This is a genomic window from Xanthomonas sp. GW (assembly GCF_014236815.1).
In the GTDB taxonomy this organism is placed as follows: Bacteria; Pseudomonadota; Gammaproteobacteria; order Xanthomonadales; family Xanthomonadaceae; genus Xanthomonas_A.
In genome coordinates, this window is record NZ_CP051189.1 from 4,034,427 (window position 1) to 4,147,770 (window position 113,344).

At 69.3% G+C, this 113,344-nt stretch carries 102 protein-coding genes and 1 riboswitch (2 of these 103 only partly in view); of the genes, 60 read left to right on the forward strand and 42 right to left on the reverse strand.

Annotated features, from left to right (window positions below; genetic code table 11):
* Positions 1–2,029, reverse strand: partial view of a DUF1631 domain-containing protein gene (locus HEP73_RS17410; RefSeq protein ID WP_185820888.1) — the 5' portion only. Its footprint begins 212 nt before the window's first position; the window shows 2,029 of its 2,241 coding nt (coding positions 1–2,029); its start codon is at positions 2,027–2,029; its stop codon lies off the left edge, out of view.
* Positions 2,030–2,184: 155 nt separating this feature from the next.
* Here HEP73_RS17410 and HEP73_RS17415 point away from each other — a divergent pair, with 155 nt between their 5' ends.
* Both HEP73_RS17415 and HEP73_RS17420 read left to right on the forward strand, forming a co-directional pair.
* Positions 2,185–2,760, forward strand: a complete 576-nt coding sequence (locus tag HEP73_RS17415) for a nitroreductase family protein (RefSeq protein ID WP_185820889.1) — start codon at positions 2,185–2,187, stop codon at positions 2,758–2,760.
* Positions 2,757–3,680, forward strand: a complete 924-nt coding sequence (locus HEP73_RS17420; RefSeq protein ID WP_185820890.1) for a 5'-3' exonuclease — start codon at positions 2,757–2,759, stop codon at positions 3,678–3,680. The genes HEP73_RS17415 and HEP73_RS17420 overlap by 4 nt, the downstream gene beginning before the upstream one ends.
* Before the next feature lie 57 nt (positions 3,681–3,737).
* On the opposite strand, the gene HEP73_RS17425 is transcribed toward HEP73_RS17420, so the two are convergent.
* Positions 3,738–4,571: an SDR family oxidoreductase gene (locus HEP73_RS17425; protein WP_185820891.1), complete on the reverse strand. Its 834-nt coding sequence runs from the start codon at positions 4,569–4,571 to the stop codon at positions 3,738–3,740.
* Between the two features lie 97 nt (positions 4,572–4,668).
* Here HEP73_RS17425 and HEP73_RS17430 point away from each other — a divergent pair, with 97 nt between their 5' ends.
* From HEP73_RS17430 to HEP73_RS17450, 5 genes are all read left to right on the forward strand, one after another.
* Positions 4,669–5,586 carry a LysR family transcriptional regulator gene (locus tag HEP73_RS17430; protein WP_185820892.1) on the forward strand — a complete coding sequence of 306 codons (918 nt, stop codon included), beginning with the start codon at positions 4,669–4,671 and terminating at the stop codon, positions 5,584–5,586.
* Positions 5,587–5,748: 162 nt separating this feature from the next.
* On the forward strand, positions 5,749–6,300 hold the full coding sequence (locus tag HEP73_RS17435; protein ID WP_184411768.1) for an NUDIX hydrolase: 552 nt from the start codon (positions 5,749–5,751) through the stop codon (positions 6,298–6,300).
* On the forward strand, positions 6,293–7,093 hold the full coding sequence (locus HEP73_RS17440) for an N-formylglutamate amidohydrolase (protein WP_185820893.1): 801 nt from the start codon (positions 6,293–6,295) through the stop codon (positions 7,091–7,093). The genes HEP73_RS17435 and HEP73_RS17440 overlap by 8 nt, the downstream gene beginning before the upstream one ends.
* Positions 7,094–7,170: 77 nt before the next feature.
* Positions 7,171–8,064, forward strand: a complete 894-nt coding sequence (locus HEP73_RS17445; RefSeq protein ID WP_185813778.1) for a transglutaminase-like domain-containing protein — start codon at positions 7,171–7,173, stop codon at positions 8,062–8,064.
* A 389-nt stretch (positions 8,065–8,453) separates the two neighbouring features.
* On the forward strand, positions 8,454–9,122 hold the full coding sequence (locus tag HEP73_RS17450; RefSeq protein WP_185820894.1) for a hypothetical protein: 669 nt from the start codon (positions 8,454–8,456) through the stop codon (positions 9,120–9,122).
* 127 nt (positions 9,123–9,249) lie between these two features.
* Here the strand turns inward: HEP73_RS17450 and pip are convergent, their stop codons facing one another.
* Complete coding sequence (gene pip / locus HEP73_RS17455; protein WP_185820895.1) at positions 9,250–10,191, reverse strand: prolyl aminopeptidase; 942 nt, start codon at positions 10,189–10,191, stop codon at positions 9,250–9,252.
* Positions 10,192–10,303: 112 nt separating this feature from the next.
* Positions 10,304–11,140: a peptide chain release factor N(5)-glutamine methyltransferase gene (prmC, locus tag HEP73_RS17460; RefSeq protein WP_185820896.1), complete on the reverse strand. Its 837-nt coding sequence runs from the start codon at positions 11,138–11,140 to the stop codon at positions 10,304–10,306.
* Between the two features lie 215 nt (positions 11,141–11,355).
* Here prmC and ahpC point away from each other — a divergent pair, with 215 nt between their 5' ends.
* The 7 genes from ahpC to HEP73_RS17495 all read left to right on the forward strand — a co-directional run bounded on the left by ahpC (position 11,356) and on the right by HEP73_RS17495 (position 18,080).
* Positions 11,356–11,919 (forward strand): alkyl hydroperoxide reductase subunit C, encoded by a 564-nt coding sequence (gene ahpC, locus HEP73_RS17465; RefSeq protein ID WP_039007575.1) that lies wholly within the window; start codon positions 11,356–11,358, stop codon positions 11,917–11,919.
* 199 nt (positions 11,920–12,118) lie between these two features.
* The gene (gene ahpF, locus HEP73_RS17470; protein ID WP_185820897.1) at positions 12,119–13,708 is read left to right on the forward strand and encodes an alkyl hydroperoxide reductase subunit F; all 1,590 of its coding nucleotides are present in this window, start codon (positions 12,119–12,121) and stop codon (positions 13,706–13,708) included.
* A 90-nt stretch (positions 13,709–13,798) separates the two neighbouring features.
* A complete protein-coding gene (locus HEP73_RS17475) occupies positions 13,799–14,767 on the forward strand; it encodes a LysR substrate-binding domain-containing protein (RefSeq protein ID WP_185820898.1) in 969 nt (322 codons plus the stop codon).
* Between the two features lie 103 nt (positions 14,768–14,870).
* Positions 14,871–15,665, forward strand: a complete 795-nt coding sequence (locus HEP73_RS17480) for a tetraspanin family protein (RefSeq protein ID WP_185820899.1) — start codon at positions 14,871–14,873, stop codon at positions 15,663–15,665.
* A gap of 98 nt (positions 15,666–15,763) precedes the next feature.
* Positions 15,764–16,192 (forward strand): nucleoside diphosphate kinase regulator, encoded by a 429-nt coding sequence (gene rnk, locus HEP73_RS17485; protein ID WP_185820900.1) that lies wholly within the window; start codon positions 15,764–15,766, stop codon positions 16,190–16,192.
* 45 nt (positions 16,193–16,237) lie between these two features.
* Positions 16,238–17,206 (forward strand): transaldolase, encoded by a 969-nt coding sequence (tal, locus tag HEP73_RS17490; protein ID WP_185820901.1) that lies wholly within the window; start codon positions 16,238–16,240, stop codon positions 17,204–17,206.
* Positions 17,207–17,510: 304 nt separating this feature from the next.
* Complete coding sequence (locus HEP73_RS17495) at positions 17,511–18,080, forward strand: type 1 glutamine amidotransferase family protein (protein ID WP_185820902.1); 570 nt, start codon at positions 17,511–17,513, stop codon at positions 18,078–18,080.
* A 69-nt stretch (positions 18,081–18,149) separates the two neighbouring features.
* On the opposite strand, the gene msrA is transcribed toward HEP73_RS17495, so the two are convergent.
* Positions 18,150–18,800, reverse strand: coding sequence for a peptide-methionine (S)-S-oxide reductase MsrA (gene msrA / locus HEP73_RS17500; RefSeq protein WP_185820903.1), 651 nt, complete (start codon positions 18,798–18,800; stop codon positions 18,150–18,152).
* 113 nt (positions 18,801–18,913) lie between these two features.
* Positions 18,914–19,429, reverse strand: coding sequence for an SgcJ/EcaC family oxidoreductase (locus HEP73_RS17505; protein ID WP_185820904.1), 516 nt, complete (start codon positions 19,427–19,429; stop codon positions 18,914–18,916).
* 127 nt (positions 19,430–19,556) lie between these two features.
* Between HEP73_RS17505 and HEP73_RS17510 the strand changes: the two genes are divergently transcribed.
* The 3 genes from HEP73_RS17510 to HEP73_RS17520 are packed head-to-tail and all read left to right on the forward strand — an operon-like array spanning position 19,557 to position 22,620.
* Entirely contained in the window at positions 19,557–20,255 is a 699-nt protein-coding gene (locus tag HEP73_RS17510) for a helix-turn-helix transcriptional regulator (protein ID WP_185820905.1), read from the forward strand.
* Positions 20,252–22,162, forward strand: coding sequence for an ATP-binding protein (locus HEP73_RS17515; RefSeq protein ID WP_185820906.1), 1,911 nt, complete (start codon positions 20,252–20,254; stop codon positions 22,160–22,162). The genes HEP73_RS17510 and HEP73_RS17515 overlap by 4 nt, the downstream gene beginning before the upstream one ends.
* Complete coding sequence (locus tag HEP73_RS17520) at positions 22,159–22,620, forward strand: response regulator (protein WP_185820907.1); 462 nt, start codon at positions 22,159–22,161, stop codon at positions 22,618–22,620. The genes HEP73_RS17515 and HEP73_RS17520 overlap by 4 nt, the downstream gene beginning before the upstream one ends.
* A gap of 96 nt (positions 22,621–22,716) precedes the next feature.
* Here HEP73_RS17520 and HEP73_RS17525 read toward each other — a convergent pair whose 3' ends face one another.
* A complete protein-coding gene (locus HEP73_RS17525; RefSeq protein ID WP_017915895.1) occupies positions 22,717–22,944 on the reverse strand; it encodes a putative signal transducing protein in 228 nt (75 codons plus the stop codon).
* A 9-nt stretch (positions 22,945–22,953) separates the two neighbouring features.
* Positions 22,954–23,610, reverse strand: a complete 657-nt coding sequence (locus HEP73_RS17530; protein WP_185820908.1) for a glutathione S-transferase family protein — start codon at positions 23,608–23,610, stop codon at positions 22,954–22,956.
* A gap of 98 nt (positions 23,611–23,708) precedes the next feature.
* Between HEP73_RS17530 and HEP73_RS17535 the strand changes: the two genes are divergently transcribed.
* The 7 genes from HEP73_RS17535 (at position 23,709) to rlmM (ending at position 29,937) form a co-directional block, all read left to right on the forward strand.
* Entirely contained in the window at positions 23,709–25,463 is a 1,755-nt protein-coding gene (locus HEP73_RS17535) for a glutamine--tRNA ligase/YqeY domain fusion protein (RefSeq protein ID WP_185820909.1), read from the forward strand.
* 187 nt (positions 25,464–25,650) lie between these two features.
* Positions 25,651–26,388, forward strand: coding sequence for an AraC family transcriptional regulator (locus tag HEP73_RS17540; protein ID WP_185820910.1), 738 nt, complete (start codon positions 25,651–25,653; stop codon positions 26,386–26,388).
* A gap of 70 nt (positions 26,389–26,458) precedes the next feature.
* On the forward strand, positions 26,459–27,412 hold the full coding sequence (locus HEP73_RS17545; RefSeq protein ID WP_185820911.1) for a DMT family transporter: 954 nt from the start codon (positions 26,459–26,461) through the stop codon (positions 27,410–27,412).
* Between the two features lie 214 nt (positions 27,413–27,626).
* Complete coding sequence (locus HEP73_RS22660) at positions 27,627–27,860, forward strand: STN domain-containing protein (protein ID WP_255423544.1); 234 nt, start codon at positions 27,627–27,629, stop codon at positions 27,858–27,860.
* A 61-nt stretch (positions 27,861–27,921) separates the two neighbouring features.
* A complete protein-coding gene (locus HEP73_RS17555) occupies positions 27,922–28,302 on the forward strand; it encodes a hypothetical protein (RefSeq protein WP_185820913.1) in 381 nt (126 codons plus the stop codon).
* A complete protein-coding gene (locus tag HEP73_RS17560; RefSeq protein WP_185820914.1) occupies positions 28,302–28,862 on the forward strand; it encodes a nucleoside deaminase in 561 nt (186 codons plus the stop codon). The genes HEP73_RS17555 and HEP73_RS17560 overlap by 1 nt, the downstream gene beginning before the upstream one ends.
* 34 nt (positions 28,863–28,896) lie before the next feature.
* A complete protein-coding gene (gene rlmM, locus HEP73_RS17565; protein ID WP_185823470.1) occupies positions 28,897–29,937 on the forward strand; it encodes a 23S rRNA (cytidine(2498)-2'-O)-methyltransferase RlmM in 1,041 nt (346 codons plus the stop codon).
* Between the two features lie 167 nt (positions 29,938–30,104).
* Here the strand turns inward: rlmM and HEP73_RS17570 are convergent, their stop codons facing one another.
* A complete protein-coding gene (locus HEP73_RS17570) occupies positions 30,105–31,220 on the reverse strand; it encodes a Gfo/Idh/MocA family protein (protein WP_185820915.1) in 1,116 nt (371 codons plus the stop codon).
* A 133-nt stretch (positions 31,221–31,353) separates the two neighbouring features.
* Between HEP73_RS17570 and HEP73_RS17575 the strand changes: the two genes are divergently transcribed.
* From HEP73_RS17575 to HEP73_RS17585, 3 genes are all read left to right on the forward strand, one after another.
* Entirely contained in the window at positions 31,354–31,584 is a 231-nt protein-coding gene (locus HEP73_RS17575; RefSeq protein WP_185823556.1) for a hypothetical protein, read from the forward strand.
* Between the two features lie 96 nt (positions 31,585–31,680).
* Positions 31,681–32,403: a hypothetical protein gene (locus HEP73_RS17580; protein WP_185820916.1), complete on the forward strand. Its 723-nt coding sequence runs from the start codon at positions 31,681–31,683 to the stop codon at positions 32,401–32,403.
* A gap of 48 nt (positions 32,404–32,451) precedes the next feature.
* Positions 32,452–32,853, forward strand: a complete 402-nt coding sequence (locus tag HEP73_RS17585; protein ID WP_185823471.1) for an EF-hand domain-containing protein — start codon at positions 32,452–32,454, stop codon at positions 32,851–32,853.
* 201 nt (positions 32,854–33,054) lie between these two features.
* Here the strand turns inward: HEP73_RS17585 and comJ are convergent, their stop codons facing one another.
* The 3 genes from comJ to ubiH form a co-directional block, all read right to left on the reverse strand.
* Positions 33,055–33,534 (reverse strand): competence protein ComJ, encoded by a 480-nt coding sequence (gene comJ, locus HEP73_RS17590; protein ID WP_185820917.1) that lies wholly within the window; start codon positions 33,532–33,534, stop codon positions 33,055–33,057.
* A gap of 78 nt (positions 33,535–33,612) precedes the next feature.
* On the reverse strand, positions 33,613–34,791 hold the full coding sequence (locus HEP73_RS17595; RefSeq protein WP_185820918.1) for a UbiH/UbiF family hydroxylase: 1,179 nt from the start codon (positions 34,789–34,791) through the stop codon (positions 33,613–33,615).
* A complete protein-coding gene (gene ubiH, locus HEP73_RS17600; protein WP_185820919.1) occupies positions 34,788–36,002 on the reverse strand; it encodes a 2-octaprenyl-6-methoxyphenyl hydroxylase in 1,215 nt (404 codons plus the stop codon). The genes HEP73_RS17595 and ubiH overlap by 4 nt, the downstream gene beginning before the upstream one ends.
* A gap of 185 nt (positions 36,003–36,187) precedes the next feature.
* On the opposite strand from ubiH, the gene HEP73_RS17605 reads away from it, so the two are divergent.
* From HEP73_RS17605 to HEP73_RS17645, 9 genes are all read left to right on the forward strand, one after another.
* Positions 36,188–36,772, forward strand: a complete 585-nt coding sequence (locus tag HEP73_RS17605) for a hypothetical protein (RefSeq protein WP_185820920.1) — start codon at positions 36,188–36,190, stop codon at positions 36,770–36,772.
* Positions 36,773–36,792: 20 nt separating this feature from the next.
* On the forward strand, positions 36,793–37,347 hold the full coding sequence (locus HEP73_RS17610) for a cob(I)yrinic acid a,c-diamide adenosyltransferase (protein ID WP_179568257.1): 555 nt from the start codon (positions 36,793–36,795) through the stop codon (positions 37,345–37,347).
* 34 nt (positions 37,348–37,381) lie between these two features.
* Positions 37,382–38,287, forward strand: coding sequence for a histone deacetylase family protein (locus HEP73_RS17615; RefSeq protein WP_185820921.1), 906 nt, complete (start codon positions 37,382–37,384; stop codon positions 38,285–38,287).
* 109 nt (positions 38,288–38,396) lie between these two features.
* Entirely contained in the window at positions 38,397–40,742 is a 2,346-nt protein-coding gene (gene lptD / locus HEP73_RS17620; protein ID WP_458309627.1) for an LPS-assembly protein LptD, read from the forward strand.
* Positions 40,739–42,118 carry a peptidylprolyl isomerase gene (locus HEP73_RS17625; protein ID WP_185820923.1) on the forward strand — a complete coding sequence of 460 codons (1,380 nt, stop codon included), beginning with the start codon at positions 40,739–40,741 and terminating at the stop codon, positions 42,116–42,118. The genes lptD and HEP73_RS17625 overlap by 4 nt, the downstream gene beginning before the upstream one ends.
* 3 nt (positions 42,119–42,121) lie before the next feature.
* Positions 42,122–43,099 carry a 4-hydroxythreonine-4-phosphate dehydrogenase PdxA gene (pdxA, locus tag HEP73_RS17630; RefSeq protein ID WP_185820924.1) on the forward strand — a complete coding sequence of 326 codons (978 nt, stop codon included), beginning with the start codon at positions 42,122–42,124 and terminating at the stop codon, positions 43,097–43,099.
* Positions 43,100–43,211: 112 nt separating this feature from the next.
* Entirely contained in the window at positions 43,212–44,006 is a 795-nt protein-coding gene (rsmA, locus tag HEP73_RS17635) for a 16S rRNA (adenine(1518)-N(6)/adenine(1519)-N(6))-dimethyltransferase RsmA (protein WP_185820925.1), read from the forward strand.
* A 215-nt stretch (positions 44,007–44,221) separates the two neighbouring features.
* Entirely contained in the window at positions 44,222–44,605 is a 384-nt protein-coding gene (gene apaG, locus HEP73_RS17640) for a Co2+/Mg2+ efflux protein ApaG (protein ID WP_145705570.1), read from the forward strand.
* Between the two features lie 10 nt (positions 44,606–44,615).
* Positions 44,616–45,542, forward strand: coding sequence for a symmetrical bis(5'-nucleosyl)-tetraphosphatase (locus HEP73_RS17645; RefSeq protein ID WP_185820926.1), 927 nt, complete (start codon positions 44,616–44,618; stop codon positions 45,540–45,542).
* Between the two features lie 128 nt (positions 45,543–45,670).
* Here HEP73_RS17645 and HEP73_RS17650 read toward each other — a convergent pair whose 3' ends face one another.
* The 8 genes from HEP73_RS17650 to HEP73_RS17685 form a co-directional block, all read right to left on the reverse strand.
* Positions 45,671–46,171, reverse strand: a complete 501-nt coding sequence (locus HEP73_RS17650) for a dihydrofolate reductase (protein WP_185820927.1) — start codon at positions 46,169–46,171, stop codon at positions 45,671–45,673.
* Between the two features lie 107 nt (positions 46,172–46,278).
* A complete protein-coding gene (locus tag HEP73_RS17655) occupies positions 46,279–47,073 on the reverse strand; it encodes a thymidylate synthase (RefSeq protein WP_185820928.1) in 795 nt (264 codons plus the stop codon).
* Complete coding sequence (gene lgt / locus HEP73_RS17660) at positions 47,070–47,951, reverse strand: prolipoprotein diacylglyceryl transferase (RefSeq protein ID WP_185820929.1); 882 nt, start codon at positions 47,949–47,951, stop codon at positions 47,070–47,072. Before lgt ends, HEP73_RS17655 begins: the two co-directional genes overlap by 4 nt.
* Positions 47,952–48,245: 294 nt before the next feature.
* Complete coding sequence (locus HEP73_RS17665) at positions 48,246–48,737, reverse strand: TPM domain-containing protein (protein WP_185820930.1); 492 nt, start codon at positions 48,735–48,737, stop codon at positions 48,246–48,248.
* On the reverse strand, positions 48,737–49,702 hold the full coding sequence (locus HEP73_RS17670; RefSeq protein ID WP_185820931.1) for a TPM domain-containing protein: 966 nt from the start codon (positions 49,700–49,702) through the stop codon (positions 48,737–48,739). Before HEP73_RS17670 ends, HEP73_RS17665 begins: the two co-directional genes overlap by 1 nt.
* A 184-nt stretch (positions 49,703–49,886) precedes the next feature.
* On the reverse strand, positions 49,887–50,534 hold the full coding sequence (locus HEP73_RS17675; protein WP_185820932.1) for a LemA family protein: 648 nt from the start codon (positions 50,532–50,534) through the stop codon (positions 49,887–49,889).
* Between the two features lie 76 nt (positions 50,535–50,610).
* Positions 50,611–51,360: a TerC family protein gene (locus HEP73_RS17680; RefSeq protein WP_185820933.1), complete on the reverse strand. Its 750-nt coding sequence runs from the start codon at positions 51,358–51,360 to the stop codon at positions 50,611–50,613.
* 39 nt (positions 51,361–51,399) lie between these two features.
* Positions 51,400–51,780: a diacylglycerol kinase gene (locus HEP73_RS17685; protein ID WP_185820934.1), complete on the reverse strand. Its 381-nt coding sequence runs from the start codon at positions 51,778–51,780 to the stop codon at positions 51,400–51,402.
* 201 nt (positions 51,781–51,981) lie between these two features.
* Between HEP73_RS17685 and HEP73_RS17690 the strand changes: the two genes are divergently transcribed.
* On the forward strand, positions 51,982–52,689 hold the full coding sequence (locus tag HEP73_RS17690) for an SGNH/GDSL hydrolase family protein (protein ID WP_185820935.1): 708 nt from the start codon (positions 51,982–51,984) through the stop codon (positions 52,687–52,689).
* A gap of 42 nt (positions 52,690–52,731) precedes the next feature.
* Here the strand turns inward: HEP73_RS17690 and HEP73_RS17695 are convergent, their stop codons facing one another.
* From HEP73_RS17695 to HEP73_RS17705, 3 genes are all read right to left on the reverse strand, one after another.
* Complete coding sequence (locus HEP73_RS17695; RefSeq protein ID WP_185820936.1) at positions 52,732–54,012, reverse strand: sensor histidine kinase; 1,281 nt, start codon at positions 54,010–54,012, stop codon at positions 52,732–52,734.
* A gap of 129 nt (positions 54,013–54,141) precedes the next feature.
* Positions 54,142–54,855, reverse strand: a complete 714-nt coding sequence (locus tag HEP73_RS17700; protein WP_003481607.1) for a response regulator transcription factor — start codon at positions 54,853–54,855, stop codon at positions 54,142–54,144.
* Between the two features lie 92 nt (positions 54,856–54,947).
* Positions 54,948–55,613, reverse strand: coding sequence for an arylesterase (locus HEP73_RS17705; protein ID WP_185813826.1), 666 nt, complete (start codon positions 55,611–55,613; stop codon positions 54,948–54,950).
* A gap of 125 nt (positions 55,614–55,738) precedes the next feature.
* On the opposite strand from HEP73_RS17705, the gene HEP73_RS17710 reads away from it, so the two are divergent.
* The 3 genes from HEP73_RS17710 (at position 55,739) to HEP73_RS17720 (ending at position 59,384) form a co-directional block, all read left to right on the forward strand.
* Positions 55,739–56,341: an ABC transporter ATP-binding protein gene (locus HEP73_RS17710; protein ID WP_004426017.1), complete on the forward strand. Its 603-nt coding sequence runs from the start codon at positions 55,739–55,741 to the stop codon at positions 56,339–56,341.
* Positions 56,338–58,821 carry an ABC transporter permease gene (locus tag HEP73_RS17715; protein WP_185820937.1) on the forward strand — a complete coding sequence of 828 codons (2,484 nt, stop codon included), beginning with the start codon at positions 56,338–56,340 and terminating at the stop codon, positions 58,819–58,821. The genes HEP73_RS17710 and HEP73_RS17715 overlap by 4 nt, the downstream gene beginning before the upstream one ends.
* A 173-nt stretch (positions 58,822–58,994) precedes the next feature.
* Positions 58,995–59,384 (forward strand): GIY-YIG nuclease family protein, encoded by a 390-nt coding sequence (locus HEP73_RS17720; RefSeq protein ID WP_185820938.1) that lies wholly within the window; start codon positions 58,995–58,997, stop codon positions 59,382–59,384.
* 93 nt (positions 59,385–59,477) lie between these two features.
* Here HEP73_RS17720 and HEP73_RS17725 read toward each other — a convergent pair whose 3' ends face one another.
* The 5 genes from HEP73_RS17725 to HEP73_RS17745 form a co-directional block, all read right to left on the reverse strand.
* Positions 59,478–60,407 (reverse strand): DUF6607 family protein, encoded by a 930-nt coding sequence (locus HEP73_RS17725; RefSeq protein WP_185820939.1) that lies wholly within the window; start codon positions 60,405–60,407, stop codon positions 59,478–59,480.
* A gap of 45 nt (positions 60,408–60,452) precedes the next feature.
* Positions 60,453–61,049 carry a ChuX/HutX family heme-like substrate-binding protein gene (locus HEP73_RS17730; RefSeq protein ID WP_185820940.1) on the reverse strand — a complete coding sequence of 199 codons (597 nt, stop codon included), beginning with the start codon at positions 61,047–61,049 and terminating at the stop codon, positions 60,453–60,455.
* Between the two features lie 6 nt (positions 61,050–61,055).
* The gene (locus HEP73_RS17735) at positions 61,056–63,272 is read right to left on the reverse strand and encodes a TonB-dependent hemoglobin/transferrin/lactoferrin family receptor (protein WP_185820941.1); all 2,217 of its coding nucleotides are present in this window, start codon (positions 63,270–63,272) and stop codon (positions 61,056–61,058) included.
* Between the two features lie 173 nt (positions 63,273–63,445).
* Positions 63,446–63,646, reverse strand: coding sequence for a hemin uptake protein HemP (gene hemP / locus HEP73_RS17740; RefSeq protein WP_185820942.1), 201 nt, complete (start codon positions 63,644–63,646; stop codon positions 63,446–63,448).
* A gap of 188 nt (positions 63,647–63,834) precedes the next feature.
* Entirely contained in the window at positions 63,835–64,806 is a 972-nt protein-coding gene (locus HEP73_RS17745) for an aldo/keto reductase (protein ID WP_185820943.1), read from the reverse strand.
* Between the two features lie 201 nt (positions 64,807–65,007).
* Here HEP73_RS17745 and HEP73_RS17750 point away from each other — a divergent pair, with 201 nt between their 5' ends.
* The 5 genes from HEP73_RS17750 to dusB all read left to right on the forward strand — a co-directional run bounded on the left by HEP73_RS17750 (position 65,008) and on the right by dusB (position 71,920).
* Positions 65,008–66,306, forward strand: a complete 1,299-nt coding sequence (locus tag HEP73_RS17750) for a NupC/NupG family nucleoside CNT transporter (RefSeq protein WP_185813833.1) — start codon at positions 65,008–65,010, stop codon at positions 66,304–66,306.
* 43 nt (positions 66,307–66,349) lie between these two features.
* Positions 66,350–67,303, forward strand: a complete 954-nt coding sequence (locus HEP73_RS17755; protein WP_179569391.1) for a ribokinase — start codon at positions 66,350–66,352, stop codon at positions 67,301–67,303.
* A 97-nt stretch (positions 67,304–67,400) separates the two neighbouring features.
* On the forward strand, positions 67,401–68,006 hold the full coding sequence (locus tag HEP73_RS17760) for a DUF4893 domain-containing protein (protein WP_185820944.1): 606 nt from the start codon (positions 67,401–67,403) through the stop codon (positions 68,004–68,006).
* A 465-nt stretch (positions 68,007–68,471) separates the two neighbouring features.
* Entirely contained in the window at positions 68,472–70,820 is a 2,349-nt protein-coding gene (locus HEP73_RS17765; protein ID WP_185820945.1) for a glycoside hydrolase family 98 domain-containing protein, read from the forward strand.
* A 101-nt stretch (positions 70,821–70,921) separates the two neighbouring features.
* A complete protein-coding gene (gene dusB / locus HEP73_RS17770; protein ID WP_185820946.1) occupies positions 70,922–71,920 on the forward strand; it encodes a tRNA dihydrouridine synthase DusB in 999 nt (332 codons plus the stop codon).
* Positions 71,921–72,230: 310 nt separating this feature from the next.
* Here dusB and HEP73_RS17775 read toward each other — a convergent pair whose 3' ends face one another.
* From HEP73_RS17775 to HEP73_RS17785, 3 genes are all read right to left on the reverse strand, one after another.
* Positions 72,231–73,304: a metal-dependent hydrolase gene (locus tag HEP73_RS17775; protein ID WP_185820947.1), complete on the reverse strand. Its 1,074-nt coding sequence runs from the start codon at positions 73,302–73,304 to the stop codon at positions 72,231–72,233.
* Positions 73,305–73,885: 581 nt separating this feature from the next.
* The gene (locus tag HEP73_RS17780; RefSeq protein ID WP_185820948.1) at positions 73,886–74,695 is read right to left on the reverse strand and encodes a UDP-2,3-diacylglucosamine diphosphatase; all 810 of its coding nucleotides are present in this window, start codon (positions 74,693–74,695) and stop codon (positions 73,886–73,888) included.
* Positions 74,692–76,410 (reverse strand): lysophospholipid acyltransferase family protein, encoded by a 1,719-nt coding sequence (locus tag HEP73_RS17785; protein WP_185820949.1) that lies wholly within the window; start codon positions 76,408–76,410, stop codon positions 74,692–74,694. Before HEP73_RS17785 ends, HEP73_RS17780 begins: the two co-directional genes overlap by 4 nt.
* 205 nt (positions 76,411–76,615) lie before the next feature.
* Here HEP73_RS17785 and metK point away from each other — a divergent pair, with 205 nt between their 5' ends.
* On the forward strand, positions 76,616–77,827 hold the full coding sequence (gene metK / locus HEP73_RS17790; protein WP_185813843.1) for a methionine adenosyltransferase: 1,212 nt from the start codon (positions 76,616–76,618) through the stop codon (positions 77,825–77,827).
* A gap of 254 nt (positions 77,828–78,081) precedes the next feature.
* Here metK and HEP73_RS17795 read toward each other — a convergent pair whose 3' ends face one another.
* Positions 78,082–79,323 carry a histidine-type phosphatase gene (locus HEP73_RS17795; protein ID WP_185820950.1) on the reverse strand — a complete coding sequence of 414 codons (1,242 nt, stop codon included), beginning with the start codon at positions 79,321–79,323 and terminating at the stop codon, positions 78,082–78,084.
* 54 nt (positions 79,324–79,377) lie between these two features.
* Here HEP73_RS17795 and HEP73_RS17800 point away from each other — a divergent pair, with 54 nt between their 5' ends.
* Positions 79,378–79,611, forward strand: coding sequence for a hypothetical protein (locus HEP73_RS17800; RefSeq protein WP_185820951.1), 234 nt, complete (start codon positions 79,378–79,380; stop codon positions 79,609–79,611).
* Between the two features lie 12 nt (positions 79,612–79,623).
* On the opposite strand, the gene HEP73_RS17805 is transcribed toward HEP73_RS17800, so the two are convergent.
* The 5 genes from HEP73_RS17805 to ppc all read right to left on the reverse strand — a co-directional run bounded on the left by HEP73_RS17805 (position 79,624) and on the right by ppc (position 89,354).
* Complete coding sequence (locus tag HEP73_RS17805; protein ID WP_185820952.1) at positions 79,624–82,437, reverse strand: TonB-dependent receptor; 2,814 nt, start codon at positions 82,435–82,437, stop codon at positions 79,624–79,626.
* A gap of 492 nt (positions 82,438–82,929) precedes the next feature.
* On the reverse strand, positions 82,930–84,870 hold the full coding sequence (locus tag HEP73_RS17810; RefSeq protein WP_185820953.1) for an esterase/lipase family protein: 1,941 nt from the start codon (positions 84,868–84,870) through the stop codon (positions 82,930–82,932).
* Complete coding sequence (locus tag HEP73_RS17815; RefSeq protein ID WP_255423545.1) at positions 84,870–85,958, reverse strand: Lnb N-terminal periplasmic domain-containing protein; 1,089 nt, start codon at positions 85,956–85,958, stop codon at positions 84,870–84,872. The genes HEP73_RS17810 and HEP73_RS17815 overlap by 1 nt, the downstream gene beginning before the upstream one ends.
* On the reverse strand, positions 85,955–86,521 hold the full coding sequence (locus tag HEP73_RS17820; RefSeq protein WP_185820954.1) for a TetR/AcrR family transcriptional regulator: 567 nt from the start codon (positions 86,519–86,521) through the stop codon (positions 85,955–85,957). Before HEP73_RS17820 ends, HEP73_RS17815 begins: the two co-directional genes overlap by 4 nt.
* A 115-nt stretch (positions 86,522–86,636) precedes the next feature.
* A complete protein-coding gene (gene ppc, locus HEP73_RS17825) occupies positions 86,637–89,354 on the reverse strand; it encodes a phosphoenolpyruvate carboxylase (protein WP_185820955.1) in 2,718 nt (905 codons plus the stop codon).
* Positions 89,355–89,700: 346 nt separating this feature from the next.
* Positions 89,701–89,800, forward strand: a riboswitch (S-adenosyl-L-homocysteine riboswitch).
* Positions 89,801–89,835: 35 nt separating this feature from the next.
* Between ppc and ahcY the strand changes: the two genes are divergently transcribed.
* From ahcY to HEP73_RS17840, 3 genes are all read left to right on the forward strand, one after another.
* A complete protein-coding gene (ahcY, locus tag HEP73_RS17830) occupies positions 89,836–91,281 on the forward strand; it encodes an adenosylhomocysteinase (protein ID WP_185820956.1) in 1,446 nt (481 codons plus the stop codon).
* Positions 91,282–91,676: 395 nt separating this feature from the next.
* Positions 91,677–91,961 carry a hypothetical protein gene (locus HEP73_RS17835; protein WP_185820957.1) on the forward strand — a complete coding sequence of 95 codons (285 nt, stop codon included), beginning with the start codon at positions 91,677–91,679 and terminating at the stop codon, positions 91,959–91,961.
* Between the two features lie 91 nt (positions 91,962–92,052).
* Positions 92,053–92,607 (forward strand): transglycosylase domain-containing protein, encoded by a 555-nt coding sequence (locus HEP73_RS17840; protein WP_185820958.1) that lies wholly within the window; start codon positions 92,053–92,055, stop codon positions 92,605–92,607.
* Positions 92,608–92,937: 330 nt separating this feature from the next.
* Here HEP73_RS17840 and HEP73_RS17845 read toward each other — a convergent pair whose 3' ends face one another.
* Complete coding sequence (locus tag HEP73_RS17845) at positions 92,938–95,793, reverse strand: TonB-dependent receptor (RefSeq protein ID WP_255423546.1); 2,856 nt, start codon at positions 95,791–95,793, stop codon at positions 92,938–92,940.
* A 149-nt stretch (positions 95,794–95,942) separates the two neighbouring features.
* On the opposite strand from HEP73_RS17845, the gene HEP73_RS17850 reads away from it, so the two are divergent.
* Positions 95,943–96,722, forward strand: coding sequence for a DeoR/GlpR family DNA-binding transcription regulator (locus tag HEP73_RS17850; protein ID WP_185820959.1), 780 nt, complete (start codon positions 95,943–95,945; stop codon positions 96,720–96,722).
* Between the two features lie 7 nt (positions 96,723–96,729).
* Here the strand turns inward: HEP73_RS17850 and HEP73_RS17855 are convergent, their stop codons facing one another.
* Entirely contained in the window at positions 96,730–97,860 is a 1,131-nt protein-coding gene (locus tag HEP73_RS17855; RefSeq protein ID WP_185820960.1) for an amidohydrolase family protein, read from the reverse strand.
* A 109-nt stretch (positions 97,861–97,969) separates the two neighbouring features.
* On the opposite strand from HEP73_RS17855, the gene HEP73_RS17860 reads away from it, so the two are divergent.
* The 6 genes from HEP73_RS17860 to HEP73_RS17885 are packed head-to-tail and all read left to right on the forward strand — an operon-like array spanning position 97,970 to position 106,278.
* A complete protein-coding gene (locus HEP73_RS17860) occupies positions 97,970–100,081 on the forward strand; it encodes a glycoside hydrolase family 36 protein (RefSeq protein WP_185820961.1) in 2,112 nt (703 codons plus the stop codon).
* Complete coding sequence (locus tag HEP73_RS17865) at positions 100,078–100,998, forward strand: EamA family transporter (RefSeq protein WP_185820962.1); 921 nt, start codon at positions 100,078–100,080, stop codon at positions 100,996–100,998. Before HEP73_RS17860 ends, HEP73_RS17865 begins: the two co-directional genes overlap by 4 nt.
* An 11-nt stretch (positions 100,999–101,009) precedes the next feature.
* On the forward strand, positions 101,010–102,299 hold the full coding sequence (locus tag HEP73_RS17870) for a D-tagatose-bisphosphate aldolase, class II, non-catalytic subunit (protein ID WP_185820963.1): 1,290 nt from the start codon (positions 101,010–101,012) through the stop codon (positions 102,297–102,299).
* Positions 102,286–103,446 carry an SIS domain-containing protein gene (locus HEP73_RS17875; protein ID WP_185820964.1) on the forward strand — a complete coding sequence of 387 codons (1,161 nt, stop codon included), beginning with the start codon at positions 102,286–102,288 and terminating at the stop codon, positions 103,444–103,446. Before HEP73_RS17870 ends, HEP73_RS17875 begins: the two co-directional genes overlap by 14 nt.
* A complete protein-coding gene (locus tag HEP73_RS17880) occupies positions 103,443–104,390 on the forward strand; it encodes an N-acetylglucosamine kinase (protein ID WP_185820965.1) in 948 nt (315 codons plus the stop codon). Before HEP73_RS17875 ends, HEP73_RS17880 begins: the two co-directional genes overlap by 4 nt.
* Before the next feature lie 43 nt (positions 104,391–104,433).
* Positions 104,434–106,278: an NPCBM/NEW2 domain-containing protein gene (locus tag HEP73_RS17885; RefSeq protein ID WP_185820966.1), complete on the forward strand. Its 1,845-nt coding sequence runs from the start codon at positions 104,434–104,436 to the stop codon at positions 106,276–106,278.
* An 85-nt stretch (positions 106,279–106,363) separates the two neighbouring features.
* Here HEP73_RS17885 and HEP73_RS17890 read toward each other — a convergent pair whose 3' ends face one another.
* Both HEP73_RS17890 and HEP73_RS17895 read right to left on the reverse strand, forming a co-directional pair.
* Entirely contained in the window at positions 106,364–106,921 is a 558-nt protein-coding gene (locus HEP73_RS17890) for a DUF3228 family protein (protein ID WP_185815229.1), read from the reverse strand.
* Between the two features lie 320 nt (positions 106,922–107,241).
* Entirely contained in the window at positions 107,242–108,162 is a 921-nt protein-coding gene (locus tag HEP73_RS17895) for a M14 family metallopeptidase (RefSeq protein ID WP_185820967.1), read from the reverse strand.
* 524 nt (positions 108,163–108,686) lie between these two features.
* Here HEP73_RS17895 and HEP73_RS17900 point away from each other — a divergent pair.
* The 3 genes from HEP73_RS17900 to HEP73_RS17910 all read left to right on the forward strand — a co-directional run bounded on the left by HEP73_RS17900 (position 108,687) and on the right by HEP73_RS17910 (position 112,368).
* A complete protein-coding gene (locus tag HEP73_RS17900) occupies positions 108,687–110,114 on the forward strand; it encodes an alpha-amylase family protein (protein WP_185820968.1) in 1,428 nt (475 codons plus the stop codon).
* A gap of 341 nt (positions 110,115–110,455) precedes the next feature.
* Positions 110,456–111,280, forward strand: coding sequence for a methylenetetrahydrofolate reductase [NAD(P)H] (gene metF / locus HEP73_RS17905; protein ID WP_185820969.1), 825 nt, complete (start codon positions 110,456–110,458; stop codon positions 111,278–111,280).
* A gap of 437 nt (positions 111,281–111,717) precedes the next feature.
* Positions 111,718–112,368, forward strand: coding sequence for a DUF4124 domain-containing protein (locus HEP73_RS17910; protein ID WP_185820970.1), 651 nt, complete (start codon positions 111,718–111,720; stop codon positions 112,366–112,368).
* 186 nt (positions 112,369–112,554) lie between these two features.
* Here the strand turns inward: HEP73_RS17910 and HEP73_RS17915 are convergent, their stop codons facing one another.
* Positions 112,555–113,344, reverse strand: partial view of a Nudix family hydrolase gene (locus tag HEP73_RS17915; protein WP_185820971.1) — the 3' portion only. The gene runs 173 nt beyond the window's last position; only the last 790 of its 963 coding nucleotides appear in the window; the start codon falls outside the window, past its right edge; it ends in the stop codon at positions 112,555–112,557.

Consider the following 113,344-nt stretch of genomic DNA (forward strand, 5'->3'; position numbering starts at 1 on the left):
CACGTCCTTCGCGATCGACGAAGTCCAGCCAGGTGCCCATCGCCAGGGTGCGGAAATACTCGGCGGTGGTGTGGTCGAAATCGGTCGCCTGCGCCGGCTCGGGCAAGGCCGGCACGGTCTCGGCCGCCGGCGTCTCGGCAACGACGACCTCAGCCGCGGGTGCCGGCGCCTGCAGCGGACGCGCATGCGCCACATCGTCCAGGGCCGCCTGCAAGCCCAGCCAGGCGGCCTCGGCGGCGGCCGCATCCAGGCCGACGCTGGTCCACAGCCGCAGCAGTTCGGCGCGCTGCGGCTGCAGCCAGCCGCCCGCCGGCACGCCGCCGCCGGTCTGCGCCTGGCGGCATTGCGCCAGCACCGCGTCGCCCAGCGCCAGCGCCGCGCTCACCGCCGCGCCATGGCCGTCGTCGCGCAGTGCCGACTGCTGCAGGTACTGGCACCACGGCTGGCGCAGGAAGGTCTCGATCTGCGCCGGCAAGGCCGTCCCGTCCGCGTCGCCCTGCACGCGTTCGTCCACCGCCTGGGCGGCCAGGCGCCGCGCCTTGTCGCGGCGTTCCTCGGCGCGCTGCAGTTCGGCCGCACGGCGCTCGGCGATCTCCACCCGGCGCCGGTACTGCTCGTAGGCGCTGCCGAATTCCGCCTCCAGGGTCAGAAACACCGCCAGGTGCTCGTCGAAATCGCTCACCACCCGTTCCACCACCGCCTGCGCCTGCGCCAGCAGCACCTGCTCGATCGCGCTGTCGCCGGCATTGCCGTCGCAGGCGTCGGCCAGCAGGTTGAGCAGGCGCCGCGCCGGATGTCCGTCGCGCACGAACAGGCGGCCGTCGATCAGCGCCACCTTGGCCAGCGGCACCAGCATCTGCCCGAGCAGGTCGCGTTGCGCCTGCTGCAGCACGCATTCGTCGAGCATGACCTCGAACAGCAGGCCGACCAGGTCCAGCGTGTCCGCATCGGCCGGCTCCAGGCGCGTGCTGGCCGGATCAAGCCCCAGCGACGCGCCGACCGCCACCACCTGCCGGCGCAGCCCCTGCGCCAGCGGTTCGCGGTGTTCGACGATCGCGGCGAAGCCGGCCAGCGGCGTGGTCTGCAGCAGCGACAGCACCGACAGCAGTTCGCGCGGCGACAGGCTGCGGCGCGCATCGTCGGCGGGTTCCCGCGCGACCGGCTGCGCCTCGTGCAGCAAGGCGCGCAGCGCCGGCGGCAGCACCTCATGGTCGTCGCGGGCGTGCGCGTCCAGCACGCGCGCCGCGCGGCGCTGCGCGGCCGACAGCGGCACGGCGGCATGCCAGCTCTCGAAGAACCGGCTGATCCAGTCCGGCGCCGCGTCGTCGCCGCTAACGCCGTTGCGCGGGATCGCGCGGCGGCGGGTGCGCCCCAGCGGCAGCGAACGCGCCCGCGCGACCTGGTCCAGGCGCTGCTCCAGCCGCGCGTACAGCTCGCCGACCCGCTCCTGCAGTTCCTGCTCGCAGATCTTGACGATCGCCAGTTGCACCTGCGGCGCCAGCACCAGCCCGTGCAGCGCCGCATACACCGCCGCGCCGATATGCTCGGGACCGAACGGGTTGTTGTCGGCATCGATGCGCTGGCCACCGGCGATGAAGCCGAGAAAGCGGTTGAGCCGCATCAGTTCCGGGCGCCAGCGGTGCTGGATCGCGCCGGCCAGGTTGCGCACCGCCAGGCGCACGTCCAGTTCCTGTTCGGAGACCAGGCTCAGGTCGCCGCGCTCGCGCGCCAGGGTGCGTTCCACCGACAGCGGGCGGCCGGCTTCCAGCGCCTGCCAGGCCTGCGCCAGGTGGCCGCGGAAGCGCGCCGCGATCGGCTCGCGCTGCTGGCGCAGCAACTGGATCGCCTCGAAATAGTCGTTCTGGGTCGGCCCCGCACGCTCGGCCATGCGGAACAGCGCATCGGCCAGCACGTCCAGCACCTCGCCGAATGCCTCGGCAAGCGGCACCGACACCACGTCCCGGACCTGGTCGAGCAGGTCCGAGTTGCGGCTGGGCAGCAGCTCCTCGGCATATTCGGCGATTGTCATGGCAGTGTGATACGCAAGCGCAAGTGAGACCGACGTCAATTCGGAAGTTAGCGGCAGATCGAGGATGAAGCTTGACTCTCCGTGTAACCGCGGCATCCGCTGCCGCTTTTGGGCACGCGACTATAATTCGGCGCCCGCCCCACGGAATCGAGACTATGCGCACACTTCACTCGCTGCAAGCGCTGGATGAGCGCCGCTCGGTGCCGTCCAAGCAATTGGGCGAGCCGGGACCCGACGAGGCAACCCTGCTGGCGATGCTGCGCTCGGCGGTGCGCGTGCCCGATCACGGCAAGCTGGTGCCGTTCCGGTTCCTGCGCATCGCCGGCCCGGCGCGCCTGGCGCTGGGCGACTTCCTGGCCGAGCGCACGCTGCAGCGCGACCCGGGTGCCCCGCCCGCCGCGGTGGAGAAGGATCGCGACCGCTTCGCGCATGCGCCGCTGGCGATCGCGGTGATCGCGCGGCTGCAGCGCGAGGCGAAAGTGCCGGAGATCGAGCAATGGCTGACCGCCGGCTCGGTCTGCTTCGCGCTGCTGCAGGCGGCGCAGGCCTACGGCTTCGGCGCGCAGTGGCTGACCGCCTGGATGGCCTACGACGAAGCGGTGGCGGCGCGGCTGGGCCTGGCCGAGAACGAACGCATCGCCGGTTTCATCCATATCGGCACGCCGCGCATGCAGGTGCCGGAGCGCGAGCGCCCGGATCCGCAGCAGCTGCTGAGCGATTGGACGCCGTGAACGCAGCGGCGCCGACGCGGCCGCTGTACCTGGTCGATGCCAGCCTGTATGTGTTCCGCGCTTGGCACTCGATCCCGGACGAGTTCCAGGACGCGCAGGGCTGGCCGACCAACGCCGTGCACGGCTTCGCCCGCTTCCTGCTCGACCTGCTCGAACGCGAGCGCCCGCAGCACATCGCGATCGCCTTCGACGAAGCGCTGGACAGCTGCTTCCGCAATCGCCTGTACCCGGCCTACAAGGCCAACCGCGCGCCGGCGCCGGACGCGCTGCGGCGCCAGTTCGCGCACTGCAAGGCGCTGTGCGCGGCGCTCGGCCTGGGCGTGCTCGCCCATCACGACTACGAGGCCGACGACCTGATCGGCAGCGCCCTGCACAGCATGCGCGGCGCCGGCTTCCACGGCGTGATCGTGTCCGCCGACAAGGACCTATCGCAACTGCTGCTGCTCGACTTCGACGAACAGTGGGACTACGCGCGCGGCGAGCGCTGGGGCACGGCCGGGGTCAAGGCGCGGCACGGCGTGCACGCGCACCAGATCGCCGACTACCTGGCGCTGACCGGCGATGCGATCGACAACATTCCCGGCGTCACCGGCATCGGCGCCAAGTCGGCGGCGATCCTGCTGGCGCATTTCGGCGACCTGGACACGCTGCTGGCGCGGATCGACGAAGTGGCGTTCCTGCGCCTGCGCGGCGCGGCGCAGATGGCGGTGCGCCTGCGCGAGCAGCGCGAACACGCGCTGCTGTGGCGGCAACTGGCCACCATCGCGCTGGACGCGCCGCTGCATTCGGCCGCGCCCGGCTTCGCCCGCGGCCAGGCCGACGCCGACATGCTGCACGGCCTGTGCGAAGCGCTGCGCTTCGGCCCGCTGACCCGGCGCCGCTTGCTGCAGGCGGCGGGGTTGGCGACGGTCGGCGAATAGCCGAGTCCTGGCGCCGCCAGGGACGCGGCAAGGTCGGCCGGGCGTCGCCGCTAGCGCTCAGTCCGCCGCATCGAACTGCGCCCGCATCAGCGCCATGTAGCGCTCCTCGGAGGTCTCGCGCCGCGCCGCCAGCAGCGGCACGATATCCTGGGTCGCCACGTAGCGCAGGCGCGGGCCGGTATCGGTGGTCGCCTGGAAGATCGTCTCCGCCACCTCCTGCGAGGTCGCCAAGCGTGTGGCGCGCAGGCCTTCGAACACCTTGACGCTGTGCGCCACGAAACCGGCGTAGGCCTCCGGCGGCGCGGCGCCGGACGTGGCCTCCTGCGCCGAGCGCTGGCCGAAACCGGTCTCCAACACGCCGCCCGGCTCGACGATGCGTACCGCGATGCCCAGCGCCCGCAATTCGTAGGACAAGGATTCGGAGAAGCCTTCCAGCGCGAACTTGCTGGCGTTGTACAACGAGATCATCGGCAGGCCGAACACGCCCGCGCCGGAACTGACGTTGACGATCGTGCCGGCGCCACGGGCGCGGAAATGCGGCAGGAGCGCGCGCGTCACGTCCATCACGCCGAACACGTTGACGTCGAACTGTTCCTGGATCTTCGCCCGCGGCGTGGACTCGAACACGCCGAACAGGCCGAAGCCGGCGTTGTTGACCAGCGCATCGATGGCACCGAAGCGCGCGATGCCGGCGTCGATCGCCGCGACGATGCTGTCGCGGTCCTGCACGTCCAGGCGCGCGACCAGCACCTCGGGGCCGGCCAGCGCCGCGCCGGCCGCCGGATCGCGCATCGTGGCGACCACGTTCCAGCCGCGCGCGGCGAACAACTGCGCGCTGGCGAGTCCGAAACCGGACGAGGCGCCGGTGATCAGGACAGTGGGGTTGGACATGGCGGTTCCTTGGGTGGGGTGTAGCGCCATGATCGACCCGCCCAACCCATGAGACAATCCGGCCAATCCCGCATGCAGTACTGAACAGGATCGCACAATGCCCCGTCCCGCCCTGAGCGAATTGCAGGCGGTGGTCGCCGTCGCCAAGCAGCGCAGCTTCCGCGGTGCGGCCACCGTGCTGGGCGTGTCGGCATCGGCGCTCAGCCACGCGATCGCCGCGCTGGAACAGCGCATGGGCGTGCGCCTGTTCCATCGCACCACTCGCAGCGTCGCGCTGTCCGAGGCCGGCGAACGTTTCCTTGCCCGCATCGCGCCCGCGCTGCGCGAGATCGATGCGGCGATCGAGGACGCCAATGCGTTTCGCGACAGCCCCACCGGCAGCTTGCGCCTGAACACCTCCGAAGGCGCCGCGCGCCTGCTGATGCCGGCGATCCTGACGTTCCTGGCGCGATACCCCGAGGTGCGGCTGGACATCGTCACCGACGGCCGCCTGGTAGACATCGTGGAGGAGGGCTTCGACGCCGGCATCCGCCTGGCGGAACTGGTGCCGCAGGACATGGTCGCCATCCCCTGTTCGGCGCCGCTGCGCTTCATCGTGGCCGGCACGCCGGCCTACTTCGCCCGCCACGGCGCGCCGCGCACGCCGGCCGATCTGCGCGCGCACGCCTGCATCCGCAGCCGCTATCCGCAAGGCGGTGCGGTGTATCGCTGGGAATTCGCCAAGCGCGGACAGCAGCAACTGATCGACGTGGAAGGCATGTTGACGCTAGACAATTCCGCGCTGCTGATCGACGCCGCGCTGGCGGGTGTCGGCCTGATCTGGACCCATGAGGCCTCGATCGCCCAGCACCTCGCGCACGGCGCGCTGGTCGCCGCGCTGGAAGACTGGTGCCCCCGGTTCCCGGGACTATGCCTCTACTACCCCGGCCACCGCCACGTCCCCGCCGCGTTGCGCGCCTTCATCGAGGTGCTGCGCGAGCACGACGCCGCGCATGCCTTCCCGGCGACGCAGTAGCGTGCCGCTCGCGGCGCCTGGGCCTTTCGCCGTATCGAACACCGCACGCGGCAGGTTGCGCCATGGCATCGTCGCGACGTCGATGGCACTACACTTCGGTCATCCGGCGATCGCGATCCGCGGCGCCCATCTCCTTCCTCCTCAGCAGAGCGAACGCTACCCATGACCCGCCACGATTCCCCGCCCCGCGTCGTCTACGAAGGCAAATACCAGCGCATGGTGGTGCGCGGCACCTGGGAATATTCCGAACGTGTGCACGCCGGCGGCCTGGCCGCGATCATCGTCGCGGTGACCCCGGACGACGAGGTGCTGTTCGTCGAACAGTTCCGCGTGCCGCTGCAGGCGCGGACCATCGAGATGCCGGCCGGGTTGGTCGGCGACATCGACGCGGGCGAATCGATCGAAGTGTCGGCGGTGCGCGAACTGGAGGAAGAGACCGGCTGGACCGCCGACCACGCCGAGGTGCTGATGATCGGCCCGACCTCCTCCGGCGCCAGCAACGAGAAGGTCGCCTTCGTCCGTGCCAGCGGCCTGCGCAAGGTCGGCGACGGCGGCGGCGACGCCAGCGAGGACATCACCGTGCACACGGTACCGCGCGCCCGCGCCGCGGCCTGGCTGGTGCAGAAGATGGGCGAAGGCTACGAGCTGGACGCCAAGCTGTGGGCCGGGCTGTGGATGATCGAGCACCAGTTGGACGGCACCCCGCGTGGCTGAGCCGACCGCGCGCGCGGCCGCCAGCCAGCCCCTGCTCGGCGCAGGCGATCCACCGCCCTACCGCGTGCTCCAGGCGCAGGGCCGTTCGCCCTACCTGCTGATCGCCGACCACGCCGGGCAGCAGGTGCCGCAGGCGCTGGCCGGCCTGGGCCTGCCGCAGCACGAACTGGACCGGCACATCGGCTGGGACATCGGCATCGCCGGGGTCACCGCCGAACTGGCGCAGGCGCTGGATGCGTTCGCGATCGTGCAGACCTATTCGCGACTGGTGATCGACTGCAACCGGCCGCTGTCGGCGCCGGGTTCGATCGCCGAGGTCAGCGACGGCACCATGGTGCCGGGCAACCAGGGCCTGGACGCCGCCGCGCGCGCGTCACGCGCCAGCGCGATCTTCACTCCCTACCACGCGCGTATCGCCGCGGAACTGGACCGGCGCCGCGACGTTGGCCTGGCCACCATCCTGATCGCGATGCACAGCTTCACTCCGTCGATGGCGGGCGCGTCCCGGCCCTGGCACGCCGGCGTGCTGTACCAGCGCGATGCGCGCTTCGCGCAGGCGCTGCTGGCCGAATTGCGCGCCGAGCCGGGCCTGGTGGTCGGCGACAATGAGCCGTATTCGGTCAGCGATGCCACCGACTACGCGATCCCGGTACACGCCGAGGCGCGCGGCCTGGCGCACGTGGAACTGGAGATCCGCCAGGACCTGATCGCCGACCCCGCAGGACAGCGGCAATGGGCGCAGCGCTTGCTCAGCATGCTGAATCGGTTGCAAGCTGCCTTCACACCGGGCTGAGCGCAGGCTGCGCACTCTCGGTGCATCGCCGTCCGTTCGGACGCCCCCTCGCTGCATGCACCGGACCCCCTGCCCCCATGCTCATCCGCCTCGGCTACGAGATCCGCTACCGTTTCCTGCAGCCCACCCCGGTGCTGGCGATGCTCGACATCCACGACAGCCGCCGCACCGACATCGTCGTGGCCACCGCGCTGCAGACCGAACCGGCGATCCCGCTGCGCGGCTATCGCGACCAGTTCGGCAACAGCTGCACGCGCATGCTGGCCCCGGCCGGCGTGCTGACCCTGCGTGCCGACGCGGTGGTACGCGACAGCGGCCTGCCCGACCAGTACCGCTACGACGCGCCGCAGACCCCGGTGCAGGACCTGCCGGACGACACCCTGATGTACCTGCTCGGTAGCCGCTACTGCGAGACCGACCTGCTCAGCGGCATGGCCTGGGACCTGTTCGGCAGCGCGCCGACCGGCTGGGCGCGGGTGCAGGCGATCTGCGACTACGTGCATGCGCAGATCGAATTCGGCTACGAACACGCGCGCCCGACCAAGAGCGCGGCGCAGGCGCTGCAGGAAGGCCGCGGCGTGTGCCGCGACTTCGCCCACTCGGCGATCGCGCTGTGCCGCTGCATGAACATCCCGGCGCGCTACTGCACCGGCTACCTGGGCGACATCGGCGTGCCCGCCTCGGCGGCGCCGATGGATTTCTCCGGCTGGTTCGAGGCGTTCCTGGACGGGCAGTGGTACACCTTCGATGCGCGCCACAACCTGCCGCGCATCGGCCGGGTGCTGATCGCGCGCGGCCGCGATGCCGCCGACGTGGCGATCAGCAACACCTTCGGCTACAACACGCTGGAGTCGTTCGTGGTGTGGACCGACGAAACCGACCAGGCGCGGCTGGATCCGCGCCCTGCCAGCGCCGCGGGGGTCGCCGGCAACGGCGCCGCGGCGCTGCGGACCGAGGGGCTCTACCTGTAGGGCGGTTGTAGGGCGGCTTCGCCCCAGATACAGCCCTATCCCGCAGTGACTTGCGGGAGCGGAGCATCGATCGCGACGGGCGATACCGAGAACGCCCGTCGCGACCGGCGCTCCGAAGCCATCCCGACCGCCCTTCCAGGGACATTGGGCCAGCCAATGAACCGGCCGGCGTGTTGTGGGAGGGACTTCAGTCCCGACTGCAGCGAACTGCCAGGACTTCGCCCGCGCCTTCATCCCCCCGCCGGGCACCTTCCCCCGAAAAGGCAGCATGGTCCCGCAGGGAAAAAGAAGCGGCGCGCGCTGCGTGGCCGGCGACGACACACCACGGCAAGAGCGCGCGAACGCCGCGCCGTAGCATCGTCGGCCTCGTCGCCTGTCGGAGTCTTGCCGTGCCCGTTCGCCGTCGCTGTCCCCCTCTTCTGCTGCTGGTGCTGATGCTGCAGGTCCCGGCGTTCGCGCAACAGGTGGCCACCGACCCGCCGACGCAATGGCAGGCCGACGCCAAGGCCAACAAGAAAGCCGCCAAGCAGGCCGAAAAGGCCGCCGAGCGCGCGCTGCCGCGGCAAAAGGCCGCTGGCGGACCCGCGCCTGACGGCGCAGGTCCGGGCGGCCAAGGCGGCGAAGGCGGCCCGCCGGGCGGTGCTCCCGGCGGTGGATCCGGCGCACGCCGCGCCAGCGGTCCGCTGCAGATGCTGCGTCCGGAGATGGAGTTTGCCGCGCCGTTGACCGACACGCTCCTGCTGTACCGCACCCGCGAATCGGTGGTGTTCGGCCGCCCCGACAGCAGCGACGTGGTGATCCTGCCGCTGTCCGGAGCGCGCGTGCAGATCGCGCCCGGCGTGCAGGCGCTGCTGCACGACAATCCCGACGGCATGCTGGTGGAAATCAGCGCCAGCAACGGCATCCGCGTGTCCTACCGCTACACCACCGATGCGCAGGATGCGGACCGCCTGCGGGTGCACATCCGTGCCGAAGGCCATGCCGAATCGCAGCGCGGCGGCGTGTTCGAAGTCGATCGGGTGTATCGCCGCGGAAACGCGGCAAAACGAAAGGGTTGAAGCGGACACGGGAGACAGCAAGGCGCAGGCCGATGGCGAACGCGTCGCAACCTGGCCCGATCCAGGCCGACAGTGCGGACATTGCCGCATGCCGTGCGCCGCGAATACGGCACACGGCATGCCAGCCTCAGGCGAAGGCGTCGGTGGCGCGCACCAGAGCGTCGACGTTCTCCACCTCGAACGCGGAATGGCCCGCGCTTGGGGTGATCTGCAGCGTCGCCTTCGGCCAGGCCTTGTGCAGCTCCCACGCGCTCTGCAGCGGGCACACCACGTCGTAGCGGCCCTGCACGATCACCCCGGGGATGTCGGCGATCCTGCCCACGTCGCGCAGCAACTGGTCTTCCACCTCGAAGAAGCCGCCGTTGACGAAATAGTGGTTCTCGATGCGCGCGAACGCCAGCGCGAACTGCGCGTCCTCGTGGCCGCTGACGAAATCCGCATCCACGTGCAGGAAGCTGGTGGCGCCTTCCCACACGCTCCACGCGCGCGCCGCGGCCAGGCGCGTGGCCTGGTCGTCGCTGGTGAGGCGGCGATGGAACGCGGAGATCAGGTCGGCGCGCTCCACCGGCGGAATCGCGGCGACGTAGTGCTCCCAGGCATCGGGAAACAGCCGGCTGGCGCCTTCCTGGTAGAACCACTCCAGTTCCCAACGGCGCAGCATGAAGATGCCGCGCAGCACCAGTTCGGTGACGCGCGACGGATGGCTCTGCGCGTAGGCCAGCGCCAGGGTCGAGCCCCAGCTGCCGCCGAACACCTGCCAGCGTTCGATGCCGAGCGTTTCGCGCAGCCTCTCGATGTCGGCCACCAGATCCCAGGTGGTGTTGTCGACCAAGTCCGCATGCGGCGTGGAGCGGCCGGAGCCGCGCTGGTCGAACAGCACGATGCGGTACTTGGCCGGATCGTGGAAGCGGCGCATCTTGGCGTTGCAGCCGCCGCCCGGCCCGCCGTGCAGCATCACCACCGGCTTACCCTGCGGGTTGCCGCACTGTTCGTAGTACAGCGTGTGGCGCGCGTCCACCGGCAGCATGCCGCTGTCGAACGGTTCGATCTCGGGATATAGGGTGCGCATGGCGGTTCCTGCGGAAAAACCCGATTTTAGCGGGGAAGGCACGGCCCTGCCCGCGTTCACGGGCGCTGTTTGCGCGGCCGGCACGCGCGCCATCCAACCGTCGCGAACCGCGTCAGCCGGCCGGCCAGCGCCCCAGCGTGACCCGGTCGCGCGCCTCCAGGTCCTGGTAGGTCGCCACGTTGTCGAAGCCGGCATCGGTCAGCAGCGCGCGCACCGCCGCGCCCTGCTCCCAGCCGTGCTCCAGCAGCAGCCAGCCGCCCGGCTGCAGGTGCGCCGCTGCGCCGGCGACGATGACGCGGATGTCGTCCAGCCCGTCGGCGCCGGACGCCAGTGCGCTGGCGGGTTCGTAGCGCAGGTCGCCCTGCGCCAGGTGCGGGTCGCCGGCGGCGATGTAGGGCGGGTTGCTGGCGATCAGGTCGAAGCGCTGTCCGGCCAGCGGCGCCAGCCACGCGCCGTGGGCGAAGCGGACGTTGTGCAGGCCGTGCGTGCGCGCATTGGCTTGCGCCACCGTCAACGCGGCTTCGCTCAGGTCGGTGGCCAGCACCTGCGCCTGCGGCCGCTCGCTGGCCAGCGCCAGCGCGATCGCGCCGCTGCCGGTGCCCAGGTCGGCGGCGCGGCGGCCCGGCGCCGTGTCCAGCCGCTCCAGCGCCAGTTCCACCAGGCGCTCGGTGTCCGCGCGCGGGATCAGCGTGGCCGGGCCGACCGCCAGGTCCAGGGTCCAGAAGCCGCGGCGGCCGGTCAGGTAGGCCACCGGCTCGCCCTGCGCGCGCCGCGCCAGCAGCGCGCCGAAGCGCTCGGCGGCATCCGCGGGCAACGGGTCGCGGGCATGCGCGAACAGCCAGGCGCGGTCGCGCTGCAGAGCGTGGATCAACAAGGCTTCGGCATCGGCGCGGTCGATCTGTGCGCAGGCCGCGCGCAGCAGGGACTCGGGGGTGGTGGGGGCGTTCATCGACGTCACGATGCCGCAGCGGTCCGGAAAAGCCAACGTGGTAGAACTTTGGCACTGCGTGCTTCCCCCGCAGCGCAGCAAAGAGCCAGGCTTGAATAGCGATAGACAAAACCTATCTATTCAATTCCATCAATCGATTTGAGATATCTATCGACCCCTCTTATGATGAGCCTCGTTCTATCCCCCGTCCCCCTTCGCAACCACGAGGAAACTCCATGTCTCTGATCAACACCCAGGTCCAGCCGTTCAAGGCCAACGCTTACAAGAACGGCGAATTCATCGAAGTCACCGACGCGGACCTGAAGGGCAAGTGGTCGGTGCTGATCTTCATGCCGGCCGCCTTCACCTTCAACTGCCCCACCGAAGTGGAAGACGCCGCGGACAACTATGCCGAGTTCCAGAAAATCGGCGCCGAGGTTTACATCGTCACCACCGACACCCATTTCTCGCACAAGGTGTGGCACGAGACCTCGCCGGCCGTCGGCAAGGCGCAGTTCCCGCTGGTCGGCGACCCGACCCACCAGCTGACCCGCGCGTTCGGCGTGCACATCGACGAGGAAGGCCTGGCCCTGCGCGGCACCTTCGTGATCAATCCGGAAGGCGTGATCAAGACGCTGGAAATCCACGACAACGCGATCGCCCGCGACGTCACCGAGACCCTGCGCAAGCTCAAGGCCGCGCAGTTCGTCGCCTCGCATCCGGGCGAAGTGTGCCCGGCCAAGTGGAAGGAAGGCGAAAAGACCCTGAAGCCGTCGCTGGACCTGGTCGGCAAGATCTAAGCCGCCCCACTCCCATCTCCGCCGCTTCGGCGGGGGTGGGGGTGAACCGCAGCCCGCGTCGCGGCCGCTACGCCCGCCTCACGCCAGCCACCGGCAGCGCGCGCCGGCTGCGGTTCACCCCTCCTCCCAATTCTTTCGGCGGTCTGCCCCTGCGGCAGCAACGCCTTCCCCTCGCTTTGCCCATCGTCAGGAGTCCGCCATGTTGGATGCCGATCTGAAAACCCAGTTGAAGGCTTACCTGGAGCGGGTCGTTCGGCCCATCCACATCACCGCGTCGGTGGACGACGGCGCCAAGTCGCGCGAGATGCTCGACCTGCTCGAAGACCTGGTGCTGCTGTCGGACCAGATCAGCCTGGACGTGCACCGCGACAGCGCCGAGCGCACTCCGTCGTTCGCGCTGACCAGCCCCGGCCACGACATCCACCTGCGCTTCGCCGGGCTGCCACTGGGCCACGAGTTCACCTCGCTGGTGCTGGCGCTGCTGCAGGTCGGCGGGCATCCGTCCAAGGCCACCGCCGAGGTCATCGAGCAGGTGCGCAACCTGCCCGGCGAGTACGTGTTCGAAACCTATTTCTCGCTGTCCTGCCAGAACTGCCCGGACGTGGTGCAGGCGCTGAACCTGGCCGCGGTGCTGAACCCGAACATCAAGCACGTGGCGATCGACGGCGCGCTGTTCCAGGACGAGGTGGAGGCGCGGCAGATCATGTCGGTGCCCACCGTGTACCTCAATGGCGAAGTGTTCGACCAGGGCCGCATGAGCCTGGAGCAGATCGTGGCCAAGCTCGACACCGGCGCGGCCAAGCGCGATGCGGCCACCATCGCGGCCAAGGCGCCGTTCGACGTGCTGGTGATCGGCGGCGGCCCGGCCGGCGCGGCGGCGGCGATCTATGCCGCGCGCAAGGGCATCCGCACCGGCGTGGCGGCCGAGCGTTTCGGCGGCCAGGTGCTGGACACCATGGCGATCGAGAACTTCGTTTCGGTGCAGGAGACCGAAGGCCCGAAGATGGCCGCGGCGCTGGAGCAGCACGTGCGCCAGTACGACGTGGACATCATGAACCTGCAGCGCGCCGAGCAGCTGATTCCGGCCGGCGCCGATGGCCTGGTCGAAATCAGGCTGGCCAATGGCGCGTCGCTGAAGAGCCGCAGCGTGATCCTGTCCACCGGCGCGCGCTGGCGGCAGATGAACGTGCCCGGCGAGGACCAGTACCGCAACAAGGGCGTGGCTTATTGCCCGCATTGCGACGGCCCGCTGTTCAAGGGCAAGCGCGTGGCGGTGATCGGCGGCGGCAATTCCGGCGTGGAAGCGGCGATCGACCTGGCCGGCATCGTCAGCCACGTCACCCTGGTCGAGTTCGACGCCAAGCTGCGCGCCGACGAAGTCCTGCAGCGCAAGCTGCGCAGCCTGGGCAACGTGGACATCATCGTCAACGCGCAGAGCACCGAGGTGATCGGCGACGGCAGCAAGGTCACCGGGCTGGTCTACAAGGACCGCGTCGGCGGCGATATCCACCGCCTGGCGCTGGAAGGCATCTTCGTGCAGATCGGCCTGCTGCCCAACACCGAATGGCTGCAGGGCACGGTGGCGCTGTCGCCGCGCGGCGAGATTGTCGTCGACGACCGCGGCCAGACCTCGCTGCCCGGCGTGTTCGCCGCCGGCGACGCCACCACGGTGCCGTACAAGCAGATCATCATCGCCATGGGCGAAGGCTCCAAGGCGGCGCTGAGCGCCTTCGACCACCTGATCCGCAGCAGTGCGCCGGTCAGCAGCGCGGTCGCCGAAGCGGCCTGATCCCGTCACGCCCGCATAGACCCCGCACCGCGACCCGGCGCGGGGTCTATGCTGTTCTCAGCACAGCCCGCACCGCCAAGGAACCTGCCGATGAACCTGCGTGATCTGAAATACCTGGTGGCGCTGGCCGATCACAAGCATTTCGGGCGTGCCGCGGCGGCCTGTTTCGTCAGCCAGCCGACGCTGTCCACGCAGATCAAGAAGCTGGAGGACGAACTGGGCGTGCCGCTGGTCGAGCGCGCGCCGCGCAAGGTCATGCTGACCCCGGCCGGGCGCGAGGCGGCCAGCCGCGCGCGCGGCATCGTCGCCGAGATCGAGCAGATGAAGGAAGCGGCGCGGCGCAGCCAGGACCCGGAAGCGGGCACGGTGCGCCTGGGCATATTCCCGACGCTGGGCCCATACCTGCTGCCGCACGTGATCCCGGGCATCCGCGAGCGCTTCCCGCAACTGGAACTGCTGCTGATCGAGGAAAAGAGCGACGTGCTGCTGACCCGGTTGCGCGAAGGCCGGCTGGATGCGGCGCTGCTCGCGCTGCCGCTGCACGACGACCAGTTGCATACCGAATTCCTGTTCGAGGAACCGTTCGTGCTGGCGGTGCCGGATGGCCATCCGCTGGCCAAGCGCGATTCGTTGAGCCTGAGCGAGCTGCACCAGCAACGGTTGCTGTTGCTGGAGGACGGCCATTGCCTGCGCGAGCAGGCCCTGGACGTGTGCCACCTGTCCGGCGCGCTGGAAAAAGCCGAATTCCAGGCCACCAGCCTGGAAACGCTGCGGCAGATGGTGGCCGCCAATGTCGGCGTGACCTTGCTGCCCTTGCTGGCGGTGCAGCCGCCGGTGACCAACTCGTCCAACATCCACCTGCTGCGCTTCGACGACGCCTCCGGCCCGAGCCGGCGCATCGCGATGCTGTGGCGCCGCAGTTCGGCGATGAGCGATTTCCTGGAGCAGTTGGCGAAACTGTTCAAGGCGCTGCCCGAGGCGCTGCTGTCGGCCAAGGCCGCGCCGTCGAGTCTCGCCCCGGTGGCCGCCGCGCTGCCGCCTCGCGTGGCGACACTCTGAGCGTGGCACCGCGCCATTGGCGCAAGGCGCGCGGGCGACGCTAACGCCCGGTTTACGGCCGTCGGTGCGACAATCCCGCGATTACCTGTGTAGAGGAATGCGGATGACGTCTATCGGAACCGTGCTCGGCCGCCATCGCAACAATGCGACGCTGTCGATCCTGGTCATGCTGTTCGGCCTGGCGCTGCTGGCCTGCGGCGTGCTTCTGTTCGCGGTGCGCGACAAGGTCGCGCCGGAAGCGGCGCAGACGCTGCAATGGATCATGCTCGGCCTGGCGCTGGTCGGCGTGCTGACCATTCTGCTGGGCTGGGCGATCCGCCGCGGCGGCTGGGAACAGGGCGAGCTGGGCGTGCGCCAGTTTCCCGAGCGCAGCGATGGCACCTACCTCTATCGCGACATCGTCGAAACCTGCCAGTTCTACCGCGCCGGGCTGTCGGTCAACCTGGGCTGGCGGCGCGAAGGCCAGGAACAGTGGCAGGCCGCCAACGGCAACATCGGCGGCTACTACAAGTTCCTCGACCGCTTCATGCACGGATACCTGCAGGCGCGCGTGCCGGTGCTGATGGCCAAGCTCGATGCCGGGCAGACACTGAGTTTCCGCATGGTCACCACCGCCGGCGCGATCCGCCGCGAATTCGCGGTCAACATGAAGGGTTTCACCCGCGGCCCGCTCGAGACGGTGCAGCTGAGCCGCGAGCGCCTCGCCTTTGCCGGCAACGAGATCCGCATCGACGACATCGTCGCCATGGACGTGTCGGCGTGGACCTCGCGCCTGCAGTTCCAGTTGCGCGGCGGCAGCAAGGTCAGCGTCAGCTACACCGCCTTGTTCGACGGCCCGTTGCTGTTGGCGTTGCTGGAACAACTGCTGCCCACGCAGCCGCACGTCACTGCTGTCTGAGCGCGGCCATCGGCCCTGCGGCCGATGCCACGCGACAGCCAGCGCCATCCGGGCGGCGCCTCGCAGCGCCGCCTTTTTCATGACCCAAGGAGTTTGCCATGTCCTCTCAACCGCAAAGCGGCCTGCCCCCTTCACTGATCGTATCCAGCCACGACCTGGCCCGTCTGGAGGCCTTGCTCGAGTCCCCCGCCTTGAAGCAGCACCCGGCCGCGCTCGCGCTGGGCGAAGAACTCGGCCGTGCCACGGTGGTGCCGCCCGAGCAACTTCCCGCCGGCATCGTCGCCATGCACTCGCGCGTGGAATGCGAAGACGAACTGCACGGCGAACGCCACCAACTGACCCTGGTCTATCCGCACGAAGCCGATGCCGCGCAAGGCCGCATCTCGGTGCTGGCGCCGGTCGGCAGCGCCCTGCTCGGCCTGGCCGTGGGCCAGTCGATCGACTGGCAGGCCCCCGGCGGCCGCGCGCTGCGGCTGCGCGTGCTCGCGGTGCAGACGGCAAGCGACTTCGTGCACGCGGCGGGTTAACGTGCGCGGGCTTATCCTCCATTCCATCCGTTCCGAGAACTATCGATGACGTCTTCCGCTCCTTCCAAACTGGCTCAGCTGCGCGAGTTGTCCGTGGTCGTGGCCGATACCGGCGACTACGATGCGATCAAGCGGCTCAAGCCGGTCGATTGCACGACCAATCCGACTCTGGTGAAGAAAGCCCTGGACCTGCCGGTCTACGCCGAGCTGATCGACGAGGCGCTGGCCTGGGCGCGCAGCCAGGACGGCGACCACGCCGCCCTGGTCGACGAGATCGCCGACCGCCTGACCATCGGCGTGGGCAGCAAGCTCAGCGCGCTGGTGCCCGGGCGCGTGTCCACCGAGGTGGACGCCGACCTGGCCCACGACACCGCCGCGACCATCGCCAAGGCGCACAAGTTCATCGCCATGTACGCCGAACGCGGCGTATCCAAGGACAAGATCCTGATCAAGGTCGCCGCGACCTGGGAAGGCATCGAGGCCGCGCGCCAGCTGCAGAAGGACGGCATCGACTGCAACCTGACGCTGATCTTCAACCGCACCCAGGCGCTGGCTTGCGCCGAGGCCGGCGTGTTCCTGATCTCGCCGTTCGTCGGCCGCATCCTGGACTGGTACGTGGCCAACGGGCAGACCCCGGCCAGCATCGACGAAGACCCGGGCGTGCAGTTCGTGCGCGGCGTGTATGCCGAGTTCAAGCGCCGCGGTTCACAGACGGTGGTGATGGGCGCTTCGTTCCGCTCCACCGCGCAGATCGAGGCGTTGGCCGGCTGCGACCGCCTGACCATCTCGCCGGACCTGCTGGAAAAGCTCGACGCCGACCATGGCGAGCTGCCGCGCAAGCTGTCGCCCGGCCAGGCCGACGGCGCGCAGATTGCGCCGATCGATGCCAAGCAGTTCGCCGCCGACCTGGCCGCCGATCCGATGGCGACCGAGAAGCTGGCCAGCGGCATCGACACCTTCGCCAAGGACCTGCAGGCGCTGCGCGACACGATCCGGCAGAAGCTGGCCATCTGACCGCAGCTGGTAATGGCACGACCTCCGAGCGGCGGCAACGCCGCTCTTTTTTTGGTGCCGGGAATGGGGAAACGGGAATGGGGAATGGGCAATGCAGGGGCCGTCTCGCTGCCGATTCACGGCTCGATCCGATGCTATCGGTGCAGGCGGTGAGGCTGCGCGACGCCTGCTGTGCCAACAACGCCGAACGCTGAAGACAAGCACAGACTCAGCCCATATTGCCAACGCCGCTTTCGACACCGCGTTGGCGCCGCCGCAACTTTTCGCCGGCTAAGCTGCGCGCTCCACAGCACAGGTGCGGCAAATGGCAACGATCGCGGTAGTGATGGTCGATGGCGTGGCGGACTGGGAGATCGGCACCATCCTGCCGGCGGCGCGGGCCTGGTTCGGCGATGAGATCCAGGTCGCCAGCATCGACGGCAAGCCGGTCAGCTCGATCGGCGGGCTGAACCTGCATCCGGAGTACGCGTTGTCGGATCTGGCGCCGCTGGATGCGGACCTATGGCTGCTGCCGGGCAGCGAGCGCTGGCAGGCCGGCGAGATTCCCGGGCTCAGTTCGCTGCTGCAGCAGCGCATCGACGCCGGCCGCGCGGTCGCGGCGATCTGCGGCGCCACCATCGCGCCGGCCTACGCCGGATTGCTCGATACGCGGCCGCACACCAGCAATTCCCAGGCGTTCCTGCGCGAGCACGTGGGCGTGTATGCCGGCAGTGCGCATTACCGCGAGCAGAAAGCGGTCAATGCGGGCGGGCTGATCACCGCACCCGGCACCAGCCCGGTCAGTTTTGCGCTGGAATGCCTGCGCCAGCTGCATCCCGAGCGCGAAGAACAGATCGCGCAGATGCGGCAGATGTTCGCTGCCGAGTTCGTGTGACCCAGCGCGCGCCGGCCTGAAACCGGCGCGCGCGACGACCGCGCAACGCGTGGGCGCTGTGCGGCCGGCTCAGGCCTCCAGGCCGAGCGAACAGCTGACCCCGGTACCGCCCAATCCGCAGTAGCCACCCGGGTTCTTTGCCAGGTACTGCTGGTGCTCGTCCTCGGCGTAGTAGAACGGCGGCGCCGGGAACAGGATCTCGGTGGTGATCTCGCCGTAGCCGGCCGCGCGCAGGCGCTGCTGGTAGGCCTCGCGGCTGGCGATGGCCGCGTCGTACTGCGGCTGGGTGCTGCAGTAGATCGCCGAGCGGTACTGGGTGCCGGTGTCGTTGCCCTGGCGCATGCCCTGGGTCGGGTCGTGGCTTTCCCAGAAGGTCTGCAGCAACTGCTCGAAGCTCAGCGCCTGAGGATCGAACACCACCAGCACCGCCTCGGTGTGGCCGGTCTGACCGGAGCACACTTCCCTGTAGGTGGCGTTGGGCGTCTGCCCGCCGGCGTAGCCAACCGCGGTGCTGAACACGCCCGGCAGCGACCAGAACTTGCGCTCGGCGCCCCAGAAGCAGCCCAGGCCGAACTGCACCTGTTGCAGGCCGGCGAACGCGTCGCGCAGCGGGTGGCCGTTGACGAAATGGCGGTTGTGCAGCGGCAGCGGCTCCGCGCGGCCGGGCAGGCTTTCGCCCGGGCGCGGCAGGCGCTGCTTGAAGGCACCGATTCCCAACATGGCGCGGACTCCTGGCATCGAAAGGGATGCCTCCTGGATGGCGCTGCCGGCACCGGCTTTCAAGGTGCGCGTGGCGCTGGGCCGCCACGAGCCCAGGCCACGCGCCCGCCAGCTCAATGCGCCGCGGTCTTGCTGCCGCCGCCCGCCACTTCCGGCATCGCCGAGCTGTGGTGGTTGATGATCAGCCAGCGGCCGTCGCGCTTCTCGTAGACGAAGGTGTAGCGCGCCTGCACCTTGCGGGTGCTGCCGTCCGGATTGGTCAGGGTGAAGGTGTAGACGCCGGCATCGACCGCGCTGTCGTCGTCGAGCAGCCGCACCTGGCGGTAGTTGATGACGCCCTGTGGCTTGGCCGCCAGGAAGTGGTCGAAGTAGTCCTTGATCTCGGCGCGGCTGGCGCGGACCTGGTTGGAGACGGTCGGCAGCAGCACGCCGTCGCGGGCATACAGGTCGGCGACGCGGTCGGCGTTGCCGGTGGCCAGCGCCGCGTTCCAGCGGTCGAACAGGCCGGCGATCTCGCGCTCCTCGCCCGCGGCCGGCAACGACGGCCGGGCATCGTAGTGCATCGCCGGGGCCGCCAGCGCGGCGGTGGCGGACAGGCTCAGGACCAGGGTGAACAGGATGCGACGCATGGTGGATCTCCGCTGTGGATGAGGGAATGCCGTCTCGGGGCGAAGCCAGTATTGGCGGCGGCGGCTTGCGTAAAATCCGCTGGACGGCATATCCTCGAATATGCCGATCGGCATAGTGGAGAACAGCATGCAAGCCCCGCTCAATGCAGGCCAATGGCGGCAGGAACTGCGTCGCGAAGCGGCCGACAGCGCCCGCTGGCAGGCGGTGGCCGACGCCGCCGAGGCGGTGACCCGCGCCAGCGGTGCCGAGCAGGCAGGGGCCGACGCGCTGCGTCTGGCGCGCGAGCTGCTGGATGCGCCGCACGCGGCGGTACTGGCGCTGCGCGGCAGCCGCAGCCTGGTGCTGGCCAGCCATGGCGACGCGCTGCCGCCCGGCGCCAGCGTCGCCACCGACGGCCCTGCGCTGTCTTGGCGCCTGGCCGCGCGCGCGGGCGACGCGTCCGAGCTGTGCGTGCCGATCGCCGCGCTGGGCGCCACGCTGGGCACGCTGTGCCTGGGCTGGAACGCGCGCATGGCGCCCGCGCCGGGCGACGTGCAGGCGATCGCCACCATCGCCACGCTGCTGGCGCCGGCGGTGACCGAACCGGCGCGCGCGCCGCGGCGCCGCAAGCCGGCGCAACCGGACCGGCTCGGCGCGCTCAGCGCGCGCGAACGGCAGGTGCTGGCGTTGCTGCCGCGCGGCCTGACCAATGCCGGGCTGGGCGCGGAACTGGGCATTTCCGCCGGCACCGCCAAGGTCCACGTGGAGCGCATCCTGCAGAAGCTGCAGGTATCCGATCGCACCCAGGCGGCGGTGTATGCGGTGCAGGCGGGGATGGCGCTGTGAGCGCGGCCACGCTGCGCTGGAACGACTGGCCGCTGACCCGCAAGAGCCTGGCGGTGGTCGCGCTGCCGCTGTTGCTGCTGCTGGCGGCATTGGTGGCGATCTACAGCGTGGAACGGCAGAACATCGCCGCCGAGAACGACGTGCGCCAGACCCTGGAAGTGCTCAGCGACCTGTACGAGGCGCACGCGCTGCTGGCCGAGACCGCGGCCGGCGTGCGCGGCTACCGGCTGGTGCGGCAGGACGCGTTCCTGACCCCGTACCGCGACGCCGAACCACGCCTGCAGACCGTGGTGCAGCGCCTGGCGCAGCGCATCACCGACCCGCTGCAGGCGCAGCGTTTCGCCCGCATCCAGCCGCTGTTCGCGGAGAAGATGCAGGGCTGGCGGCGGCTGCTGGCGCCTGACCTGAGCCGCGAGGAAGAGATCCGCCAGCTCAGCGAAGGCAAGGTCAAGCTCGACATCCTGCGCGCCGAACTGCGCGAGCTGCGCAACTACGAGACCGCGCAGTTGCAGATCCGCACCGCAAAGGCGCAGGCGCTGCGCCAGCGCAATCTGCTGATCACCCTGTGCGCGGCGATGCTGGGCGGACTCGGCGCGGTGTTCGCGGTGGCGTGGTTCGCCTCGTCGCTGTCGCGGCGGCTGCGCGTGCTGTCGGCCAACGCCGACCGCCTGGGCGAAGGCCTGCCGCTGGCGCCGCAGCTACGTACCGGCGACGAACTGGGCCAGGTAGCGCAACGCCTGGACCAGGCCAGCACCCTGCTCGCCGCGCGTGCCGCCGAGGCGCAGTCGGCGCGGCGCGAGGCCGAGGCCGCCAACCGCGCCAAGACCGAATTTCTGTCGCGCAGCAGCCACGAACTGCGCACCCCGCTCAACGCCATCCTCGGCTATGCGCAGGTGCTGGAGATGGACCTGCCCGGCGCGGCGCAGCGCGGCCAGCTGCAGCACATCCTCGGCGCCGGGCGGCACCTGCTCGGGCTGATCACCGAGCTGCTGGACATCGCCCGCATCGAGTCCGACCAGCTCGACCTGAGCCCGCAGCCGGTGCCGGTGCGCGCGGCGATCGAGGAAGCGCTGGGCCTGGTCGCGCCGGAGGCGAAGAGCCGCGGCATCGCCCTGCAATCGCTGCAACTCCCGCCCGCCTGGACCGTGCGCGCCGATCCGCAGCGCCTGCGCCAGGTGCTGATCAACCTGCTGTCGAACGCGATCAAGTTCAACCGCCCCGGCGGCGAGGTGCGGGTGAGCGCCGAGCGGCAGGGCGAGTTCCTGGGCATCGCCGTGCACGACCAGGGCCACGGCCTGTCGGCCGAGCAGGTGCAGCGCCTGTTCACCCCGTTCGAGCGGCTCGGCGCGGAGCGCTCGGCGATCGAGGGCACCGGCCTGGGCCTGGCATTGAGCAAGCGCCTGACCGAAGCGATGGGCGGGCGCATCGTGGTGGAGAGCAGTCCGGAGGGCTCGCGGTTCTGGATCGTGCTGCCGCTGGACCGGCCCGCCGACGCGCCGGCACCGCATCCGGCGATCGCCGCGACGACGGCCGGCGCTGGCCAGCGCAGCGTGCTCAGCGTCGAGGACAATCCCTCCAACCAGGCGCTGATCCGCACCCTGGCCGAGCGCCGCCCGCACTGGTGCCTGCACGAGGCGGCGACGCTGGCGCAGGCACGCGCGCAGTTGCAACAGGCCCGTCCCGACCTGATCCTGCTCGACCTGCATCTGAGCGACGGCAACGGCGAGGACCTGCTGCGGCAACTGCGCGAGCAGCCGCACACCGCGGCGATCCCGGTGGTGGTGGTCAGCGCCGACGCGACGCCCGCCACGCTGGCGCGGGTGCAGGGCGACAACGTGCGCGCCTACCTGACCAAACCGCTGGACGTGGCCGAATTCTTCACCGTTCTGGACCGACACCTCGCATGACCCGCAACGATGTCCTCGCCTCGCGCATCCTGATCGTCGACGACGAGCCGGCCAACGTCCGCCTGCTCGAAGACCTGCTGCAGCGCGAAGGCTTCCAGCAGGTGGTGGCGACCACCGATCCGCAACGCGTGCTCGGCCTGGTCTCGGCGTTCGCGCCGGACCTGATCCTGCTCGACCTGATGATGCCTGAGCTGGACGGCTACGCGATCCTGGAACAGCTGTCGCGGCTGGCCGGCGCGTCCAGCTTCCTGCCGGTGATCGTGCTCACCGCCGACCCCAGCCGCAGCGCGCGCCACCGCGCGCTCGGCCTGGGCGCCAAGGATTTCCTGACCAAGCCGCTGGACACCTTCGAAGTGGCGCTGCGGGTCTGGAACGTGGCCGAGACCACGGTGCTGTTCAAGCGCCTGCGCGCCCTGGCCGATCCGGACGCCGCGCCGCCAGGCTGGCGCGCCGATTGAGGGCCGGGATTGGGGATTCGGGATTGGGGATTCGCAAGAGCCGCATGCCCGCTTTTTCGAATCCCCAATCCCCAATCCCGAATCCCGGCCCCTCAACTACATCGCCCGCGTGACCTGGCCACCCAGGCCCAGTGCCATCAGCACTTCCTGCGCTTTTTCCAGCAGTTCGTCGGCCACGCAGACCTGCACCACGCCGAACGGCAGTTCGCCGGCGCCGCCGAGCAGCGCCTCGCCGAACACGAACGCGGTGATGCCGGCGTCCTCCAGCGCGTGCTTGGCCAGGTGCGCATCGATCAGGTGCTGGGCGCGATAGGCGATCTGCATGCTCCGCCCTCAGCCGCGCGCCGTGACGTCGGCAAGCGCGACTTCGGCGGCCGCGCCGGCACGCCATTCGCGCATCGCCGGCAAGGCCTCAAGGGCCGCCATGTACTGCGCGGCCGCCGCCGGCACGGCCACGCCGTAGCCGGCGAAGCGCACCGCCACCGGCGCGAACATCGCATCGACGATGCCGAAGTCGCCGCACAGGAACGCCCCGCCGGCGCCGTGGGTCTCGCGCAGCGTCGCCCACAGCTGCACGATGCGCGCGATATCGGCCTGCGCCTCTGCATCCCAGCGCTGGCCGTCGGGCTGGCGGCAGGCCTGCATCGGCAGCTGCCGGCGCAGCGCCAGGAAGCCGGAATGCATCTCGCACGCCGCCGCCCGTGCCTGCGCCCGCACCACCAGGTCGGCCGGCCAGCCGCGGCCGCCCAGCCAGCGTTCGTTGGCGTATTCGCAGATCGCCAGCGAATCCCAGATCTGCAGTTCGCCGTCCCACAGCGCCGGCACCCGCCCGGTCGGCGAGTAGGCGCCGACGCGCGCGGCGAACTCGGGCGTGTCCAGCGGCAGCGGCACTTCCTCGAACGGCACCGCGAAATGCCGCAGCAGCAGCCACGGCCGCAGCGACCACGAGGACAGGTTCTTGTCGCCGATGACCAGACGGGGAAGCGGCATGGCGGAATCTCGGGGAATGGACGGCCGCAGCGTACGCGGCGGCGCGGCCCGCGGCCAGCTCGGCTAAACTTGCGCTTTACTTATCTGCTGAAGCGCGCATGTCCGAGACCCCCGCCACCGACGCCACCGCCCCGGCCGAGAAGAAAGACTTCATCCGCCAGATCGTCCGCGAGGACCTGGCCAGCGGCAAGCACGCGGCCATCCGCACCCGCTTCCCGCCCGAGCCCAACGGCTATCTTCACATCGGCCACGCCAAGGCGATCTGCCTGGATTTCGGCATCGCCGCCGAGTTCGCCGGGCGCTGCAACCTGCGCTTCGACGACACCAATCCGGCCAAGGAAGACCCCGAGTTCGTCGCCGCGATCCAGGACGACGTGCGCTGGCTGGGCTTCGAATGGGCCGAACTGCGCCACGCCTCGGACTACTTCGAGGTGTACTACCTGGCTGCCGAGAAGCTGATCCGCGACGGCCACGCCTTCGTCTGCGACCTCTCCGCCGAGCAGGTGCGCGAATACCGCGGCACGCTCACCGAACCTGGCCGCAATTCGCCTTACCGCGAGCGCAGCGTCGAAGAGAACCTGGACCTGTTCCGGCGCATGCGCGCCGGCGAGTTCCCGGACGGCGCACGCACCCTGCGCGCCAAGATCGACATGACCAGCGGCAACATCAACCTGCGCGATCCGGCGCTGTACCGGATCAAGCACGTCGAGCACCAGAACACCGGCAACGCCTGGCCGATCTACCCGATGTACGATTTCGCGCACTCGCTGGGCGATGCGGTGGAAGGCATCACCCACTCGCTGTGCACGCTGGAATTCGAGGACCACCGCCCGCTGTACGACTGGTGCGTGGACAAGGTCGACCTGGCCGGCCATCCCGAGTTGCTGCAGTCGCTGCTGGACAAGGGCCTGCCGCGCGAGGCGGCCAAGCCGCGGCAGATCGAGTTCTCGCGCCTGAACATCAACTACACGGTGATGAGCAAGCGCAAGCTGACCCAACTGGTGGCCGAGCAGTTGGTCGACGGCTGGGACGACCCGCGCATGTACACCCTGCAGGGCCTGCGCCGGCGCGGCTACACGCCGGCGGCGCTGCGCCTGCTGGTGGACCGGGTCGGCATCAGCAAGCAGAACTCGGTGATCGACTTCTCGGTGCTGGAAGGTTGCCTGCGCGAGGACCTTGATGCGGCCGCGCCGCGGCGCATGGCGGTGATCGATCCGCTCAAGCTGGTGCTGGGCAATCTGCCGGAAGGCCACAGCGAGACGCTGGTGTTCTCCAACCATCCCAAGGACGAGAACTTCGGCCAGCGCGAGGTGCCGTTCTCGCGCGAGCTGTGGATCGAGCGCGAGGATTTCGCCGAGGTCCCGCCCAAGGGCTGGAAGCGGCTGGTGCCGGGCGGCGAAGTGCGCCTGCGCGGCGCCGGCATCGCCCGCGTCGACGAGGTGATCAAGAACGACGCCGGCGAGATCGTCGAACTGCGCGGCTGGCTGGATCCGGAATCGCGTCCCGGCATGGAAGGCGCCAACCGCAAGGTCAAGGGCACCATCCACTGGGTCAGCGCGGCGCATGCGCTGGAGGCGGAAATCCGCCTGTACGACCGCCTGTTCTCGGTGGAGAAGCCCGACGACGAATCCGACGGCAAGACCTACCGCGACCACCTCAACCCGGCCTCCAAGCGCAGCGTGCGCGGCTACGTGGAACCGGCCGCCGCGCAGGCCGCGCCGGAGCAGGCGTTCCAGTTCGAGCGCAGCGGCTACTTCGTCGCCGACCGCTACGACCACAACGCCACCACGCCGGTGTTCAACCGCAGCGTGACCCTGCGCGACACCTGGACCGGTGGCCACGGCGCAGCCTGACGCCGTCGCGCCGCGCCGGCCGTTTCCCGCTTGCGGCCGGCGTGCGGCTGCGACCCGCCGCGCCACGGACGCGGTTTCCGGCATGCGCTGCCTGAGCGCATGCCGTGGGCCGCTGCGGCCGCCTCGGCGCCACAGTCGCCAGCGCCGCGCTTTCCAACGGCATTGCCGGCACGTTAGCGTAGCGCCCATGTCGCCCGCCCCCACCCTGAGCCTGCGCAGCTACGGCCGCGACGGCCATGCCCACCAGCATGCCCACGTGCAGATCGTGCTGCCGCTGCAGGGCGAGCTGGAAATCGAGGTGGGCGGACGCGGCAGCCGCCTGGATGCGTTCCGCGCGGCCGTGGTCGCACCGCACACATCGCACGCGCAATCGGCACAAGGCGACAACCGCTTCCTGGTGCTGGACTGCGATGCGGCCGCGTTCGACGACCACGCACTCGAACGCCTGCAGCGCGCACCGTTCCTCGACCTGCCGCCGCAACTGCAACGCCTGCTGGCCTCGCTCGACCGCGTGCAGCCCGGCACCGGCACTGCGGCCTGCGCAGCGCTGGCGCTACGCCAGCTGCGCACGCAGCGCCGCGCATGGGCGCGGCTGCAGGAGCTGTGCCTGCGCATCGAGAACGCCCCGGGCCAGCCGTGGCCGGTGGAGCGCATGGCGCAAGCGGCGCACCTGAGCGTGAGCCGCCTGCATGCGCTGTTCCGCGAAGCGCTGGGGCGTACACCGCAGGCATGGCTGTCGGCGCGGCGACTGGACTGGGTGCGGCGGCAGCTGGCGTACGGCGAGCAGCCGATCGCGCAACTGGCGCTGGACAGCGGCTATGCCGACCAGAGCGCGCTGACCCGCGCGCTGCGGCGCAAGACCGGGCACACGCCCGCCGCCTATCGGCGCCGCCATCGGGTGGCCGCCATGGCGTCGGACCAGTAGCCTGGGACAAGCCGGGGCCGCACGCGCAAGCCATGCTGGCGCACTACGCAACGAAGCAACAGGACACGGCATGCGCAAGCGTTTGTGGGCGGGAGTGGGCAGCGGCGTGGCCGCCGGCGCGTTGTGGGGACTGGTGTTCCTGGCGCCGCAGTTGCTCGCCGGGTTCTCGCCGCTGCAGCTGTCGGTGTCGCGCTACCTGGCCTACGGCGCGGTCGCCGCGCTGCTGCTCGCCCCACGCTGGCGCGCCGCCACCGGTGCGCTCGGGGTGCCGGAATGGTGGGCGCTGCTGCGGCTGAGCCTGCTCGGCAACATCGTCTACTACGTGTTGCTGGGCAGCGCCGTGCAATGGGCCGGCGGCGCGGCCACGGCCTTGATCATCGGCCTGCTGCCGGCGGTGGTCACGGTGCTCGGGTCGCGCGCGGCCGGCGCGATGCGGTTGCGCCGGCTGGCCGCGCCATGCGCGCTGTGCGTGCTCGGCGTGGCACTGGTCGCGGCACAGACGCTCGACGCAACACACCCGGCGCAGACCAGCGTGGGCACGCGCGCGGCCGGGCTGGCGTGCGCGGTCGGCGCGCTGGCGTGCTGGGCGGCGTATTCGGTCAAGAACGCCGGCTGGCTCGCGCGCCGGCCGGACATCTCCGGGCGCGATTGGTCGATGCTGACCGGCGTGGTCACCGGCGCATTGGCGCTGACCCTGGCGATCCCTGCGTTCGCGTTCGACCACGGACATGCGGCCGACGAATGGGCGCGGTTCTGGGGCGTGGCGATCGTGCTGGGCGTATTCGCTTCGGTGATCGGCAATGCCTGCTGGAACCACGCCAGCCGGCTGCTGCCGCTGACCCTGGTCGGGCAGACGATCGTGTTCGAAACCGTGTTCGCGCTGCTCTACGGTTTCCTGTGGGAGGCGCGCTGGCCCACCCTGCTGGAAACCTTGGCGATCGCCTGCCTGCTGGTTGGTGTGCTGTGGTGCACCTGGCTGCACGCGCCTGCGCCGGTGCGCAAGCCGGATGCAACATTGGGTTAAGGCACGCCGCCTAGACTTCAAGCGTCAACCAGTAAGAGGAAATCCCCGCATGTCCGCTGCTTTGCGCACCTCTTGCATCAGCCTTGCCCTGCTCGCCCTGCTCGCCGGCTGCGACATGGCGCCGTCTTCCGCCCCCTCGCAAGCCGCTGCGACGCCCGCACCCGCTCCTGCATCTGCACCTGCATCCACAGCGGCGCAAGGCAAGTGCGACGCCGTGCCCGACCACGACTACGACATGCCCGCCGCACGCTTCGACGAAACCGCGCAGCAGCTGGCGCATGCCACCGGCTGCGGCATCGTCTACGACGATCCGTCGCTGTCGCCGCTGCAGGTCAATGCGGTGAAGGGCCGGATCAGCATCCGCCAGGCGATCCACCAGGCCATCGACGGCACCGCGCTCCAGGTCAAGCAGGAAACCGCCGATACGATCGCCGTCGGCCGCCGCTGAGTTGCCGGCGCCGCGGCCATGCGCGCTACCATGGCCGCGGTCTCTCGCACGGAAGGTCGCCATGTCCAGTCGTCTCGCGCTGTTGCTGTGCTGCCTGTGCCTGTTCGCCGGCACCCTCGCCTTCAGCGGCTGCGCGCGCAGCGAAGGCGCCAAGCCCGCCGCGCCCGGTTTGCCGGTGAAGGTGGACACCACCTGCCGCAGCGACGCCGACTGCATGGTCAAGGACGTCGGCAACTGCTGCGGCGCGATGCCGGCCTGCGTCAACCGCGACAGCCCCACCGATCCGCAAGGCGTGATGGCGCAATGCCAGGCCAGCGGCCGCATGAGCGTGTGCGGCTCGCGCGCGATCGGCGGCTGCCAGTGCGTGGCCGGGCAATGCAGCGCCAAGGGCGTGCAAGCCGATACACTGCGCGACCCCCAGCCTGCCGAACCCGTCCGCTGATGCTCTACGCGCAAGTCCACCTCACCCTGCCCGCCTGGATCCACGACGCGGTCGATCCGCAGGCGGTCTATCCCGGCGACGACGACAAGGTGGCGCTGGCGGTGGAACTGTCGCGACTGAACGTGGACGCCGGCAGCGGCGGCCCGTTCGGCGCGGCGGTGTTCGGCCCTGACCATCGCATCATTTCGGTCGGGGTGAACCGGGTGGTGCCGCAGACCACCTCGCTGGCGCATGCCGAGAACATGGCCTACATGCTGGCGCAACAGCGCCTGCAGACGCCGCGACTGAACGCGGTGCTGTCGCCGGTGACCCTGGCGACTTCGGCGCAACCGTGCTGCCAGTGCTATGGCGCCACCATCTGGGCCGGCATCGACCGCCTGCTGATCGGCGCCAGCGCCGAGGACGTGATGGCGCTGACCCCGTTCGACGAAGGCCCGTTGCCGGCGGACTGGATCGGCGAACTCGAGCGCCGCGGCATCGAGGTGGTGCGCGGCCTGCATCGCGACGCGGCCTGCGCGGTGTTGCGCCGCTACGGCGAACTCGACAGCCCCCGCTACTGACCGCCGCCCGGCGAAGGCTTCCTCCATGTCCTCCCTGAACGGCCTGCTGTGCTACTGCCGGCAAGGCTTCGAACCCGAACTGGCGGCCGAGCTGAACGATCGCGCCGCGCGCGCCGAACTGCCGGCCTATGCGCGTACCGAGCGCAACAGCGGCTACGCGCTACTGCTCTGCGAAGACCCTTTGCCGCCGCGCGCGATGCCGTGGCGCGGGCTGATCTTCGCGCGGCAGAAACTGCGCCTGCTGGCTGAACTGCGCGAGCTCGATCCCAGCGACCGGATCGCGCCGATGCTGCAGGCGCTGGCCGGACACAGCCGCTTCGGCGATCTGTGGGTCGAGCATCCGGATTCGGACGAAGGCAAACAGTTGTCCGGCCTGGCACGCAGTTTCGGCAACGCGCTGCGTCCTGCGCTGCGCAAGGCCGGCCTGCTCAGCGACAAGCCGCAGCCGAAGCTGCCGCGCCTGCACGTGTGCTTCCTCGCCGGCACCCACGCCTTGCTGGCCGTCGCCGACAGCGACGACAGCGCGCCGTGGCCGCTGGGCATCCCGCGCCTGAAGCTGCTGTCGGAGGCGCCTTCGCGCTCGGCGCTGAAACTGGAAGAGGCGTTGCTGGCGCTGCTGGCGCCGGAGGAACGCGAGACGCTGCTCAAGCCCGGCATGCGCGCGGCCGACCTGGGCGCCGCGCCCGGCGGCTGGACCTGGGTGCTGACCCGCCAGCACCTGCACGTGACCAGCGTCGACAACGGCCCACTGCGCCAGCACGTGCTCGACAGCGGCCTGGTCGATCACCTGCGCGCCGACGGCTTTCACTGGAAGCCGCCGCAGGCGCTGGACTGGATGGTCTGCGACATGGTCGAACAGCCGCGGCGCGTCGCCGAACGCATGGGCACCTGGTTCCGCGAAGGCTGGTGCCGGCACGCGATCTTCAACCTCAAGCTGCCGATGAAGAAGCGCTGGGACGAGACCCAACTGTGCCTGGACCTGTTCGCCGAGCGCGCCGATCGCCCGCTGCAGATCCGCGCCAAGCAGCTGTACCACGACCGCGAAGAGATCACCGTGCTGGCGATGTCGCTCTGAAGTTGCGGGCGCGGCGACAGCGTCTTCTGTAGGAGCGGCTTCAGCTGCGACAGGGCGTTACCGGCGAGATCCTGTCGCGGCTGAAGCCGCTCCTACAGGGAATCGAAACAGCCGCGAGGAAAAGCGCCAGGCATCGCTCGCCCGCGGGCACAGAACCACCGTACTCGCTACAGCACGATCCGCTTGCCGCCCTCGCGCGCCGAACGCTGGATCGCGTCGATCACGCGCATGTCGCGCAGGCCTTCCTCGCCCGGCGCGCGCAGCGGCGTGCCGCCGAGGATCGCCAGCGCGTCCTCGTCCATCTGCAGCGCCTGCTGGTGGCGCACCTTCGCGTCGAACACGCGGCCGTCGCTGGCGCTGCCGCGGATGCCGTCGTAGCTCTGGAACGGCGCCAGTTCGTACCAGCCGCGCTCGCACTCGGCGCGCAGCCGGTTCATGGTGCGGCCGAAGCTGGTGGCGCAGTCGGCGAGCACTTCATGCGGGAATTCCAGCTTGAACTGCATGTGCTCGTCGACCTCGTCGAACAGCGCCGGCCGGTCGGTGGACCGGTGCGCGCTGACCGCCAGCGGCTCGGCGCCGACCGTGTAGCGCGCCGCATTGAGCGAATACACGCCCATGTCGTACATCGCGCCGCCGCCGAACTGCGCGCGCAGCCGCCACGGCCGCTGCGCCGGATCGGTGTCGCCGTAACCGTTGTAGCCAGCCTCGGCGCGCACCGTGCGCAGCGCGCCGAACGGGCGCTCGCCGGCCAGCGCGATGATCCGCCGCGTGTTCGGCTCGTGCTGCATGCGGTAGCCGATGCTCAGCCGCACCTTGTTGCGCGCGCACGCGGCGATCATCGATTGCGCCTCGTCGGCATGCATCGCCATCGGCTTCTCGCACCACACGTGCTTGCCGGCGGCGGCCGCGCGCAGGCTCAGCGGCGCATGCAGATGGGTCGGCGTGACCACGTAGACCACGTCGATGTCCGGGTCGTCGGCGATGCGCTCCAGGTCGTCGTAGCTGTAGACGTTGCGATCGGGAATGCGGTAGCGCGACTGCCACTGCGGAATCTTGTGCGGCGAGCCGGTGACGATGCCGGCCAGCCGGCAATGCTTAGTCAGCGCCAGGCCGGGCGCCAGGCGGTTGCTGGCGTAGTCGCCCAGGCCGACCAGCGCCACCCCCAGCGGCTTCTTCGGCTTGCCGCGCGGCGCCGCCAACAGCGGCGATCCCAACAGGCCTGCGCCCGCCGCGGACAATCCGGCGAGCAGCACACGGCGACGATTCGGCGAGGACAGCGACATGCGGATCTCCCTGAAGGCCGGACACGGACCGCCCGAACCTTAACGCATCCAGCGCCCGCCGTTGTGAGCGCCATCCCGGCCGCGCCGGCACGTCTGGCACACTGCCCGGCCCTGCATCGCTCCGGGTCTGTCCATGTCCATTCGCCTGCCGTTTCTCGCCGCTGCCGGCGCGGCGCTGCTGCTCGCCTGCGCCACGGCGCCCGCAGCGAACGCCGGCCTGTTCCATGCCCGCGACCTGATCGGCGACGGCGTGTTCGCCCACGGCATCGAAGGCCCGGCGAGCGGCCCGGACGTGACCCTGCAGGATCGCGGCGCAATCGAGATCTTTCGCAGCGATCGACCGGGGCGCGAGTACCGACGTTAATCCATACAATGTCGCTGGGATACGCATCGCATCGTCGTCTCAGTCCGCGCAATCGCGATCGGGCATCCTGCCTGCACTGACTGGAGGGCCGCGCACATGCAGCCGATCGAACTGAAAGACCCGGCCGGCTTCGCCGACGAATTCCTACGCCTGACCCTGTTGCAAGGGTTCCAGTCGCTGACCAAGCGCGACCTGGAGTTGCTGATCTTCGTGTTGCTGGAACGCGACGGCGCGATCTCGCGCAGCGATTCCAACAACGCGGTGGCGCTGCGCCTGCGGGTGACCCCGGCCAAGGTGAAGGGCCTGCGCCGCGACGGCTATGCGCGCTGGCGCGCGCTGGTGCCCGAAGATGGCGACGCAGCCCTGGAGCGCATCGTGGCGACGGTGCTCACCGAAGACAACCTGCGCGCCGGGGCCAAGCACGTCAGCGAACGCAGCAAGAAGGAGGGCTTCCTGGCGATCCGCATCGAGCATCCGGACGACCAGCAGCGCTTCGAGCAGGCCATCGTCGACGTGGGCGCGATGCCCGTGTACGAGCGCAACCGCGACGTGGTCGCGGTGCGCTTCGACACCTTGCTGAAGATCGCCGAGCGCTGGGGCTACCTGCAGCCGGAGCCGGAGAAGGTGGCGCGCGAGCTGGAAAAGCTCACCCCGACCGCCGAGGAAGTGGCGGACCTGTTGAAGAAGGACGTGGGCAAGCTACGCTGGGACGATGTGCGCCGCGCGCTCAACAGCCTCGGCGCCAAGGCCATCGCCAGTACCGCCGAGGGCGGGTTGAAGGGATTGCTGAAACTGGCGTTCCCGTTCATTCCTGGCTGAGCCTGCCGCGCCGTCCCCTCATTCGTACCATTGGAGTCCGTTGTGTCCATGCATTGCCGTTCGTCCCTCGCCGCCTTTCTGCTGGCTGCCGCCATCGTCCCGGCCGCCGCGCAGAACCTCAACCCGACCTCGAGCGTCGTCACCGAGCCGTTGCGCGACGTGCCGGCGAGCATCGTGCAGGCGCAGCCGCTGAGCAGTGGCGAGGTGACCCACCAGGTGCGGCTCGACGTTCCGCGTGGCCAGGCGCCGGTCACCGTGCGCACGGTCCAGCCCGACAACGTCGCCGGCAACTACCGCATCGATTTCGACGCGCTGGACAGCGACCACGACGGCTACATCAGCCGCAGCGAAGCGCAGGCCAATCCGGCACTGGCCGACGAATTCGATTCGATGGACCCGCAACGGCGCGGACGCCTGAGCCGCGAGCAGTTGGCCGGTTGGCTCAAGTAATCAAGCAGGCATCGCTGACGGACGGGAGCGACCTCGGCCTCGTCACGGCGTCGTTGCCAGCGCCCTGCCTGCAATCGGGCTGAAGGCCATCTTCGCCGCTCACCTTCGGTACGAGAGCGGCGTCATGGCTTCGGCCATTGGCCACGCCACTCACGCTTGTAGCCAATCCATACCGTCACGGTGAGGGTGCGTGCAGTGCGCCTAACGCAATCCTTCCAGCAGCGGCTTGTCCTTCTCGCCGCCCCATGGGTCGTCCAGCAGGTATCGGGCGGCGACGTGGCCGTCGGCTGGGACCAGGGTGATCCTGTAGAAGATCTCTTCGCCCTCGCAGACCTCGAAGTACAGCGCATAGTCGCGCGCCTCCAGCGCGAGATCGACCTTGAACCGCTCGGCCGCGGATGCGACTTCCACGTGCTCGGCATCGGCAACATGGAACGGCGCCACGATGCAGCGCTGGGCGCCGGGATCGGGACTGAAGGCGGCCTCCAGTTTCAGGTGCACGTTCGCGCCGAACGCGTCCTCGGGCAACGGGTCGAACACCACATAGTCGCGATGCAGAATCGCCCCCTGCTCCAGATTGAGCTTGCCCCACCGGCACGCCGCCTCGTCGAAAGCCCGTGCGCGGAACTGGATCTGGCTGTGGGAGATCAATAGATCGACGGTTTGCGCATTGCTTTTCACCAATGCACCTCGTTTCAAATTCGGCCTCCGCGTCCTTCGCTCTGCCCGGCTCCACCGGCGCACGGCGGGCGTACTGCGCTACACCCCCGAAGCGCGCTTCCAGAACCCATGCATCAGCAGCGGCAACTTGCCGGCCAGGCCCAGCAGTGGGCCGCGCAGCAGGGTCAGGTGCATCTCGTCGTTGGAGAACAGCCGGTTGATCGTATCGAAGCCGTAGGCAGCCACGGTGTTGTCGCTGCGGCGACCGCGCGCCCAGCGCGCCAGCCTGTGCGGCGCCGACCAGTCGACCCGCCGCGCCTGCGCCTGGCGCACCTGCGCGGCCAGCGCGGCGACGTCGCGCAGGCCGAGGTTGACGCCCTGCCCGGCCAGCGGATGCACAACGTGCGCGGCATCGCCCAGCACCAGCAGGCGGTCGCGGTGGTAGTCCTCCACCAGTTGCCGGCGCAGCGGGAAACCGACCCGCGGCGACAGCGCGCGCACTGCGCCCAACCGCGCGCCGAAGGCCTGGGTCAGCTCGGCGCCGAATGCGGCGTCGTCCAGCGCCAGCACCCGCGCCGCCTCGGCCTCGGGCAGCGTCCACACGATCGAACTGCGGCCGTCGGCGAACGGCAGGAACGCCAGCGGGCCGCCGGGCAGGAAGCGCTGCCAGGCGGTGTCCTGGTGCGGCACGTCGGTGTGCACGAAGGCGACCACGCCGCGCTGGCCGTAGTCGTGCGCCGGTGCATCCAGCCCGGCCAGGCCGCGCAGCGTGGAATCGGCGCCGTCGGCGGCGATCGCCAGGCGCGCGTCGAGCCGGCTGCCGTCGTCCAGGCGCAGCCGCACGCGCTCCTCCGCCATCTCCACCGCCTCGACCCGCGCCGGGCAGTGCAGTTGCACCCCGGCCGCCGGCAGCGCCGCCCACAGCTGTTCGACCAGCAACGCATGCTCGACGATCCAGCCCAACTGGTCGCGGCCCAGCGCATCGGCATCGAAGTCCAGCTCGCCGCCGCCACCGGCATCCCACACGCGCATGCGCCGGTAGGCCTGCGCGCGCCGCGCCAGCACCTGCGGCCACACGCCCAGCGCCTGCAGCAGCGCAGCGTTGTCCGGGGCGAACGCGTACACGCGCAGGTCCGGCTCGGCCGGCGACCAGCGCGGCGGCTCGCGGCCCTCGACCAGCGCTACCGCCAGGCCTTCGGCGGCCAGCGCCAACGCGCAGGCCGCGCCGACCACGCCGCCGCCTACCACCACCACGTCCAGCACGCCGCGCCGGCTCATGGCGTCATCTCCCGGCACAGCTGCGGCACTTCGCCGCGGAATCCCATCGCGCCGCCGACCAGGAACGACTGCAGCGGCGCGGCCTGCGCTGCCGCCAGCAGGCCCAGGCTGCGCAGCGGGCGCAACAGCGGCGCCGGGTTGGCGGTCAACCGTGCCAAGCCGCCGGAGAAGGTGACAGTGCGCTGCCGGTCCTGCTCGCGGCGCTGCGCGTACTGCTGCAGCAGCGCCGGCGCGCCCGGATCGGCGCGGTCGCGCTCGATCAGTTCGGCCAGGGTCAGCGCATCGCGCAGGCCCAGGTTGAAGCCCTGCGCACCCAGCGGGTGCAGGGTCTGCGCGGCGTTGCCGAGCAGCACCGCGCGCGCGTCGGTCAGGCGCTCGGCCAGCACCTGCACGATCGGATAGGCGCTGCGCTCGCCGCTGCCCAGCAGGCGGCCGACGCGCCAGCCCAGCGCCTCCTGCAGGCGCTGCAGCCAGGCGGCCTCGTCGAGCGCGGCCACCGCGTCGGCCTGCTCGGCGGCGACCGCGTGGATCGCGCCGTAGTGGCGGTCGCCGCGCGGCAGCAGCGCGCTCGGGCCGTCGTCACGGAACCGCTCGTAGGCGGTACCGTCGGGCTGGCGGCTGCCGCGCACCCGCGCCACGAACAGGGTCTGGGCGAAATCGTGGCGGGCGGCATCGATGCCCAGCGCGCCGCGCACCGCGCTGGCGCTGCCGTCGGCACCGACCAGCAGCCGCGCCTGCAGCACCTGTTCGGCGCCGCCCTGGACGATGCGCACGCCACGCCACGACGCGTCCTCGCCGGCTTCCAGCGCCAGGAACTGCGCCGGCCGGTAGCGGCTGACGTGGGACGCCTCGGCCAGCCGCGCTTCCAGCGCCTCGCCGAAATCGCGCGCCACCACCACCTGCCCGAACGCCTCGCGCCCATAGTCGGCCGCCTCCAGCCGCACCCGGCCGAAATCGCCTTCGCGGCTGACGTGGATGCGCCGGATCGGGCCGGTCGGCGTGCGCAGCCGCTGCATCACCCCGAGCGCGCCCAGCGCGTTGACCGTGGCCGCGGCGAAGCTGAGATTGCGCTGGTCGAACACCGGCGGCAGCGCGCCCGGCGGCGCGGCCTCGACCAGGCCCACGTCCACGCCCAGCCGGTCCAGCGCGATGGCCAGGCTGGCGCCGACCAGGCCGCCGCCGACGATCACTACGTCATGTCGTTTGCTCATCCGGCCATGATACGACCGGCGCCCGAACTGTCGGTGATCGCAGCGACATGCCAGCTGCGCCCGCTTTGTCCCGCGCGCCGCCGCGGCCAGGTCACCGCCGCCCTGGCGCTGCCCGCCGCCGGCCCGCGCCCCAGGCTCGCCGCTTCCAGTAGAATCGGCGATCTCCGTACCGGTGCCCGCCTGCCATGACTCCTTCCAGCCACCGCCTTCCCGCCCTGCTCCTGCTGGCCGCGCTGCTGGCCGCGACCCGCATCAACCATTTCGGCGCGATTCCGGACGCCTCCTGGGCGGTGTTCTTCGTCGGCGGCTTCTATCTGCGCGGCTGGACCCGCTGGGCGTTCCCGGGACTGATGGCGCTGGCGGTGCTGGTCGACTACCTGGTGATCCGTGGTCAGGGCCTGAATTTCTGGCAGCACTACTGCGTGTCGCCGGCGTACTGGTGCCTGATCCCGGCCTACTTCGCGCTGTGGGCCGGCGGCAGCTGGCTGGCAGGGCGCTACCGCGGCGCCGACTGGCGTGCGCTGGGCCTGACCGCAGCCAGCCTGGTGGTGGCGGTGGCGGTGTGCCACCTGATCGCGCAGGGCAGCTTCTATTGGGTCAGCCGCAGCGTGCCCAACCCGACCATCGCCGGCTGGTGGCAGAACTACAGCGACTGGCTGCTGCCGTACCTGGGCAGCGCGGCGCTGTACACAGCGCTGGCCGCGGCGGTCCAGGTCGGGGTCGAGCAGCTGGCGCGGCTGGGCCAGCGCGGCCAGCCCGCCGGCCACTGAGCCGGGGCCCGGTTCCGACGATGGGCAATCGTCTCTCCAAGATCTACACCCGCACCGGCGACGACGGCAGCACCGGCCTGGGCGACGGCAACCGGGTCGGCAAGGATTCGGCGCGGGTGGCCGCCTATGGCACCGTCGACGAGGCCAATTCGGCGATCGGCGTGGTCCTGGCCTGTGCGCTGGCCGACGACGTGCGCACCCTGCTGACCGCGATCCAGCACCAGTTGTTCGACCTGGGCGGCGAGCTGTGCATCCCCGGCCATGCGGCGATCCACGACGCCGACATCGACGCGCTCGAGCAGCACCTGGACCGTTACAACGACACCCTGCCCGCGCTGAAGGATTTCATCCTGCCGGCCGGCGGCGAGGCCGCGGCGCGCTGCCACCTGGCGCGCACCATCGTGCGCCGCGCCGAGCGCGAGACGGTGGCGCTGTCGCGCCAGGACGCGGTGCGGCCGGAGGCGGTGCGCTACCTCAACCGCCTGTCCGACCTGCTGTTCGTGCTGGCGCGGGTGCTGGCCCGGGCCGATGGCCAGGGCGAAGTGCTGTGGCGCCACGACCGCCGCCAGGCCTGAGCGGCAGCGGCGGCGCGCGGACCCGGCGGCAGGCATGCTGATCTATACCCATCCCGCCTGCCTGGGCCATGAACCCGGTCCGGAACACCCGGAGCGGCCGGAACGCCTGCAGGCCGTCACCACGGCGCTGCGCGAGGCCTTTCCCGACCTGGCATGGCGCGAGGCGCCGCTGGCCAAGCTCGGCGATCTGGCCCGGGTCCACGAGCGCGAGCTGATCGACAGCGTCCTGGCCGATATCGACGGCAAGCGCATGCTCGACGTGGACACGGTGATCTCGCCCGGCTCGCGCGCCGCCGCGCTGCGCGCCGCCGGCGCCGGCCTGGCCGCGGTAGACGCGGTGATGCGCGGCGAGACCGACACCGCCTTCTGCGCGGTGCGCCCGCCAGGCCATCACGCCACCGCCGCCACCGCGATGGGCTTCTGCCTGTTCAACAACGTCGCCGTGGCCGCCGCCCACGCGCGCGACACGCACGGCCTGGAACGGATCGCCATCGTCGACTTCGATGTGCATCACGGCAACGGCACCCAGGCGATCTTCGAGCGCGATCCGCACGTGCAGTACCTCAGCACCCACCAGTCCGGGCTGTTCCCCAACTCGGGCGGGGTCCACGACCGCGGCGTCGGCAACCTGCACAACGCGCTGCTGCCGCCGGGCAGCGGCGGCTTCCGCTTCCGCAACACCTGGGCCGACCAGATGCTGCCGCTACTGGACGCGTTCAAGCCGCAGCTGCTGCTGATCTCGGCCGGTTTCGATGCGCACATGCGCGACCCGCTGGCCGACCTGATGCTGGAAACCGAGGACTTCGGCTGGCTCACCGCGGAGCTGCGCGCGCTGGCAGAACGGCATGCGCGCGGCCGCGTGGTGTCGCTGCTGGAAGGCGGTTACGACCTGCAGGCGCTGCGCGAATGCAGCGTCGCCCACGTCGACGCGCTGCGCTGAGGCCGGCCCGGGCGGATGAACCCCGTCCCCCGAGTGGGGGACGTCTTCATTGCCCCCATGCATGGGATGGGGCAAGCTAGCGGTCGTTTTAGCCCGATACCTGACGCGCGTGCGCCGAGCCCTCCGCCTGCTACCCCTTCCGTTCAGTATCGCTCTCTGCCTGCCGGCGATGGCGGCCGAGAAGCCGCCCAATTGGGGACTGTGCCCGACCCCGGACGTGCTGCCCAAGTTCGACGACGCACCCAAGGTCGACCCGAAGATGGCCGCGATCCGCGATCAGCAGCCGACCGACATCGTCGGCGACAAGCTGTCCGGCACCACCACGATCCCGAACTACACCGGCAACGTCGCGCTCAAGCGCGGCGACCAGTTCATGGGCACCGACAGCCTGCGTGTGGATACCGAGACCGGCAATTACATTGCCGAGGGCCACGTGCGCTACCAGGATTCGTCGATCCGCATGATCGCCGACCGTGCCGAAGGCAACCAGGACACCGACACCCACAAGATCAGCAACATCCGCTACCAGCTGATCGAGCGCCGCGGCAACGGCAAGGCCGACTCGGTCGACCTGCAGGGCGCACTGGGACAGATGCACCGCTCCACCTACACCACCTGCGATCCGTCGCAGCAGGTGTGGGAGCTGCACGCGCCGGAGATCGACGTCGACAACGACGAGGGCTTCGGCACTGCGCGCAACGCAATCCTGAAGATCTACAACGTGCCGATCCTGTACGCGCCGTGGTTCAAGTTCCCGATCGACGACCGTCGCACCAGCGGCTTCCTGTTCCCGGCAATCGGCATGTCCGGGCGCAACGGCTTCGATTACATGCAGCCGTATTACCTCAATCTGGCGCCGAACTACGATGCCACGCTGTATCCGCGCTACATGAGTTCGCGCGGCTTCATGCTCGGCAGCGAGTTCCGCTACCTGTACGAAGGCGGCAAGGGCGAGGTCGAGGCGACCTACATGCCCGACGACCAGTTGCGCGACAAGGACCGCGGCAAGTTCGAATACCAGGGTTACCACAACCTCGATTCGCACTGGCAGGCACGCGCTTCCGTGGCCTGGGTCAGCGACGAGCGCTATACGGAAGACTTCTCCAACCGCCTGCTCGGCAACTCGGTATCCAACCTGCAGAGCACGGTCGGCATCTACGGCACCGGCGAGACCTGGACCGCCGGGTTGATGGCCGACCGCTGGCAGCTGACCGACTACACCCTGACCGAGGACGCGCTGCCGTACAACCGCCAGCCGCGCGCCTTCTTCAACTGGGACCAGTCCTTCGGCAACTACTTCGAGGCCGGCGTCTACAGCGAAGCGGTGCGCTTCGTGCATGACGACGTGCATGCCAAGGACGCGCTGTACGAACGCACCGGCGTGACCACTGAGAAACCCGGCGGCACCCGCCTGGACCTCAAGCCCTACATCTCGATGCCGCTGGCCGGCGCGGCGTGGTTCCTGAAGCCGACCGTGGCCTGGCGTTACACCGCCTATCAGTTGGACAAGGACCTGGCGGCGACGCTCGGCGGCGACACCTCGCCCACGCGCAGCCTGCCGATCACCACCGTCGATGCCGGCCTGTATTTCGACCGCGACGCCAAGTTCGGCGGCACCAACTACCTGCAGACCCTGGAACCGCGGCTGTTCTATCTGTACACGCCGTACCGCAACCAGGACGACCTGCCGATCTTCGACACGCGCGAATTCACCTTCAGCTGGGGCCAGTTGTTCCGCGATTCGCGCTACACCGGTGCCGATCGCCAGAACGACGCCAACCAGATGACCCTGGCGCTGAGCTCGCGCCTGCTGCGCCAGGACGACGGCAAGGAAAAGCTGTCGGTCAGCCTCGGCCAGATCCTGTACTTCAACGACTCCAGGGTCAGCCTGCCCGGCAGCAACACCACCATCGAGCAGGGCAAGTCGGCGTGGATCGCCGACGCCAATTACATGATCAACGACCGCTGGACAATGGGCGCCACCTACCAGTGGGATCCCAAGTACCGGCGCAAGGACCTGGCCAGCTTCCGCACCCGCTATCTGCTGCCGGGCGACGGCATCATCAACGTCAGCTACCGCTTCCGCCGCGACCTGCTGGAGCAGACCGACGTGTCGGTGCTGTACCCGATCAACCCGACCTGGAGCCTGGTCGGGCGCCACTACTATTCGCTGGAAGACAGCAAGCCGCTGGAAATCATCGCCGGCGTGCAGTGGGACAGCTGCTGCCTGGCCGTGCGCGCATTGGCGCGGCGCTACGTGCGCAACCGCGAAGGCGATCTGGACACCGCGTTCCAGGTCGAGTTCGTGCTGAAGGGACTCTCCTCGCTTGGCCAGGACACGGACCGCGTTCTGCGCCGTGCTATTCTCGGCTACAACCGCGACGACCTGTACTTGGTCCCGCCCAGCAACACCACGACCGATCCGGACGCTTACGATCCGAACCTGATTCCATGACCAATACCCTCTCTGCTTTCCTCGTCACCTTGCTGGCGATCGCCGGCGTGTCCGCTCCGGCTGCCGCGCAACAAACCCAACCACTGGACCGCATCGCTGCGGTCGTCGACGAGGATGTCGTACTGCAGAGCGAACTGGATCGTGCCGTTCGCAACGTGAAGGCGCAGTATTCCGGCCGCGAGGCGCAGCTGCCGCCGGACAACGTGCTGCAACGCCAGGTGCTCGAGCGCCTGGTGCTGGTCAAGCTGCAGGTGGCGCGCGCCAACAGCACCGGGATCCGCGTCGGCGACGACGAACTGAACCGTGCCATCGGCAGCATCGCCCAGCAGAACGGCACCGACGTGGACGGCCTGCGCAAGAAGCTCGCCGCCGACGGCATGGCGTTCGACGACTTCCGCAACTCGGTGCGCGACGAGATCACCGTGCAGCGCCTGCGCCAGAGCTTCGCGCAGAGCCGCATCAACGTCAGCGAGAGCGAAGTGGATGCGGCGCTGGCGCAGCAGGCCACCACCGGGGCCCAGTACCACCTGGCGCACATCCTGGTCGGCCTGCCGGAAGGCGCCACCGCCGACCAGATCAAGACCGGGCAGGGCAAGATCGACGGGGTCAAGACCCTGATCGACAAGGGCGAGATCGATTTCAGCGCGGCTGCGGTGCGCTATTCCGACAGCCCCAACGCGCTGGAAGGCGGCGACCTCGGCTGGCGCAGCCTGGACGAAATCCCGAACGCCTTCGCGCAGCTGATCCGCGACATGAAGCCGGGCCAGGTCGCCGGCCCGCTGCGCGGCCCCAGCGGCTTCCAGCTGCTGAAGCTGGTCGAGATCCGCGATGCCTCGGCCAACCCGGAAAAGAAGACGGTCACCGAGTACCACGCCCGCCACATCCTGATCCGCGTCAACGAGGCGCAGCCGGATGCGGCCGCCAAGGCCAAGATCGAGACCCTGCGTGCGCGCATCGCCGGCGGCGCCGACTTCCAGGCCGTGGCCAAGGAGTCTTCCGACGACGCCAACAGCCGCGGTCAGGGCGGCGACCTGGGCTGGTTCCCGGCCGACGCGTTCGGCCCGGACTTCGGCCACCAGATCGAAGGCCTGAGCGACAACCAGATCTCGCAGCCGTTCCGCACCGAGGCCGGCTGGCACATCGTGCAGCGCGTCGCCACGCGCCAGACCGACGTGACCAGCGACACCCAGCGTGCCCAGGTCCGCGAGACCATCGGCCGTCGCAAGCTGGAGGAAGAGTACAACCGCTTCCTGCAGGAAATGCGCGGCGAAGCCTATGTGAACCTGCGCGTCGGCGGTGCCGAGAGCTCCGCCGCGCCGGCTGCCGACGCCACCGCGCCGGCGGCGACCCCGGCACCGGCCGCCACCAAGCCGTAAGCCGTGCTGCCCTCGCTCGCGCTGGTGCCGGGCGAGCCGGCCGGGATCGGCCCGGAACTGTGCGTGCGGCTGGCCCAACAGCCGCGACGCGACTGCCAACTGCTGGCCTTCGCCGATCCCGACACCTTGCACGCCGCCGCAGCGGCGCTGTCGCTGCCGCTGCAGCTGCTTCCCGAATCCGCCCCCGCGCTGGTACCTGGCGATCTGCGCCTGCGCGCGGTGGGCAATGCCGTGCCCAGCCGTTTCGGCCATACCGATCCGGCCAATGCCGCCGCAGTGATCGGCGCGCTGACCCAGGCCGCCGACGCCTGCCTGCGCGGCGAGCTGGCCGGCCTGGTCACCGGTCCGGTGCACAAGGCGGCGATCAACGACGGCGGCATCGCCTACACCGGCACCACCGAATTGCTCGCCCGCCACGCTGGGTGCGAGGTGGTGATGATGCTGGCCAACGAAATCGTGCGCGTGGCCCTGGCCACCACCCACCTGCCATTGCGCGCGGTCGCCGACGCGCTGACGCCCGCGTTGCTGGAGCGCTGTCTGCGCATCGTCCATGCCGCGCTGCGCAGCGACTTCGGCATCGCCGCGCCGGTCATCGCGGTGCTCGGGCTGAACCCGCATGCCGGCGAAGACGGCCACCTCGGCCGCGAAGAAATCGAGGTGATGGCGCCGGTCCTCGCCGCCTTGCGCGCCGAGGGCATGCGCCTGGTCGGCCCGTTGCCGGCCGACACCGCGTTCCTGCCGCAGAAACTGGCCGGCTTCGACACGGTGCTGGCGATGTACCACGACCAGGGCCTGCCGGTGCTCAAGTACAGCGGCTTCGAGCAGGCGGTGAACCTGACCCTGGGCCTGCCCTACCCGCGCGTGGCGGTCGATCACGGCACCGCGCTGGAGCTGGCCGGCCACGGCCTCGCCGACCCGTCCAGCCTGTTCGCCGCGGTCGCGCAATGCGCGCAACTGGCCGCGCGCAGCACGCTTGTGTAGGAGCGGCTTCAGCCGCGACAGGGCGTTACCGGTAGCGCCAAGGTCGCGGCTGAAGCCGCTCCTACAGGGCGCCGCGCACGCCATCCCGGCCCCATCCCGATAAGATGCCCGCATGACTTCCTATTCCGGCTTCAGCGCCCCGGCCAAGAAATCGCTTGGCCAGCACTTCCTCAGCGACCGCGACTACATCGACAGCATCGTGCGCGCGGTCAATCCCAAGCCCGACGAACTGCTGGTCGAGATCGGCCCCGGCCAGGGCGCGATCACCTTCCCGCTGCTGCGCCGCCACGGCCGCCTGACCGTCATCGAATTCGACCGCGACCTGATCGCGCCGCTGACCGCCGGGGCGGAAGGGATCGGCGAACTGACCATCCTCAACCGCGACGTGCTGTCGGTGGATTTCGCCGAACTGGCCGGCGGCGGCCGCATTCGCCTGGTCGGCAACCTGCCCTACAACATCTCCTCGCCGATCCTGTTCCACGCGCTGGACCATGCCGCGGCGATCGCCGACATGCACTTCATGCTGCAGAAGGAAGTGGTCGACCGCATGGCCGCCGGGCCGGGCAGCAAGGTCTACGGCCGGCTCAGCGTGATGCTGCAGGCGTACTGCGAGGTGACCTCGTTGTTCGTGGTGCCGCCGGGCGCGTTCCGGCCACCGCCGAAAGTGGATTCGGCGGTAGTGCGGCTGGTGCCGCATGCGCCGCAGGACATCGGCATCGCCGACCGGCGGCGCTTCGCCGACGTGGTGCGCGCGGCGTTCGGGCAGCGCCGCAAGACCTTGCGCAATGCGCTGGGCGGAGTCTGCGATGCGGCCCAGTTCGAGGCCGCCGGGGTGCGCCCGGATGCCCGCGCCGAGCAGTTGGAGGTCGCCGACTTCGTGCGCCTGGCCAACGTGGCGCAGGCCTGAGTCCCGCGGCCGCGCGTCGCAGCGCGATCCGCATCTCTCCGCTTCACGTGCATGCCGGCGCGCCCACACGAAGGTCGCAACAGCGCGGATCGCACTGCGCGGCCGGCCGGCGACACGCGTTACGATGCGCAGCGGCCGCAGCGCGCGCTGCCTGCAGTGCGCTCGTAGACGGCTCGCAGTCCATTCCTGCGCCGGCTTTGCTTACACTGTGAGGCATGAACGATGATGCCCCCTATCGGATCGAGGTCGAAGTATCGCCCCGGTTCCTCGACGACCAATCGGCGCCGGAGGATGGACGCTACGCGTTCGCCTACACCATCCGTATCCACAACCGCGGCCGCGTCGCCGCGCGGCTGATCGCCCGGCACTGGGAAATCACCGACGGCAACGGCCGCGTAGAGCGCGTGGACGGCGACGGCGTGGTCGGCGAACAGCCGCGGCTGCGTCCCGGTGAGGACTTCCGCTACACCTCCGGACTGATGCTGGAAACCGAGCACGGCACGATGCGCGGCCACTACGACATGGAAGCCGACGACGGCACCCACTTCGTCGCGCCGGTCGCGCCATTCGTGCTGACCGTGCCGCGGACGCTGCACTGATGGCGCCCGCATGAGCGTGTGGGCCATCGGCGACCTGCAGGGTTGCTATGACATCACCCAGCGGCTGCTGGAGAAGATCCGCTTCGACCCGGCGGTGGACCGGCTGTGGTTCTGCGGCGACCTGGTCAACCGCGGCGGGCAGTCGCTGGAAACCTTGCGCCTGGTGCACTCGCTGCGCGCGCACAGCGAGGTGGTGCTGGGCAACCACGACCTGTCGCTGCTGGCGATCGGCGAGCGCAGCCCGGACGAGCAGCGCAAGGTCAATCCGGACCTGCAGCGCATCGTGCTGGCCGAGGACCGCGACGAACTGCTGACCTGGCTGCGCATGCAGAAACTGCTGCACGCCGACCGCGAACTGGGCTGGATGATGATCCACGCCGGCCTGGCGCCGAAGTGGACCACCACCCTGGCCGAGAAGCATGCGCGCGAAGTCGAGCAGCAACTGCACGGCAGCGGCTACCGCAAACTGTTCCGCAACATGTACGGCGACCGCCCGGCCTGGTCGCCGGGGCTGACCGGCTACGACCGCTCGCGCGCGATCATCAACCTGTTCACCCGCGCCCGCTATTGCACCCCGCGCGGGCGCATCGCGATCGAGGAGAAAGGCACCCCGGGCACCCAGGCGCAGGGCCTGTATCCGTGGTTCGAAGTGCCGGGCCGCGCCGAGCGCGACCTGAAGATCGTCTGCGGCCACTGGTCCACGCTGGGCCTGACCATCACCCAGGGCGTGCACGCGATCGACACCGGCGCGGTCTGGGGCGGCAAGCTCACCGCCTTGCGCCTGGACAGCGAAGACCTGCAGGTGGTGCAGGTGCCGGGGCGCCCGATCGAAGGGCCGCCGCCGGTACCGCGTGCGCGGCCGCCGCGGCGCAGGTCCGGAGGTGGGCGTGGTGCGGGTGGCGGTGCCACTACACCGCCGCCGCCCGCTCAGGAATGAGGATGGCTGGCGGCAGGCAGGCTGCCACGTGTAGGAGCGGCTTCAGCCGCGACAGGATGTTAGCGGCGAGATCCTGTCGCGGCTGAAGCCGCTCCTACAACAGACGCCGCGCCGCCCGCACGAATCCGCTACGGCGCGCTATGCCTGCGCCGGTAATCGACGAATTCGAACGCCAGCGCATGCCTCGCATCGGCCGCATGCGCTTGCCGCGCCACGACCTCCCACTGCGCCGGATCGAACGCCGGGAAATGCGCATCGGCATGGTCGACCACGGTGTCCACGTGGGTCAGATACAGCATCTCGGCGTGCGGCAGCGCCAACGCGAAGATGTCGCCGCCGCCGATCACCGACAGCTCTTCGGCGCCGCTGGCCTGGGCCGCCTCGATCGCCGCCTGCAGCGAAGCGACCGCCTGCATGCCCTCGAACGGCACCTGCCCTGAGCGCGTCATCACCAGGTTCAAGCGCCCCGGCAACGCGCGCCCGAGCGACTGCGCGGTCTTGCGCCCCATCAGCACCGGCTTGCCCAGGGTCAGCGCCTTGAAGCGCTTCAGGTCGTCCGGCAAGCGCCACGGCAGATCGTTGTCGCGGCCGATGGCATTGGCGCGATCGAGCGCGGCGATCAACGTCAATCGGGACTTGGGACTCGGGACTCGGGATTCGTCCCTCTCCGTCCTCGCCGATGCCACCGCCGTTGCTTTTTCCGAATCCCGGGTCCCAAGTCCCGAGTCCCGACGCTTCATACAGCCACCGGCGCCTTGATCGCCGGATGCGGGTCGTAACCCTCGATCGCGATGTCGTCGTAGGTGAACGCGAACAGGTCGGTGACCGCGGGATTCAGCCGCAGCGTCGGCAACGGCCGCGGCGTGCGCGACAGTTGTTCGCGCGCCTGGTCGTAATGGTTCGAATACAGGTGCGCGTCGCCCAGCGTGTGCACGAAATCGCCGACGCCCAGGCCGGTGGCCTGCGCCACCATGTGGGTCAACAGCGCGTAGCTGGCGATGTTGAACGGCACGCCGAGGAAGATGTCGCCGCTGCGCTGGTACAACTGGCAACTGAGCTTGCCGTCGACCACATAGAACTGGAACAGGCTGTGGCACGGCATCAGCGCCATCTGCGGCAATTCCGCCACGTTCCAGGCACTGATCACCAAGCGCCGCGAATCGGGATTGCGCTTGATCTCGTCCACCAGCCATTGCATCTGGTCGATCTCGCCGCCGTCGGCGCCGGTCCAGCGCCGCCACTGCTTGCCGTACACCGGGCCGAGTTCGCCCTGCGCATCGGCCCACTCGTCCCAGATGCTGACCTTGTTGTCCTTGAGGTAGGCGATGTTGGTTTCGCCCTTCAGGAACCACAGCAGCTCGTGCACGATCGAGCGCAGGTGCAGCTTCTTGGTGGTCACCAGCGGGAAGCCGGCGTTGAGATCGAAGCGCATCTGCCAGCCGAACACGCTGCGCGTGCCGGTGCCGGTGCGGTCGGATTTCTCCGCGCCGTGCTCGAGTACGTGGCGCAGCAGGTCCAGGTAGGCCTTCATGGCTTGGCATCCACGGCGACCGGTGCCGGCTGCAACACCGGCGCGCGGCGCGAGCGCCACAGCAGGAACAGGCCGAGCAGGATCAGCGGCGTGCTCAGGATCTGGCCCATGGTCAGCCAATGGAACGCCAGGTAGCCGATCGGCGCATCGGGCACGCGCACGAACTCCACCGCGAAGCGGAACACGCCGTACAGCAGCGCGAACAGGCCGGACACCGCATAGCGCCGGCGCGGCCGCAGCGAGAACGCCCACAGCATCGCGAACATCACCAGGCCTTCCAGCACCGCCTCGTACAGCTGCGAGGGATGCCGCGCGAACTTGTCCAGCGCACCGCTGGCGTACTGCGCCTGGATCTGCGCCAGCGGCCAGTCCTGCAACTCCGGCGTCCGCGGGAAGATCACGCCCCAACCGGCATTGGTGAACTTGCCCCACAGCTCGCCGCCGACGAAATTACCGACGCGACCGAAGCCCAGGCCCAGCGGCACGAGCGGCGCGACGAAGTCCATGGTGTCGAAGAAATGCAGTCGCGACTTGCGCGACCACCAGGCAGCGGCCACCAGCACGCCGATCAGGCCGCCGTGGAAGCTCATGCCGCCATCCCAGACCTTGAAGATCAGCAGCGGGTTGGCGAGGAAATCGCCCAGCGCGTAGAACAGCATGTAGCCGATGCGCCCGCCGAGCACCACGCCGAGCATCGCGTAGAACAGCAGGTCGGAAAACCCTTCCATGTCCACGCCGGGCAGGCGGCCGGCGCGGATGCGCAGCCGGCCCAGCCACCACGCCGAGGCGAAGGCGGCCAGGTACATCAGCCCATACCAGTGCACCTTCACCGGGCCGAGCGAGAAGGCGATGGGGTCGATCTGGTGGAGATAGGTCATGCGGGGAGCGTCGGCCGGAGGGCGAGGGTCGCCTATTCTGCCACTGGCGCCGGCTGCTGCCGTGGTCTCGGTCGACTTGGATGACGCTCCGCTTCATCTGCCGGCAGGCGCATGCGTCTGCCATCGGCTGCCGTGGTCTTGGTCGACTTGGACGGCGCTCCCCTTCATCTGCCGGCAGGCGCAAGCGTCTGCCATCGGCGCCGGCTGCCGCCGCAGTCGCGACGGGCAGCGGCGCTACCGCTTCATCTGCGGGCCAGCGCGACCCGCATCGCAGCGACCATGCCGCGGCGGCGCTCAATCCAGCAGTTGCGGCATGTTCGGCAATTCGTCGGGCTCGGCCTGGCCCGGCTGCGCGGGGAAATGCGTGGCCAGCAAGGCCGATACCGCCGCCACCCCGGCGATCACCGCCTGCTCGGGCTGGCCGGCGCGCATGTCGCGCTCGATCAGCGCGCAGACCTCGCGCCATTGCGCGGCGTCGACGCGCCCGCGCAGGCCGCGATCGGCCACGATCTCGATCCGATGGTCGGCCAACAGCAGATAGATCAGCACGCCGTTGTTGGCCTCGGTATCCCAGGTGCGCAATTGCGCGAAGGCCTGCTCGGCGCGCGCCCGCGGCGCCATGCCGCGCAGCAGCGCCGCCGGTGCCAGCGCCGATTCGACCGCGAACATCACCTGGCCGCGGTGCAGCCGTTCGCCGTCGGCGATCGCTGCGCCGATGCGCTCCAGGCTGGCGTTGGGGAACAGCGTGCGCGCCGCCGGCGCGAACAGATGGCGTAGCAGACGCATCACCAACTCCCCGAGGCGCCACCGCCTCCCGAACTGCCGCCGCCTCCGCCCCAGCCGCCGCCTCCGCCTCCACCGCCGAAGCCACCGCCTCCTCCAAAACCACCACCACCGAAGCCGCCGAAGCCGCCTCCGAATCCGCCGCCACCCCAACCACCGCCGCCACCGCCGCCGACCGAGCGGCCCGGCGAGACGCCCGACAGCAGGCCCAGCACCAGCCCGATCGCGCCGGTCAGCGCGGCGACGAACAGCGACAGGCTCAGCAGCAGCCCCACGCCACCGCCGGCGAGCGCCGCCAGCACGCCGCGCAGCAGACGCGGCGCGCGTGCGAACAGCAGTTGCGCGACGAAGGCAGCGAACAGGCCACCGAAGAAACCGAGCGGCAGCTTGCCGCCGGAACGCGATTCGGCTGCGTGCGTGCTCACCGGCGGCGGCAGCTGTTCGCCGTCGATCAGCTTGACCAGCATCGCGGTGGCCTCGGCGATGCCGCCACTGTAGTCGCCGGCGCGGAACCGCGGCGCCAGGTACTCCTGGATGATGCGGTTGGCGGTGGCATCGGGAATCGCGCCTTCCAGGCCGTAGCCGGGCTGGATGCGCACGCGCCGGTCGTCCTTGGCCACCACCAGCAGCACACCGTCGTCCACGCCCTTGCGGCCGATCTTCCACGTGTCGAACACGCGCTGGGTGTACTGCTCGATCGTCTCCGGCGCAGTGGTCGCGACCACCAGCACCTGCAGCTGGCTGCCCTTGCGCTGCTGCAGTTGCACCGCCTGCTGCTCCAGCGCAAGGCGCTGGGTCGGCTGCAAGGTGCCGGTGGTATCGACCACCGGCGTGTCCAGCGGCGGGATCGGCGCCTGGCTGGCCGCCTGCGCCCAGGCCAGCAGCGGCAACAGCGCCAGCAGCAGCATCCAGATCCAGGCATGCCGGCCGCGGCGCGCAGGACGGTGGCGGGTGGTCGTATCGCGCATTGCAGACTCCTGCCGACGCGATCGCGCGGCGGCATCCAAGGGAAGAAACCGCAGCGGCGGCGTGGCCCGGGAAGCGGTTCGCTGGCTTAAGCCGCCAGCCCGGCTGCACAACCTGGCCGGACGCCGCAGCGCGGGCTGGCGCGCAGCGGCGCCATCGTCGGCACCGCCAGGCGCTGCAACGCGCTTACTGCGCCGGTGCCGGCTGTGGCGACTGCTGCGGTTGCGCTTGCGGCGCGGTCTGCGCCGGCTGGCTACCGAAATTCACCGCTGGTGCCTCGGAGATCTGCGCCTCGTTGGCCACGGAGAAGTTCGGCTTTTCCTTGTAGCCGAAGATCTTCGACGTGATCACCTGCGGGAACGAGCGGATGAAGGTGTTGTAGTCCTGCACCGCCTGGATGTAGCGGCCGCGCGCCACGGTGATGCGGTTCTCGGTGCCTTCCAGCTGCGCCTGCAGGTCGCGGAACGACTGGTCGGACTTGAGGTTCGGATAGTTCTCGGTGACCACCAGCAGCCGCGACAACGCGCTAGACAGCTGGCCCTGCGCCTGCTGGAACTGCTGCAGCGAAGCCGCATCGTCGGCGTTGACCTGGACCTGGCCGACCCGCGAACGTGCATTGGTCACGTCGGTCAGCACCTGCCGCTCCTGGTCGGCATAGCCCTTGACCGTGTTGACCAGGTTCGGGATCAGGTCGGCGCGGCGCTTGTACTGGTTCAGCACCTCGGACCAGCCGGCCTTGACCGCCTCGTCCTTCTGCTGGATCGCGTTGTAGCCGCAACCGGACAACAGCGCCACCACGGCGGCGAGGAACAACGAGCGGGACAACAGGCGCATGGCGCTCTCCGGGGCAAAGACAGGGCGCAGCTTGCCACGCCCCCCGTGAAAACGCAGCCGCGCCTGGGTCAGCCGTTCACCACTTGCCGGCGCCGGGCACGTGGTGCGCGGCGGCGCGGCGGCGCATCAGCAGGTTCAGCCATTCCACCAGCACCGAGAAGCCCATCGCCGCGTAGATGTAGGGCTTGGGCACGTGCACGTCCAGGCCGTCCAGGATCAGCACCACGCCGATCATCAGAATGAACGCCAGCGCCAGCATCTTCACCGTCGGGTTGGCGTCGATGAAGCGGCCCAGCGGGTTGGCCGCCAGCAGCATCACCGCCACCGCCAGCAGCACCGCCGCCACCATCACCGGGATGTGCTGGGCCATGCCGACCGCGGTGATCACCGAGTCCAGCGAGAACACGATGTCGATCACCGCGATCTGCGCGATCACCATCCAGAACACGCCCGAGGCCTTGCTGGTGGTCGGATCGGCGTCTTCGCCGCCGGTGATCATCTCGCGGATCTCCATCGTGCCCTTCACCAGCAGGAACACGCCGCCGACGATCAACACCAGGTCGCGCACCGAGATGCCCATGCCGGCGACGCTGAACAGCTCGCCCTGCATCCGCGCCAGGAACGCCAGCGACACCAGCAGCGCGATGCGGGTCAGGCACGCCACCGCGATGCCGAACTTGCGCGCGGCCGGACGTTGCGCCTCGGGCAGCTTGCCCACCGCGATGGAGATGAACACCAGGTTGTCGATGCCCAGCACGATTTCCAACGCGCTCAGCGTCAGCAGCGTCAGCCAGGTGTTGGGATCGGCGAGAAACTCGAGAGCCATGGGGTCGAATCCTTTAACGGTAAAAAAGACAGGCGGACGTCACAGCACGCGCGGCAGCAGGATCAGGCCCCAGCACAGCACGACATTGGCCAGCATCAGCAGTACCGCCGCCGAGCCCATGTCCTTGGCGCGGCCGGCCAGTTCGTGGTGCTCCGGGCCATAGCGCTCGATCACCGCCTCGATCGCCGAATTGAGCAGTTCCACCGCCAGCACCAGCAGCAGCGAACCGATCATCAGCGCCTGCTGCACCGGCCCCTGCCCCAGCCACAGCGCCAGCGGCGCCAGCAGCACGAACAGGCACGCTTCCAGCCGGAACGAGGACTCGTGCAGCCAGGCCGCGCGCAGCCCCTGGTACGACCAGCGCAGTGCCATCAGCATCCGGCGCGGTCCGCGCGGCAGGTGCCCGAATTGGTCGGCCATGGATCAGGCCTGGCCTGCGGAACGGGAACGCAACGGCAACGGCCGGAAGAGAACGGTCATGGGCAATGGCGAAGCGGGCTAGGCGCCAATTTTGCCACAAGCCCCCGTTCGCCGCTGAAATGAACCGCCGCACGCCTCCGATTTGCCTGCCTCGCCGCGCCTGCGGCACCATCGCCGCTCCGTCGCATCCAGGAGACGCACATGTCCCGCTCGCCGCTGCGCACCGCGCTGCTCGCCACCTGCCTGTTCCTGCTGGGCCTGCATTCGGCCCTGGCGCTCACTCCGGCCGCCGCGCCGAAGATCCCCGAACAGGTCTCCAGTCCGGACTGGGAACAGGACATGCAGCGCTTCGCCCAGGCCGATGCCGCGCATCCGCCCAAGCCCGGCGGCGTGCTGTTCGTCGGCAGTTCCTCGATCCGCTTCTGGACCTCGCTGGCCAGCGATTTCCCCGGCGTGGACACGCTCAACCGCGGCTTCGGCGGTTCGGAGATTCGCGACAGCACCTGGTATGCCGACCGCATCGTGGTGCCGTACCGGCCGCGCCTGGTGGTGTTCTACGCCGGCGACAACGACCTCAACAGCGGCCGCAGCCCGCAGCAACTGCGCGACGACTTCCTGGCCTTCGTGACGCGGGTGCGCCGCGACCTGCCCACGACCCGCATCGCCTACATCTCGATCAAGCCCAGCCCGGCGCGCGCGGCGCTGCTGCCGCAGGTGGCTGACGCCAATGCGCTGATCCGCAAGGCCGCCGCCGGGCTGAAGCGGGTGGACTTCATCGACGTGGCCACGCCGATGCTCGGCGCCGACGGGCAACCGCGCGGCGAACTGTTCGGTCCGGACCATCTGCACATGAACGCCGCCGGCTATGCGCTGTGGCGCGACACGGTGCGGCCGTATCTGAAGCGCTGAGCGCGCTCGCGCCGACGCCGGCGTTTCAGGCGATCCGGCCGCTCACTTGACCGGATCGAAGCGCACGGTGGCGGTGGTGCCGCCACCTTCCGCGCTTTCCAGCCCGATCCGCCAGCCGAAGCGCTCGCACAGCCGGCGCACGATCGACAGGCCCAGCCCGGTGCCCTGCGGGCGGTCAGGCTCGGCGCGGAAGAACGGCTCGAACGCGCGCTGCAGCGCTTCGCTGGACATGCCGATGCCGGTATCGCGGATGCTGATCCGGTCGCTGCCGATCTCGACTACGATGCTGCCGGCATCGGTATAGCTGCAGGCGTTGCGCAGCAGGTTGCTGACCACCACGTGCAGCACCCGCGGCGGCGCGTGCAGGCGCGTGGCGGCGAGCACGCTGACGGTCAGCGTCACCGGCTTGCTGGTCAACAGCTCGCGCGCATTCTCGGCTTCGTACTCGACCACGTCGGCGACCTCGAAGGTCTCGCTCTGCGGCACCACGTCCGCCTCGCGCGCCAGGATCAGGAACGCGTCGATCACCGCCTCCATGTCGCGGCCGGCGCGCTGGATGCGCTGCAGGCTGCGGCCCAGCCGCGGCGGCAGGTCGGGATCGGTCATCGCGATGTCGCTGGCGACGCGGATCACGGTCAGCGGCGTGCGCAATTCGTGGCTGGCATCGCGGGTGAAGTTGCGCTCGCGCGACACGTGGTCGGTGACGCGCAAGGCCAGCGCATGCAGCGCGGCGGCCAGTTGCCGCGATTCGCCCTGCACGTCGGCCGGCAGGTTTTCCGGCGCCAAGTCGGCGGTGGACGGATGCCGCGGATCCCATTGCGATACGCGCCGCGCCAGCCAGTTCACCGGCGACAGCAGCCGCCGCGAGGCGCGATGGGTCAGCCACCCCACCACCACGACCGCGATCAGGGTCAGCAGCGCAGGCACGATGCCGAACCAGAACGCCAGGCGCTGCGCCTGCGCGCGCAGGAATACCAGGTACAGGCGCCCGGCTTTGGTCTCGTCGACCAGCACCATTTCGCCGCCAGGGCGGTTCTCGTGCAGACCGGGATCGAGACTGCGCAGATTCGCCGGCACCGCCGCATCCGATTGCCCGGCCGGCACCAGATAACCGCGCAAGGTGTGGCTGTTGGGCGGCGGCTGCGCGCGAGACTGCGCATACAGGCGCCAGTAGTGCGCGGCTTCCTGGCGCATCACCGATCCCACCAGCGAGTGCTGCACGACCGCGACCACCAGATAACTGCCCAACGCCACGATGCAGCCAGCGAACAGGATTCGGGCGATCAGGGCAAGGCGGATTTTGCGCGGCAAACCGTGCGGCATTACAGCTTCCGTGTGAAGTCGCCGCGATTATAGGAGGGCGAATCGTGAATCCGCCGTGCAAGCAGGCCCCGTTGCCGGGGCCTGCTGCGTAACGAACGCCGGCCTCTTAACGAAGCCAGCCGGTACCGCTCAGCTCATCGGCTGGGCGATGTCGGCGATGCGGTAGCCGGCGCTCTGCACGGTGTGCAGCAGCGGCCGGTCGAACGGCTTGTCGATGATCTTGCGCAGGTTGTACAGATGGCTGCGCAGCGTATCCGAGTCGGGCAGGCCGTTGCCCCAGATCTCGCGCTCGATCTCCTGGCGGGTGACCACGCGCGGCGATTCGCGCATCAGGATGGTCAACAGGCGCAGGCCGATCGGCGACAGCTGCAGTTCGGTGCCGGCACGGGTCGCACGCATACTCACCGGATCCAGCACCAGATCGGCCACCTTCAGCACTTCCGAGCCGACCTGGCGGCGCTCGCGGCGGATCAACGCGCGCAGCCGCGCTTCCAGTTCCTGGATCGCGAACGGCTTGGTCAGATAATCGTCGGCGCCGAAGCCCAGGCCGGTGAGCTTGTCGTCGAGCGTGTCGCGCGCGGTCAGCATCAGCACCGGCGTGGACTTGCGCGCGTCGTTGCGCAAACGGCGACACACTTCGATGCCGTCCAGGCGTGGCAGCATCAGGTCCAGCACCACCACGTCGTAGCTGTTCTCCGCCGCCAGGCGGTAGCCGTCCAGGCCATCGCAGGCGTAATCCACTTCGAATCCCCGGCCTTCCAGGTATTCGCCGATCATTTCGGAGATGTTGCGGTTGTCCTCGACGACCAGAACGAGTCCGGAGGTTTCCTTGGTCTGACGCATAGAGCTTCCTCAGTCTTCAGCTTTGTGAAACATGCCGGAAGCCCGGTGGTGACCGCGTGAAGACCGCTTCATATGCCTGAGCGGCGCGAAAATCACCCGCCGATCAAGGGTTTGAGCTTGGGCCACACATTGTCCAGGACCTTCGGCTGGCCGGCGGCGGTGGGATGCAGGCCGTCGTCCTGCATCAGCGCCGGGTTCAGCGCCACGCCCTCCAGCAGGAACGGCAGCAGACCGGTCTGGTATTGCTTGGCCAGGTCGGCGTAGACCGCGCGCAGCCGCTGCCGGTAGGCCGGCCCGTAGTTCGGCGGCACGTCGATCCCCAGCAACAGCACCTTCGCGCCGGCGTTACGGCTGAGCACGATCATCTTCTCCAGATTGCCGCGCAGTTCCGCCGGGGTCAGCCCGCGCAGCGCGTCGTTGCCGCCGAGTTCGATCACCACCACCGCCGGGCGGTGCTTTTGCAGCAGCGCCGGCAGCCGGGTCAGCGCGCCGGAAGAGGTCTCCCCGCTGATGCTGGCATTGACTACGGCCGGTGGCGCCTGCATCTGTTGTTGAAGGCGGCGCTCCAGCAGCGCCACCCAGCCGGACTGGACCGGGATGTTGTGCGCAGCGCTAAGGCTGTCGCCGACCACCAGCACCGGCCCCGTCGCACCTTTGGCACAGGCGATGGCGGGCAGCAGCAGACACCATGCCAGACAGGCCAGGAGCCAGGCGCTGCGCGTCCAGGCAGGCGTTCCTTTCGTATCGTTGCCACGCATCCGGAGATTTCCTCATCGACAGTCTGGCCCCCACTCCCCGCACCGGCATCGCGATCGACGTACGCGATGTCGGCAAATCCGTCAGCGGACCGGAGGGCACGGTCCACATTCTCGACAACGTCGGATTGACCATCGGTGAAGGCGACAGCGTCGCCATCGTTGGCGCCTCCGGTTCCGGCAAGACTACCCTGCTCGGCCTGCTCGCCGGCCTGGACCTGCCCACACGCGGCGAGATCGTGCTCGCCGGGCAATCGCTCAATGCGCTGGACGAGGAAGCGCGCGCCGCCTTGCGCGCGCGCGAGGTCGGTTTTGTGTTCCAGAGCTTCCACCTGCTGCCGTCGCTGACCGCCGCGGAAAACATCGCGCTGCCGCTGGAACTGGCCGGGCGCGAGGATCCGGCGCGGGTGCGCGAGGTGCTGGAGGCGGTCGGCCTGACCGCGCGGGCGCGGCACTACCCGCGGCAGTTGTCCGGCGGCGAGCAGCAGCGCGTGGCTCTGGCGCGCGCGTTCGTGGCGCGGCCGCGGATCCTGTTCGCCGACGAACCCACCGGCAGCCTCGACCAGGCCACCGGCCAGCAGATCAGCGACCTGCTGTTCGCGCTCAACGCCGGCAGCGACACCACCCTGGTCCTGGTCACCCACGACCTGCGCCTGGCGCAGCGTTGCGAGCACCGCTACCGGCTCGACCGCGGGCGCCTGCGCCAGGCCGAAGCGGTGGCCGACGCATGAACGTGCTGCGCCACGCCGCGCGCGCGCTGCGCCGCGAACTGTTCGCCGGCGACCTGCTGACCGTGTTCGCCGCGCTGGTGCTGGGCGTGGCGGTGATGACCGCGGTCGGCACCCTGGTCGATCGCGTGACCCTGGCGCTGACCGGCAGCGCCGCCGAGGTGATCGGCGGCGACCTCGGCGTCACTGGGCGCCAGGACATCCCCGCCACGTTCGCCGAAGAGGCGCAGCGCCGCGGCGTGCGCCACACGCGCCTGGTCAGCTTCCCCAGCGTGCTGTTCCATGGCGATGCCAGCCAGATGGCCAACATCAAGGCGGTCGACGTCGGCTATCCGTTGCGCGGCGAATTGCGGGTCGCGCGCGACACCGCCGGCGCCGGCAGCGAGCGCGCCGGCCCGCCGCCGCGCGGCCAAGCCTACGCCGATCCGCGCCTGCTCGAGGCGCTGGGACTGAAGCTGGGCGACGCTCTGGAATTCGGCGCCGGCACGCTGCGCGTGACCCGGGTGCTGCGCGCCGAGCCGGACGCCTCCGGCGAGCTGATGCAGCTGTCGCCGCCGCTGTTGGTCAACCGCGCCGACGTCGATGCCGCCGGCCTGCTCGGCCCTGGTAGCCGCGCCTCGTACCGGCTGATGTTCGCCGGCGCGCCGGGCGAGATCGCCGCGCTGCGCGAATGGCTGAAGCCGCGCGCCAAGGCGTTCCGCCTGGTCGGCATCGAGGACACCCAGCGCGGCGTGCGCGGCGCGTTCGACCGCGCCGGCCGTTTCCTCGCGCTGACCGCGCTGCTGGCAGTGCTGCTGGCCGGCGTCGCCACCGCGCTGGCGGCCAACCGCTTCGCGCTGCGCCGCATCGACAGCGTGGCGGTGCTGCGCTGCCTGGGCGCGCGCCAGCGCGACATCCTCGGCGCGCTGGCGCTGCAATTGCTGTTGCTGGCGATTCCCGCCTGCGCGCTCGGCGTGGGCCTGGGCATGCTGGCGCAGATCGGCCTTGTCGAAGCGCTGGGCAGCCTGATCCCGAACCGGCTGCCGCTGCCGCAGGCGACCCCGGCCCTGGCCGGCGCCGGCATCGGCCTGTTGCTGCTGCTCGGCTTCGGCCTGCCGCCGCTGCTGCGGCTGCGCGACGTGCCGCCGATGCGCGTGCTCAACCGCAGCTTCGCCGCGCTGCCGCCGACCTCGCTGCTGGTCTACGCCGCTGCGCTGATCGCCACCGTGGTGCTGGCGGTGTACGCCACCGGCGACGGCGTGCTCGCGGCCTGGGTGCTGGGCGGGTTGACCCTGCTGGCCGCGCTCGCCGCGGCGGTCGGCGGCCTGCTGCTCGCCCTGCTGCGGCGGCTGCAGTCGCGCCTGCGCGGGCCATGGAAGCTGGGCCTGGCCGCGCTGACCCGGCGCCGCGCGCTGAGCGTGGTGCAACTGGTCGGGCTGTCGCTGTCGCTGTGTGCGCTGTTGCTGCTGGCGGTGATCGGCCCGGGCCTGCTCGGCCAGTGGCGCGACCGGCTGCCGGCGGATACGCCGAACTACTTCCTGATGAACATCCAGCCCGACCAGGCCGAGCACGTGCTCGGCACGCTGCGCGGGCTCGGCGTCACCGACGCGGCGGTGGAGCCGTTCAGCACCGGCAAGCTGGTGGCGATCAACGGCAAGCCGCCGCAGCGCCAGGAGCAGGGTCCGGAAGACGACGGCGATGGCGCCGACCGCCCGATCAACTTCTCCTGGCGGCACGAATTCCCCGCCGCCAACCGCCTGCTGTCCGGCCGTTTCTGGGCCGCCGACAGCACCGCGGCGGAAGCCTCGGTGGAGGAAGCCTGGGCGCAGCGCTATGGCCTCAAGCTAGGCGACCGCATCACCTTGCTGCTCGGCGAGCAGCAGCGCAGTTTCACCGTGACCAGCGTGCGCAAGGCCGACTGGGATTCGTTCCGGGTCAATTTCTTCCTGTTGCTCAACGCCGGCGCGGTGCAGGACGCGCCGTACAACCTGATCTCCGCGTTCCACCTGCCGCGCGGTTCGGCGGCGCAATTGAGCGGGCTCAGCCGTACCTATCCGAACGTGTCGCTGCTGGACATCGACGCGATCCTGGGCCGGGTGCGCGAGGTGATCGACCAGGTGGCGCAGGCGGTGCAGCTGGTGATGGGCTTCAGCCTGCTGGCCGGCGTGCTGGTGTTGCTGGCAGCGCTACAGGCCACCGCCGGCGAACGCCGCTACGACAGCGCGGTGCTGCGCACGCTGGGCGCACGCCGCGGCCAGTTGCGCGGCGCGGTGCTGGTGGAATTCGGCGCGCTCGGCCTGCTCGCCGCGATCCTGGCGGTCGGCGCGGCAGCGGGGATCGGCGTGGTGGTGGCGCAGCAAGCGTTCCAACTGACGCTGTCGCCGCCGTGGCCGGCGCTGCTGCTGGGCGGGGTCGGCGGCGTGCTGCTGAGCCTGCTCGCCGGCTGGTCGGGCACGCGCCGCATTCTGCGCACGCCGCCGGCGCTGGCGCTGCGCGAGAACTGAGCGCGCACTGAGTCCAAGGTGCGCGCGCGGCAATCGCTGCGCGCAGTGCCAAGGCGGCCGCAGGCGTGCGCAGCCGCCACCGTCGGCACCCGGCGACAGCGCGCAAGACGGATGCTGCAACCGCCTCCGCTTGCCGGCACAATCGCAACTCCCATGCAGAACGTGCCTGGCCGATGAGCGACACCCTCTCCCGCAACAGCGTGCCGTACCTGGCCTGCATCATGGCCGAGACCCGCAGCGGCCCGTACTACATCGCCACCGCACCGACGCCGCAGGCGCTCGATGGCCTGGGCAAGACCCTGCGCGAGCGCAACAGCGTGCGCGGGCAAATCGAAGATCCGGTCGCGATCCTTGCGGTGTGGTACGAGGAGTGCGAGAACGAAGTGGCCGCCTTGCTGCGCGCCGCGGAGATCTCCCGGCTCAGCCATTGCTGGCAGCGCGGCCTGATCGAGTCGTTCAATCCGCAGTGGCTCGACCTCAGCGGGCTGTCGGTCGGTTTTCCATGGATCTTCACCCTGCCCGAGCGCAAGGGATTGAGCTACCACCTGGTGACCGACCTGTAGCCCGGCGCCGCGGCGCGCTGCCTGCGCCGGGCAAAAAAGGGAAGGCGCCAGTCCCGGCCGCCTTCCCACCCTGGCTCTGCGTCACAGCGGCGTTCAACGCTCGGCGGGCGCCGGCTCCACCCACTGCGCGAACACCGCGGCGATCTTGGTATCGGCCACCGGCTTGCCCTGCTGCACCGCCTCGGCCTGCTCGAACAGCGGCATGATCATCGCCATACCGTCGAGCTTGGTCTTCAGGTGCACGCCCGGCGGCTTGCCGAGGAAGGCGTCCCAGTGCGCGCGCACCTTGGCCCAATAGCCCTGCGTCGCCTTCCAGTAGTCGTAGGCCGGCTTGAAGTCGACCTCGCTGGTCTTGACGTAGTCGTTGAAGCCGAATTCGCGCGCGATCGGCTGCTGGCTGCCGTCGGGCTTGCGCAGCACCTTGGTATTGAACTGCTCGTGGGTCCAGCCGGCCGGGGTCAGGGTGTGCCGGTTGATCACCGCCAGCGCGTTGTAGTCGCTGCGCTTGGTGTATTCGCGGCGCGGCAGCGGACGCCAGCTCAGGTCGCTGGTCCAGGTCGGGTGGCCGTCGGCGTAGTCCCAGCGGCCGGTGCCGCAGTAGCGCGGCGCGTCGCTGACTTCGTACACGCACTGGGTCCAGGCGCCGCGGGTCGCGGCCGCGGCGAGCGGGCGCACCTGCCAGGTCTGGTCGGCGCTGAACTCGAAGCGCTGCGCCGCTTCGTAGCTCCAGTCCTGGCGCCAGTGCTTGGTCACGTGGCCGCTCTTGGTGTCGACCAGCAGATGCTGCAGCACCACCTTGCGCGGGCTGTCCTCGACCACGATCACCACTTCGTTGGCGCCGCTGCGCATCGCCGGCGCGCGCTCGTAACCGGGCTTGAGCAGGACGGTCTCGTCGAAGGCGAAATCCACCATGTACTCGCCTTGCATCGCCAGGATGCTGGTGCGGTCGCGTTGCGGATCGGCGTCCTGGGCGTGGGCCAGGCCGGTAGCGGCGAGCAGGAGCAGCAGAAGCGGTGATTTCATCGTCGTGGTCGGTCGCGATAGCTGAGGAAGAAAGGAGGAACGCGCTTACAGGCGCAGCAGCGGCCAGGGCCGTTGCGGATCGCGGCGCACGGCCGGCAGGCCGGCGCGGGCGCAGCAGCAGTCGTCGACCAGCACTTCGCCCTCGGCCGCTTCCAGCCGCGCGATGCGCCGGGCGATGCTGGCGCCCAGCGGCGACACACTGGCGACGCTGGCCGCCAGTTCGCCGTCGCTGGCGTGCAGGCGCAGCGCCCGCGCGCGCCAGCTGTCGCCGCTCAGGCGCCCGGCCACGCGTCGCCACAGACGTTCGGCGACGCCACCATCGGCGCTGCCGCTGTGCACTGCCGGCAATGCGGACAACAAGGCATCCCAGGCGACGAAATCGCTGTCCGGCAGCAGGTACAGGCGCCAGCAGCAGCGTTCCTGGCGATCGTAGAAGCACAGGCTTTCCAGCAATCCATCGCTGTCCACACCGAGCTGCGCGCCGACGCGCAGCGCATGGTTCCAGCCCATCAGTTCCGTGCCCAGCTGCGCGCGGTACAGGCACAGCACGGTGCCCAGCGCCGCCAGCTGCGCCGGACGCGGCAGCGGCGCGGATGCGGCGATCCGGGTCGCGTCGATGCTCGCTGGCGCCGCCTTGCCCATGCGCCGCTACCAGTCCAGCGCCAGGCTGACCGAGACGTTACGTCCGGCGCCGGTATAGCGGTCCAGCACGGCGTTGCTGGCCAGGGTCGCGCTGGGCAGATTGTTCCAGTCGATATAGCGGCGATCGGCCAGGTTGAACACGCCGACGTTGAGCCGCGCGCCGGGGGTGAAGTTCCAATGCGCCAGCAGGTCCAGCGTCGCATAGCCTGACGGCGTGTAGTACGTCGCCGACGCCGGGCGTTTCTTCTTCGCCACGAAGCTGCCGACCAGTTGCGCACCCCAGGTCTCGCGATCGTAGGCCAGGCCGAGCACGCCGCGCAGCGGATCGATCGAGTTCAGCGGCGTGGCGTCGGTCTTGTTGTCGCCGCGCGCATAGGCGGCGCTGGAATGCAGCGACCAACCGGCCCAGCGCGCGTCCAGCGCGCCGAAATCCACGCCGGCCTTGGCCTCCACGCCCTTGATCACCACGTGATCGACGTTGCGCGACTGGTACAGCATCAGGCCGTCGGCGTTGTAGCCGACGAAGCTGTAGGACTCGATGAAGTCGCGGTAGTCGTTGTAGTAGCCGCTCAGGCCGAAATAGCCTGCCGCCGCGGTGTAGCGCAGGCCCAGTTCGGCGCCCTTGCTGGTCTCCGGTTTCAGGTCCGGATTGGCGATGGCGGTGTAGCCGAACTGCAGGTTGGTGAAGCCGATGTTGACGTCGTTGTACGGCGGCGCGCGGAAGCCGTGCGCGTAGTTGGCGTACAGCGACCACGCGTCGTCGATGCGCCAGATCGCGCCGAGCTTGGGCGAGACGTTGCTGTCGGTGACCTTCTCCGCGGCCACGCCGGGGTTGTCGACGGCGAAGATCGCATCGACCTGCGGCGACAGCCGGTAGTAGTCCACGCGCACGCCCGGGATCAGGCTGAAGCGGCCGTCGGCCAGGCGCATCTCGTCCTGCAGGTAGGCGCCGGCCTTGGTGGTCTCGGTGACCGGGAAATCGCGCACCGGGAACGTCTCCACGCCCACCGTCTTGCTGATCGCGCCGGTGCTCAGGTTTTGCGCGTAGCCGTCGCGCTTTTCATGGGTATCGCTCCACGACAGGTCGATGCCGTAGCTGACATCGTGGACCACGCGGCCCTGGTCCACCTGCTTGTGCAGGTTGGCCTGCAGCCCGTACAGGCGCTGGTCGAAGTCGTGCTCCATGTGCCGCAGGGTGTTGTTGCTGCGGCGCTCGTCGGTGCGTTGCAGGCTCTGGCTGTCCTGCCGGTACAGCTGCCACTGCAGGTCGTCGGCGAGCAGCGTGTCGAGCTGGTCCACCTCGTGGGTCAGCGACACGCGGGCGCGGGTCTGGTGGTCGCGGCCGCGCTGCGACAGGATGCTGAAGGTGACGTTGCTCAGCGCATCGATGCTGGAGTAGTCCTCGTTGCCTTCCACGGTCAGCTTGAAGCGCTGGTTCGCGCTCGGCGCGTACACCAGCTTGCTGAGCAGGCTGCGGCCGTCGCTGCTGAGCGGATTGGGCGCGGTGCGCGTCGCGCCGGTGCTGCGGTTGTCGCCCTGGGTCTCGCTCTCCTGGCCCTGGCGGTGGCTGACCGCGGCCATGCCGCTCCAGCGCTCGCCGCCGAACGCGACCAGCGCGCCGGCGAACAGGCCATCCCATTCGCTCTCGTAGCCGAACTTCAGCCCCACGTAGCTGTGCTTGCCCGGCGCCAGGTAGTCGGCCGGATCCTTGGTCACGTAGGCGACCACGCCGCCGAGCGCATCGGAGCCGTACAGCGAGCTGGCCGGTCCGCGCACGATCTCGACGCGCTTGAGCGTTTCCATGTCGACGAAGTTGCGGTTGGCGTTGAGATAGCTGCCGAAGCTGAAGGTGTCCGCGACCGGGATGCCGTCGGTCAGCATCAGCACGCGGTTGCCGTCCAGGCCGCGGATGCGGATGCCGCCGACGCCGCTGAAGCGGCCGCTGTTGCCGGTGACCGAGACGCCGGGGCTGTAGCGCAGCAGGTCCTTGAGGTCGTAGACCAGTTCCTGGTCCATCTGCTCGCGGTCGATCACATCGACGCTACTGGGGACATCGACGATGGCGCGCTGGGTGCGGGTGGCGGTGACCTGCAGGCGGTCGAAATCGCGCGGCGTGGCGGAACTGGCGGCATCGACTGCATCGGTGGCATCGACGGGTGCGGCATGCGCGCAGGCGGCCAGGGCCAGCCACAGCGCGCCGGTGAGCGGAGCGGTACGGATCATGGAAGTCATCGGTGGGTCGCGAAAAAGTCCCGGCCACGCCGGCGCGAGCCGGCGCAAGGGCCGAGGAGAGAAACGGTCGCGACTGCGGGCGGCCGCGGCGGACCCATCGGGTCCGGCCAGGTGGCGGCAGTGTCGAGCGGGTGGCCTGGCCGCGCGCTGCGCGGCCGGCCGGCTTACTTGGTCAGGATCAGCTTGTCGTTGCTGGTATGGCGCAGGCGATACACGCGATCGCCATGCTGGATCAGCACTTCGCGGCGCCCCTTCAGCAGCGCTTCGCTGCTGATCGTCTCTTCGACCGGGACCGCGCGCGGCAGCGCACGCTCGCGCAGGCTCAGGATTTCGGGGTGACGCAACAGGACGGGTTGAGCGGTCATGGTCGGGCTCCGTACACAGGGGTCGATACGGATGATAATGATTCTCAATAATTAAGCAAGAGCCGTTCTCGTTTGCGGCAATTCAAGCTGCGAATAGAAACACGAACTTCGACAGTCCCGACGAATCGATCGTTACGCACGGCTCGCGCGAGCCGTGCATCTGCCTTCTCGCCGAAAGCGCAGCCGGCTCAGGCCACCGCCGTCTCGACCTGTGCCCACCACGCCGCATCTTCGCGCGCGGCCAGCTGCAGCGCGTCGAAGTTCTGCAGCAACTGGGCGACGCGGCTGGCGCCGAGAATCACCGTGGACACGTGCGGGTTGCGCAGGCACCAGGCGATCGCCAGCGCCGCCGGTGCCACGCCTTCGGCGGCCGCCAGCGCGGTGAAGCGGCGCGCGCGCTCCACGCGGCGCTGCGCCGGCGGCCCGATCACCTCCTCGTGCAGCCAGGCGTTGCTCGCCTGGCCCAGGCGCGAGGCCGGGTCGATGCCGTCGTTGTACTTGCCAGTCAGCAGGCCCGAGGCCAGCGGCGACCAGATCGTGGTGCCGAGGCCGAGTTCGGCGTACAGCGGCGCGTATTCCTGCTCCACGCGCTCGCGGTGCAGCAGGTTGTACTGCGGCTGCTCCATCGACGGCCCCTGCAGGCCGAGCGCCTGCGCCACCTGCGCCGCTTCGCGGATGCGTTCGGCCGGCCATTCGGAGGTGCCCCAGTACAACACCTTGCCCTGCCGCACCAGCGCGTCCATCGCGCGCACGGTTTCCTCCACCGGCGTGTCGGGGTCGGGACGATGGCAGTAGTACAGGTCCAGGTAGTCCACTCGCAGCCGCTTCAGCGCGGCATGGCAGGCGTCGGTGACGTGCTTGCGCGACAGCCCGCGCTGGGTCGGGCGCGGCGCGTCGACCGCGCCGAAGTACACCTTGCTGGACACGCAATAGCCGTCGCGCGGCAGCCGCAGGTCGGCGATCACATCGCCCATCACCTGCTCGGCGCGGCCGCGCGCGTAGACCTCGGCGTTGTCGAAGAAGTTGACCCCGTGGTCCCAGGCGGCGGCGATCAGGTTGCGCGCTTCGTCGCGGCCGATCTGTCCGCCGAAGTTGATCCAGGCGCCGAACGACAGCGCCGACAGCTGCAAGCCGGTGGCGCCAAGGCGACGGTAGTGCATGCGAATTCCTCCTGCGGTGCGAGCCGGCGCACGTGGCCGGCGGGCGGCCGCACAGTGTAGCGAGGCGGCCGGCACGCGCCCGCAATCCACGCGCCGCCTTGATCGGCAACCCATTTCCGGCGCTGAACGGGGTTTACCTTGCCGCCCGTCACCCCCTGCACTACGCTCCCTCTCTTTGGTCCGGCGATCCAGGGGAAGCAGATGGTCGAGGGTTTGGGGAGGATCGGCTTCGGCCTGTTCGGGTTGGCGGTGCTGATCGGGATCACCTGGTTGTTCTCGAACAACAAGCGCGCCGTGGATTGGAAGCTGGTCGCGACCGGCCTGGTGCTGCAGATCGGCTTCGCCTCGCTGGTGCTGTTGGTGCCGGGCGGGCGCGAGGTCTTCAACTGGCTGGGACAGCTGTTCGTGAAGGTGCTGAGCTTCGTCAACGAAGGCTCCAACTTCATCTTCGGCAGCCTGATGGACACCACCAGCAACGGCTTCATCTTCGCCTTCCAGGTGCTGCCGACGATCATCTTCTTCTCCGCGCTGATGGGCGTGCTCTACCACCTGGGGGTGATGCAGGCGGTGGTGCGGGTGATGGCCTGGGCGATCACCAAGGTGATGCGCGTGTCCGGCGCCGAGACCACCAGCGTCTGCGCCAGCGTGTTCATCGGCCAGACCGAGGCGCCGCTGACGGTGCGCCCGTACATTCCGAAGATGACCGAATCCGAATTGCTGACGATGATGATCGGCGGCATGGCGCACATCGCCGGCGGCGTGCTCGCCGCCTACGTGGGCATGCTCGGTGGCAGCGATCCGGCGCAGCAGGCGTTCTACGCCAAGCACCTGCTGGCGGCGAGCATCATGGCCGCGCCGGCGACGCTGGTGGTGGCCAAGCTGCTGATCCCGGAAACCGGCACGCCGCTGACCCGCGGCACGGTCAAGATGGAAGTGGAGAAGACCACCAGCAACATCATCGACGCGGCCGCCGCCGGCGCCGGCGACGGCCTGCGCCTGGCGCTGAACATCGGCGCGATGCTGCTGGCCTTCATCGCGCTGATCGCGCTGGTCAACGCGCCGCTGACCTGGCTCGGCGACGCCACCGGCCTGGCCGCGGCGATCGGCCGCCCGACCAACCTGTCCACCATCTTCGGCTATGTGCTGGCGCCGATCGCCTGGGTGATCGGCACGCCGTGGGCGGATGCGACCACGGTCGGCTCGCTGATCGGGCAGAAGGTCGTGATCAACGAGTTCGTCGCCTATAGCGAGCTGTCGAAAATCGTCAAGGGCGAGATCCCCGGCATGCAGCTCAGCGAGGAAGGCCGGCTGATCGCCACCTACGCGCTGTGCGGCTTCGCCAACTTCAGCTCGATCGCGATCCAGATCGGCGGCATCGGCGGGCTGGCCCCGGAGCGGCGCCAGGACCTGGCGCGGTTCGGCCTGCGCGCGGTGCTCGGCGGTTCGATCGCCACCTTCATGACCGCCACCATCGCCGGCGTGCTGTCGCACTTCGGCTGATGCGATGTCCCTTTCCCCAGTAGTTGAGAAGCAGCACATGCCTATGAGTTCGGTCATCGTCGTCGGTTCGTTCAATGTCGACCACGTCTGGCGCTGCGAAACCCTGCCCGCCCCTGGCGCCACCATCGCCGGCCGCTACAGCACCGGCCCCGGCGGCAAGGGCTTCAACCAGGCGGTGGCGGCGGCGCGCGCCGGCGCCCGCACCACCTTCGTGTGCGCGCTCGGCGACGATGCCGGCGGCGCGATGGCGCGCGCGCTGGCGGCGCAGGACGGCATCGACCTGGCCGCCGAGGCCAGCACCGAGCCGACCGGCACCGGCGGCATCTACGTCGACGGCCACGGCCGCAACACCATCGTCATCGGCGCCGGCGCCAACGCCGCGTTGAGTCTGGGCTTCGTGCAGGCGCAGCGCGCGCTGCTGGGCTCGGCGCGGGTGCTGCTGGCGCAGCTGGAATCGCCGATCGAGACCATCGAGGCGACCCTGGCGCTGGCGCGCGAGACCGGCCTGACCACCGTGCTCAACGCCGCGCCGGCGAATGCGCAGACCAGCATCGGCCTGCTCAAGCTGGCCGACGTGCTGACCCCGAACGAAACCGAGTTCGCCGCACTGCTGACGCGTCATGTCGGCGAGCGCGTGGATGCCGACGACGTCGCCGCCACCGATGGCGGCAGCCTGCACGCGCTGTGCCGCAAGCTGCTGCCGGGCGGCACCGTGGTGGTGACGCTGGGCGCGGTGGGCGCGTTCATCTCGCACCCGGAAGAGCGCCAGCGCGGCGATACGCAGCCGTACTACCGCATCGGCGCCGAGGCCGCGCAGACCGTGGACACCACCGGCGCCGGCGATGCGTTCAACGGCGCGCTGGCGGCCTCGCTGGCGCAATCGCCGAACGCCAGCTTCGCCACCCATGTGCGCTTCGCCAATCACTACGCGGCGCGTTCGACCGAAGCCGAAGGCGCTGCCGCGTCGATGCCGCGACTGGTGCCCGACGCCGGCTGAGCCGTCCGTGCCGATGGCGGCACCGTTCCCGTTCACCCGGACCACTGAATCCACCGCCCGTCGCCGCGACGGGCCCGCATCCTCGAAGGAGTTTTCGATGCCCCGTTTTTCCGTCATGTCGTTCGGCGCGCTGTGCGTGCTGCTTGCCCCGCTGTCCGCTCTCGCTGCGCAGCGCTGCGACTGGAACAGCACGGCAGCCGACGCCGACCGCGCCGCGGTGACCGTCTCCGCGGACAGCCTGCAACAGGCGATCGCGCCGCACTACGACGATGCCGACCAGGAAGACGGCGCAGCGCTGGCGCGCACGCTGCTGCAGCGCGCGCAGTCACCGCAGCTCCCGGGCAAGCTGGAAGGCCGCTGGAAGGTGCGCTCGATCCAGGTCGACCAGCGCTTCGCCTATGCCTACCCCTACTTCAAGGCCGAGATCGCGCGCGATCCGTGCGGCTATCGCCTGAGCAAGACCAGCGGCTCGCAGCGCCGCAGCGGTACGCTGTATCCGCTGGCCAAGGACAGCCGCGAGTTCGCGTTTCTCGGCGCCAGCACGGTCAACGACGATCCGCAGGGCCACTACGCGCCCGGCAACGTCTCGGACGGCACCAATGGCAACAGCGTCGGGCGCCTGGTGGCGCTGGGACCCGACGAACTGCTGCTGATCCTGGACGGCAACGGCAAGGGCTTCGAGCTGTACCAGCTGATCCGCTGAAGCACGCGGCCATTGCCGCGCATAGCGCCTGCCCGGTGCCGATAGTCCGATGGCCCGGGCATTGTTTTTCGCGCAGTCATCGCTGCCGCGACTGCGGTGACATCGCGCTGACATCGAATCGCGGCATCGTGCTGCAGCGGCATTGGTGGCGTGCGGCAGCCATCGCAATTTAGCTTCTCGCGCATCGCCGCAGCGCAATGCTGACGCGTCGTCTCGCCGCAATCGCATCGCTGCCTGCGCATGCGCACAACGCTCGTGCGCGTCCGCCAGCCTCGCCACGCACTACCCAGCAAGCATCCATGGTCGATTTTGCAAACACCGATGCGGAACGTGCGGGTATTCGCATTCGCGGCAACGCGTCCTTGCTAGATTCACCGGCGCTCGGCAGTCGCGCGTCCTCTGGCGCACGGCGAGCGCCGTCTGCGTGCTCGCGTCGACCATCCCTCTTCCTAAATGGATCATCCGATGAAGATGCACAGAGGATTGAAGCAGTATGCGTTGCCCTGCGCATTGCTCAGCGTCCTGTTGAGTTCTTGCGGCGGCGACATCGACGGCGGCGACGATGCGACTGCGCCTGACGTGACGCCCCCCCCGCCCAGCGCCTGGCCGGTGATCTCGCACCCGAAGACGGACGCGCCAAGCACCACGTCCCCCGATACCCAAGACACGCCCGACACATCGTTGCGCCGGCCGCTGTCGCCACACCAGCCGATGTTTCTGATCCATGCCGACACCTGGAACGAAGCCGATCCGCAGAAGATCATCGACCTGATTCCGGCCGACCTGCGTCCCTACACCGTGCTGCTGATCTCCCTGTCCATCAACCACCAGGGCGCCACCGGCAATCAATGCAATTGGATACAGGTGGAGAACGGCCTGGAAACCGCGCGCTCCTGGATCAAGACCGCGGCGGCCAATGGCGTATGGGCGATGATCCAACCTTCCAGTGGCGGCTTCAGCCACCTTCCCGACTACGCGCCGAATGCGGACCTGGAAGCGACGGCCTACGGCGAATTCTTCCGCGACTACCCCAACTTCATCGGTTTCAACTACGCCGAACAGTTCTGGGGATTCGACCAGCCTTGCTCGGGTTCGCCCGCGCAACGCTGGGAACATTGGGCCAACCTGCTCAAGCTCACCAACAAGTACGGCGGCTATCTGGACGTGAGCTTCACCGGCGGCTTCTACGGCGCCGGCATCAATCCGTTGGCCATGGTCAAGCGCAACCAGATCTTCAGGAACGCCCTCGGCGCCTATGCCAAGAATTTCATCATCGAAGAGAAATTCACCTCCAATTACGGCTACCACGACAACGAGAGCGTGAGCCTGGGCATGTTCCTGTCCGGCTACGCGGGCCACTACGGCACGCGCCCTGACCGCACCGGCTGGTACAGCAGCGACGGCAGCAGCTATCCGGTGCAGGCCGGTTCGCCGCACCTGATCGAGCACCTGACCTTCACCGGCGAGACCGTCTTCGACGGCCCCGAGCAGATCACCCTGGATGCGGTGCACACCCTGCCGAACGCGACCACCGCCGACGGCTACAAGAGCCGCCGCTGGGAGTTCTACCCGCATTTCCGCAACATCCAGCTGGACATCTACCGCAAGATTCTGGACGGCACGCTGCGCATCCTCAGCCGCCAGGAAGTGATCGACCGCTCCAAGGTCGTGATCGTCAACGACACCACCACCGGCGACGACAGGAACCTGTATTCCTCGCCGGAAACGCTGTTCTCCGGGTTGTACCTGCTGGACGGCGACGGCACCTACCTGAACCAGCACAGCTGGTACAAGAAGACCGGGCGCTATCCGGCCATTCCCACCGTCTGGCAGCTGACCGACGCCACCGCCAAGTCGTTCAAGGTGCAGATCGCCAAGACCGCGTATGCGGCGCGCTGGCCGACCATGACCGCCAAGCTCGACGAACTCAATGCGCTGTTCCCGCAGGAATACACCGGCACCATCTACGCCGGGCGCCAGGACAACACCTGGGTCACCTACAACCCGTCCAAGGCCAACCAGGCCGCCAACGGCACCATCCCGCTCAAGTACAACAGCTGCGCCGCGGTCAGCGTGAACTACGCGCCCTACAGCAGCGGCGTGATCAAGGAATTCCCCGACAGGCTGTCGATCTACCTGAGCAACTTCGACTCCCCCGATGGTGCGTTGAAGACGGACACGATCGATATCGACGGCGCCACCACCACCCCGACCTACACCTTCGCCGATCGCGGCGATCACCAACCCAGCAAGGTGACCAGCGTGGCGACGGCGGACGGGCTGACGCTGAGCGTGGCGCACAATGGGCCGCTGGACATCACCGTGCACTGCACCGGCAACGCCAGCGGCCGTGCGACCTCCGCACCGGTCGCGAGCCTGCAGGCGCCCGCCGCGCCGCCCGCCTACACCGGCGTGCAGCAGTACGAGGCGGAGAACTTCGATTTCCGCAACATCCGCAGCCTGGTCGCCAATGGCGTCTCCGGGCCGCTGCGCAACTACCAGGGGATGGGCTACGTCGACTTCGGCACCGGTGCCGGCGCCAGCATCCGCAACGATGTCCGCATCGCCAGCGCCGGCACCTACCAGTTGCAGACGCGGTATTCGACCGCCGGTGCGAGCATCGGCAACGTGGACCTGTACGTCAACGGCATCAAGGCCGGTACGCCGGCGTTCGCGCAGACGACCTCGGCCAGCGACTGGGCGACGCTGCAGCAGCCGGTGACGCTGAATGCCGGCAGCAATCGGATCGAGTTCCGCGCCAGCGCGGCCCGGCCGGCGGCGCTGTACCTGGACAACATCCGCCTGTCGCACTAGCGGGCGTTTCGCGGCGCGCCGGGCAAACGGCGCGCCGCCAGTCGCCTCGACATCGGCGCCACGGGGAGGCAGCGCGGTTGCCGCCCCGCTACACTGACCGCATGCGCATCGGCCCCTACACGATCGAACCGAAGGTGATCCTGGCGCCGATGGCCGGGGTCACCGACAAGCCGTTCCGGTTGCTGTGCAAGCGCCTGGGCGCCGGCCTGGCGGTCTCGGAGATGACCATTTCCGACCCGCGCCTCTGGCAGACCCGCAAGTCGCTGCAGCGCATGGACCATGCCGGCGAGCCGGACCCAATCAGCGTGCAGATCGCCGGCACCGAGCCGCAGCAGCTGGCCGAGGCGGCGCGCTACAACGCCGACCACGGCGCGCAACTGATCGACATCAACATGGGCTGCCCGGCGAAGAAGGTGTGCAACGCCTGGGCCGGCTCGGCGCTGATGCGCGACGAGGCGCTGGTGGCGCGCATCCTCAGCGCGGTGGTGAACGCCTCACCGGTGCCGGTGACGCTGAAGATCCGCACCGGCTGGGATTGCGACCACCGCAACGGCCCGGCCATCGCGCGCATCGCGCAGGACTGCGGTATCGCCGCGCTGGCCGTGCACGGCCGCACCCGCGACCAGCACTACAACGGCCAGGCCGAATACGCCACGATCGCGCAGATCAAGGCCGCGCTGCGCATCCCGGTGATCGCCAACGGCGACATCGACTCGCCGCACAAGGCCGCGCAGGTGCTGGCCGCAACCGGCGCCGACGCGGTGATGGTCGGCCGCGCCGCACAGGGCCGGCCGTGGATCTTCGGCGAGATCGCGCACTATCTGGCGACCGGCGAACTGCTGCCGGCGCCACCGCTGCAGTTCGTGCGCGACACCCTGCTCGGCCACCTGCAGGCCCTGCACGATTTCTACGGCGAAGCGCAGGGCGTGCGCATCGCGCGCAAGCACCTGGGCTGGTACGCCAAGGACCGCCCCGAGAACGCGGCGTTCCGCGCGGTGGTCAACCGCGCCGAAAGCGCGCAGGCGCAGCTGGCGCTGACCGCCGACTACTTCGATGCACTGATCGCCGGCGTGCCGCCGGCCTTGTCCGCCGCGGCCTGAAGGACCATCCCGAGAACGCGACCGTTCAGCGCGGCGGTCAACCGCGATGAAACTGCACGGGCGCAGCTGGCGCTGACCGCCGACTACTTCGACGCGCCGATCGCCGGCGTGCCGCCTGCGTTGCCTACGGCGGCCTGAGCGCCGCCACCGAATTTGCATTATTCGCGCGGACGGCATTTCCGGGATCGAACCGGCGCAGTTGCCGCAATAGGCGCGCTTGCGCGATAAGCACGCGTTCCTCCGCTCGAGCAGGCATGGTCCGCATGTTGCCGAACAGCGGCGCGACAGGACTGCGCCGTGCCCACCGTGCTCAGCCTGGGCCAGAATGCGGCGGCGCACCGACCGGGGTCGCTGTGGCCGGTTCGGCCCAAATCCGCCGCCACATTTTCGCCAGCGCCGCGCCGATCTGCCCGCGCGCAACCGGGGCGCGATACGCAGCCTGCAATTGGCGCGGTTCGATCGCCTGCCAGCCATCGCCGTGCTGCCGCGCCACCGCGAAGTTGAAGTTGTAGTCCGGCTCCAGGCCCATGCGCAGGTCGCTGAGCACCAGTTCGCCGTCCTTGACCTGTGCGCGCATGAAGCCGCGGTTGAACCAGGCCAGCCGCTGCACCGCCGGCAGCGCGCGTACTTCGCCCAGCGCCTGGGTGTTGGAGGGATAGCCCTGGAAGCGCATCGGCCCGTGGTCGGCGACCAGCGAGCGCTCGCCGATCACGTAGCCGCTCGGGGTCATCGCCACCACCCGCCACAGCAGCGTATTGAACGGCATCGGCACCGAGAAGCGCGGCGCGTGCTGCAGGCCCATCGCCGCCAGCGCGCGGTCGGCTTCGCGATCGACCAGGTGCTTGGCCAGCAGCGACCAGCCCAGGTAGGCGCTGCTTAGGATCAGCCCGGCCAGCAGCGCCTGCTGCGCCACGCGCCGTGCGCGCGCCCACCAGGCGATGGCGCAGGCCAGGATCAGCCACAGGGTGTAGCCCGGATCGACGATGAACACGCTGGACCACATCGCCGGCGGCGGCCGCAGCGGCCACCACAGCTGGGTGCCGTAGACGGTGAATGCGTCGAGCAGCGGATGCGTGATCAGCGCCAGCTGCATCGCCCAGAACCAGCGCCGCGGCGCTGCGGCGACGCGGCCGTGACCGAAGCGCCGGTACAGCCACCAGATCAGCCAGCCGAGCAGCGGCAGCACGAACAGCGAATGGCTGAAGCTGCGATGCACCGTCATCAACGTGACCGGGTCGCGGGTCAGCGGCAGCAGGAGCAGCGAATCGAGGTCGGGCACGGTACCGAGCGCGGCGCCGGCCAGCAGCGCGGCGCGGCGATGCGCGGCCGGGGCGATGGCCGCGGCGATGGCGCCGCCAAGTACGATCTGGGTGAGGGAATCCATCGGCCGATGCTAGCAGGCGATGGGGCATGGGCGATTTGAAGAAAACCGTCACGCGGCTGTTGCTTGCAAGGTACTTGCGGCCAATCCGCCGGGTGCACTGTAGGAGGGGCTTCAGCCCCGACCGGTTCCCAAGCCGGTAGGCATGTCGCCTTCGTTCGTCGCGGCTGAAGCCGCTCCCCCAGGATTTGCGGTGCGCCGGCCAGGTGCACTATGGGAAGGAGCTTTGCGTGGCCTTGGGGCGTCAGACCAGACTGGTTCCGAAGTCGGCAGGCATTCTGCTTCGTTCGTCGCGGCTGAAGCCGCTCCTACAGGGGCTTGCGGCAGGACGGCTGGGCGCATTGTGGGAGGGGCTTCGGCGCCGATGGCGTACGACGCCGGAAGTTCTACCGCTCCGCTCGTCGCGACTGAAGCCGCTCCCACAAGGAGCGCTGCACGGCGAACCCGGCATTTGTGGGAGGGACTTCAGTCCCGACTGCATACAGGCTGGCAAACGTTGTCGCTTCGTTCGTCGCGGCTGAAGCCGCTCCTACAGGTAACGCCTGGCGGCGGGTGAGAATGCCGCCGTCGCAACTATCACCCGATCACGCCGCCTGCGGCAGGCGCAACACGCGCGGTGCCAGGGTCTCGAGGACCTGACCGGTATGCGACAGCAGTTGCAGCCGGCCCTGGTGGTCTTCGCTCAGCGCGGTCAGGCTCTCGACCCAGTCGCCGTCGTTGGCGTAGATCAGGCCGTCGCGTTCGAACAGGCCGGCGCGGTGCACATGGCCGCAGACCACGCCGTCCAGGCCGCGGCGGCGCGCGTCGTCCAGGCCGGCGCCGACGAAGCGCTCGATGTAGCGCTCGGCGGCGCTGCTCTGCCGCTTCAGGTAGTCGGCCAGCGACCAGTAGCGCATGCCGAAGCGGCGGCGCACGCGGTTGGTCAGCTGGTTGCCGGTGAGGATGCGGTAGTACAGCCAGTCGCCGAACTTCTCCTGCAGGCCGCCGAACTGAGTGACCGCGTCGTAGTCGTCGCCATGCACCACCAGCAACCGGCGGCCGTCGGCGGTCACGTGCACCGCGCGCCGGCGCACCTGCATCGCCGGCAGCGCCAGGCCGCAGAAGCGGCGGATCGGGCGGTCGTGGTTGCCGGGCACGTAGATCAGTTCGGTGCCGCCGCGCGCCAGCGCGTGCAGCGCATCGATCACGCGCTGGTGCGCCGCGCTCCACACCGCACGGCGCTGCGCCATCCACCAGAAATCGACGATGTCGCCGACCAGATACAGTTGCTTGCACTGCAAGCCGCCGAGGAAATCGGCCAGTTCGCGCGCATGACAGTGCGGCGCGCCCAGGTGCACGTCGGACACGAACACCGCCCGGCGCGGGGGCGGAGACAAGCTGCTCACATTGTTCATGCCGTCACCTCTGCTTCGCTACGTGGCCGTTCCAGGTAGCGCATGCGCTTCTTGCTGCGGATGCGCTGCAGATCCAGTTCGATCAGGCCATCGACCGCGTCGTTGAACGCCGGATCCACGCCGAAAGCGAGGAAGCGCGCGCCGCCCGGCTCGCACAGCTCGGTGTACTGCTTGTAGAGCATCGGCACCGCCGCGCCGAGCGCGTCCAGGTTGCCCTTGAGCACCTTGAACGCGGTGTCCGCGTCCAGCGCGTCGAACGCCGGTGGCGCCTGCGAATAGTCGAACGGCCGCGCCGAGGCGGCTTCGCCCAGCGCGTCGCCGTAGTAGCGCGCGTAATAGGCCACGATCTGTTCGCGCGCCTGCCGCGGCAGCGCCGCGCTGATCGAGACCGCGCCGTACAGGTAGCGCACCTGCGGGTAGTCGCGCAGGTAGGCGCCGATGCCCTGCCACAGGTAGTCGATGCTGCGGCTGCCCCAGTAATCGGGCACCACGAAGCTGCGGCCCAGCTCCATGCCGGCGGCGATGCGCGGCAGCAGCGCTTCGCCGTAGCGGAACAGGCCGGCGGTGTAGAAGCCGGCCAGGCCGCGCTCGGCCAGCACCGGCGCGCCGCGGGCCACGCGATAGGCGCCGACCACGCGCGCGGCGGCGCCATCCCACAGCACGATGTGGTCGTACCAGGTGTCGTAGTCGTCCAGGTCCAGGCGCCGGCCGGTGCCCTCACCGACCGCGCGGAAGGTCAGCTCGCGCAGGCGGCCGATCTCGCGCAGCAGCGCCGAACCGGCGCGCAGCCGGCCCACGCGGATCTGCTTGCCGTCCACGGTCTGGCCAAGGCTGCGCAGCGCCGCGAATTCCGCCGCCACCGCGGCCGGATCCTCGGCCGCGACCAGCGGTTCCTCGCTCGGCGCGGGCGCGTCGGCGCCGGCGCAGCCCAGCGCATACAGCTCGCGGCGCAGGCCGCGCATCAGTTCGGCGTCGGACTGGCCCTGCGGCAGCGCGCGGGCGTGGCCCAGGCTCAGCGCAATGCGCCGCTCGCGGCGGGCGAACATCTCCCGCGCCAGCAACGCGGTGCCGGCCGGCTTGAACAGCGCCGAGGCGCCGTAGAACAACGCCGAGTTGCGCGCATGAATGCGCACCGGCAGCACCGGGGTGGCGGTGCGCAGCGCGAAGCGGGTGAAGCCGCGGCGCCAGCGCCCGTCGGCCACCCCGCCCCAGCCTAGCCGCGACACTTCGCCGGCCGGGAACACGATCACGCACTGTTCCTGCTCCAGGGCCTGCTCGATCGCGCGCACGCTGGCCGGCGACGGCGCGCCGCCGAGGATGCGCACCGGCAGCAGCAGCTCGCGCAGGCCTTCCAGCGCCCACAGGAAGTCGTTGGCGACGATCTTCACGTCGCGCCGCACCTGCCCCACGCAATCCAGCAACGCCAGCGCATCCAGCGCGCCGGAGGGGTGGTTGGCGACGATCAGCAGGCGCCCGCGTGCCGGAATGCACTCGGCGGGGGTCGGCGCGACCACATAGCGCGCCTGCAGGAAATCCATCCCGGCCTGGACCAGGGCGAAGCCGCGCAGCTCCTGGCTGGCGTCCAGGAACGCGTCCAGCGCGTCCAGGCCCGACCATTTCTGCAGGCCACGCAATAAGGGCCGCACCAGCCGCGAGCGGCGCCCGGCGAACCAGTGCGGGTAGCGATCCTGCAGACGACGTTCGAGTGCGAGCACGGCAAGCCCCCTTGCTGACTGCGCACAGCTTCGGCCCCCGCGGCGACACCGATCTTGCAATATGACTACGGCAAAGTGACGCCCGCGGCCCCGCCGGCTGACCGGTTAACCTTGCCCAACGGCGGCGGGGCCACAATGCAAAGCACCGCGCGCCCGTGTATCATGCGCGTCCATCTTTTCATCCGAATACAAGGATATAGCCGCGATGTCCAGCTATCTCTTCACCTCCGAGTCGGTCTCCGAAGGCCACCCGGACAAGATCGCCGATCAGATCTCCGATGCCGTGCTCGACGCGATCCTGACCCAGGACAAGCGCGCGCGCGTGGCCTGCGAAACGCTGGTCAAGACCGGCGTGGCGATCGTCGCCGGCGAAATCACCACCAGCGCCTGGATCGACCTGGAAGCGCTGACCCGCAAGGTGATCCTGGATATCGGCTACAACAGCTCCGACGTCGGTTTCGACGGCGAGACCTGCGGCGTGCTCAACCTGATCGGCAAGCAGTCGCCGGACATCAACCAGGGCGTGGACCGCAAGAAGCCGGAAGAACAGGGCGCTGGCGACCAGGGCCTGATGTTCGGCTACGCCACCCGCGAGACCGACAGCTTCATGCCGGCGGCGATCCACCTGGCGCACCGCCTGGTCGAGCAGCAGGCCAAGGTCCGCAAGAAGAAGAACTCGCCGCTGGCGTGGCTGCGCCCGGATGCCAAGAGCCAGGTCACCCTGCGCTACGAAGACGGCGTGGCGACCGCGATCGATGCGGTGGTGCTGTCCACCCAGCACGACCCGGACGTCAAGCAGAAACACCTGGTCGAAGCCGTGCGCGAGGAAATCCTCAAGCCGGTGCTGCCGGCCAAGTGGCTGCACAAGGGCACCAAGTTCCACATCAACCCGACCGGCAAGTTCGTGATCGGCGGGCCGGTGGGCGACTGCGGCCTGACCGGGCGCAAGATCATCGTCGATACCTACGGCGGCTGGGCGCGCCACGGCGGCGGCGCGTTCTCCGGCAAGGACCCGTCCAAGGTCGACCGTTCCGCGGCCTATGCGGCGCGCTACGTGGCCAAGAATGTGGTCGCCGCCGGCCTGGCCGACCGCTGCGAAGTGCAGGTCTCCTACGCCATCGGCGTGGCCGAGCCGACCTCGATCTCGGTCACCACCTTCGGCACCGGCAAGATCGCCGACGACAAGATCGAGAAGCTGATCCGCAAGCACTTCGACCTGCGCCCGTTCGGCATCCTGCAGATGCTCGACCTGATCCACCCGATGTACCAGCAGACCGCCTCGTACGGCCACTTCGGCCGCACCCCGAAGGCGTTCACCTACACCGACGGCACCGGCGCGCAGCACAACGCCACGGCGTTCTCGTGGGAAAAGACCGACCGCGCCGACGCGCTGCGCGCGGACGCGAAGCTGAAGTAAGCCGGCTCGCCCGCGCTTGCACGAAAACGGGCCGCATCGCGGCCCGTTTTTTTTGGTTGATCGCGGCGGCGGCTGATGAAGACGTCGTCATCCAGCGCGCGATCCGCTCTTTGTAGGAGCGGCTTCAGCCGCGACCGGACGTTCCCGGTGACGCTCGGTCGCGGCTGAAGCCGCTCCTACACAGGCGGCGGCAACCCCGCGGATACGTCATGCGGCGGCGCAGCCAATGCGCCTGCTGCCGCAGCGGCGCCAGCTCAGCCGCGCCGCTGCAACGCTTCCTGCAACACCTTCTGGAACTGCTGCAGCGTGCACAGCTGGGTCTTGGGGTCGCTGCAGCCGGGCACATGCAGGCTCTGCAGCAGCGGCGGCTTGCGCAGGCTGAGCGGGGTGAGCTCGCGCAGCTGGTCTAGCGATTGCGCCTGGTAGCGCAGGCGCACGTAGCGCTGGCCGCTGCGCGCGTCGCGCAGTTGCTCGAGCACCAGCGCGCCGCCCGGCGGCGAATCGTCCCGGCCAAAACCCGGCAGATGGAAATGCAGGTCGAGCAAGCCGCTGAGCGCGGCGATATGGGTATCGCTGGCGACCAGCACGCTCAGCTTCGGCGCGTCCGCCACGCCCAGCGTGTCCAGCACCCGCCGCGCCAGCGGCGCGCCGGCGCGCGCGGCCATGTACTGCGGCCGCGCGTAGATCTCGAACAGCAGCGCATGCAGCCGCGACACCACGCCGATGCGTGCGCGGGTGGCGCGGCCCCAGCCGACCTGGTCCAGCGGCAGGCCTTCGGCGTATTGCAGGATGAACACTTCGGCGGTGCCGGAGGTCAGGTCCAGCGGACCGTGCATGGCGATGCCGCGGCCGTTGGCGCCGGCACTCAGCGACGACGGCATCTTCGCGAAATCGCAGTCCTTGGCGCTGCAGCCGAGGATCTGCCGCATCGTGCGCAGTTCCTTCGCGTACGGCGCGAGCACCGCGCCCGGGCCGCCGGTCTGGCGCTGGATCGACGCCACCGCGGCGTCCGCATCGAAGTCCACCGCGCCGGCCTCGACCGGACGAAACAGCGGATCGTCGCTGCCTTGCGGCTGGTGCCCGGCCTGCAGCCCGCAGCCCGGGGCCAGCGTCTCGGCCAGGATCTGCGCGCTGGCGATGGTGCGCTGGTCGGTGTTGGCGTAGACGCTGACCGCGCCGTCGGCAGGGCAGCCGGCGGCCGGCAGCACGCCGTCGCGGACCAGCCATTGCCGGGTGTAGTCGCCGCTCAGCTGCACGGCCACGCGGCCGTGCGCGGTGAGCAGGCTCGCCGGCGTGTTCCACACCGGCCACGGACGGTCGGCCAATGCCGCCGCCGCGGCCTCGCCGTCCAGCGGCGCACGCACGCCGTGGCGGAACAGCATCACCACCTGCTCGACCTGCAATTGCGGCGCAGACGCTTCGCGCGCAGGCCGCGCCTGCGCGCCGGCGGTCGCCGCCAGCGCTACCAACAGCATCCAACGCATCCGCTTGCTCATCGTCGATCCAGGAAAAAAGGGGGGGGAATTATCCGCTGCACGGCGCGCATCGCCATGCATGCCGACCCGATTGCAGCGCGAGTCCGTGGCGCTGGCGAGTCGGTCGCCAAGCCGTTGCAGGGAAGACGCACCCGTGGCGTCGTCGCTGCCGATCCGCTGCGCATCCAACGCCATTACCAATTGCGCGCGCCAGCCATCATGCGCCCGCACCACGTGTCGGTTAACTGCATGCATGCCGACACGCGCCGCGGCGACATGCCGCGACGCGCGAGGGAAACCGGCCTGTAGCAGGCCGCCGGCTCAGAACGTGTACTTCACAGTCAGCAGGCTGGTGCGCCCGGCATCGACGATGTCCGAGATCGCCGTGCTGTTGCGGCCGACGTGCGCCCAGTAGCTCAGGCGATTGGTCAGGTTGGCCACCGACAGGTCGGCGCGCAGGTGCTCGTTCACCGCGTAACCCACGTGCAGGTCGACGCGGGTGATCGGCTTCACCCACAGGTCGTCCCAGCTGGCGCCCTGGTCCAGGTAGTCGTAGGCCGACACGTATTCGCCCGAGTAGTGGTAGCTCAGGTTCACCGACAGCGGCCCCTTCTCGTAGAACAGCTCGGCATTGGCCATCAGGTCCGGTGCGTTCTGGATGCGCTCGTCGTGGAAGCCGGTCATGCCCAGGTCGACACGGGTGGACTGGCGGGTGACGTTGGCGCCGATGCCGAAGCCGTCCAGCGGTGCCGGCATGCCCTGCAGGGTCTGCCGCACTGCCGCTTCCACGCCCAGCACCTTGCCGTCGCCGCCGTTCTGCGGACGCACGTAGCGCACGCCGGTGGTGTCGGTGTTGGTGCCGGCATTGGCCGCGTCCGAGCCGTTCTCGTAGATGTAGTCGGACAGGCGCTTGTAGTAGCCGGCCAGCATCGCGTGGCCGCCGACGCCGTTGTCCCATTCGCCGGAGACGTCGACGTTGACCGCCTTGATCGGCTTCAGATCGGGATTGCCTTCGGTGATGGTGGTCTTGCCGTCGCTGGACACGTCGTAGTTGGAGCCGCCGCCGAGCTGCACGAACGCCGGGCGCGTGTAACTGGTCCACACCGAGGCGCGGTACACCGCGTTGGCGTTGCCGGGGCGGTAGTTCAGGAACACGCTGGGCAGCGGCACGTCGTAGCTGGTGTGGTTGTTCTGGAAGTAGCCGGCCAGCTCGTTGCCGCCGCTGTCCTTGGGCATCGTCCAGTAGGTATTGCGGATGCGGGTCTGTTCGAAGCGCACGCCGGGGATGATCTCCAGATCGCCGGTCTTGAACGTAGCCATCGCATACGCCGCGGCCACCGCCTCGGTGCCGCGCATGGTCGCGCAGTTCTGGTTGTTGATCGCCAGGCTGCCGCAGGTGTCGAAGCTGTCCGCGGTCAGGTACTTGGCGATCGAAGCCTTCAGCGCCGAGTTGCTCAGCTTGACCGTCGGGTAATCGTACTTGCCCGGATACACCGAGTCGTAGCTGCCGCTGACCAGGCCGCTGTTTTCCAGCAGGGTGCCGTCGGCGAACTTGCCGGTGGTCCAGTCGCGCGAGGTGTATTCGCGCGAGCTGTCCACGTACTTCACGCCGAACTGCAGGCTGCTCAGCGCGCCCTCGTCGAAGTCGTAGCGCGCGTCGAACTTGGCGCCGCCCTTCTTCTGCCCGCTATAGGACTTGGTCAGCTGGCCGTGGCGGCGCGCGTACAGGCTACCGATGTCGCCGGCCTGGTTCTGCATCGCGGCGGTCAGCTGCGGCACCGGGAAGCCTTCGCTGTCGTAGCCGATGAAGCTGTTGGCGCCGTACGGAAACTGGGTGGACGTGTATTGATCCACGCGCGCGGAGACTTCGATGTGGTCCGGGCGATCGTTGTCGCCGTAGCCGTAGAACAGGTTCGGCGACAGCGTCCAGTTGCCGAGCTGCTTGTCGGCGCCGAACTGGAACGTGGCGATGTCGGCCACTTCCGGGTTGGTCTCGTACCAGTAGCGCACCGCGACGCGGTCGATCTGCGGCTGGTATACGCCGGTGCTGCCGATCTGGGTGTAGCTGACGCTGGCCGGCACGAACTGCGTGTAGCCGGTGTTCTGCTCGGTCTTGGCGTAGGCGTAGGTCGCCCGCGCATACAGCTGCAGGCTCGGATCCACATGCCAGTCGAAGGAGACGTTGCCGCCGTAGCGCTTGGTGTCGCCGCCGGAATAGCCGATGTTGGTGCCGGTGGACTGCAGCGAATCTTCCGCGTCGTAGCCGGACGCCAGTGCACCCTTGGCGGTGGTGCGGGCGAATTCCCACGAACCGTCGTTGCGCGCAGCGGAAGCGCTGGCCACTTCGCTGTTCACGTAGTGGCGCTCGTCGTAGTAGGCGCTGGCATAGATGCCGAACTGGTGCTCGCTGCCGAACTTGGCGTGGAACTCGCCGGCCGCGCCCTTGCCCAGGCCGCTCTCGTCGTAGTCGCGGGCGCGGCTTTCCATGCGTCCGCTGGCGGTGATGCTGCCGCCGATCGCGTCGCTGTAATCGAAGCCGCTGGGAGTGCGGTAGTCGATGGTGCCGCCGATCGCATCGCCGTCCATCGCCGCGGTGGAGGTCTTGTTCAACACGATGGTCTGCAAGCCCGAAGGCGGCAGCAGGCTCAGCTGTACGCTGCGGCTGTACGGCATGCCCTGGGCGACGTTTACGCCGTTGATCAGGTTGACGTTGTATTCGGCGTTGAGGCCGCGCACCGAGGCGAACATGCCCTCGCCGCGCGCGGCACCGTCGACGCCGCCGAAATACGACTGCCCGGTGTTGACCACGTTGACGCCCGGCAGCAGACCCAGCGCCTCGGCGATGTTGTGCACGGCGGTGTACTTCAGGTCGTCGGCAGACAGCACGTTGGCGGTGTTGCTGGCCGCTATCTGCATGTCGGCGGCGGTGTAGCGGTTCGCCGCGACGGTCACGGTCGACAGGGTCTGCGCGTTGCCTTTGGCGGCGGCTGGCGCGGTGTCGTCGCCGGGGTTGTTCTGCGCCTGCTCCTGCGCGGGGTCTTCGGCATGGGCGGCGGCGGCGAGGGCCAGGCTCAGGGCCAGGGCGATGGATCCGGCAAGCCGGTGCGGCCTGGCGCGGTGCGATGCGTGGTTCATGGACATTCCATCAGGACGTGGGGTGGTGTCCCGGCACGCGACGACGCCGCGGCCGGAGAAGGCAAAGCACTGCCCGTATCGCCGGCGTCGAGCCGGCAACTGGGCGAACATCTGGGGGAGTTCCGTGTCGGAGCTGAGCCGTGCGAACTGACGGCCCGTTAACAACTGCGGCGCAGTGTGTGCGTCGATGTTTACAGACGCGTGACGGAGTTCATAGGTGAACGGAATGCGATACGCCGGTGATGCATACACGTGCGTATTGCAGGAGCGCATGGCTGCGGCGCCTTTGCCGCTGGCATCCGGCGCACCATAAACGCCACTGTAGGAACGGCTTCAGCCGCGACGAACGAAGCGGCGGGCCTGACGGCGATGGAGGCTGTCGCGGCTGAAGCCGCTCCTACAATGCACCCGGACAGTCGCGACGCGCTCTACCGGTAGTGCGCGTCGCGACTGAAGTCGCTCCCACAAGGAGGCGCATCGGCTCCGACGGCATCACTCCGATGCGATCTGCGCATGCAGGATGCGGCGGATCTCCAGGATCGCCTGCGGCGTCTCCTGCACGCTGTGCCCGGAGGTGATCACCAGTTCCGATTCGGCGCCATCCAGATGCGCGCTGCGGTACGGCACCACCCCGTCGTTGGCGTCGGCCAACGGCAGCGCCGGATCGCGCCGGGCGATGATCGAGTTGTAGCGCACGGCTGGCGAAATCGGCAGCTCGGCGGCCGCACGCACGAACGGATCGGTATCGCGCAGGTTGTCGATGCCGTTGGGCAGGCGCTGCGGCGCGCCGTCCTGGTCGGCCATGTCCTGCATCACTTCGGTGAAACGCTGCAGCAAGGTCACCGGCAGGCGGATCAGTCCGCCGACCAGACGGCCGATGCGGCCCTCGGCGAACGAGGTGCCGCGGTGCGGCGCGGCGATGAAGATGGCGCGGTCCACCTGCGGCAGCGGCGCGAAGCGCAACAGCGGCTGCAGGCGCTCGCGGATCCGCGCGCCGCGTTCGCCGCTCAGATCGCGGCCGGCGAGCAAGTCGTTCCAGATGCGCTCGCCGGAGTTGCTGACCAGCAGCCGCGCGATCACTCCGCCCATGCTGTGGCCGATCAGCACCATGTGCCGCGAGGCCGGCGCCTGCCCCTGCGGATCGAAATCGTGCAGGGTCTGCTGCAGCAAGGTTTCGATCTGCGCGCGGTTCCAGGCGATCGGCATGTTGGTCGGGTAGTAGACCTGCCAGATCTGGTAGTGGCGGCGCAGTTGCTCGTCGCCCATGATCTCGTTGGCGACGTTGACCCAGGCTTCGGGGCTGCTGGCCAGGCCGTGCAGCATCAGCACGATGCGCCGGTTCGGGTCGTAGGGCTGCATCAGGTACAGGTGCGGCTGCTCGATGCCGTGTTCGCGCCCCAGCATCGAGCGCAACGACTGCTTGGCGAACCCCGAACGCGCCAGCCACAGGCCGTAGGCGGCAGTGAAATTGGCCGCCAGCGGCAGCCGCTGGCCGTGCACCACGACCTCATTGTCGCGATATGGATCGTAGGGCGCGATCACCACGCTGCGCGTGTCCAGCACCTGCGCCAGGCTGTCGCCTTCGAAGCGCAGCAGCACGGTGGTCGGCGCGTACGACAGTTCGCTGTAGCCGGCGGTGTCGGCGACCGCTTGCCCTGGCTTCGCGACAGCCATGATCGCGGTCGGATCGCCGACCTGCGCCGGCGACACTTCCGCCACCAGTTCGGCGCCGAAGCCATCGCGGCGATAGGTGCTGCGCAGGCCGTCGAAGCGCAACGAGGCCGCGGGCACCATCGCATTCGGCCGCGCCACTCCGCCCGGCAGGCGGAAACTGTCCAGCTGCGCGCGCACCTGCCAGCCGGCGGCGGCCAGCGTGTCGTCGTCGCGCAATTCGCCGCTGGCGCTGCGCGCGCGCCAACGTTCGAACAGCGCTCCGGCCACGTGCTGCACCGCGTAGTTGTAGTAGTCGCGCACCTGCGTCTGCCGGTCTTCGAAGGCGCGCGCGCTGGCCGGGCGTTCGGTATAGAACAGGTAGGCATAGGCGTAGCGCGCGGTTTCCAGCCATGCCTGCAAGGCCGCATCGTCGAGCGCGACGGTCCCCTTCGGCGTACGCGTCGTCGCCACACGCAACCACAGCTCCGACAAGGTCGCCAGGCGGCGTTCCTCGTCCAATCCCTGCACCGTGCGCAGTTGCGCGGCGCAGACGGGGATGTCGGCCTCGCAGGGCTTGCGCTCGATCGCGACCACGCGCAGCGTTTCCTGGCTGGCGTCGCTGAGTTCGCCGGTGCTGAGCACGTCGCCACGCTTGGTGGCGATGTAATCGCCGGCCGCGCGCGACTGCACGGTGACCATGGCGCAACCGGACCCGGCGAGCAGGCCCACGGCCAGCAGCGCACGCGCCGCCAGCTGCCGCATCGCGTATGCCGCGCGCATCAGCGGGGTACTCCGGACGGTTCTTCGCCGGGGATGCCTTCGCGGATACGCTGCGAAAAATCGGCGCCGGTGCCGGCCTGGCGCGCGCGCTCGCCGATGCGCCCGCGCGCCTGCAGCGTGGCCAGCGCGTAGCCAGGCACGAAGCCGTGCTGCGCGTACACGTACGACGGCAGGTAGCCGGACAGCAACAAGCGGTAGTCCAGCGGCAGTTGCGGTTCGAACTTGCGCACCAGCTCGAACACGATGGTGGTGCAGTTGCTGGTGGCGGTGTTATAGAACTTCGGCGTGCGCTGCAGCTGCTGCGCGCGCGCCACGTAGCCCATGAACAGCTGGCGCAGCTGCGCGCGCGGAATGTTCAGCCGGTACAGGTAGACGTCTTCGCCGCGCACGTTGCTGCGCACCGCGAGGATGTCGCGCTCGTCGGCGGCGATCATCGCCTGTTCGAAATTGCGGAAGAACCCGGCCAGCGCGGAGAACGATTCGCCGCGTTCCCTGCGGATCTCCAGCGAGAACACCACCCGGCGGCCGTCGTCGAAGCCGAACGAGACCAGGGTGTGGGCGATCGCCGGGCCCATCCAGTAGGACAGCGCCAGGTCCGCCGAGACCAGCCGGTCCAGGTCGTACTGGCGGGTTTCCCAGCGCGGCGTGTAGTCGCTGTCGCTGCGCCAAGCGAAATTGCGCACGTTGTGCAGGGTGACGAGGTGGCCATCGACCTGCGGCTGCAGCGGCTGCGCCACGTCGTCGGCCCAGTCGCGGTTCTGCTCGGGCAGCAACTGCGACCAGCCGAACACCAGGCCGGCGCAGGCGACGGCGAAGATCCACGGCAGCACGCGGTACTCGCGCGGATGGCGCAGGCCCCACAGTGCGGCGCCGCCCATCGCCAGCCACAGCAGCGCCGAGGCGTAGCGCACCAGAGTGCCGGTATGCGGCAGGTAGGCCAGGAACAGCCCGCCCCAGACGCTGGCCAGCACGATCGCCAGCGCCGCCGCAGCGCGCGCCAGGCGTGCCGGCCAGCGCCGTTGCGGGGCGTTGCGCGCGGCGATCGCGGCGGCAGCGCGTCCCTGCCCTCGCCCGCGACGCAGGCTCATAGCGTCGCCGCCGCCGCGGGCGTGGCCAGCGCATGGCACAGCAGCCGGCAACCGCGCAGCGCCAGCGCCTTGCGTTCGGTCTCGTCGCTGCCGCGCTGGCAGGCGCCGAGCATGTCCATCAACAAACTGAGGTCGTCGCCGTCCAGGCCCGGGCGGCACAGGCCGGCATCGGTGGCCCGCTGCAGGAACGGCAGCAAGATCGCCATCAGCCGCGCATGCGCCACTTCGATCTGCGGATGGTCGCGCGGCATCGAGCGCCAATAGTCGGCCAGCGGCGCGGACATCGCGATGTGTTCGGCGACATCGCGCAGCAGCAGGAACAGGCCGTCGGGGCGCTCGCCGATATCGCGCGCACAGCATTCCAGCCCGTCCAGGGCGCGCTGCAGGAGCGCGATCATCAGGTCGGTGCGGTCGGCGAAATTGCGGTACAGCGTGGCCCGGCCCAAGCCGGAGCGCTCGACCACCAACTCCAGCGGCGCCAGCACGCCGTGCTCGCAGAACACTTCGTCGGCCGCGTCGAGCAGCAGGCGGCGGCGTTGGGCGGCATCGGGTCGCATCTCCATGCCGCAGATTATCGGACAATTTTGTCCGCTTGCAAGCGCCGCGTTGGCCGGACCGCGTCCGGCACCCCCGACAACGCTGCGGCAAGCGCCGTTGCGGGGGCCCGCGCGGCGACCGTCAGCCGGTGTTCTGCACGCCCTGCGAAACGCCGTTGACGCAGGCCACCAACGCCCGCAGCAGGTCCTCGTCCTCGCCGTCGGTGGCCCGCCAGCGCTGCAGCAGGTCCACCTGCAACACGCTGATCGGATCGATGTAGGGATTGCGCAGGCGGATCGACAACGCCAGCCGCGGGTCGTGCTGCAGCAGCGACGCCTGCCCGGTCAGCGTCTTCACCCAGCCCTTGGTCAGCGCGAGTTCGTCGCGGATGCGCGGGAAGAAGCGCTCGTGCAGCGGCCCGGCCAGGCGCGAGAACATCTCGGCGATGTTGAGGTCGCCCTTGGACAGCACCATGGCGATGTCGTCGAGGAAGGTGCGGAAGAACGGCCAGTCGGCGGCCATCTCGCGCAGCGTGTCCTCATGGCCCGCCTCCACCGCCGCGCGCAGGCCGCTGCCGACGCCGTACCAGCCCGGGATCACCGCACGCGCCTGGCTCCACGCGAACACCCACGGGATCGCGCGCAGGTTGTCCAGCGCCGCGTCCTGGCCCAGCCGCCGCGACGGCCGCGAGCCCAGGGTCATCCGTTCGATCACGTCGATCGGCGTGGCCAGGCGGAAATAGCGCATGAAGTCGGCATCGCCGACGAAGCTGCGGTAGGCGCGGGTGCTGTGCTCGGCGACGATGTCCATCACCGGCCGCCATGCCTCTTCGCGCGCGTCCGCCGCGCGTGGACGCATGCTCGACAGCAGCACCGCGCCGGTCATCTGCTCCAGCGAACGCAGCGCCAGCGCGCGGATGCCGTACTTGCGGTGGATCACCTCGCCCTGCTCGGTCACCCGCAGGCGGCCATCGACGCTGCCGCGCGGCGCCGCTTCCAGCGCGCGCGTGGTCTTGCCGCCGCCGCGCACGATCGAACCGCCGCGGCCATGGAAGAAGGTCAGGCGGATGCCGAGGTCGGCGGCCGCATCCAGCAGTTCCACCTGCGCGCGTTGCAGGCCCCAGCGCGAAGCGGCGATGCCGCCGTCCTTGCCGCTGTCCGAATAGCCGAGCATCACCATCTGCACGTCGTTGCGCGCAGCCAGGTGGCGGCGGTACACCGGGTCGGCGAGCAGGTCGCGCAGCGTGTCGGTGCCGCCGCGCAGGTCGTCCACGGTCTCGAACAGCGGCACGATGTCCAGCGGCACTGCGCCTTGCGCATCGACCAGGCCGCCGCGCCGCGCCAGGGCGAGCACGGTCAGCACGTCGGCGCGGTTGTGCGCCATGCTGATGATGTAGCTGCCCAGCGCATCGGCGCCGTGGCGCGCGCGCGCATCGGCGAGCGCGGCGAACACCGCGTCCAGGCGCGCGTTGCCGGCATCCTCGGGCGCTGCGGGCAGGGTCTGCTCGCCGCCGGCATAGGCGCCGAGCACGCTGGCGCGGTCCTGCGCCGAACGCGCATCCCAATCGTCCTCGCCCAGCGCCGCGGCGACCGCGCGCGCATGCACGCTGGACTCCTGGCGCACGTCCAGCCGCGCCAGGTGGAAGCCGAAGCTGCGCACGCGCCACAGCAGCCGGCGCACCGCGAACCAGCCGGCGTGCAGGCCCTTGTTGGCCTGCAGGCTGTCGAGGATCAACTGCAGGTCCTGCTCCAGCTCGGCCGGTGCGGCATAGGCGCCCGGCGCGTCGTCCAGCGTCGCTTGCAGGCGCGCGCGCATCAGATCGTTGAGCAGCCGGTACGGCATGTCGGCATGGCGCGGCCGCGAGTGCGCCGCGGCCTCGGGCAGCAGCTGCCGGTAGCGTTTCAGCTGCGCCAACAGCGCATCGCTGACCGCCACCAGCGTGGTCGATTGGCTGAGCAGGCTGGCCAGCTGCCACAGTTCCTTCAGATAACGGTCCAGCACCGCGCGGCGTTGCGCGTCGAGCGTGGCGGTGATGGTGCCGGCATCCACGTTCGGATTGCCGTCCATGTCGCCGCCGACCCAGGTGCCGAAACGCAGCAACCGCGGCAGCGGCACCGGCTCGCCATAGGTTTCTTCGATCGCGTGCTCCAGGGTCTCGTACATCACAGGGATCACCCGGTACAGCACCTGGGTCAGGTAGAAGCCGACATGCTCGCGCTCGTCTTCCACCGTCGGCCGCACCGGCGAGGAATCGGCGGTCTGCCACGAGGCGGTCAGCGCCATGCGGAAACGCGCCGCATCGGTGGCGCGCTCGCCAGGGGTGCGCATGCCGTCGAGGTTGTCGACCAGGCTGGCGACCATCAGCTGTTCTTTCTCCAGCAACGCGCGGCGCACCGCCTCGGTCGGGTGCGCGGTGAACACCGGCTCCACGTCGATGCGCGGCAGCCATTCGCCCAGTTCCTGCGCGCTCACCCCCTGCGCCTTGAGCCGGCGCAGCGCATCGTGCAGGCCGTCCGGCTGCGGCGTATCGGCGCTGTTGCGCTGGTAGTCGCGGCGGCGGCGGATACGGTGCACGCGCTCGGCGATGTTGACCACCTGGAAGTAGGTGCTGAACGCGCGTACCAGCGCCTCGGCGTCGCGCGGCGTGCGGCCGTACAGCTGCTCGCTCAGCGACGACGGCGGTGCATCGCTCTCGCGGCGCGCGATCGCGGTGGTGCGGACGGTTTCGATCTCGTCGAGGAACTCCGCAGACACCTGCTCGGCGAGCAGGTCGCCGACCAGCGCCCCCAGTCGGCGCACGTCGTCGCGCAAGGGGATATCGGGCGTGGCAAACACGATGCTGCTGCGGTACTCGTTCATCGGAAACGCATGGCTCGGCTGTGGGGGCGCCGCAAGACTAACCCAAAAGTATTAGTCCCTCGCCCGGTGTGGTAACGGTTTCATAGCGAACCATCGCCCCGCCATGCAAGGTCACCAGGACTGGTGGGAGCGACTTCGGTCGCGACGACGCCAAGCCAGAAGCCTCGCGACTGAAGCCGCCCTGCAGATGCCAGGCATCCTCGGCAACGCAGGCCGCTTGGCTGCCCGGCCGAAGGGCGAGACCCCGGTGCCGGGCCGTCGCTGGACGACCGGCGTGCGCCGCGTCCCAGGCCGCAGCGCCCCCATTCAAGCACCTCACATCGCAGCCGCTATAATTGGTTATCCCTCCGCCGAGGGGCGCTGCGACCGTGTCGATGCGGGGCTTTCCGCCTGCAGACCCGGCCAGGCTCGGCGGCAGGCTTGAGCGACAACGGCGCCCGGACCTTCGCGAGTTTTCTCGCCATTGACCGGAGCATGACCGATGAACGCTGTACGCAAGAGCTTTTCCACCGAGGGCGACTACAAGGTCGCCGACATCTCCCTGGCCGATTGGGGCCGCAAGGAGCTGGACATCGCCGAGCACGAGATGCCGGGCCTGATGTCGATCCGCCGCCAGTACGCCGCCGCCAAGCCGCTGGCCGGCGTGCGCGTGACCGGCTCGCTGCACATGACCATCCAGACCGCGGTGCTGATCGAGACGCTGAAGGACATCGGCGCCGACGTGCGCTGGGCCTCGTGCAACATCTTCTCCACCCAGGACCACGCCGCCGCGGCGATCGCGGTCACCGGCACCCCCGTGTTCGCCTGGAAGGGCGAGAGCCTGGAGGAATACTGGGACTGCACCCTCGACGCGCTGACCTTCACCCTGGCCGACGGCACCCAGACCGGCCCGGAGCTGGTGGTGGACGACGGCGGCGACGTCACCCTGCTGATCCACAAGGGCTACGAGCTGGAGAACGGCTCCAAGTGGGTGGACGAACCCTCCTCCTCGCACGAAGAGCAGGTGATCAAGGACCTGCTCAAGCGCGTGGCGGTCGAGCGCCCCGGCTACTGGACCCGCGTGGTCAAGGACTGGAAGGGCGTGTCCGAAGAGACCACCACCGGCGTGCACCGCCTGTACCAGCTGGCCGAGGCCGGCACCCTGCTGGTGCCGTCGATCAACGTCAACGACTCGGTGACCAAGAGCAAGTTCGACAACCTGTACGGCTGCCGCGAGTCGCTGGCCGACGGCCTCAAGCGCGCGATGGACGTGATGCTGGCCGGCAAGGTCGCCGTGGTCTGCGGCTACGGCGACGTCGGCAAGGGCTCGGCGCACAGCCTGCGCGCCTACGGCGCCCGCGTCATCGTCACCGAGATCGATCCGATCTGCGCGCTGCAGGCGGCGATGGAAGGCTTCGAGGTCAACACCGTCGAAGACAGCCTGGGCCAGGCCGACATCTACGTCACCACCACCGGCAACAAGGACATCATCCGCATCGAGCACCTGACGCAGATGAAAGACCAGGCCATCGTCTGCAACATCGGCCACTTCGACAACGAGATCCAGGTCGAGGCGCTGTACAAGTACCCCGGCGTGCAGAAGATCAACATCAAGCCGCAGGTGGACAAGTTCGTGTTCCCGAACGGCAACGCGATCTTCCTGCTGGCCGAAGGCCGCCTGGTCAACCTGGGCTGCGCCACCGGCCACCCCAGCTTCGTGATGTCCAACAGCTTCGCCAACCAGACCCTGGCGCAGATCGACCTGTGGCAGAACAAGGACAGCTACGAGAAGCAGGTCTACCGCCTGCCGAAGAAGCTGGACGAGGAAGTGGCGCGTCTGCACCTGGAAAAGATCGGCGTGAAGCTGACCACGCTCAGCGACGACCAGGCCGCCTACCTCGGCGTCTCGGTCGACGGTCCGTACAAGCCGGAGCATTACCGGTACTGAGTGGTCGGCGGGTTTGTCCGCCGGACGCGAAGAGCTGAGAGAACGGGCGTCGAAAGGCGCCCGTTTTTTGTTGGTAACCAGGGCGACCTAGAGACATCCGACCATGAAGCAGACGACGAGCTCCACCGACCAGTGGTCGCTTGTGCTTCATGGAGGCGAGCGATAGCATCGCCCCGCATACATCCATGGATAGGACCGTCATGATCAGACGCGGAAGCGATGCAGACAGAGCGTCGCGATGGCCTGAAGGTCTACTCAGTCCTTCACCCATGCGCATCCCCAACAGCAATCGACGACCAGCGCTCATGACGTGGTCATTGCCATGCCTCGTCATGCTTCTGCTTTCGCTAGGCTGCGCCAGGAACCTGCAGCACAAACAACTGACGGATATTCCATTGGCCGAGAAACCCGCCATTCCGTCGACCGAGTCCGCATGCAAGGCAGCCGGGCAATTCTGGTCGGAGCAGGGCTTGCCCGGCAGTCCGAAATCCTGCGCGGTGAAGACGACCGATGCATTCAAGATATGCACCGACAGCCTGCACTGCCAGGGAAGCTGCCTGGTCGCGAAAAACCTGCCGTTGGGTGCCAAAGCGATCGGCAGTTGCTCGGAATGGGTAGCAAACTTCAGCTGCTACAAATACATCGAAGATGGACGGGTGCGCATGCTCTGCGCGGATTGAGCAGGCAGCGTAACCCCCCTGCTCTGCGGTCAAAACCGCCCATGCAAGCCAGGTGCCCTCAACCCGGTACGGGTCCGATGAGTGACATCCCATGAAACGCATCGCAGCCTCGGCATTAACCGCAGTCACGGCGCTCTTGCTGATTGCGATTGCCGCATTCGCCTGCTACGACATGGTGGCGTTCCAGCCGCGCCGAGCGGAGATCCAGGCGCTCCTCAAGCGCGCTCCAGCGCAGGATCGTAATCCGCCGGTACTGATTCGCCGCTATATCCTTGCGTCGCACCAAGCCGACTATCCGCCTACCGCGGCCGTCGCCCGCATGCTGCTGGCGCGCCTGGATGTACCGCGCGATGGAGGCATGCTCGCCTGGCATGCGCGCACGGTGCTCTGGGATCGACTGGTCTGGCTGCACCTGTCGCAGGACGAGATCGTGGCGCTATACACCACCTTGTCCTACAACGGCTCGGGCCTTGGCCTCAGCCAGCTGTCGCAGCGGCTGTACGCGAAACCGTTGAGTGCGCTGTCCGAGCCCGAAGCGGCCACGGTCGTTGCGATTCTCTGGTCGCCGAGCTTCTACCTGAGCGACAGGTCTCGCCTGGATCGGCGACGGGACCTCTTGATGGCAAGAGTACGGGCTGCACGTTGACGATACGCTCGTCACACGGCATGGCCGGCTCCGCTCAGGCGCCCGCTTTATTTCGGAAAGAGATTTCTCTAATCGATGGATGCGCCCATTGAATTGACACCACCATATTGAGTTGGCAACTCTGACTACCTGACACCAAGCGGAAAGGGCTCATGTTGAAACCTCGCCGGCTGCTCGGCCTTGATCGTTGCGAGTGCCAGCTAAAGAGGGAACGCTTGAGCGTGTCCAGCAATGCGCTTGGGGCCGTACCCTCACCCCAACCCCTCTCCCGGTGGGAGAGGGGCTAAGGCATGGTCCTCTGGGCGGATGCTTAGAGCCGCAGACTGATGCTCAGAACCGCAGGCTCAGGCCCAGGGTGAAGGCGCGGCCGTAGCGGTTGTAGCCCTGCGACAGCAGCGGGTTGCCGTTGATGCTGTAGGTCTGCTCGTCGTCCAGCAGGTTCTGGCCTTCCAGGCTGAGGCTCAGCATGTCGTTGACTTCGTAGGACACGTGCGCGGTCAGCCAGGTGATCTTGTCGGCCTGTTCGTTGTAGCCGGCGCCCAGCACGTTGACCGCGGTGACGAAACCGTCGGTGTGGTCGGCGGTGGCGCCGATCGACCACGGCCCCTTTTCGTACATCACCCCGAGCGAGTACACCGCCGGCGCGATGCCTTCCAGCGGGCGCTCCTCGCCGTTGACCCAGCTGCGCGACCAGTTGCGGGTGTACTGCGCGCGGAAGCCCAGGCCGTTGTCCCAGAAATGCTGCAGGCCGGCCTCGATGCCGCGGACCTTGGCGTAGTCGCCGTTGATCGGCCGCATCACGTTGAACAGGTGACCCGGTACGCCGATGTCCTGGTTCGGCTCCCAGCTGGTGGTGATCTGGTTTTCGATGCGCTTGTAGAACACCGCCACGTTGGCGATGGACTGCTCGGCGAAATACCACTCCAGCGACAGGTCGCCCTGCTTGGCGCTGTAGGGCTTGAGGTTGACGTTGCCGCCGTAGATCTGGGTGAACTCGCCCCAGGACACGCTGGCGGTGGTGTTGGTCGGCGCCAGCTTGTCCACCGAGGGGCGCGCCATGGTCTTGGCCGCGCCCGCGCGCAGCAGCAGGTCGTCGCTGAAGCGCCAGGTGAAGTTGCCCGACGGCAGCACGAAGGTGTAGTCGCCGTCCTGCACGATCGCGGTTGGCTCGGCGTATTCGGCGGTGTAGTTGAACGCGCCGTTCTCGGTGATGCTGAGGATCTTCGCGTCCCAGGCCTGCGCGCGGGTGCGGGTCTTGACCAGGCGTACACCGACATCGGCGTTCCAGCGCTCGCCGGACAGGTCGGCCTGCACGTAGAAGGCGTTGGTCTTCTCCTCGACCCGGTAGCTTTCCAGCGGATTCCACTGCGGCGCGGCCAGCGCGTAGTCGTAGGTGCTGCCGTCCTGGCGCGGATTGCCGTCGTAGGCCCGCAACTGCGCAAGATAGTTGGGCACGTCGAAGGCCAGGAACGTGCGCGGGAACGTGGAGCCCACCTTATCCATGAAATGCGGCAGGGCGAAGGTGTGATCGAGCACATTGCCGCCCAGCGCGCCGACATTGATCGCGTTGTCGCCGGAATAGTAGTCGGCGCCGCCGTTGAGGGTATTGTTGATCAGGTCGCGGCGCTTGCTGCGCTCGGTGCGGGTCACTCCGAAATGCAGGTTGTCCACGCCCCACTGACCGACGTACAGCTTGCCGCCGAGGGTGCCGCCGGTGATCTCGTCGGCGATGTTGTCGCCGCGCAGTTCCATGTAGTGCGTGTTGAAGTCGGCGTCGGTGAACTGGCCGTTGGCCAGGCCGGTGGCGAGGTCGCGGCCGTCGTCGAAACTGGCGGTGACATTGGGCACGGCATTGCGGCCCAGGGTGATGCGGGTGGTGTTGGGCTGGTTCATGCGCAGCACCACGTAGGTGTCCTGGCCGCCGGAATAGCGCTTGGAGGTGGAGCGGTACAGGTCGCCGGTCAGGGTCAGGCTGTCGCTGGCCTTCCATTGCCCGTTGATGCCGTACAGGTCGGTGTCGACCACCCGGTGTTCGGTCTGGTTGAGGATCTCCGGGTTCATGCGCAGCTCCGGATCCGGGTTGTCCAGGGTGAGGCCGGTGACGATGCCGTTCTGCACGGTGATGTCGGACCAGCGCCCCGGCGCGAACAACGGGTAGTACGACTGCTGGTAGGACACCTGCGGCGAATCGAGGCGGGTCTTGAGTCCGTCGACGACGATGCGCACGTCGTCGTTCGGCCGCCACTCGAACTTGCCGGAGAAGGCGCGGCGCTTCTTGTCCTCCAGGATCGAGCCGACGCGGAACTGGCCCGGCGCGATCAGCCCGTATTCGTCTGGATCCAGCTGGCCGTTGCCGTTGGGATCGATATTGCCGCCCCAGGCGTTGCCGCCCCAGCTCGGGTCGCTCGGGTCGGGATTGCGGGTCCAGCCGCCGTCGTTGCCGGCGATGTCGGTGCGGTCCTTGCGCTCGGCGTAGACCACGCCCAGCAGCACGCCGAACGTGTCGTCGAGAAAAGTGTTGCTGTAGGCCGCCGACAGCTTGCGGCCGTTGAGTTCGGACATCTGGTTGCGGTCGCCTTCGGCGCGGACGATCGCGTGCTGGCCCTTCTGGTCGAACGGGCTGGCTGAGCGCAGGTTGATCAGGCCACCGATGGCGCCTTCGGTCAGCACCGATTGCGCGCCCTTGACCACGTCGGCGCCGCTGATCACGTCGGCCGGCAGCACGTCGTAGGCGAAATCGCGCCCGGCGCCGTCGGTGGCCAGGATGCGGCCGTTGAAGGTGGTGAGCGTGTATTCCGGCCCCAGCCCGCGCACGCTGACCTTCTGCCCTTCGCCGCCGGCGGTGCGGGTGATGGACACGCCGGTGATGTGGCCGAGCGAATCGGCCACGTTGTCGTCCGGGAAGCGGCCCAGCTCCAGCGCGCTGATCGAATCCTGCACCGTCGCCGCGTCGCGCTTGAGTTCGGTGGAACGCGCCAGGGCGGCGCGCACGCCGGTGACCTGGATCGTCTCCAGGTCGACCGGATTCTGGCTTGCCTCGGCATTGCTGGTGGTGGCGCTGCCCGGCGCCGGCTGCGCCTGCGGCGAGACCGGTACGGCGTCCTGGGACCAGGCCGTGGCCGGCATCAGCAGGGCAAGGGCGATGGCATGGAACAGGCTGTGGCGATGCGGACGAACGGCGTTCACGGGCGGTCTCCTGGGCTGGCGGGCGTAGGACGGCGGTGCGGGGGCCAGATGAAAAGCAACGAAACCGAGCCTATATCAGGTTTCGTTTTGTATCAATAGCGAAATGTAACGAACTGTCGCATACTCTGGACCGTTTGCAAGGAGCCCCCATGTCCGTCACCCGCGACACCAGCCAACGCCGCCTCCAGATCAGCGAATTGGTCCGCCAGCACGGCAGCGTGCAGGTGTCCGCCCTGGCGCAGCAGTTCGGGGTGAGCCTGCAGACCGTGCGCAAGGATCTGCGCTACCTGGCCGAACGCGGGGTCATGGCGCGCGCCTACGGCGGCGGCATCGACAGCAGCGCGGTCAACGCCGTGCCGGCCGAACCGCATTACGACGCCAAGCGCACCGTGCACCTGGAAGAAAAGCGCCGCATCGGCCGGCGCGCGGCGGCGATGGTGCAGCCGGGCAACACCATCGCCATCGATTCGGGCACCACCGCGATCCAGCTGGCCGAAGCGTTGCCGGACATCGACGTGACCGTGGTCACCAACGACTTCGGCGTGCTGACCGCGCTCAGCCCCAAGACCCACATCAACCTGGTGATGCTGGGCGGCGAACTGCGGCGCAAGAACATGGCCTTCTATGGCGGGCTGACGGTCGAAGCGCTGGACGCGCTGCACGTGGACCTGCTGTTCCTGGGCGTGGACGGCTTCGACCTGGAACGTGGCATCACCACCCACTACGAGCCCGAGGCGATGCTCAACCGCAAGATGGTGGAGGCCGCGCGCGCGGTCATCGCCATCACCGACAGTTCCAAGTTCGGCAAGATCTGCCTGCACCGGATCATCCCGGTGTCGGAGCTGGACGCGCTGATCACCGACACCGGCGCGCCGGAAGACGTCGCCCAGGCCTGCCAGGCGCTGGGCGTGGACCTGCTGCGCGCCTGATCGCGGGCTATCGCGCAGCGGTCTTGGCCGCGGCGAATTCGCGCACCGCATTGCGGTAGTAGATCTTGTCGATCACCGCGCGCGGCAGCGCCAGGCCGCGCACGTCGGCCTCCAGCACGGCGACGCGCTGGCTCTCGCCGGTGGCCAGATAGCGCCAGTCCGATTGCCACACGCCGTGCGCTTCGGCACGGAACTGCGCAGGATCGGCGCCCGGCGCGTAGGTCAGGTCGGTGCCGTACAGCAGGCGGTCCTGGTAGCGGACGAAGAAGTCGCGCACCTTGGCCCGGTCGCGGTTGGACTGGTACTGCACCTGGCTCATGCGCGCGGCCAGGTCGACCGTGGCGTTGGGAAAGCGGTCCAGGAACTGCGCCAGCCGATCGACGTCGTATTCGAGGCTGGCCATGTGCGCGCCGACCACCCGCAACTGCGGATGCGCGCCGACGAAGCGGTCGCGCGCGGCCATCAGCGCGGCATGCGAGGGCATCTCCGGGTGCAGGTACATGTGGTACTGCGGATGCTTGGCGAAATACTCGCGGTCGTTGTTGGTGGTCATCTGCTGCAGCGGCAGCCAGCAGTTGTAGGGCTCGCCCTGGTGCGCGATCAGCGGCACGCCCAGTGCGCGGATGTGCTCGGCGACCGGCGCCAGGCCGGGATCGTCGAGCATGATCAGCCTGCCCTGCGCGTCCTTCTCCACCATGCCGATGTTCTTCCACACCTTCACCGCGCGCGCGCCTTCGCGCACCGCCTGGTCGAGGCCGGCCTCGACGCGCTCGCGCCAGCCGGGCCTGGCATAGCCGCGCATCGAGAACGTCGCCGCCCAATGGAAGCGCGCCGGATCGGCCTTGGCCAGGAGCAGCGCATCGCGGTGCTGCCGCTCGATGCTGGGGAAATCCGGATAGTCGACGTTGATCGAAAGCAGTTCGAAGTTGTCGGCGCGCGCCTGCTCCAGGAAGGCGCGGTCGGCACGGTTGGCATGGACATGCGCGTCGTACTTGCGGACCTTGGCGAAATCGGCAATCGCATAGGGCGCGTCGGCCGTGTTGGCGCGCTTCGCGTCGGATTGCGCATGCGCTGCCGGCGCGCCGCCCAGCAGGGCGATGGCCAGCGGAACGCCGAACAGGATCAGGACGGTCTTCATCACTCCACCTCGCGTCATCGAAACAATTAGCAACATAACGAAACAAAACGCTTGCATCAATCGCCGGGCCGCGCGCAGAATGCCGACAACGCCACCGGACCCGTTGCCCATGTCCCCGATTGGACGCCGCAGTGTCTTGAAGTACGTCGTCGGCAGCGTGGCCGGCGCTGCCGCATGGAGCGTGGCGCCCTGGGCGCGCTCGGCCGAAGCCGTCGATGCGAACGCCGCCGACGGCAAGCCGGTGATCGCCGATGCGGTGCTGTCCCTCGCCTTCGATCGGCGCATGCACACGCGGCTGTCTTTCCGCGGCAAGCCGCTGACCGCCTACCAGCCCAGCGAAGTGCTGCTGCTGGCCGACGGCAGCGAACTCACCGACTTCGCGCTGACCGGCCAGCAAGCGCATGCGCTGGACGATCCGCGCCATGGCCGCGGCCGGCAGACCGTGTTCACCGGCCGCGCGGCCAAGGCCGGCGTGGAGAAGCAGGTAGCGGTGAGCCTGTTCGACGCGCTGCCCGGCCTGGCGCTGTTGCAGGTGCGCTATCGCAACCTGGGCACCACCGCGTTGCAGGTGGCCGGCTGGCGCAACGGCGCGCACGAACTGCCGGCCGTCGCCGGCGGCTTCTGGAGTTTCTCCGGCGCCACCCACACCGACCGCCGCGATTGGGTGCAACCGCTCGGCGACGGCTTCGCGCAGCGCAACACGCTGGCGATGGATTCCTCCGACTACGGCGGCGGCACGCCGCTGGCCAATCTCTGGCGCCGTGACGTCGGCATCGCCGTGGGTCACGTCGAGCTGATGCCGCGCCCGCTGGACATGCCGGTGCGCCGCACCGCCGCGGGCGCGGCGATCGCGATCGAATCGGCGCAGGCGACGACGCTGGCGCCCGGCCAGGAACTGGTCACCGAACGCACCCTGCTGGCCGTGCACAGCGGCGATTTCTACGCCCCGCTGCAGCAGTACCAGGCGTTCATGCGCGCCGAGGGCATCGAAGGCCCGCGCCCGCCGGACTCGGCGTTCGCGCCGATCTGGTGCGCCTGGGGCTACGAACGCGACTTCAACGTGCAGCAGATCTTCGCCACCCTGCCCAAGGCGCGCGAACTCGGCTTCGAATGGGCAGTGCTGGACGACGGCTGGCAGACCAACGAAGGCGACTGGAAGATCGACCGGCGCAAGTTCCCGCGCGGCGATGCCGACATGCGCGCGTTCACCGCCGAAGTGCGCAAACACGGCATGCGCCCCCGCCTGTGGCTGGCGCCGCTGGCCGCCGATCCCGGCAGCGACGTGTTGCACGAGCACGTGGACATGCTGCTGCTGGACAAGGAAGGCGCCTTCCAGACCGTGACCTGGTGGAACGCGCTGACCCAGTGCCCAGCCTACCAGCCGACCATCGACTTCTACGTGGCGCTGGTGAAGAAGGCCATCGGCGACTGGGGCTTCGAAGGCATCAAGCTCGACGGCCAGCATCTCAACGCCGTCGCGCCCTGCTACAACCCCGCGCACCACCACGCCAGCCCGAATGACTCGGTCGAAGGCCTGGCCAAGTTCTGGGATGCGATCTATCGCGCCGCGCACCAGGCCAATCCGCAGGCGGTGGTGGAACTGTGCCCGTGCGGCACCGCGTTCGCGTTCCACAACCTGCCGGCCACCGACCAGTACCCGTCCTCGGACCCGCTGTCGTCATGGCAGGTGCGCAGCAAGGGCAAGTCGATCAAGGCGCTGATCGGCGCGCGCAGCAGTTACGCTGGCGACCACGTGGAGCTGTCCGACAACCGCGACGATTTCGCCTCCAGCGTCGGCATCGGCGCGGTGATCTCCAGCAAGTTCACCTGGCCCAAGGACACCGCGCATCCGTCGGTGCCGCTGCCGCCGGGCGGTTTCGTGCTGACGCCCGAGCGCGAAGCGCTGTGGCGCAAGTGGGTGGCGTTGTACAAGACCCACATGCTGCCCAAGGGCGAGTACCTGGGCACGCTGTACGACATCGGCTTCGACAAGCCCGAAGCGCATGCGATCCGCAAGGACGGCGCGCAGTACTACACGTTCTATGCGCCGCAGTGGGACGGCAAGGTCGAGCTGCGCGGCCTGGCGCCGGGCCGCTGGCAGGTGCGCGACCTGTTCAACGAACGCGAACTCGGCGTGGTCGATGCCGCGCATGCGTTCCTGCCCGCGCGCTTCGAGCGCTTCCTGTTCCTGCAGGCCACGCCGGCCAGGGATCCGGCATGAGCGCGGCACCGACCCACACCGCGCGGCGCCGGCCCTGGCTGGTCTTCGCCCTGACCACGGTGGTGCTGTGGGGATTGTGGGGCGCGCTGTCGCCGCTGTCGGCGGCGCACGGCTTCCCCGACACGCTGGTGTACTGCGTGTGGGCGCTGACCATGCTGCCGCCGGCGCTGTACCTGCTGTGGCGCAACGGCTGGCAACTGGAGCGCTCGCCCAGGGCGATCGGCTACGGCCTGACCATCGGCTTGCTCGGCGCCGGTGGGCAGATGCTGCTGTTCCACACGCTGACCATCGGCCCGGCGTACTTCGTGTTCCCGATCATCTCGCTGTCGCCGGTGGCGACCATCGCGCTGTCGTTCCTGCTGCTGCGCGAGCGCACCGGCTGGCAGGGCACGCTGGGCATCGTGCTGGCGCTGCTCGCCCTGCCCCTGCTGGACCTGTCGTTCGGCCGCGGCAGCGGCGGCGGGCTGGGCTGGTTCCTGCAGTCGCTGCTGATCATGCTGGCGTGGGGCGTGCAGGCGTTCTTCATGAAGCTGGCCAACGACAGCGTGCGCGCGGAAAGCATCTTCGCCTACATGACGCTCGGCGCCTTGCTGCTGGCTCCGGTGGCGCTGGCGATGACCGACTGGCGGCAGCCGATCAACAGCGGACTGGACGGGCCGTGGATGACCGCGGCCATCCAACTGCTCAACGCCGTGGGCGCGGTCACCCTGGTCTACGCCTTCCGCTACGGCAAGGCCATCGTCGTGGCGCCGCTGAGCAATGCCGGCGCGCCGCTGGTCACCGCCGCGCTGGCGCTGCTGTTCGCCGGCCTCGTGCCGGGGCCGCTGAAGGCGATCGGCCTGGTGCTGGCGCTGCTCGCCTCGCTGCTGCTGGTGCTCGAACCCGAGCGCGCGCCGCCACCGCCCTCTTCCCCCTGACTGGATTTTCCATGCACGCTCTGCTCGATCTGATCGCGCGGCATCGGCAAGGTCACGCCATCGGCGTGACCTCGATCTGCTCGGCCCATCCCCTCGTCGTCGAAGCCGGACTGCGCCATGCGCAGCGCAGCGGCCAGGCGCTGGTGCTGTTCGAGGCGACCTGCAACCAGGTCAACCAGGACGGCGGCTACACCGGCATGCGCCCGGCCGACTTCGTCGCGTTCGTGTACGCCATCGCCGACCGGGTCGGCTTCGAGCGCGGCCGCATCGCGCTGGGTGGCGACCATCTCGGCCCCAACCCCTGGACGGCGCTGGACGCCGCCGCGGCGATGGACAAGGCCGAGGTCATGGTGGCCGCGTACGTCGCCGCCGGCTTCCGCAAGATCCACCTGGATTGCTCGATGGCCTGCAGCGGCGATCCCCAGCCGCTGCCCGAAGCGGAGATCGTGCGCCGCGCGGTGCGCCTGTGCCGCGCCGCCGAAGACGCATGGGCGCAGGCGGGCGGCGAAGCGCCGGTGTACGTGATCGGCACCGAGGTGCCGGTGCCCGGCGGCGCCACCGAAGCGATCGACGGCCTGGCGCTGACCACGCCGGACGCGGCGCTGGCCACCATCGAAGCGCACCGCAGCGCGTTCGCGCAGGCCGGGCTGGGCGGTGCCTGGGCCCGGGTCATCGCCTCGGTGGTGCAACCGGGCGTTGAATTCGACCATCACGCCGTCATCGACTACGACAGCGGCAAGGCGCGCGAACTGAGCCAGGCGGTGACCGCCGTGCCGGGCATGGTGTTCGAGGCGCATTCCACCGACTACCAGACGCGCGCGGCGCTGGACGCGCTGGTGCGCGACCACTTCGCCATCCTCAAGGTCGGCCCCGGCTTGACCTTCGCCCTGCGCGAAGCGCTGTGGGCGCTGGACGCGATCGAACGCGAATGGATCGACGCCACGCAGCGCGCCAACCTGCGCGAGGTGACCGTGCGCCGCATGCAGGCCGCCCCCGGCCACTGGCAGCGCTATTACCACGGGCAGGGCCGCGGCCTGGCCATCGACCTGCAGTACAGCCTCAGCGACCGCATCCGCTACTACTGGCCGGATGCGCAGATCGAGCAGGCGCGCGTGCGCCTGTTCGACAACCTGCGCGCCGATCCGCCGCCACTGCCGCTCCTCGGCCAGTATCTCCCCCACGCATTGCACGCCATCCGTACCGGGACCGCGACGCGCGATCCGCAGTCCCTGGTCATGGCCCACGTCAGTGCCGTTCTCGACGACTATCACCATGCATGCCATGCCCATGACCCCTCCTGATGCCCTCGGCATTGCCGAATCCGAACTGCACGCGAGCGGCGCGCTGTGGACCGCGCGCGAGATCGCGCAGCAGCCGCGCATGCTCGAACGCACCCACGCGCTGGTCGCCGAACTGCACGCGCAGCTGCAGGCCTTCGCCGCACCGATCGCCGACGACCCGCGCGCGCGGGTGATCCTCACCGGCGCGGGCACCTCCGCCTACATCGGCCAGTGCCTGGCGCCGCTGCTGGACCGCGTGCTGGCCGCGCGCGTGGACGCGGTGCCCACCACCGACATCGTCTGCGCGCCGCAGCTGTACCTGGACCCGGCGCAGCCGCTGCTGCTGATCTCCTTCGGCCGCTCCGGCAACAGTCCCGAAAGCCTGGCCGCGGTGGACCTGACCGAAGCGCTGGTCGCCGACGTGCGCCACCTGGTGGTGACCTGCAACCGCGACGGCGCGCTGGCGCGCGCGCCGGTGGCCAGGGCCATGACCCTGTTACTGCCGCAGGAAACCCACGACGTCAGCTTCGCGATGACCTCCAGCTTCAGCTGCATGATGTACGCCACCCTGGCGGCGCTGCTGCCGGCCGGCGCGCTCGATGCCCGCATCGGCCCGATCGGCCGCGCCGTCGACGCGGTGCTGCTGCACGCGCGGCCGTTGCTGGAAACGCTCGCGCGCGGCGGCTTCGAGCGCGTGGTGTACCTGGGCAGCGGCCTGCTGCAAGGCCTGGCGCGCGAGGCCACGCTCAAGCTCGGCGAGCTCAGCAACGGCGCCGTGGCCACCTGCTACGACTCGCCGCTGGGGTTTCGCCACGGGCCGAAGACCTTCGTCAACGCGCGCACGCTGGTGCTGGTGTTCGTGTCCAACGACCCCTACACGCGTCGCTACGATCACGACCTGCTCGACGAACTGCGCCGCGATGGCTGCGCCGCGCGCATCGTCGAGATCACCGCGCAGCCGCGCCCGGGCCTGGAGGCGGACACGCTCGCGGTTGCCGGCATGCATGCGGCGGTGGACGCGGACCTGCTGTGGCCGTACATCGCCGCCGCGCAGCTGTTCGCGTTCCTGACCGCGCGCGCGATGGGCGTGACCCCGGACAACCCGAATCCGTCCGGGGTGGTCAACCGCGTCGTGCAGGGCGTGCGTCTGTACGCGTTGGACGCATGAGCGCAGCGCTCTATCTCGGCGTCGACGGCGGCGGCAGCAAGACCCGCTTCGCCGCGATCGACGCCAGCGGCGCGCTGCTGGCCGAGGCGCAGCTGGGCGCCACCTATCACCCGCAGGTGGGCCTGGACGGCGTGCGCGCCACCTTGGCGGAGGGCATCGGCCAGGTCCTCGGCCAGTTGCAGCGCGTCCCGGCCGATATCGCGCAGGCCTTCTTCGGGCTGCCCGCCTATGGCGAGGACAGCCGCGCCACCGCCGCGCTGCAGGGCATTCCCGCGCAGGTGCTGGGCCACGACCGCTACGCCTGCGACAACGACATGGTGTGCGGCTGGGCCGGTTCGCTGGCCTGCGCCGACGGCATCAACATCATCGCCGGCACCGGCTCGATGGGCTACGGCCGGCGCGGTGCCGCCGCCGCGCGCTGCGGCGGCTGGGGCGAAGCGTTCTCCGACGAAGGCTCGGCCTACTGGATCGCGATGCAGGGCCTGAACGCGTTCTCGCGCATGAGCGACGGGCGCCTGCCGCGCGGTCCGCTGCATGCGCTGCTGCGCGAGCATTTCCAGCTGGGCGCGCATGACTTGGACATCTGCGCGCACGTCTACGGCGAAGGCGTCGGCAGCCGCGGCGACCTGGCCAGGCTGTCGCCGCTAGTCTCGCGCGCCGCGCAGGCGGGCGACGCGGTGGCCGCGGCAATCTTCGAGCACGCAGGCCAGGAACTGGCGGCGATCGCGGTGGCGCTGCGCGGCGCGCTCGGATTCGCAGCCGGCGAGTCGGTGCCGGTGTCGTATTCCGGTGGCGCGTTCAGCGCCGGCGAGCTGTTGATGCACCCGTTGCGGCTGGCGCTGGACGCGGCCGCTCGCGATTTCCAACTGCGCGCGCCCTTGCACGCGCCGCACTACGGGGCCGCGCTCTATGCGCGGCAACTGGCCGCCATTCCCTCCCGCTGAAACATCGCCGCCGACGCCGACCGCGCCCGCCAAGGACACGCCGATGAAACGCCCGCTGCTGGCCGCCCTGCTCTGCACCATCGCCGTCGCCGCGAGCGCGGCGCAGCGCCACGACGCCCTGCAACCCAGCGGCCGCTTCAGCGTGTACGGCCACGGCGCGGCCGCTACCCCGCCGATGGGCTGGAATCCGTGGAACGCCTTCCGCACCGACGTCGACCAGGCGCGGATCCTGTCGGTGGTCGACGCCATCCAGCGCCGCGGCCTGCAGCAGGCCGGCTACCGCTATATCAACATCGACGACGGCTGGTGGTTGCAGCGCCGCGCCAGCGGCGAGATCGCGATCCGCACCTCCATGTTCCCCATCGCCAGCACCGGCGACGGCGGCACCAGCTTCCGTGCCTGGACCGATGGATTGCATGCCCGCGGCTTCAAGGCCGGCCTGTACACCGACGTCGGACGCAACGCCTGCTCGCAGGCGTTCGACCGCACCAGCCCCAACCTGCCGGTGGGCAGCGTGGCCGAGCGCGAGATCGGCCTGCAGGGCTTCGAAGCCTCGGACCTGAAGACCATGTTCCAGGACTGGGGCTTCGACTACCTGAAGGTGGACGCCTGCGGCCTGGCCGACTTCGCCGCCGACAGCGCGCCGGTGCGCGAAGCCGGCCAGCGCGCGTTGCGCCCGCTGATCGTGCGCGGCGACGCCGTGCGCAGCGACCGCGACGCGGTGGAAACGCACTACGCGCGCATCGGCCGGCTGCTGGCCGCGTTGAATCCCGACAACGACTACGTGCTGTCGATCTGCCCCTGGGGCGAGGCCGGCGTGCGCGACTGGGGCGGCAGCTACGGCCACCTGTGGCGCACCAGCCCGGACATCGAGCCGACCTGGGACAGCATGCTGCACAACTTCGATTCGGCCTCGCGGCGCGAACTGTACGCCGGCCCGGGCCGCTGGAACGATCCGGACATGCTGGCGGTCGGCCTGGGCGCGTTCGATGCCGCGCACCTGACCGAAGCGCGCACCCATTTCTCACTGTGGGCGATGCTGTCCGCACCGCTGCTGCTGGGGTTCGACCTGACCCGCGCACCGGATCCGCTGATCGAACTGCTGCGCAATCCCGAGGTGATCGCGATCAACCAGGATGCGGCCGGCAACCAGGCCACACTGGTGGTCGAGGCTGCGCCGGTTCAGGTACTGGTCAAGCCGCTGTCGGCACGCGGCGAACGCGCGGTGCTGCTGTTCAATCGCGGCGACACCGCGGCCGTGGCGCAGGTCGATGCGCGACAGATGAAGCTGGCCGCCGGCACGCCGTTGGCGGTCCGCGATCTGTGGCGCCGCCGCGACCTGCCATCACGCCAGGGCCCGCTGCGCTATGCCCTGGCGCCGCATGCCGCGATGATGCTCAAGATCAAGGGCGCGCCGGTGGAAGCGGACGCGACGCTGCTGAGCGAAATGACCGGGCGCATCCATGTCGCCGCCGACGGCCTGCCGACCTACGCCACCGCGCTGGACGCCGCCTCCGGCACGCCGCGCGCCGATGTCACGCCGTACGGCCAGCCGCTGAGGATCGCCGGCAACGCATACGCATACGGCATCGGCGCCCATGCCGATTCGCGGCTGGAGATCCTCACGCGCGGCGAGTTCTCCAAGTTCAGCACGTCGCTCGGGCTGCAGGAGAGCGACGCGCGCGGCACCGGCACCACCGTGTTCCGCGTCTACGGCGACGCCAGGCTCCTGTACGAAAGCGCGCCGATGCGCAGCGGCGATGCGGCAGTCGCCGTCGAACTGCCGATCGGCAAGGTCGGCGTGCTCGAGTTGGTCGCCGCTACCGACGCAGTGCCGGCCGGCGCGTTGCCGCCGCTGGTGGTCTGGGCGAATCCCTTGCTGCGCTGAGAGCGCAAACGACGAGCTCGCGCCCGTCGACGGCGGGTCACGCTGCAATCGGGCACTCGCTCGCTATGGCGACGCCGCTACGCGGCTACGGCCGCCAGTTCGCGTTGCGCTCCCAGAACGCCACGCTGCGCCGGTACGCCTCGCGGTCCAGCGCCACGCCCGAGCCGCCCTCCTCCACGCCCAGCGCATTGCGCAGCATGGTGATCGGCGCCATCGGGATCTCCTGCGGCTCGGCGGTATAGAGGCAACCGACCACGCCCCACTCGGCCTCGATCGGTGCGCCCTCGCGCGCCAATTGCTCGCGGCTGTAGAGGATCGGCAGCAGGTACGCGGCGACCGCCGGCTCGACGCCTTCGAACCAGCGCACCAGCACCGGCAACTCTTCCCTGCTGCGCGCTTCGTAGCCGGAACGCAGCAGGTGGCGATTGGCCTCGGTGATCGGCACGGTCAGGCAGCGGGTGGACGTCCAGTTGGGATGCACGTGCAACTTGCAGAACGGCGCATAGCCGTCCAGCACCCGCAGCGGCGTGGCGTCGTTGAGCTGGCGCTCGAACTGTTCCGGCGTGCAGTCCTGGATCGCGTTGCGGCGCGCGTCGCGCGGGAACAGGCGGGTACGGGCGAAGGGGGTAAGGACGATGGACATGGCGGCTGCGGGCACGAGGAGCGAGCTAGCGTAGCGTGCTCGGCAGGCGATGGACACCGTGGACAACTGCATGGCCATGCGGCGGTCGGCAAGGCATCGATTCCGATCGCCACCGCCTTTTTGCCTGTGCTTCTGCAGGAGGAGTTTCAACTGCGCCGTTTTATCGGCAAGACGTCGGGGTCGAAACCCCTGCTACGAAGAACAGAAGACCGTCATGGCGCGGTGTCGGACTTGGCATCGACCCGGGTCAGTACTGCACTGCGCGGCGCGCATCCCGCACGAACAAACCACCGCGCATTCCATCACGCAGGCGGCACCGGCTACGGATGCGCCAACGCGTAGTCGATCGCGGCACGAACCGCCGCCACCTGTGCGGCATTGCACTGCTCGGGCGTGGCGCTTGGACTGTCGGGGTAGACCTCGGTGGTCGTGGTGTAGCGCGCGTCGCTGATGCCTGCGCACAACCCCAGCTTCTTCATCGGGTAGCGGATGACGCCATGCGCCACTACCGGCGAGCCGATGATCTTGCCCTCGGCATCGGCCGGCGCGATATGCGTCACCTGCTCCACTGCCGCGATCACCGCCTGCTGGAACGCCGGCTGCGGGTTCTCGCTGTCGTCGACCAGGTAGAAACCGTCCGGAATGCCATCGGGCTCGTAGGCGACACCGTCGCGCGCGGCCAGCGCCGGCCGGAATTCGGACTCGTCGCTGTCGGTGGTCTCGTGCAGGTCGATGTGCATCGCAATCCGCCCACGCAGCGGCGCGACCAGCCGCAGCAGCGCCGCCGATTCCTGCGCCGGGCTGTCGTCGCGGAACGACCGGTTCGGATCGATGGCGTCCGCGTTCCAGCGATGGATCCGTTCGTAGGCCCATGCACTCACGCACGGCGCCACCAACAGATTGGCACGCCCGCCGTACTCGTCCGCGTGGCCTTCGGCGAACTGCAGCGCGCCATGCACGCCGCTGGTTTCGTAGCCATGCACGCCGCCGGTCACCAGCATGCACGGCAGCGTGTCGTCCCATCCGCGGCTGCGCAGCGCCAGCAGCGGGTAGCGGTCTTCGGCATACGCCAGCACACCGTATTCCACGACATCCCAAAGCTCGCGCAGGCGCTCGATCGCCGCCACGACGTCCGCCTGATAGCTGCGCTGCCGACGCTGCCGCGAGAGCCAGTCCGCTTTTTCCGCCAACCCCCATGGCGTGCCGGGCGTACCAATGGGATAGAAGGCATCGAGTGTCATGGTGCAGTCCACGTGTAAAGGTGATGCGAGTGACTTTAGCATCGGAAAAACCTGGTTGCCTTGCGCAGCGCAGCGTGGATCGGCGCGGGAGACAACGCACGTCTGCGTTGACGTGCCGTGGCCGCCTGCGCCGTATCGACCGCAACACGCCACGCGACCGCCAAGGACCACGCGCGCGACCGAATGCATGCAGCCAATCGCATCTCCAAGCTTGACGCGATGTGCAGCGCGACCCATCGGGGAACAGCGCACTGCACTCGCCGGACAGCACGCAAACCTATCCGCCTGCCTACGCGGCCGCGCAGGGACGCAGCGCCATCACGCGCAGCCTGGACTACAGAACCGGATACCGATCCCGCTTTCGACCGGCGCTGCAATGAATACGTATGTAGCGCACCCATGTTGCGCCGCGATGCGCGCTTAGCATCGCTCACCGCTGCCTTCCCTGCGCCACTGCCGCCGCGGGATGCAGTCCAGACGCGCAGACGCTTCGCCTGCGCACTTCCACCAAGGAGACCCGTGTGATGCGCGACCTGTCCGCCGCTCCGATCGTCCCATCGCGCCCGCCCCGCTGGCGCCTGTTCCTCGTCGGCCTCCTGCTGGCCCTGGTCACCGCCAGCGCCCAGGCCGATGTCATCCTGCACGCGTTCAACTGGCCCTACGCCACCGTGGAAGCGCGCGCGGCGCAGATCGCCGCCGCCGGCTATCGCAAGGTGATGGTGGCGCCGGCGTATCGCTCGCAGGGCAGCGCCTGGTGGGCGCGCTACCAGCCGCAGGACATGCGCGTAATCGACAACCCGCTCGGCGACACCGAGGACTTCGCCAGCATGGTGCAGGCGCTGGCCGATGTCGGCGTGGAAACCTATGCCGACGTTGTCCTCAACCACATGGCCAACGAGGCGGCGACGCGTTCGGACCTGAACTATCCGGGCAGCGCGGTGCTGTCGCAGTACGCCGCCGATCCGTCGCGTTACGCATCGCTGCGGCTGTTCGGCGACCTGTCGGTGAATTTCCTCAGTGGCGGCGATTTCGGCCCGGCGCAATGCATCACCGACTACAGCGACGCCTACCAGGTTCGTACCTACCGCATCTGCGGCGGCGGCAGCGATCCGGGCCTGCCCGACCTGGTCGGCAACGACTGGGTGGTGCAGCAGGAACGCAACTATCTGCAGGCATTGAAGGCGCTGGGCGTCACCGGCTTCCGCATCGACGCGGCCAAGCACATGACCTTCGACCACCTCAACCGCGTGCTGGATTCGGGCATCCGTTCCGGCGTGCACGTGTTCGGCGAAGTCATCACCGGCGGCGGCGCCGGCAATGCCGACTACGACCAGTTCCTGGCGCCCTACCTGCAGGCGACGCCGCATGCGGCCTACGATTTCCCGCTGTTCAACTCGATCCGCAACGCCTTCGCCTACGGCGGCAGCATGGAGCTGCTGGTCGATCCGGGCGCCTACGGCCAGGCCCTGCCGGGCGCGCGCGCGGTGACCTTCGCGGTTACCCACGACATCCCGAACAACGCCGGCTTCCGCTACGCGATCCTCGACCCGGTCGACGAGACCCTGGCCTACGCCTATCTGCTCGGCCGCAACGGCGGCGTGCCGATGGTGTATTCGGACAACAACGAGAGCGGCGACAACCGCTGGGTGGACGCCTACCAGCGCGACGACCTCAAGCGCATGATCGGTTTCCACAACGCCGCGCAGGGCAGCGACATGCAGGTGCTGTCGCACGACGCCTGCCACCTGCTGTTCCGCCGCGGCGATCTGGGCATCGTCGGCATCAACAAGTGCGGCACCGCGGTCAACGCCACGGTGGCGATGAGCGACAGCGTGCTGCGCTGGAACGTGGACTACAGCGACGCGCTCGGCTCGGGCAGCGTGGTGCGCATTTCCAGCAGCAGCTACACCTTCAACCTGCCGCCGCGGCAGGCGCGGATGTGGAAGCGCTGATCCTGGCGCGCCTTGCGCAGCCGTGTGGCGGCGCCCGCTGCCGCACGGTTGTGCCGCAGCCGGTGCCATCCGCGCGATCCCGGTTGGCGCTTGCAGGCCGGCACTCACGAACAGCAGCGATTCGCGCGTACGCCATGCACATCGGTCGCAGCCGACCGCATTCCGCGCTGCCACGGCGCTCGTTCGCCGTGCGATGACGCAGATGCGCGGCATTTCGACCATCCTCCATGCAGCAAGGCCGGCTCGCGAGCGGCCGGCCAGCGGACAGCCGGATCGGGCCTGATCGCACATCCATCCGGATGAAGAGATATACTCCGACAATCACCTGACGCGCCGCGCCCATGACCGCCATCAGTTTCGAGTTCTACCCGCCCAAGACCGACGAACAGCGTGCGCAGCTGGACCGCACCGCCGCGCGCCTGAAGACCTACGCACCGGAGTACGTGTCGTGCACCTTCGGCGCTGGCGGCTCGACGCTGAGCTACACCTCCGAGACGGTGCGCCACCTGAAGCAGCACCACGGCTTCGAGGCGGCGCCGCACCTGTCCTGCGTCGGCGGCAGCCGCGAAGAGATCCGCGAGCTGCTCAAGCTGTACCGTGCGATCGGCTGCCGGCGCCTGGTCGCGCTGCGCGGCGATCTGCCCTCGGGCATGGGCCATCCCGGCGACCTGCGCTACGCCGCGGACCTGATCGCCTTCATCCGCGCCGAGCACGGCGACGCCTTCCATCTGGAGGTCGGTGCGTATCCGGAGACGCACCCGCAGGCCAGCGACGCACTGAGCGACCTGCGCCACTTCAAGGCCAAGGTCGACGCCGGCGCCGACGGTGCGATCACCCAGTACTTCTACAACGCCGACGCGTATTTCCATTTCGTCGATGCGGTGCGCAAGCTCGGCGTGCATATCCCGATCGTGCCGGGGATCATGCCGATCTCCAATTTCAGCCAGCTGCGGCGTTTCTCCGAGCAATGCGGCGCGGAGATCCCGCGCTGGATCGGCAAGCGCATGCAGGCCCTGGGCGACGATGCCGACGCGATCCGCGAGTTCGGCGCCGACCTGGTCGCGGCGCTGTGCGAACGCCTGCTCGCCGGCGGCGCGCCGTCGCTGCACTTCTACACGCTCAACCTGGCCAAGCCCACCGTCGGCGTGCTGTCGCGCCTGGCCTGAGCGCCCGCACTCGGAGCGCGTGACTGCGGCTTCGAAGGTAGTGGGCGAAGCGGCAGGCATTCCGATGGTGGACAGCGTCGGGACTGAAGTCTCTCCCACAAGAAGCCTTCGCAGCACCTCGCAAAATCCCCTGTAGGAGCGGCTTCAGCCGCGACAAACGGTGTCGGAAGCTTGGCTGGCTTCGGAACCAACGGGTCGGGGCTGAAGCCCCTCCTACAGGAGCCTTAGGCCTGGCCTGGCCGAACCTCCTGTGGGAGCGGCTTCAGTCGCGACGAGCGAAGCCGTCAGGCACACCATGCTCGCGAAGGATCAGGAACGATGCCCTTCTCCCGCAGCAATCGCGCTCATATGCCTCGCTCACGCTGCCACCTGCACCTGCCCCTCACCTTCACCTAGCGCAGCTTCCCACACACCAGGCCTGCGGCTAGGCTGGCGCGATGCGCGCGCCCTCGTCGATCCTCCTGTTGCTCTTCCTGTGCGCCGCACCCGCCGCCGCGCAGAAGGTGAATCGCTGCACCGGTGCCGACGGTGCCACGGTGTTCAGCGATCGCCGTTGCGAGGACCTGGGTGCGATCGACCGTTTGCCGCCGCGCACCGCGCCCAGTGCGGCCAGCGAAGGCGCCAGCGGCCTGTACCGGCCGCAATGCGTGCGCCGGTTGAGCGAACTGGCGCAGCAGATCCGCACCGCGGTGGACGCACGCGACGTCAATCGCCTGTCCACGCTGTATTGGTGGAATGGCGTCTCGGACGAGTCGGCGCGGCGCATCCTCGACCGCCTCGACGCGATCACCCAGCGGCCGTTGGTGGCGATCGTGCCGGTGGTGCCGGACCTGTCGGCGCAGGCGGCCTACCCAACGGCCACGCTCCCGGCGTCCGGCGCCTTGGCCGCTGCCGAGCAACGCACACCCGATGCCACATCCGCGACGCCCCAGACATCGACCAGCACCGCAGCCAGCGAAAACGCCACACCGCCGCGCGCACGCGCGACCGGCTTGCGCCTGGAACAGACCCTCGGCAGCAGTGCGACCCCGACCTCGACCGTGCTGAGCCTGCGCCGCCAGTACAACTGCTTCTGGATCAGTTTCTAGCGCGCTCGACCTGGGTTTCCGCAGCCTGCATGATCCTGTGGGAATTGCCCGAGCTCGACCGAAACGTCATCCGCAGCCGCGCACGAGCTAATGACTGCGATCTGCGCGCACTGCGCCATCAACCTGTTCGCATCGCGCAACAGACCATGATCGACGCACGACACCGTTCGCTGCCTCCCCCCACTGTCAGGCAGCGTCCACATCCACCGGCCACAGCCCACGGATCGCGGCGATCCCCTGACCACCATGGCGGCGCGCTTCGGCCACCTGCGCCGGCAGCAGGCCGCCGATCGGGTACAGCGGCAGCGCCACTTCCTCGCGCAGGCGCTCGAACGCCGCCCATCCCAGTGGCGCGGCACCGGGATGGCTGGCGGTGGCGGCCAGCGGGCCGACCACGGCGAAATCGCAGCCGAGCCGCTGCGCCGCCTGCAGCTCTTCCACGCTGTGGCAGGACGCGGCAACGCATTGCCCCGCCGGCAACGGACGAGCCTCGAACCGCGACAACTGCTCCGCGCCGAGGTGCACGCCGACGTCCAATTCCTGTGCCAGGGCCAGATCGCGATTGACCAGCACCTGCGCGCCGCGCGCCACGCACAGCGCCGCCGCGGCCCGCGCCAGCGGCTGCCAGCTGGCAGCTGGCAGGCTGCGCGCGCGCAACTGCACGCGCTGCACGCCGCCTTGCAGCGCGCGTTCCAGCGACGCCAGCCAGCGCTCGGGATCGACCGGCTCCGGCGTCACCAGATAGCGATCGGGCTGGCGCAGCATCGCCACCACCGGCTGGTCGGCCGGCGGCATCGCGTAGCGGCCCAGCTTGTCCGGCGTCACCCAGGTCAGCGCCTGGCCCTCGCGGCCGCGCGCGGTGCCCTTCCACGACAGCACCTGGCGCATCTCCAGGCGCAGCCTTTTGTCCGGATAGCGCTGCGGCACTTCCATCAGCTGTGCGCCGACCGCCGCCTCGATGCCCAGCTCCTCCTGC

Bases quoted from the DNA above. Each gene is read 5' to 3' on its own strand.
- HEP73_RS17415 (WP_185820889.1), top strand. From the start codon at position 2,185: ATGCGCACACTTCACTCGCTGCAAGCGCTGGATGAGCGCCGCTCGGTG.
- HEP73_RS17425 (WP_185820891.1), bottom strand. From the start codon at position 4,571: ATGTCCAACCCCACTGTCCTGATCACCGGCGCCTCGTCCGGTTTCGGA.
- HEP73_RS17430 (WP_185820892.1), top strand. From the start codon at position 4,669: ATGCCCCGTCCCGCCCTGAGCGAATTGCAGGCGGTGGTCGCCGTCGCC.
- HEP73_RS17435 (WP_184411768.1), top strand. From the start codon at position 5,749: ATGACCCGCCACGATTCCCCGCCCCGCGTCGTCTACGAAGGCAAATAC.
- HEP73_RS17445 (WP_185813778.1), top strand. From the start codon at position 7,171: ATGCTCATCCGCCTCGGCTACGAGATCCGCTACCGTTTCCTGCAGCCC.
- pip (WP_185820895.1), bottom strand. From the start codon at position 10,191: ATGCGCACCCTATATCCCGAGATCGAACCGTTCGACAGCGGCATGCTG.
- prmC (WP_185820896.1), bottom strand. From the start codon at position 11,140: ATGAACGCCCCCACCACCCCCGAGTCCCTGCTGCGCGCGGCCTGCGCA.
- ahpC (WP_039007575.1), top strand. From the start codon at position 11,356: ATGTCTCTGATCAACACCCAGGTCCAGCCGTTCAAGGCCAACGCTTAC.
- ahpF (WP_185820897.1), top strand. From the start codon at position 12,119: ATGTTGGATGCCGATCTGAAAACCCAGTTGAAGGCTTACCTGGAGCGG.
- HEP73_RS17475 (WP_185820898.1), top strand. From the start codon at position 13,799: ATGAACCTGCGTGATCTGAAATACCTGGTGGCGCTGGCCGATCACAAG.
- HEP73_RS17480 (WP_185820899.1), top strand. From the start codon at position 14,871: ATGACGTCTATCGGAACCGTGCTCGGCCGCCATCGCAACAATGCGACG.
- rnk (WP_185820900.1), top strand. From the start codon at position 15,764: ATGTCCTCTCAACCGCAAAGCGGCCTGCCCCCTTCACTGATCGTATCC.
- tal (WP_185820901.1), top strand. From the start codon at position 16,238: ATGACGTCTTCCGCTCCTTCCAAACTGGCTCAGCTGCGCGAGTTGTCC.
- HEP73_RS17495 (WP_185820902.1), top strand. From the start codon at position 17,511: ATGGCAACGATCGCGGTAGTGATGGTCGATGGCGTGGCGGACTGGGAG.
- msrA (WP_185820903.1), bottom strand. From the start codon at position 18,800: ATGTTGGGAATCGGTGCCTTCAAGCAGCGCCTGCCGCGCCCGGGCGAA.
- HEP73_RS17505 (WP_185820904.1), bottom strand. From the start codon at position 19,429: ATGCGTCGCATCCTGTTCACCCTGGTCCTGAGCCTGTCCGCCACCGCC.
- HEP73_RS17510 (WP_185820905.1), top strand. From the start codon at position 19,557: ATGCAAGCCCCGCTCAATGCAGGCCAATGGCGGCAGGAACTGCGTCGC.
- HEP73_RS17520 (WP_185820907.1), top strand. From the start codon at position 22,159: ATGACCCGCAACGATGTCCTCGCCTCGCGCATCCTGATCGTCGACGAC.
- HEP73_RS17525 (WP_017915895.1), bottom strand. From the start codon at position 22,944: ATGCAGATCGCCTATCGCGCCCAGCACCTGATCGATGCGCACCTGGCC.
- HEP73_RS17530 (WP_185820908.1), bottom strand. From the start codon at position 23,610: ATGCCGCTTCCCCGTCTGGTCATCGGCGACAAGAACCTGTCCTCGTGG.
- HEP73_RS17535 (WP_185820909.1), top strand. From the start codon at position 23,709: ATGTCCGAGACCCCCGCCACCGACGCCACCGCCCCGGCCGAGAAGAAA.
- HEP73_RS17540 (WP_185820910.1), top strand. From the start codon at position 25,651: ATGTCGCCCGCCCCCACCCTGAGCCTGCGCAGCTACGGCCGCGACGGC.
- HEP73_RS17545 (WP_185820911.1), top strand. From the start codon at position 26,459: ATGCGCAAGCGTTTGTGGGCGGGAGTGGGCAGCGGCGTGGCCGCCGGC.
- HEP73_RS17555 (WP_185820913.1), top strand. From the start codon at position 27,922: ATGTCCAGTCGTCTCGCGCTGTTGCTGTGCTGCCTGTGCCTGTTCGCC.
- HEP73_RS17560 (WP_185820914.1), top strand. From the start codon at position 28,302: ATGCTCTACGCGCAAGTCCACCTCACCCTGCCCGCCTGGATCCACGAC.
- HEP73_RS17570 (WP_185820915.1), bottom strand. From the start codon at position 31,220: ATGTCGCTGTCCTCGCCGAATCGTCGCCGTGTGCTGCTCGCCGGATTG.
- HEP73_RS17575 (WP_185823556.1), top strand. From the start codon at position 31,354: ATGTCCATTCGCCTGCCGTTTCTCGCCGCTGCCGGCGCGGCGCTGCTG.
- HEP73_RS17580 (WP_185820916.1), top strand. From the start codon at position 31,681: ATGCAGCCGATCGAACTGAAAGACCCGGCCGGCTTCGCCGACGAATTC.
- HEP73_RS17585 (WP_185823471.1), top strand. From the start codon at position 32,452: ATGCATTGCCGTTCGTCCCTCGCCGCCTTTCTGCTGGCTGCCGCCATC.
- HEP73_RS17595 (WP_185820918.1), bottom strand. From the start codon at position 34,791: ATGAGCCGGCGCGGCGTGCTGGACGTGGTGGTGGTAGGCGGCGGCGTG.
- ubiH (WP_185820919.1), bottom strand. From the start codon at position 36,002: ATGAGCAAACGACATGACGTAGTGATCGTCGGCGGCGGCCTGGTCGGC.
- HEP73_RS17605 (WP_185820920.1), top strand. From the start codon at position 36,188: ATGACTCCTTCCAGCCACCGCCTTCCCGCCCTGCTCCTGCTGGCCGCG.
- HEP73_RS17610 (WP_179568257.1), top strand. From the start codon at position 36,793: ATGGGCAATCGTCTCTCCAAGATCTACACCCGCACCGGCGACGACGGC.
- HEP73_RS17615 (WP_185820921.1), top strand. From the start codon at position 37,382: ATGCTGATCTATACCCATCCCGCCTGCCTGGGCCATGAACCCGGTCCG.
- HEP73_RS17625 (WP_185820923.1), top strand. From the start codon at position 40,739: ATGACCAATACCCTCTCTGCTTTCCTCGTCACCTTGCTGGCGATCGCC.
- rsmA (WP_185820925.1), top strand. From the start codon at position 43,212: ATGACTTCCTATTCCGGCTTCAGCGCCCCGGCCAAGAAATCGCTTGGC.
- apaG (WP_145705570.1), top strand. From the start codon at position 44,222: ATGAACGATGATGCCCCCTATCGGATCGAGGTCGAAGTATCGCCCCGG.
- HEP73_RS17645 (WP_185820926.1), top strand. From the start codon at position 44,616: ATGAGCGTGTGGGCCATCGGCGACCTGCAGGGTTGCTATGACATCACC.
- HEP73_RS17655 (WP_185820928.1), bottom strand. From the start codon at position 47,073: ATGAAGGCCTACCTGGACCTGCTGCGCCACGTACTCGAGCACGGCGCG.
- lgt (WP_185820929.1), bottom strand. From the start codon at position 47,951: ATGACCTATCTCCACCAGATCGACCCCATCGCCTTCTCGCTCGGCCCG.
- HEP73_RS17665 (WP_185820930.1), bottom strand. From the start codon at position 48,737: ATGCGTCTGCTACGCCATCTGTTCGCGCCGGCGGCGCGCACGCTGTTC.
- HEP73_RS17670 (WP_185820931.1), bottom strand. From the start codon at position 49,702: ATGCGCGATACGACCACCCGCCACCGTCCTGCGCGCCGCGGCCGGCAT.
- HEP73_RS17675 (WP_185820932.1), bottom strand. From the start codon at position 50,534: ATGCGCCTGTTGTCCCGCTCGTTGTTCCTCGCCGCCGTGGTGGCGCTG.
- HEP73_RS17680 (WP_185820933.1), bottom strand. From the start codon at position 51,360: ATGGCTCTCGAGTTTCTCGCCGATCCCAACACCTGGCTGACGCTGCTG.
- HEP73_RS17685 (WP_185820934.1), bottom strand. From the start codon at position 51,780: ATGGCCGACCAATTCGGGCACCTGCCGCGCGGACCGCGCCGGATGCTG.
- HEP73_RS17690 (WP_185820935.1), top strand. From the start codon at position 51,982: ATGTCCCGCTCGCCGCTGCGCACCGCGCTGCTCGCCACCTGCCTGTTC.
- HEP73_RS17695 (WP_185820936.1), bottom strand. From the start codon at position 54,012: ATGCCGCACGGTTTGCCGCGCAAAATCCGCCTTGCCCTGATCGCCCGA.
- HEP73_RS17700 (WP_003481607.1), bottom strand. From the start codon at position 54,855: ATGCGTCAGACCAAGGAAACCTCCGGACTCGTTCTGGTCGTCGAGGAC.
- HEP73_RS17705 (WP_185813826.1), bottom strand. From the start codon at position 55,613: ATGCGTGGCAACGATACGAAAGGAACGCCTGCCTGGACGCGCAGCGCC.
- HEP73_RS17715 (WP_185820937.1), top strand. From the start codon at position 56,338: ATGAACGTGCTGCGCCACGCCGCGCGCGCGCTGCGCCGCGAACTGTTC.
- HEP73_RS17720 (WP_185820938.1), top strand. From the start codon at position 58,995: ATGAGCGACACCCTCTCCCGCAACAGCGTGCCGTACCTGGCCTGCATC.
- HEP73_RS17725 (WP_185820939.1), bottom strand. From the start codon at position 60,407: ATGAAATCACCGCTTCTGCTGCTCCTGCTCGCCGCTACCGGCCTGGCC.
- HEP73_RS17730 (WP_185820940.1), bottom strand. From the start codon at position 61,049: ATGGGCAAGGCGGCGCCAGCGAGCATCGACGCGACCCGGATCGCCGCA.
- HEP73_RS17735 (WP_185820941.1), bottom strand. From the start codon at position 63,272: ATGATCCGTACCGCTCCGCTCACCGGCGCGCTGTGGCTGGCCCTGGCC.
- hemP (WP_185820942.1), bottom strand. From the start codon at position 63,646: ATGACCGCTCAACCCGTCCTGTTGCGTCACCCCGAAATCCTGAGCCTG.
- HEP73_RS17745 (WP_185820943.1), bottom strand. From the start codon at position 64,806: ATGCACTACCGTCGCCTTGGCGCCACCGGCTTGCAGCTGTCGGCGCTG.
- HEP73_RS17750 (WP_185813833.1), top strand. From the start codon at position 65,008: ATGGTCGAGGGTTTGGGGAGGATCGGCTTCGGCCTGTTCGGGTTGGCG.
- HEP73_RS17755 (WP_179569391.1), top strand. From the start codon at position 66,350: ATGAGTTCGGTCATCGTCGTCGGTTCGTTCAATGTCGACCACGTCTGG.
- HEP73_RS17760 (WP_185820944.1), top strand. From the start codon at position 67,401: ATGCCCCGTTTTTCCGTCATGTCGTTCGGCGCGCTGTGCGTGCTGCTT.
- HEP73_RS17765 (WP_185820945.1), top strand. From the start codon at position 68,472: ATGAAGATGCACAGAGGATTGAAGCAGTATGCGTTGCCCTGCGCATTG.
- dusB (WP_185820946.1), top strand. From the start codon at position 70,922: ATGCGCATCGGCCCCTACACGATCGAACCGAAGGTGATCCTGGCGCCG.
- HEP73_RS17775 (WP_185820947.1), bottom strand. From the start codon at position 73,304: ATGGATTCCCTCACCCAGATCGTACTTGGCGGCGCCATCGCCGCGGCC.
- HEP73_RS17780 (WP_185820948.1), bottom strand. From the start codon at position 74,695: ATGAACAATGTGAGCAGCTTGTCTCCGCCCCCGCGCCGGGCGGTGTTC.
- metK (WP_185813843.1), top strand. From the start codon at position 76,616: ATGTCCAGCTATCTCTTCACCTCCGAGTCGGTCTCCGAAGGCCACCCG.
- HEP73_RS17795 (WP_185820950.1), bottom strand. From the start codon at position 79,323: ATGAGCAAGCGGATGCGTTGGATGCTGTTGGTAGCGCTGGCGGCGACC.
- HEP73_RS17800 (WP_185820951.1), top strand. From the start codon at position 79,378: ATGCATGCCGACCCGATTGCAGCGCGAGTCCGTGGCGCTGGCGAGTCG.
- HEP73_RS17805 (WP_185820952.1), bottom strand. From the start codon at position 82,437: ATGAACCACGCATCGCACCGCGCCAGGCCGCACCGGCTTGCCGGATCC.
- HEP73_RS17810 (WP_185820953.1), bottom strand. From the start codon at position 84,870: ATGCGCGCGGCATACGCGATGCGGCAGCTGGCGGCGCGTGCGCTGCTG.
- HEP73_RS17815 (WP_255423545.1), bottom strand. From the start codon at position 85,958: ATGAGCCTGCGTCGCGGGCGAGGGCAGGGACGCGCTGCCGCCGCGATC.
- HEP73_RS17820 (WP_185820954.1), bottom strand. From the start codon at position 86,521: ATGGAGATGCGACCCGATGCCGCCCAACGCCGCCGCCTGCTGCTCGAC.
- ppc (WP_185820955.1), bottom strand. From the start codon at position 89,354: ATGAACGAGTACCGCAGCAGCATCGTGTTTGCCACGCCCGATATCCCC.
- ahcY (WP_185820956.1), top strand. From the start codon at position 89,836: ATGAACGCTGTACGCAAGAGCTTTTCCACCGAGGGCGACTACAAGGTC.
- HEP73_RS17840 (WP_185820958.1), top strand. From the start codon at position 92,053: ATGAAACGCATCGCAGCCTCGGCATTAACCGCAGTCACGGCGCTCTTG.
- HEP73_RS17850 (WP_185820959.1), top strand. From the start codon at position 95,943: ATGTCCGTCACCCGCGACACCAGCCAACGCCGCCTCCAGATCAGCGAA.
- HEP73_RS17855 (WP_185820960.1), bottom strand. From the start codon at position 97,860: ATGAAGACCGTCCTGATCCTGTTCGGCGTTCCGCTGGCCATCGCCCTG.
- HEP73_RS17860 (WP_185820961.1), top strand. From the start codon at position 97,970: ATGTCCCCGATTGGACGCCGCAGTGTCTTGAAGTACGTCGTCGGCAGC.
- HEP73_RS17865 (WP_185820962.1), top strand. From the start codon at position 100,078: ATGAGCGCGGCACCGACCCACACCGCGCGGCGCCGGCCCTGGCTGGTC.
- HEP73_RS17870 (WP_185820963.1), top strand. From the start codon at position 101,010: ATGCACGCTCTGCTCGATCTGATCGCGCGGCATCGGCAAGGTCACGCC.
- HEP73_RS17875 (WP_185820964.1), top strand. From the start codon at position 102,286: ATGACCCCTCCTGATGCCCTCGGCATTGCCGAATCCGAACTGCACGCG.
- HEP73_RS17880 (WP_185820965.1), top strand. From the start codon at position 103,443: ATGAGCGCAGCGCTCTATCTCGGCGTCGACGGCGGCGGCAGCAAGACC.
- HEP73_RS17885 (WP_185820966.1), top strand. From the start codon at position 104,434: ATGAAACGCCCGCTGCTGGCCGCCCTGCTCTGCACCATCGCCGTCGCC.
- HEP73_RS17890 (WP_185815229.1), bottom strand. From the start codon at position 106,921: ATGTCCATCGTCCTTACCCCCTTCGCCCGTACCCGCCTGTTCCCGCGC.
- HEP73_RS17895 (WP_185820967.1), bottom strand. From the start codon at position 108,162: ATGACACTCGATGCCTTCTATCCCATTGGTACGCCCGGCACGCCATGG.
- HEP73_RS17900 (WP_185820968.1), top strand. From the start codon at position 108,687: ATGCGCGACCTGTCCGCCGCTCCGATCGTCCCATCGCGCCCGCCCCGC.
- metF (WP_185820969.1), top strand. From the start codon at position 110,456: ATGACCGCCATCAGTTTCGAGTTCTACCCGCCCAAGACCGACGAACAG.
- HEP73_RS17910 (WP_185820970.1), top strand. From the start codon at position 111,718: ATGCGCGCGCCCTCGTCGATCCTCCTGTTGCTCTTCCTGTGCGCCGCA.